Source organism: Paracoccus pantotrophus (genome assembly GCF_008824185.1).
Taxonomy (GTDB): Bacteria; Pseudomonadota; Alphaproteobacteria; order Rhodobacterales; family Rhodobacteraceae; genus Paracoccus; species Paracoccus pantotrophus.
Window position 1 is genome coordinate 1,920,630 of the sequence record NZ_CP044426.1, and the last position, 111,287, is coordinate 2,031,916.

A 111,287-nucleotide genomic window follows, 5' to 3' on the forward strand; every position below is an offset into this window, starting at 1 on the left:
CGAGGTGCCGCCCTCGCCGCCGCGATCCTCGTACATTCGCTCAGCCAGCATCTTGACGGCCACCGTGATCGCCTCGTCCGCGACGATCTGATAGCGATCATAGCCCGGCGCGCCCGGCGCCGGCAAATCGACCGCCGAGGCATAAATGGGCCGCCCGATCCAGTTCCGCACCTGAAGTTCGGCAGCCCGGCCGAACGCAGCGATGATCGAATCCTCCTCGGTATCCGCTGGATCGACCCGTAGGTGCAGCTTCAGATCGGGCAGAGCAACGATCATTTCGAGCCCTTGCCCTTCGGGGCGTCCTTGGCCTCGGTCGCCGCATCCTCGGCAGCAGCGGCGGAAGCCACCGTCGTCTGATCCAGATCGGCATTCGCCTTCTCCCGCGCATCGAGTTCGGCCTGACGCTGTTTCAAAGAGGCTTCCAGATCGTGCAGGCGCTTGGCATCCGCCTCGAGCTGCGTGGCACGTTCCTCGAGCAGCTTCTCCCGCGCATCGAGCTCGAGACCGGCCGTAGCGCTTTCGATTGGCTGGGGCGCCTCGGGCAAGGGCGCGAAACCCGGCGTGACGCCGACCGTCTCGACCTTCAGGTATTCCTCCTGCGCCTTGGTGGCGGCCGCAATATCCTCGGCGCGGGCCGGGACGAAACGCTTGGTGGCCAGCAGCTTTTTCGCCGCATCGTCGTCAACCTCGACGATGCCGCCGGCCTTGACCCGGCCATAGGCGCCGATCGAGCCGCGGAGCGCTTTCAACTTCGGCATGTCCGTATTCCTTTCGTGAAGGGAGTTGCGGCGGGCGCAGACGATGCCGCGCCCGCAACCATGATCAGCCGCCCGGGGCGGTGTAGTAGCAGAGCGCCAGCGGGCGCTTGACCACCACGACGCCGCGCTTCTCACCGCGCACGGTCAGCATGTTCTTGTCGAAGTTGTCGCGGTTCTCCGACGACAGCAGGATCTCGATGTCCTGGCGCTGGTAGTAGGTGGCGGCCAGCTTGAAGGCTCCGGTCAGGAAATCGCCTTCCGGCATGTCCTCGGTATCGACCACCCGACGACCCCAGAGGCGCGGCGTCGGCGTCTCCATGAAGGGGTTGCCGAAGATGTAGCGCCCGGTCGTGTCCTTCAGCATCTCGGCCGCGGCCCAGTCCCAGATATTCAGGACATGTGCATCGACGACATAGCCCGCCGCCGACACCTGCAGCATGGCAAGGCGCAACCGGTCGAGGATTGTCGCGCCAGAGGGCTCGCGGGCGGTCTGGCCATAGGCCGTGGCATTGGTGATCAGGCCCGAGAAGTTCTCTCCAGTGCCGTCGCCCGCCAGGATCTGCGCGTTCTCGACCTTGTTGACCTCATAGGTCAGCGTGGTGTCGATATCGGTCCGCAGCGCCGGGATGTCGTCCAGCATGTGCTTGTGGATTTCCATCCGGCCGGCGATGGTCTTCACCTCGGCCGATTCCGAGGTCCAGGTCTTGTCGATCAGCGGCTTCACCGTGGTGCCGTCATCCGGCACGATGCCGGCGGCGCCCGTGCGCGAGACCTCGCGGAAATACTTGATCAGCGGCTGGCCCGTCTCGCCCACCGTGATCAGGTCTTTCACCACCAGCTTCTTGTCGGGCTCGGCGATGATCTCGGGCTCGCGGCGTTCGGGCAGCAGCTCGCCGGCAGAGCCAGGCAGCGAGGTGATGGCGTTGAAGAAGCCCAACGACACGTCGCCGTTCACGCCGCCCTTGGCCGCGGCCTTGATCTTCTCCTCGGCCTCGGCCACCACCAACTGGCCCAGAGACTTGGCGCCGCCGGCACCGCTGCGGCGGCCGCTGGCGAAGCGCTGCGCGAGATCACGGGCGGAAGCCTCCATCTCGTCGATGCGCGCCTTCAGCTCGCCCTGCTCGGCAAGTGCCTTATCGACATTCGCCTTGGTCTCTTCGGTCAGGCCGCCGAGACGCTTGGCCTCGTCCAGCGCGGCCTGGGCGCTCTTGTTGATATTGCCGGTAACCTTGTCGAATTCGGCTTTGAACTCGCCGAACGCCTGTTCCATGTCAAAGGCCATGTCAGTTCTCCATCTTGGCCGTTAGGGATTTGGCCCACCCGGTCAGGCTGGCCATGGTCTCGACAGCGCGCGGCATGTCGTCGTCAGCAGCGCTCGGCTTGCTGGTAAGAGCCTTGATCGCGGCGCGGCGTTCAGACCGGGTCATCCCGTCCCGGGAGAGTGCCGCCTCGATGCGCGCGATGGTTTTGGTCTGCGGCGCCTGAGCCTTGGCCTTTTCGGAAACCTCGATGGCATCCGCGGCCAGAAGATCGTCGGCGAAACCCTGGTCTATGGCCGCGCGGCCGGAGATCCAGGTCTCGCGATCCATCATCTGACCGATCTGGCCGGCATCGATCTTGGTGCGCAGCGAATAGAGTTCGGCCATCACCTCGTCGAAGGCGCCGAGCTGGCCGGCAACCGTGGCGAGGTCGTGCCGGTCACCGATGGCATAGACCCAGGTGTTGTGGATCATCAGGAAGCCGGCCCGGGCGATTTCCACGCGGTCCCCGGCCATGGCGATCACCGAGGCGGCAGAGGCGGCAAGACCGACGATGCGCACCGTCACGTCCGCCTTGTGCCCGCGCAGCATGTTGTAGATCGCCAGCCCCTCGAACACGTCGCCGCCCGGGCTGTTGATGTTGACCACCACCTCGCGCTCGCCGGCAGCGCGCAGCAGCGCCCCCACCTTGCGCCCGGTCACGCCGTAGCCGTCCCAGGTGTCGCCGATCACATCCATCACGTCGATGGCGAAGGGGCCGCTATCATCGCCCACCGCCTCGGCGCGGGCGCGCAGTTCGGGCTGCCACTTCTCGAAAGCCTTGGGCGGGGCGCATTCGGCGCGCACGTCGTCGGGCCGCACACCGAAATGCGCGACCGGCATGTGGTTCTTGGCCATCGTCACTTCCCCTTGAGAATCATGTCCATGGGCTTCATGGCGCCCTGCATCCACAGCAGATCGGCAGCGCCGCCCTCGCGCTCGATATTGAGCTTGTCGCGCGCCTCGTCCGGCTTCATGACGCCCATCGTCACCATCGCGCGGATGAATTCCGCCTTCGCCTTGCTGTCCATCTGGAGCATGGCCTCGCGGTTGAACTCGGCGTAGGTGTCGCGCTGCTCGCGCAGCGGGATCAGCTGCTTGCGAATCCGCTGTTCGACCTTCTTCAGCACCGGGTTGATGCCGAGCTGCATCCAGGACAGGAAGATCTGCTCGACCCCGGTCCCCCACATGGTCTGCCCCGCGGCCGAATGACCGATGACGATGGGGGGAACCCCGAACCAGCGGCAAACCTCCTCGATCGAGAAGCGCCGCGTCTCCAGCATTTGGGCATCGTCCGGGTTCAGCGTCAGCTGCTCGAACTCCATCCCCGCCTCGAGGATCATCAGCTTGCCGGCCTTCGTCGAGCCGGCGTATTCGCTCATCATCGCCTGCAACTGCGGGCGCTGTTCGGGCGAGATGCGCTGGTTGGTCTTCAGCACGCCCGAGGCCTGCATGCCCGAGCCGAACATCTTGGCCGATGCCTCGTCGGCCGCCATGGCAGCGCCAAGCGATTGCGTGCCCCAGCGGATCGGCGACATGCCCTCATCTCCGCCGAAGCCCCAGCCCCGCAGATGGAACATGTCTTCGCGGCCGATGACGCGCGGGCGCGACGTGCCGGGCTCGCGCACCTCGTAGAACAACTCGCCGCTCACCTTGTTGCGGAACGGCCGGACATGGGTGGCGGGCAGCGGCATCAGCGAGGATGGCCGGCCGTTGACCCGGTCGATCTCGGCATAGGCGTTGCCGGTGGCCAGCATCCAGGAGAACATGCCCTCCCAGAACTCGACCGGCGTCTGGTCGGCATTCGGCGACAGGCTGATCAGGTCGGCCAGCGCCCCGTCCTGCCGCTGCCGGCCGCCAGCGGTCTTGCGATAAAGGTCCAGCGGCAGCGAGGCCATCGCCTGGGCGCTGCGAACGATGCAGGCCCAAACCGCCGAGATGGTCAGCGCTGCCGACAGCGTCACCACCTTGCCCGAGGCATTGCTGGCGACGTAATAGCCGAGGTCGCCGCCTTGCAGGGTGAGGCGCTGTTCCTTGGTCAGATCGGACAGCGCCGCCATCGGCCTGCCGAAGCGATCGACGATGCCCCGCGGCAGGTCCATCTCAGATCACCATGATCGGGTTGGCCAGGAAGTCGCCGATCGGCGGTGCGGCCTGCGGGTTGTTGAACATCAGCATCGCCGCATCGAACGCCGCCATCAGGGGATCGATCTTGGCAGCGCCGGAAGCTTGCTTCGTCACCATGTAGTTGCTCCCCTTGAGTTCCTGTTTGGCGTTGCCGACCGCCCAGTTCATGATCGGCTGGTCGGCGTGCAGCATGCGCCGCGACTCCAGCTTCAGCGGCACCGTCGAAATCGCGGTCTGGAGCTTCCAGCCCTGCTGCACCGCCTGCACCAGGGGCGAGACCATGCCCATCTCCTCCAGCGCATCGAGCAGAAGCGCGATCCCTGCCGCGTCGAGGCCTATGCCGCCGGCCTCGGGCAGCCGCCCGGCCAACCGCACCCGGTCGCAGATCTCGGCAGCCTCGGCGGCCTGCAGCTCGGGCGAGGACACGACGCGCAGGTCGCCGTCTTCCTCAAACCCGCGCAACGCGTCGGCGATCTGCGGCCTGGACTTGAACACCGTCTCGCGTGCCCAGGCGCGAACCCAGAGCAGCCAGACCTTGTCTCGCGCCCGCCGGCCCAGCACCGCGAGCGCCGCGAGGTCGTCGGCTCCACCCCAGTCCACGCCGATGGTGCAGACCTCGCTTTCGCCCAGCAGCCGGTCGAGGGTGATCCAACCTGCTGCGGCCGGTTCCCAATGCACCGCGCCAGACCAGGCATCGCCGCCGAGACCGACCCCGATCTCGATGTTGAGATGCTGGCTGGCCCAGATCTGCTCGGCCTCCTTCGAGACCTTGCCGTTGTTCTCGTAATCGTCCTCGAGCGCCTGTTCGTCGATCGACAGGCCGAGATTCGGCAGGACCAGATGCCAGTTGTCCCGGTCGCGCCAGTATTTCTCGTTGCGCTGGAATTCCTCGGGGAACTCGTAAAGCACCGGCAGCATGATCGGCGCCGGTCCGGCCTTGCCGTCGCGGATGGCCCGTGCCTTCTTCAGTTCCGACTTCCAGATCCCCGTCGGCATCTCGTCCGACTGGGTGGTGATCATCAAGACCTTGCCGCGCACCTTGGTGATGCCGCCGCCGCGGATCTGCTGCATCACCTTCGCCGCCTTCGCCTTCTTGCCCAGCTCGTGCAGCTCGTCGATGATGGTGAGCACCGGGATTTCCCCAGTGACGATGGAGGTGTCGAAGGTCTTCACCTCCAGCTTCGAGCCGGTCTTGCGCCGGGTCACCGTCTTCAGGTGCTCCTGGACCTTGAAGATCAGCTTCAGCTTGTCGTCCAGGTTGATCATCCCCTGCGCCTGGTCGAAGCAACGCTCTGAGATGTTCTGGCTCGGCCCCACCAGCAGCATCTGCCGGTTCGGCGCCTCCTCCATGTAGAGCGCCGTCAGGCCGAGCGCCGCCACATAGGTGGATTTCGAGTTCTTCTTCGGAACCATGCAGAGCAGTTCCCAGACCAACTCGCGATGGGTCTCCGGATCCTCGCTGGCGAAGAACACCACCAGGATGGTCTTGAACCAGTCGCCGCAGGCCTCCGACATCGGCGGATTGCCTGGCACGTCCGGCAGTCGCAACCGGTTGAAGAACGCCAGCACCCGTGCCGCCTTCGCTTCGTTGACCGGCACATCGGCGATCGGCACCTCGCCGGCCTGAAGCTTTTCCCACCAATCCGGGCAAGCGAAGCGCGGCAGAGCCTCAATGGCGGACATTGCCCCCGCCGCCCTTGGTCTCCAGGTCCAGCTCTTTCATCAGCGCGGCGTCGGCATCGAGCGCCAGCACCTCGTCGAGCACCTTCTTGCCCAGCTTTTCCTTGGGCTCGGGCTGATCCTTAGGCCGCGACGCATAGGCGCGTTCCGCCTCCATCTGGTCGAACCGATCCAGCAGCCGATCCACCTGGCGCATCGCGCCGACATTGCCGGACTGGGCGGCGGCAAGCGCCAGCTCCAGCCGGCGCGCGTCGAGCATGTCGCGCGCCACCGGGCGAATCTTCAGCTCCTGAAAAAAATTCCGCCGAAAAGTCGGCAGCGACATGCGCAGCACGGCCGCGATCCGTTCATTGGACCAGCCGACCGCAAGCAACATCTTGACTTTATTGCGATCTTCCGGCGTCGCCACCTTGCGGGGACGGCCGGGCTTGCCGGACCCCGCTTCAACGGGGTTTCCGAACAGGTCGAAAACCTCTTCCATCAGAAAAAAATCTCCAGATGAGGGGGGCGCGGGTCCGGGCCGGATTGGCCCCCTGACTTTCGACCCACCCCCTCCTTTGGGGGTCCGAGGGGTCGATCTGCCCGATTTCGAGGCATTTTCGACCGGATCGGGCTGATTTCGAGGTCGGCGCGGTGATCCGCGCGGTCACGCAGCGGTCGGGCCTCCGCATCCTTGGCACCTCGGCCCCGTCACCGCCGATCCGCACCACGGGCATGGCTTCGACGGTGCCTGCCCGTTGGCCGGCTGCCTAACCCCGACCGACATCGCCGTTGGTGGCGCTATGATTGGCGGCACCTGCGCGCTCCTCTGCCTGCTTGTCCCGATTGTGGCAGGTCGCGCAAAGGCATTGCAGATTGCCCGGATCGAAGAACAGATCACGGTCGCCGCGATGCGGACGGATATGGTCGGCCACCAGTTCGCGGCTTTGACCAATGACGCCACAGCGGGCACAGGTGAACAGCGCAGACGCAAGGCAATCCCAACGGAGCCGCTGCCACTCTGCCGTCTTATACCACTTGCGCCATGGCACTATCTGGTCCCGGCGCTTGAGCCGATCCGGCCCGGCACCGATGGACGTTACGCGCGCCGACAACGAGCCAACGCGCGGTGCGAGTTGCTTGAGCCTGCCCATCGATACCCCGGAAATGACAACGCCCGCTCGGGACATGATCCCTGCGGGCGCAATTCGTGATACTATGCAATTCTGTCTCACAGACGGACTTAAGCCGTCAAGAAGTTTTTTTGCCCCGATACCCGATCATGCGGTCCAGCGCGGCGCACAGAGCCTCTGTGATGGCTTTCCTGTGCGCCCCTTTGACCGCCCACCCATGGCTCACCAGCACATCGTCCAGCGTGCAGCCCTTGATGCAGACCATGTCCACCAGCACCCGATCCATAATCGGGCCGCGCTGCGTCGCGCCCCGATTGGACGGCCGGATGCGGCGCATGGTCATTGATGCGCTGCAGCCGATCCGGTTGCGCAGGATCGTCAGCTCCTGGGCGATATCGAGATGCCGGTCCATCCAGCCCATGCTGTCGCCACCGCCACGCGACGCATCGAGCCGCGAGACCTTGGTGCCATCGGCCGCTGCCAGTTCGACCAGCGCCGCATAGCGGCGGCCCATCGCGATCTGGCCCGGCGTCAGGGGGCACGGCTTCTTGCGGCGCCGGGCCGAGGCGATCATCCGGTCGAACACGTCGGCGGCGCGGACACTGGCGCGATGCCCGTATCCTGTCGGCGCCGCCGCCCATTTCTCCAGGCCGCGATCATCGACGCCGTTCGGCACCATGGTCAGCTGACGTTCAACGACGAACGGGCCGCGCGCCGGGGCGGCAATCGTATCCGGGCCGCATTGGTCGGGGATCGCGCTGGCGTCCCGGATGGCGGCGAGCCGGGCGGCTTCCTCGGCTTTCCGGGCATCCCGAGCCTCCCTTGCGGCCATGATCAGCGACTTCCCGGCTTCGGCCTTCTGCGCCGCTCTCAACATATTGTGGTCCCTCTTGCTCATCATACTGCCTATTGTTTCGGTCGCTGTTTCTTCAGGGAGGATAGGGAGGATCGGATTATCTTGAGGGATGATTGAGGGAGGTAATTTGGAGACGATTATCTTTAGATTACAAGCAGTTGATGCCGTCAGGGAGGATAGGGAGGCAAAACCGGGTCCACGCATATGGGGCCTTCATCACCCCATACCCCTTCCCTTCTCGCGCATACGCGTATGCGGGAATTTGCCTCCCTATCCTCCCTGACGCCCCGAACCCCTTGTAATGTCGCCAGAAAACCCGGGGAGGCAGACCCTCCCTTTCCTCCCTGTAGGGAGGCAAATTCCTCCCTCCTGCCTTCATCGACAGGGGTGCGGGGATCACAGGTTGCCATCTTGGCCTCCGCTGCGACCAGCGATGGGGCGGCCGTTCGCGTCGCGCGGCGCGGTCCTGAAGCGGTGCCCGAACTCCATCGAGAACCGGATGCCGTCATATCGCATGATGCCGTTGGACTTGCGCTCGGAGAACTTCTTGCCGGTGCTGGGACTGACCCAGCGGCGCATCTTGTCCTTGATCTGGCGCTGGATCGTGCCCTGCTGCCAGACGTTACCACCTTGCTCGTCCTGCCAAAGCTGGAACGCCAGCGCGAGGTCCTTCGCCGTCTCACTGTCCTCGGGCTGCCCCGAGACAACGCAACAGGTCTCAAGGAAGAAGCCGAGCGGGTCGCTCTCCTCGCGATACTCGTTGGTGGCGCTTAGAACGGCCGGCGGCTCCTGCAGCCCGCCCTCGAGGTAGTCTATCAGGCCCTCGATCAGCCAGTTGAGGATGCCGGATCGCTCTTCCCAGAGCTTGGCACCCAGGTCCGGGTCCCGCTCCTTCGGCGGAATGGTCACGTCGAACGGCACGATCAGCAGCCTGCGCCAGATCCCGTCATCGCGGCCGCGCACCTCGGGGCGATAGTTGCCCTGGATGGTGATCTTGAATTTGGGCGTGACCTCGATCTGCTCGCCGAAGTTCGGCCGCACATTGATCGGCTCGCCGCCGGTCAGCTGCTTGATCAGGCCCTCGCGCAGCTTCTCGCCCTCTTCGGGCTCGGACGTGCGCACCATGCGGGCGAGCATGAGCGGCACGAGGTCCGGGGTCGCCGCCGAGCCGTCCTTCTTGGTCGAACCGGTCAGGGTCTCGATCCGCGCCGTTGCGGCATAGTCGCCGAACATGCGGGCGATCAGGTCCACCAGCACGGACTTGCCGTTGGCGCCGAGCCCGTAGAAGAAGACCAGCTTCTGCTCGCCGGTCAGCGCCGTCGTATTCAGGGCGAACCAGCGCTGCACGAAGCGCCTGACCTCTGGATCGGGCAGGATGCGGGTGATGAACCTGTCGAAGATCGGCCGCTTTGCGTCCGGGTCGTATCGCACCGGCATCATCTTGGTGATCAGCTGATCCCGGGCATGCGGCACAAACTGCATGTCGGCCATGGGGCTCATTCCACTTTCCGGATCGCCCGGAATGACCGAGAATCGCATGACCCCATTCTCGCAACAGACATCGAGCGGGGCGGCGTTCAGCCGCTCGAACGACACGGCCAGGCCGACACCGGCCTCCTTGATCGAAGCGTCGATCCGGGTCGTATTGCCCGAGGTCTTCGCCCAGCCGTGATGATCCTTGCGGACCGAAAGCAGCACCTTCTCGACACCCGAGAGACGGGCAAGCTTGGGCGCCATGCTATCCAGCTCCTGCTGGGCGGCCTCCGCCTCCTCGCCTCCGGCGCTTACGATGCGTCCGAGTTCACGCTCGCGTCGCCGCAACTGCACGCCGTCCTCGAGGATCTGCATCTGCCAGTCCTCGAGCCGAAGATGCGGGATTTCCCGCGAAATCAACTCGCCAAGCATCTGGGCACGGCGGCGAACCTCGATGCCGTCCTCGTCTTTCTGCCATCGCTGGCCGGTCCAGACGTGCCAGCCATAGCGGGGCACATAGATCAGTTCGTCCCGGTAATGGCGGGCATAGCGCTGACCGTTGCCATGGTCGTTGAGCGGAAACTGCGCGCAGTCCGAAAACGGATCGTCGGCCTGGCCCTCGGAAGGGGTTCCAGGGGATTGGCTATCGCCGTCACCGGCAGAGGCCTCCGGCTCCATCCCCTCGGGCAGATCGACCTCCTCGGCATTGCTCATCACGGCCCGGACCTGCCCGAGCGCGTCGTCATCGCTCCTATCGGTCATTGCAACCTCTCCGGATCGATCCGGGCGTCACCCACCGCACGCAACTGCGCGATCTTCGAGCGGATCAGGTCGAGGAACGGGTCGGTCTCATCGCTGTAGCTGACGACGATTTGCGCAACGATGTCCGAAAGCGCGATGAACAGGCCGCGCGCCTCGGAAATCGACAGACCTTCAAGGCGCGCGATCCCCCGAAACATCACCTCGAACCTGTTCGCGGCTTCAACAATCTCCTGCTCGTCAAGCATCTCTCTGTCCCATCAGAATGTCGTTGAGATCGCGGCCGTCGCCCGCATGGACGATGTAGCCGCGCAGGCCCGGCCGCTTGATCTTGGCGCGCCGCAGACCTGCTAGGAGCTTGGCGCGCGTCAGTTTCGGATCGCTGTCCCCGTCCTGGACGAAGATCAGCGTCTTGACCCAGGCCGGCGGCAGCCAGGCCTCGGAATCGTCCATGTCGGGCAGGCCGGCATATTTCAGGCCTGGGCCGCGCCGCATGCGCCCGGTCATGTTGCCCAGGTCAACGCCACACCAATAGGCGCAGCGCCGGGGCATAGCCTCCGCGATCAGGGCGGTCAGCGTCGTCTCGATCCCCTCGGCCACGACCATGGTGTCGCTGCCCTGCGGGGTCAGGAACCGGATCGCGCCGCCCTTCTTCGAGCCCAGCACCTTCTTGGCCGGCAGCGTCTGGCCCGGCTTGCGCGGATCGGGCAGCACGAGCTTGCCCTTGGGATGCGACAGGTCGAGCCAGGTGCGGTGCACCGCGGTCAGCCAACCCTGGGCATCCAGGACACCAGCGACCATGGCCGGGCCGACATGCAGGGTCTGCCATTCATTGGCCTTGCCCTCGACAGGAACAGTGTAACGAGCTTCGGGCTCAAAGCGCAGGGCGTCGGGCATGTCTCGAAAAAGGACGGGATCAATGCCGCGCAGCGCCAGGTAATCCCGCACCAAGGTGCCCTCGGCCGGGCGGGCACTGGCCCAGATCTGGTGCGCGGCCCGGATCGATTTCTCGCGCGCACGGCGGGCAATATCGTCCTGCTTGCGCCGATTCGCTTCGGCCTTGCGCCGCCGCTCGGCGCGCTCGGCATCGGAAAGGCCATGCGCCGGGCCGCACAGCCATTCCAGCGCGGCCCGGAAATCCATGCCGAGCGTATGCTGGACCAGCGCGATCTGATCGCCCTTGGCATGCGGCCCGCAATCCTTGCGGCACTGGAACAGTCCGGTCTGCAGGTTGACGCCGAAGCGATCCCGGCCGCCACATTGCGGACACGGCCCGACCAGCTCGCCGCCGGTGCGGACCAGGCCGGATAGCTCCAGCCGCGCAACGACATCAGCGATGGGCATGGCCTTGGCTTCATCGAGGCGGTGATCGTCGCGCGTCATGGCTTGGCGGCCTCGCGCTTGCGGACGATCTTCCGAAACTCCTCCTCGGCCTTGGTGACACGCGCGACGCGCTGAAGGTCATCATGCGCGGCCGCCGGGGTTATGGCCATCAATCGCTCGATGACGCGCTCGATCCCGCGATGTGCTCCAGCACAATAGGCATTGTGGTGACGCTGGCGGTGCGTTCTCATTTCGCGCCCCGCGCGCGGTCCCAGGCATCGGCCAGCCGGCGGCGATCCCATTCGTTCATGACCTTGCGCGCCCGATCATGCAGGCCGCCATAGCAGCCCGGCACCGAGACGCGGCAGGAAAGAAACTGATCGGCCGTCTGGATCAGGCCCATCAGCTGCGGGTTTTCGCGGGTTACGCCCGGCATCAGGTCGCGCAGGATGCCGACGACCAGATCGAGATCGCTGCGATCCGTGATCGGCGGCCGCGACAGCACGCCCAGGGCGTGGATCATCGCATGATCGGCGAGCGAGAGGCGCAACTGGTCAGCCATGGATATCCGCCCTCCCATCGGCATCGGGCCAGGTGGTGCGCTCGACCGCCCGGATCAGCCGATCGCCAGCCTCGGCCAGATCGGGCACATGGCGGCGCAACTCGGGCAGGCGCGCGACGAAGCCCAGCATCTCCTGCGCCAGGTCGTGATCCCGGCCGAATACCGAGGTGATCCGGTCCACGGCCGAGTGGACATCATGCATGTTCACCGCGCCGAGCCGGGCCGAATAGGCCACCGACAGCATCGACATCCTGGCTCGGATCGCCGCAATCGACATGATCCGCGCCGTGGTATTGCTTTTCAGATCCGGGGGGCTAACGCGCATGGTCAAATCCTCTTGGCGCGATGATCGGCGGGGCGGCCAGAGGAGGATGCCGCCCCGCCCGACACGCCGGGACCCGCGCCAGATATCCCGGAGTGTATTTTCGCCCCGCCGCCACAAGACGGCTCTCGGCCGGGCCAGCCGCAGGTTCCACGATCCCGGTCTAGTCCCGCCCGAGGCGGCCGGAATCGTGACGGGTGGACCAGGTGCTGCGCCCCGGCTGTCTCCCCCGCCCCGGGCAACCTGAAAGCCCGATCTCCATCACTGCCCCCACATGATTTCGGCGTAGCGGGGCAGCGTCTGCATGGCGAAATCCACCGCATCGCCGCAGGGTCGATGCGTGCCCTCGCGCCAGTTGCAGCCGGTCTGCTTGGTCACGCCGAAATGCTGGCCGCAGGCCTCGGCGGTGGCGAAGCTGACGATCATCAGCATCGACCAGCGCCGCAGGAAATCGTCGGTATCGCGCTGCGCGTGGACATGCGCACGGCGCCGGGCAGCCGCCGAGCGGCCGCGCCCGCCGACAGGAGCCGTGAAGGACATTTGCCGCGCGGGCAGGTCAGATCGTTTCCGATCCGGAACTTTGCAGATCAGGGACATGAGGATGCTCTTGGGGTTGTGCCGCCGTGGCGGCGGGTTGGGAGTTCACGGAGCCATCATGACCAGAGCGATCTGGTGCGTGATGAAGCATCGCGATGGCGCTCGCCGTCACCGGAAGAAGTCGCCACGAAGCAGCATTTACGATTGCTTGGTGGTATCTTGCCGCAATCGAACCCTGCTGCGCCCACTTGTGGACGCGGTCCAGGGTCATGACGAACCCTTGCCGCTCAAGATCCTCCATAAGATCCTTGCGAGACGGCCAGAGCGCGATCAGTTCGCGGACGGTGTTTGGCGAGTTGCTCATGCTGTAAGTTGGTAATGGAGATTATCTCCATTCGTCAACATGGAAATTTCTTCTATGGCGAAAATCTCCACAGGCACCATTGTGCACCAATGACCAACAAACTCCTAAACGCACTGATCAGTCGTGAAAGCACCCCCGCCAAGGTCGGGCCAAGGATCGAAGCGGTCCGAGAGGCGCTGGGGATGACCAAAGCGGACTTCGCAGACTCGCTGGAGTATGACCGCAGTTCCCTCACCAAAGTCGAAAAGGGAACCATGGGCTTGGATATCGCGGTAGGCGAACGAATCTCTGCGATCTATGGTGTTGGTCTGGATTTCATCTATCGCGGCGACCTGTCAGACCTGCCGTCTGACCTGCGCCCCAACGTAGTCCAGGAACTCGCAAGGCTCCGGAAGACACTGTAACAACGCGCAACTTTCCAACCAGTCAGCCTAGCCAAGATCAGCACAGCTAGAGTGCGCGCGTTGTAACTCATTCCAACCTCCCATCGCTTCAGCACCTAGGTTATGTTCTCCGTCTGTTCTGTAAATGGATTTTTTCTCCATTTTTATGTTGACAGTGGAACTTTAATCCATAGCTTTAGCCCCATCCACAACCCTTGGATGGAGCGCCTGATGCAACTCCCCTCCCTCACGTTGACCCCCTGCGCGGTCTCTGCGGCGCGCGCCATCATCTCCAATGCCGATCTGGCAGCCGACGCGCCCGAGAGCCTGCGGCGCCTCGCCTACATGGTCGCCGCCAGCGCGCATGGCGTGATGCAGCGGCAGCGCCATCGGCCGGCGAACACGCGGAAGGATGCGTGATGGCTGCCATCGCCAACATCGACTTCCAGCTCCGGGACTTCGCCCGCCGGGTGCCCGCCGAGCGAGACCGGCGCACCTGCGCCGCCTGCTGGTTCGTCCGCAGCCTGTTCATCGCCGGCATCGTCTTCTGGCTCATCCTTGCAGGCTTCGTGCTGTGGTCGTCTCTGCCCGATGTGGGCGCGATCCTGGACTTCCTGTCGCCGACGGCCGCGCAATCGCTGGACGCGGGCTGGGTGGCGCTGTCCGAGGGATCGGGGGACCGGCCGTGACGATCCTCGACCCGGAATTGATGGCCGCCCGTGCGCCGGCATTGATCGAAGAGAACCTGCGCCTGCGCGACCTGGTGCGGCGCATGGCCGACCAGCTGAGCCATCTTGGCAACACCGAACTGCTGGTCGAGGCCCGCAAGATTTTAGCCTCGGCCTGACCTGACGCCTTCACCTTCCCGAGTTCCTGCCCGCGCGACGCGCCTGTCCCGCCGGCATCACTGGCCCCCGGCTTCTGCTCGGGCCGGGGGCTTTTTTCTGCAATCCGGCCGGTTCGGCCAAAGTTTTTGAGGCCACCATGACCCTGATGGAGCCCATCAAGCCCGCCACCAGTGCCGGGATCACCTGCACCGTCGCGGATCTGCGCCGCGCGGTGATCGCCGCCGCCTCGATTGTCCAGCGGCGCAACACCATCCCGGTCCTCAGCTGCCTGCGGATCACCCCGCGCGACGGCCTGCTGGAGATCGAGGCCACCGACCTCGACAGTTGGCTGACGGTCGACTGCGATGCCACCTGCGCGGCGGCCGATCCGTTCCTGCTGGACGCTTTCGTGCTGCGCGCCCTGCTGGTCGGCGCCGAGACGAGTGACAGCATCAGCATCGACCGGGCCGCCGATATCGTGACCATGCGGATCGGCCCGACCACGATCCGGCTGCGGCTGCTGATCGATGCGGCCGACTGGCCGGCCGAGCCCGGCACCGACGGCATGATCTGGTCCGACGTGCCCGAAACCGCGCTGGCCAAGATGATCGACAGCGTCCGCTGGGCGATTTCGACCGAAGAGACGCGCTATTACCTGAACGGCATCTACATGCACGGCCGCGACAGGCGGTTGGCGGGGGCCGCGACGGATGGCCATCGGCTGGCCCTGTATCAGACCGATGCCGACTGGCCTCTGCCCGATCTGATCTTCCCGCGCCACTCGGTCGCGGCACTGCGCAGCCTTCTGACCGCCGGCGGCAACCGGCACATTCGCGTCGGCGGATCGACCAAGCCGGCCATGCGGCTTGTCGGCAGCGGCTGGACGCTGTTCGCCAAATGCATCGACGGCACCTATCCCGATTACACGCGGGTGATCCCGGTTCGCAGCGCAATGCGCGGGCATGCCGTCATCAACCGCGCGCTGCTGCGGCGCTTTCCGAACCCCAACGTGTTCCGCCACGTCCGCGATGGCATCAAGTTTGACCTGGAGAATCGCATAGCCAGCCTGTCGTCCGTCTCCTTCGGACCGGAAGTCGAGGCCAGGATTGAGGCCGACGGCGATTTCAGCATCGGCTTCAACCAGAGCTATGTTCGCGAGGCGGTGCAGAACTTTGGCACCGTGCGCATCGAAGCCAGCACCTCGCGCGACGCCGCCCTTCTTCTGACCGAGGATCCCGACCTGACCGTCGTCCTCATGCCGTTGAGGATGTGAGGCGATGAGACAGCAGCCCTCCTATGACGAGTTTCTGCGCGCCAAGGCCGCCATCGCGCCACGTTTTGGCGGCATGCAGGTGGATGAGGCGACGCTGAACCCGGCGCTGAAACCCCATACCCGCCGCATGGTGAGCTGGGGCCTGCAGGGTGGCCGTCGCGCCTGGTTCGCCAACTTCGGCCTGCACAAGACCGCGACGCAGCTGGAGGCGATGCGCGTTCTGACCGAGACGACGGGCCAGCCGACGCTGATCACCGCCCCGCTCGGGGTCCGCCGCGAGTTCATGCGCGAGGCGCAGGAGCGGTTCCGTGGCAGCTATGCCGTGGACCTGAAATTCATCCGCGACACCGACAAGGTGGACGGCCCGGGCATCTACCTGACCAATTACGAATCGGTGCGCGAGGGCAAGGTCGCCCCCGATCCGTTCATCGGCGTCAGCCTCGACGAGGCGGCGATCCTGCGCGGGTTCGGCGGCACCAAGACCTTCCGCGAGTTCATGGCGCTCTTTGCCGGCGACGACCGGCGCGACCAGTCGAACAGGGTCAAGACCGCCGGCGTGCCGTATCGCTTCGTTGCCACCGCCACGCCCAGCCCGAACGATTATATCGAGTTGCTGTCCTATGCCGGCTTCCTCGACGTGATGGATATCGGCCAGGCCAAGACCCGGTTCTTCAAACGCAACTCGGAAAAGGCCGACCAGCTGACCCTGATGCAGCACAAGGAACGCGAGTTCTGGCTGTGGGTCGCATCCTGGGCGCTGTTCGTCACCAAGCCCAGCGATCTGGACCCGTCGTTTTCGGACGAGGGCTATGACCTGCCGCCGCTCGACGTGCGCTGGCACGAGCTGCCGGTCGATCACCTGGCCGGCTCCGCCATCGAGAAGAGCGGCCAGAAGCGCATGTTCAAGGACGCGACGGCGGACCTCTCGGCCGCGGCGCGCGAAAAGCGCGAGAGCCTGCCGGCGCGGGTCGAGAAGATGATGGAGATCCGGGCCGAGGACCCGGCCGCGCACCGGATCATCTGGCACGACCTCGAGGCCGAGCGCGCGGCGCTGGAGAAGGCGATCCCGACCATCGCCACCGTGTATGGTTCGCAAGACCTCGATCAGCGCGAGGAGCTGATCGGCGATTTCGCCGACGGCCGGGTGCGGGAACTGGGCGCCAAGCCGGTGATGCTCGGCTCGGGCACCAACCTGCAGCGGCACTGCGCCTGGTCGGTGTTTCTCGGGATCGGGTTCAAGTTCAACGACTTCATCCAGGCGGTCCATCGCCTGCGGCGCTTCGGCCAGACCGCCGACAGCGTGCGGCTCGACCTGATCTACACCGAGGCTGAACGCGAAATCCGCCGCTCGCTGGAGCGGAAGTGGCGTCAGCACAACGAGATGGTTCAGAAAATGATCGACATCATCAAGGAATTCGGCCTGTCCGAGGTCGCGATGCAGCAGGCGCTGGTGCGCGCCCTGGGCGTCGAGCGGGTCGAGGCCTCGGGCCCCGATTACCGCTGCGTGCACAACGATTGCGTGGCCGAGACCCGCAGCATGCCCGATGCCTCGGTGCAGCTGATCGTCACGTCGATCCCGTTCAGCACCCAGTATGAGTATTCCCCGAACTATGCGGATTTCGGCCATACCGACGACGATCCGCATTTCTGGCAGCAGATGGGGTTCCTGATCCCCGAGCTTCTGCGGGTGCTGGAGCCGGGCCGGATCTGCGCGATCCACGTCAAGGACCGGATCATCCCCGGGGGCATCAACGGCTTCGGTTTCCAGACCCTCTCGACCCAGCACATGGATTGCGTGCGCGAATTCCAGCGCCATGGCTTCGCCTATCTCGGCATGAAAACCATCACGACGGACGTGGTGCGCGAGAACAACCAGACCTATCGCCTGGGCTGGTCGGAACAGTGCAAGGACGGCTCGCGCATGGGCTGCGGCGTGCCGGAATACCTGCTGATCTTCCGTCGGCCGCCCAGCGACACCAGCAACGGCTACGCCGACCGGCCGGTGAAGAAGGCCAAGAAGGAATGGGACCCCGAGGCCAAGAACTGGAAGCACGAGCTGGGCTATAGCCGGGCCCGCTGGCAGATCGATGCGCATGGCTACATGCGGTCGAATGGCGACCGGACCCTGCTGCCCGAAGAGCTGGAGGGGCTGGACGCCGATCAAGTCTACAAGGTCTGGAAGGCCTACAACCTTCAGCAGGTCTACGATTTCGAGCACCACGTCCAGATCGGCGAGGCGCTCGAGGTGAAGGGCCGGCTGCCGCCGACCTTCATGCTGCTGCCCCCCCACAGCGCGCATCCCGACGTCTGGACCGATGTCGCGCGCATGATGACCATCAACGCCGAGCAGGCGCGCAAGGGCAACGAGATGCACCTGTGCCCGCTGCAATACGACATCGTGGACCGGGCCATCGCCCAATACACAGAGCCGGGCGAATGGGTCTACGACCCGTTCGGCGGGCTCATGACCGTGCCCTTCCGCGCCGTGAAGCTCGGCCGCAAGGGCATCGGGGTCGAGCTGAATAAGGGCTACTGGCTCGACGGCTGCAAATACGTCGAAGCCGCCTCGCGCGAGGCCGGCATGCCCAGTCTTTTTGACCTGCTCGACGCCGATCAACCCGAAAACCAGAAACTGCGGAGGACCGCGTGATGAAGAAACTGTTTCTTATCCCCGCCCTGTGCCTGCCCTTGATGGCGGGGCAGTGCGAAGACGATGCGACAATTGCCGCGCGGAACGTCTCCAAGGCCGCCGACAATTTCGAGATCAGCCGCCGCGTCGTGTTCTACAACGGCGTCACCGACAGCTACATCCTGACGGTCGAAGGCCGCTGCTCGATGGACCTGAACAGAGCCGGCACCGCGTTCAACGTCATCTGCAAGACCGGGCCGAGCGATTACAAGCGCCACACCCTGGTGCTGTCGGACAACACCAGCGCCTTCGTGGAGCAGCTGGAGCCGGCCACGGTCAGCGCCTACCACTACCGCGTCACCTTCAAGCCGCAGTCGATCATCCCTGACGTGGATTTCCGCGGCGATGCGGGCGAACTGGTCACCAATTCCAGCGAGGCCATGCAATGAGCACCGATTCCTATGACTGCACCTCGGCCGATGTGCCGTGGGAATGGTGGGCCGGCAAGGACGAGGAATATTTCACAATCGGCCCCCGCGCGACGCGAGAACAGGCGATCCAGGAGGCTATCGATGACGGCATTTGCGAGTGGCCTGTCGACGGGAGCGATCCAGAGGAATGGGAACACCGCATCTGCCTGATCGAAGCCCAGCAGGCGCCGCTGCGCCTGGCGGACTGGATCGACGCCGACACGGTGCTTGAGCGTGCCGACGAATCTGTTTCCGACAGCAACCGCGCCACGGAATACGACGAAGGTCCTTGGTTCGAAGCCACGCCAGAGCAAGAGGCCGACCTGGTCGCCAGACTGCGGCGCGCCTGCGACGAATGGCAGGCCGCGCACAAGTTGACCTTCAACGCACAGTCGTTCAGCGCCGTGCGCACCCGTGATTTTGTCGTTGTCCCGGCCGGGCGTGGCGAGATGCCCGAGGAAGGCGGTGCAGCATGACCGGCCCCATCGTTTCCGTCGAGATCGGCCGCAGCACCTGGCAGGGCTTCGCCGAGGATGCGCCGCTGCGGGCGGCGCCCATCACTATGACGTATCGCAACTATCGAGGGGAGGTGGACAATCGCACGGTGCTGCCGATCCGGGTCTGGTTTGGGAGCACCGATTGGCATCCCGAACCGGGTTGGCTCTTGTCGGCCTATGACCTGGCCAAGGATGCGCACCGGGATTTCGCGCTGGCCGATTGCCAGTTCGCCGACCTCTGCGCCTCGGGGCAGGTGCGGGCGCTGTGGCCGCGATGGCGTGAAATGCTGCTCGATGAAAGCCCAATTCCCGGAGCCGCGATCCAGGAGATGGACGAGGTATTCGCAGCCCTGACGCCAGACCCGCAGCCCGAGGGGCAGGACGCGCTCAAGATCAGCCCGGAATATCAAGCCTTGTTTGACGAGGTGAAGCAGCGCGCGCAGCCCGAGGAGGATTTCCCGCAACCGAGCCGAAAGGATGGCAGAGAACCCTGCGGAGAATGCCGCCTGCCTGCTGGCGAGACCTGCGACATTTGCGGCGCGATCTCTCGAGTGCCCGCGCCCTCTGCCGGAACCCCGACCGCGCAAGAGGCGGTGCCGGTGGGGTGGATTACGGACAAGACGCTGCACACGCTTCTATCCGAAACCTCCGGCATTTTCAGGATCAACCACGGCAAACGCCGTGGCACCGAATGTCCTGTCCCGATCTATATCCACCCGCCCCAGCCCAGCGAGACGGTCGCGGAGGCGGCAACCCATGCGCTCGATGCATGCCGCATCATCGACGCGGCAGTTTTGGAAGGGCACGACAACGTCAGCGACCTGATCTGTCATCTGCTTGAGGCCGTCGAACCGGCCCGCGCCGCCCTGCGCGCCCTGAAAGGAGGCGCCCATGGCTGACCAGATCCTCCCCATCATCCACCGTGGCATCGCGATCCGTCAGGCCGAGGTGCCGGGTGCGCCCTTCGAATGGACGCACGAGGAGACCGATGCGCACGGCATGGCCCCGACGCTCGACGAGGCCAAGCGGCAGATCAATACCCACCTGGGCGGGCCTGATCCGGACTGCCGGCCGGAGGAGGGAGAATGACCTTCCACCCGCACCTCCCCCTGATCATTGACAGCTTAGCCGGCGGCGGGGCTTCGGAGGGCTTGGCATGACGACTCCCCTCCGTGTCGGCGTCCTGTGCGAGACCTCGGGCGCCATGCGCCGCGCCTTCGCCGCCCTCGGGCATGATGCCACATCCGTTGATCGTCTGCCGGCCGAGGACGGCAGCAACCATCACATCATCGGCGACGTGCGGGACTACCTCGACTATGGCTGGGACCTGCTGATCGTCTGCCACCCGCCCTGCACGCGCCTGTGCAACAGCGGCGTGCGCTGGCTGTCGGACCCGCCGAAGAACCCGCCCGACGATGCGACCCCGGCCGAGAAGGTGGCATGGCCGATCCTGCCGCGCGAAGCGCGGCTGGCCATCATGTGGCGGCTGCTGGACGAAGGCGCCGAACTGTTCGCTGCCTGCTGGCAGGCCCCGGTCGCGCGCGTGGCGGTCGAAAACCCGGTCATGCACAAGCACGGCCGCGCCCGGATGCCGGCGGATTTGCCCAAGCCCCAGATCGTCCAGCCCTGGTGGTTTGGCGAGCCGGCCTTCAAGGCGACCGGTTTCTACCTGCGCGGGCTGCCGCCGCTGACCGCGACGAAGCGGCTGATCCCGCCCAAGGCCTCGACCGAGCCGGAGCGGCACAAAGCATGGTCGGCAATCCACCGGGCCAGCCCGGGCCCCGACCGATGGAAAATCCGTAGCAGGACGTTCGAAGGCATCGCCCGTGCCTGCGCAGAGCAATGGGGCGGATACGCCCTCGATCAGATCAGGAGGATGGCGTGATGGGCCATCAGCCGATGAACAGAACTGACACAAGAGGTTGAAAATGAAGAACTCCGAAGGACGCCTGGGGGAATTTGAGCGGCATCTAACCGGCGGATTTGAGCACGGGAAGCTGATGTTCCTGGAGAACAGCGACCCGAGCATAGGCACCGAGTTGGTCTTGTTTTTCATGGACGTCGAATATGATCCGGTTCGGGTCACGTTCGACTGGGAAGGCATGGCGAGTATCCATGCCGATGGTCACGAATGGCACATGCTTTCAGCCGAACAGCTCATGATGCTTTCCGACATGTGCAAGGAGGCGGTGAGAATGTGGGGGGAGTGGAATGAAGAGCACCAGGACGATGGATGATCCCGCCGTTGCCGAAGATCTCCTCACGACAGACGAGGCGCTGGATTTCCTGCGGCGCAGGAAGATATTCACCAGCCGCAGCGGCCTTGACAGGGCCTATCATGAGGGCAGGCTGGCGCGGGTGGCCGCGCACGGCCGCGTCCGAATCCTCTACCGGCCCAGAGACCTTCTGGACGCCTTCCTGATCGGTGAACAGAAATGCCTCTCAAGCTCATCAAGCGTGGTGAAATCTGGTATATCCGCGGCACCGTCGCTGGACAGCGCGTTTACGAGAGCACTCGAATTGGCGACAAGCGCCAGGCGGAAATCCTCCGCGCGCGGCGCGAAGCCGAGATCATCGAACGTCGTGCATATGGCAAGGCCGTAACCTATACCTTCGCCGAGGCCGCGCTGGCCTATATGGAATCGGGCGGCGAGGGGAAGTATCTGGCGCGGATCATCAAGCACTTCGGCCCGCGCTGGCGCCTGGTCGATACCGACAACGATGCCGTCAGCCGCGCGGCGGCCGCGCTCTACCCGGATGCGGGCCCGGCGACGATCAATCGCCAGCTCATCACACCGATCAGCGCCGTCTACCGGCTGGCAGCCGAGGACGGCAAGGTTCCGGATCGCAGGTTCAGGCGCCGCAAGGAGCCCGGGACCCGGTTGCGCTGGTTGACGCCCGAGGAGGTCGAGGCCCTGCTGGCGGCCTGCGACAGGCGGCTCCTGCCCATCGTGGCGTTCCTGCTCGGGACGGGCTGCCGGACCGGCGAGGCATTGGGGCTGACCGTGCAGCACCTGCATCTCGACACCTGCGAGGCCTATGTCGGCGCGACCAAGAACGGCGACGGCAAGATGGTGCAATACCCCGGCAGGACGCGCCGCATCATGGTCGCCAGCGGACTACCCGAGGCCGGTGCTGTGTTTCGCACGCCGAAGGGCAAGCCCTATCGCCTCACCAATTCCAGCGGATCGCGCCTCGGCGGTCAGATCAAGGGCGCATTCGACAAGGCGCGGGATGCAGCCGGACTCGGGGAAGATGTGACCCCGCACACGCTGCGCCACACCTTTGCGACCTGGCACTATGCGGTGAACCGCGACCTGATCCTGCTGATGGAACGAGGCGGCTGGCGCAAACCGGATATGGCGATCGGCTACACCAAGCTTGCGCCGGCAGACCTGCCGCGTCGGCTGTTCGAGCACGGATGGGACTTCCGTGCAAATCCCGTGCAGGACGCTGCATTGCCCGATAATTTCGGAAAGAAAATCAAAATCATGCGGGAAGTGTAAGGAAACTTAGCAGGGGTGTGCCTTCGACCACTCGGCCACGTCTCCGCCGCCTCGTATATGGATCAGGAGCCGCGGAAACAAGGGGTATTTCGCAGCCGCGACAAGATGGCGGAACTGGGCAACTTCCCCTGGTTTTCACGGCATCTGCCGCCCGCGAAACCCTGCCGGCCCCGCAAGACCAGAAGGCCGGGAGGCCGGGAGGCCGGGAGGCCGGGAATCCTTCCGGTCAGGCGTTGAACAGGAAATGCAGCACGTCGCCGTCCTGCACCACGTAGGACTTGCCCTCGACGCGGAACTTGCCGGCCTCGCGCGCGCCGGCCTCGCCTTTGTACGCCACGTAATCGTCATAGGCGATGGTCTCGGCGCGGATGAAGCCGCGCTCGAAATCGCCATGGATCACGCCCGCCGCCGCCGGGGCCAGCGTGCCCTTGTGGATGGTCCAGGCGCGGGCCTCCTTGGGACCGACGGTGAAATAGGTCTCCAGGCCCAGAAGCTTGTAGCCCTCGCGGATCAGCCGGTCGAGGCCGGCCTCGTGCAGGCCCATCTCCTCGAGGAACATCGTCGCTTCCTCGGCGGGAAGCTGGCTGATCTCCTCCTCGATCCTGGCCGAGATCACCACATGGCCGGCACCCTGCTCGGCCGCCATCTGCGCCACGCGCTCGGACTGGCTGTTGCCGGTGGCGGCCTTGTCTTCCTCGACATTGCAGACGAACAGCACCGGCTTGGCGGTCAGCAGCTGCAGCATGTCCCAGGCCTTGCGGTCCTCGTCCGCGACTTCGACGGTGCGGGCGGGGCGGCCGGATTCCAGCGCGGCCTGCGCGGCCTTGAGCAGCTTTTCCTGCGCCACCGCCTCCTTGTCGCCGCCCTTCAGCTTGCGCTGGATATTGGCCAGCCGGCGCTCGATGGATTCCAGGTCGGCGATCATCAGCTCGGTCTCGATGGTCTCGGCATCGGCGATGGGATCGACGCGGCCCTCGACATGGGTGACATCGCCATCCTCGAAACAGCGCAGGACATGGGCGATGGCGTCCACTTCGCGGATATTGGCCAGGAACTGGTTGCCCAAGCCTTCGCCCTTGCTCGCGCCCTTCACCAGCCCGGCAATGTCGACGAAGGTGATGCGGGTCGGGATGATCTGCTTGCTGCCCGCGATCCCGGCCAGCTTGTCCAGCCGCGGATCGGGCACCGCGACCTCGCCCACATTCGGCTCGATGGTGCAGAAGGGAAAGTTCGCAGCCTGCGCGGCGGCGGTTTTCGTCAGCGCGTTGAACAGCGTCGATTTGCCCACGTTCGGCAGGCCGACGATCCCCATGCGAAAGCCCATGATGCACCCCTTTTCCCGGATTTCCGCGCTTATTATGGGGCGATGACGCGCAAGTCCAGTGGCGGGCCGTTGATCTTGCCCCTCAAGCCGGGCTAGGGCTGGGCGGACCATGAGGGAACGGGGCGCATGAGCAGAATCGACGACACTTTCGCGCGGCTGGCCAAGACGGACGGCAAGGCCTTCGTCGCCTATATGATGGGCTGCGACCCGGATTTCGACACCTCGCTGCAGATCATGCGCGGCCTGCCCGGCGCCGGCGTGGACATCATCGAGCTGGGCATGCCCTTCACCGACCCGATGGCCGACGGCGCCACGATCCAGGCGGCGGGCCAGCGCGCGCTGGCGGCCGGTGGCAGCGTGACCCGCGTGCTGGACATGGTGCGCGCCTTTCGCGCCGATGACGACGCCACGCCGATCGTGCTGATGGGCTATTACAACCCGATCTATGCCCGCGCGGGCGGTGTCGACCGCTTCCTGTCCGAGGCCGCCGCGGCCGGCGTGGACGGGCTGATCGTCGTGGACCTGCCGCCCGAGGAGGATGCCGAGCTGTGCCTGCCGGCGCGCGAGGCCGGCCTGAACTTCATCCGCCTGGCGACGCCGACCACCGATGACCGCCGCCTGCCCGCCGTGGTGCAGAACACCTCGGGCTTCGTCTATTACGTCAGCGTCACCGGCATCACCGGCGGTCCTGCGGCGAACGCGGCCGAGGTCGCGCCCGAGGTGGCCCGCATCCGCGCCAGCGCGAAACTGCCGGTCGTCGTCGGCTTCGGCATCTCGACCCCCGAGGCTGCGCAGGCGGTGGCGGGCGTGGCCGATGGCTGCGTCGTGGGTTCGGCCATCGTCAAGCTGATCGGCGAGGGCCGGCCGGTGCCTGAGATCCTGGCCTTCGTCGCCGACCTGGCGCGGGGCGCGCACAGCGCCTGAACCGATCCTCCGCCCGGCGCGTTCGATGATGCAGAACGCCGCGTTCCCGCCTTTGCCGGTGGGGGAAACGCGGCGCGGCGCTATCTTGGACGCATCGCAAGACGGAGGATTTCATGCCCACCCTGTTCTACCATGCCGGCGCCTGCTCGCTCGCGCCCCATATCGTGCTGGAATGGACCCGCGCGCCCTATCAGGCGGTGGCGGTCGAATTCGGCTCGGCCGAACTGCTGGCGGTGAACCCGGCCGGCGCCGTGCCGGTGCTGCGCGAGGATGACGGCTGGACCCTGACCCAGGCGGGCGCGATCCTGCACCACCTGGCGCGCAAGCATCCCGAGGCCGACCTGGCCGGCGGCGACGGCCTGCGGGCGCAGGCGGAACTCGACCGCTGGTCGAGCTTCTTCACCGGCGACCTGCATCCGGCCTTCTTCCCGCTGTTCACGCCGCAACGCTATACCACCCGCCGCGATGAGGCCGACCGCGAGGCGGTGCAGGAGGCCGCGCGCAAGCTGGTCCGCAAGCGGCTGGCGCTGCTGGACGCGCATCTGGATGGCCGCGACTGGATCCTGGGCCGCCGCTCGGTGATCGACGCCTATGCCTTTCCGATGCTGCGTTGGGCGGCGAAGCTGCTGCCCGAGGGAACCGATGGCTGGGCCAATGTGCAGGCCCTGCATGACCGCATCGCGGCCGATCCGGCCGTGCAGACCGTCCTTGCCCGCGAAGAGGGCGCATAAAGGGGAAAAAATCATGCCCACCGGCATCCATCACGTCACCGGCATTACCCGCCGGGTGCAGGCCAATGTCGATTTCTACGCCGGCTTCCTGGGCCTGCGCCTGGTCAAGCGCACCGGCGGCTTCGAGGATGCCGAGCAATTGCACCTGTTCTATGGCGACGCGCTCGGCTCGCCCGGCTCGCTCGTCACCTTCCTGGTCTGGGAGGACGGGGCGCCGGGCCGGGTCGGCCATGGCCAGGTGGCGGAAATCGCGCTGGCCGTGCCGCCCGCCAGCATCGGCGACTGGCTGACCCGCGCCATGACCGCGCGCGTGCCGGTCGAGGGGCCGCTGCGCGAGCGGGGCGAGACGGTGCTGCGGCTGAAGGATCCCGACGGCGTGATCGTCAAGCTGGTGGGGGCGGACCTGCCCGCCACGGCCCCCTTGCCCGATCCGATCGCGCCGACGCGGCTGCGCGGCGTCACCATCCTGACCGAACAGCCCGCAGCGACGCGGGATTTCCTGACCCGCTTCGGCTATCGCCCCGGCTCGACCGAGGGCGCGGCGCAGCGCATGGAATCGGACACGGATGTCGTCGACATCCGCGATGCGACCGGCTTCTTTCCGGGCATTCCCGGTACCGGCATCCTGGATCACGTCGCCTTCCGGGCGCCGGACGCCGATGCCGTGCGCCGGATGCGGCTGGCGCTGAAGGATACCGACGCGACCAGCGTGCATGACCGGAAATATTTCCTGTCGCTCTATGTGCGCGAGCCGGCGGGAACGCTGCTGGAATATGCCACCGACGCCCCCGGGTTCACCGTGGACGAGGCGGCCGAGCACCTGGGCGAGACGCTGTTCGTCCCGCCCCATGACGCGGCCCGCGCCGAGGACCTGCGCGTGATCCTGCCGCAATTCGCCCTGCCGGGCGAGGAAAGGAGCCCGATGCGCGAGTTGCATTTCATCCACCGCTTCCACCGGCCGGAAAACCCGGACGGCAGCACCATCGTCCTGCTGCACGGCACCGGCGGCAACGAATCCGACCTGATGCCGCTGGCGCATCGGATCGCGCCGAACGCCACGCTGCTGGGCGTCCGCGGCCGCTCGACCGAGGAAGGCATCAATCGCTGGTTCCGCCGCTATGACGCGGTGACCTATGACCAAGAGGACATCCGCGCCGAGGTCGAGGCCTTTGCCGGCTTCATCGCCGAGGCGGCGCGGGCCTACGGCCTGGACCCCGCGGCGCTGACCTATCTGGGCTATTCCAACGGCGCGAACCTGCTGGGCGCGGTCATGCAGCTGCATCCCGGCCTGATCGGCCGGGCGGTTCTGCTGCGCGCCGTGCAGGTGCTGGAGGAGCCGCCGGCGCTGGAGACGCAGGCCCTGGCCGGCAGCCGGGTGCTGATGCTGACCGGCGCCCGCGATCCCTTTGCCCGCATGGCCCCGGCGCTGGAGCGCGCCCTGCAGGACGGCGGCACGGCGCTGGAGGCGCGCACGCTCGATGCCGGGCACGAGCTTCGGCCCGAGGATGCGTCGCTGACCGCTGGGTGGCTGGGTCACGGCTGAGGGCCGGACCGGCAGCGCGGCGCCCCTCCGCGCTGCCGCATGGGTATTTGTAGAACAGAGAAGATGGACAGGCGGGTCGCGAGGCCCGCCTGTCCTTTCGTGATTCCGGGCGATGTGTTTCCGATTCCCGAACGCCGTTTCCGATTCCGGTTGGCTTGCCCGAAAGCCTGGCAAAGGCCAGTTTGAGGCCGACGCATTCAACCGGAAGGGCCGCGCCCGGCCCGCCAAATCATGACGAAGGATCAGATCATGACCCAGAAACCGCATATCGCCATCATCATCGGCGCGACCCGCGCCGCGCGCTTTGCCGACAAACCCGCAGCCTGGCTGCTGGAAAACGCGCAAAAGCGCGAGGACATGAGCTTCGAGCTGGTGGACCTGCGCGACTACGACCTGCCGCTGTTCGACGAGGTCGCCTCGAACCTCTGGGTGCCGTCGCAGGATCCGCGGGCGGTGAAATGGCAGCAGAAGCTGGCCGGGTTCGACGGATTTATCTTCCTGACCTCGGAATACAACCATTCGGTCAGCGGCGCGCTGAAGAACGCGCTGGACCAGGCCTACAAGGAATGGAACCACAAGCCGGCGGCGGCCATGGGCTATGGCGGCGTCGGCGCCGCCCGCGCCATCGAGCACCTGCGCGGCATCGCTGTCGAACTGCAGATGGTGCCGCTGCGCAATGCCGTGCATCTGGGCGGCGGCGATTTCTTCAAGGTCTCGCCGCTGGGCGCCAATGGCGAGATGGCCGAGGTCGAGGCGAACCTGCTGCCGGCGCTGAACGCCATGCTGGACGAATTGCTCTGGTGGGCCGAGGCGACCATGGCGCAGCGCGCCAGGACCGCCTGAAGCAATCAGCTCAGCCGGCAGGACGGGGCGGTCATTTCGACCGCCCCTTTTTCTTGCTGGCCGTGTTCAGCGCCACGGCGGCGCGGATCAGCGCCTTCAGCGCCCCGGCATCGATCCGCTCGCCCTCGCGCAGGTCGATGGCGCGGCGGGTATTGCCATCCAGGCTGGCGTTGAACAGGCCCGCGGGATCTTCCAGCGCCGCGCCCTTGGCGAAGGTCATCTTCACCACCTGCTTGTAGGTCTCGCCGGTGCAGATGATGCCGTCATGCGACCAGACCGGCACGCCGCGCCATTTCCATTCCTCGACCACCTCGGGATCGGCCTCGTGGATCAGGGCGCGCAGCCGCGCCAGGGTCTCGCCGCGCCAATCGCCCAGTTCCTTGATCCGCGCATCGATCAGCTGCGAGGCGGGCTGTTCCGTTGCCGGCTGGCTCATGCCGTGTCGCTCCCTTCCGTCCTGCCGCGGTCAGGAGCATGGGGCGAAATCGCCGATGCGGCAACAGGCCCGCCGGCTGCGGGCGGATTCCCGCGCGCATGAAAAAGGCCGCCGGATCGTTCCGGCGGCCTTTCCTTTCGGTTCGGCAGGGCTCAGTCCAGCGGCTTCAGCCGCGCCTCGATCTGCGCGCGCTGCCCTTCCAGGAAGGGCGGCAGCGACAGCGTCTCGCCTAGGCTCTCCAGCGGCTCGTCCACGGCGAAGCCGGGATCGTCGCTGGCGATCTCGAACAGGTTGCCGCCCGGCTCGCGGAAATAGAGCGAGCGGAAATAGTAGCGTTCGACCTCGCCCGAATTGGGCACCCGCATCCCGCTCAGCCGCCTGGCCCATTCGTGAATGGCCGGCTTGTCGGGCACGCGGAAGGCGACGTGATGCACCCCGCCCGCGCCCTGGCGCGCCGTGGGCAGGTCGGGCTGGACCGCGACATGCAGCTCGGCCGCGGGGCCGCCCTGGCCCATCTCGTAGACATGGACCGTGCCGTGCCCGTCGGGGCTGGCATAGTCGCGGACCTTGCGCAGGCCCATCACCTGGGTCAGCACCAACTCGGTCGGGGCCAGGTCCGGCACCGAGATGGTGATCGGCCCCAGCCCGTGGATCTGGTGCTGCACCGGCACCGGGCTTTTCGCCCAGGGCGCGGGCTCGGCATCGGGCGCGTCCGCGGTCAGGCGGAAACGCTGGCCCTCGGGATCCTCGAAATCGAGGCTGGCGCGGGTGTCGATCTCGGCGATCCGCCCCACGGTCAGGCCGCGGTCCCGAAGCCGCCCGGCCCAGTAGTCGAGGCTGTCGCCCGCGACCCGCAGCCCGGTGCGGCTGATCGAATGGGTGCCGCGCCGCTCGGGCGCCGCCGGCCAGTCGAAGAAGGTCAGGTCGGTCCCGGGCCGGGCCAGCCCGTCGGCATAGAACAGGTGATAGGCGCTGGTGTCGTCCTGGTTGACGGTCTTCTTGACCAGCCGCAGCCCCAACGTGTCGGTATAGAACCGCTTGTTGCCGGGCGCATCGGCGGTGATTGCCGTCAGGTGGTGAATTCCGGTCAGCTCCATGATGGGCCTCCTTTCTCTTGGCATCAATATCGGGCATCGCGGCCGTTTCCGCCACCGGAGCGGCCGCGAACCTTGCGTTCGCCGATTGCGAACGGCGCGGGACCGGGTAAGCTTGGGCCATGCGTTACGACCTGAACGATCTGGAAACCTTCCTGACGGTGATGGAGCTGGGCACCGTCACCGCCGCCGCCGCGCGGCTGAACCTGTCGAAATCCGTGGTCAGCAAGCGCATCACCGACCTGGAGGCGACGCTGGGCGCGGCGCTGTTTCGCCGCAATGCCGGCCGCATCACCCCCACCGAGGCGGCGCTGCGCCTGGCCGAGCGGCTGCGTCCCGCGCTGGCCGAACTGGTCGCGGCCGCCGAAAGCACCGCCTGGGACATGGACGGGCTGGCACCCCTGCGCGGCAGCCTGGCCATCGCCGCGCCGATGAGCTTTGGTGTGATGCATCTGGGGCCGATCATCGCCCGCTTCGCCGCCCAAAACCCCGAGCTGGAGATCCGCGTCGATTACGACGACCGCAGCCGCGACCTGGCGCGCGAGGGCTTCGACATCGGCATCCGCATCGGCAAGATGCGCGACAAGGCGCTGATGCAGCGCAAGCTGTGCGAGGATGCCAGCATCGCCTGCGCCAGCCCCGCCTATCTGGACCGCAGGGGCCGCCCGCAGACCCTGGCCGACCTGCGCGAGCATGAGGTGATCGGCTACAGCCACCTGCCGATGAGCCAGCTGTGGCAGTTCCAGGATCGCGACCGCTTCGTTTCGCCCTTCGTCCAGGGGCGGCTGTCGATGAACAACGGCGAGGCGATCCGCGACATGGCCATCGCGGGGCTGGGGCTGGCCATCCTGCCCGGATTCATCGTCGCGCCGGCGCTGGCCGAGGGGCGGCTGGAGCGGGTGCTGACCGGCTTCGGCACCAGGCCGCTGCCCATCGTCGCGGTCTGGCCGCCGGTCCTGCCCATGCCGGCCAAGCTGCGCCGCTTCATTGACCATCTGGCCGCGGAACTGCACAGCCCGGCATGGCAGGCAGGCTGGGCATCCGCCCGTCCCGACCCCATATCCCGGGAACCCGCAGCCCCAAAGGTCGCCCCGTGATGAGACATGGCGTGAAGAAGATCGGTTTTCTGTCCTTCGGCCATTGGTCGGACGAGCCCGCCTCGCAGGCCCGCAGCGCCCAGGACACGCTGCTGCAATCCATCGAGCTGGCCGTCGCGGCCGAGGAACTGGGCGCGGACGGCGCCTATTTCCGCGTCCATCACTATGCCCGCCAGCTGGCCTCGCCCTTCCCGCTGCTGGCGGCGGTGGGGGCGCGCACCAGCCGCATCGAGATCGGCACCGCCGTCATCGACATGCGCTATGAAAACCCGCTCTACATGGCCGAGGATGCCGGAGCGGCCGACCTGATCGCGCAGGGGCGGCTGCAGCTTGGCATCTCGCGCGGCTCGCCCGAGCAGGTGATCGAGGGCTGGCGCTATTTCGGCTATTCCCCGGCCGAGGGCGAAAGCGATGCCGACATGGCGCGGCGCCATGCCGAGGTGTTCCTGAACGTGATCGAGGGGCATGGCTTCGCCCGGCCGAACCCGCGGCCGATGTTCCCGAACCCGCCCGGCCTGCTGCGGATCGAGCCGCATTCGCCCGGCCTGCGCCAGCGGATCTGGTGGGGCGCGGCCTCGAACGACACCGCCCGCTGGGCGGCGCGGCTGGGCATGCATCTGCAAAGCTCGACGCTCAAGACGGACGAGAACGGCAAGCCCTTCCACGTCCAGCAGGCCGAGCAGATCCGCGCCTATCGCGGGGCATGGGCGGCGGCAGGGCATGGGCGCGAGCCGCGGGTTTCGGTCAGCCGCTCGATCTTTCCGCTGATGGATGACCGCGACCGGATGTATTTCGGTCATGGCGGCAAGGAGGCCGACCAGATCGGCTTCATCGAGAAGACCCGCTCGATCTTCGGCCGCGGCTATACCGCCGAGCCGGACCGGCTGGTCGAGGAACTGCGCGAGGACGAGGCCATCGCCGAGGCCGACACGCTGCTCTTGACCGTGCCGAACCAGCTGGGCGTCGATTACAACGCCCATGTGATCGAGGCGGTGCTGAAACACGTTGCCCCCGCGCTTGGCTGGCGCTGAGCGGGGGGCTTTGTGATCGCGGGGACGGGGTATAGGCTGGCCCCAAGGAAACCAGCGCGAACGGGGACCGGATGGCGACAGAGGTGACGGCCGCTGCCGGGGCGGCGGCACATGGCGGCGGGGTGCCGCTGCTCAGCGTGGTCGTGCTGCTGGCGGCCGCGGTTCTGGCGGTGCCGCTGTTTCGCCGGCTGGGGCTGGGCTCGGTGCTGGGCTATCTGGCCGCGGGACTGGCGATCGGACCCTTCGGGCTGGGCTTTTTCCACGACCCGCAGGCGATCATCCATGTGGCCGAGCTGGGCGTGGTGCTGTTCCTGTTCGTCATCGGGCTGGAAATGCAGCCCTCGCGGCTTTGGGCGATGCGGGGCGAGATCTTCGTGCTGGGCCTTGCCCAGGTGCTGCTGGCCATCGCGGCGCTGACCTGCGTCGGGCTGGCGCTTGGCTTTCCGGTCGCCGCCAGCTTCGTCTCGGGCACCGGATTCGTGCTGACCTCGACCGCCATCGTCATGCAGATGCTGGCCGAGCGGGGCGAGATGGCGCTCCCCAAGGGCCGCCGCATCATCGCCATCCTGCTGTTCGAGGACCTGGCCATCGTGCCGCTGCTGGCGCTGGTCGCCTTTCTCGCGCCGGGGGGAGAGGAGGTCACCCTGCCCGCCCGGCTGATCGGCATCGCCGTCGGGCTGGGCTGCATCGCCGCGCTGGTGGCGGCCGGGCGCTATCTGCTGAACCCGATGTTCGGCCTGCTTGCCCGGTTCGGCGGGCGCGAGGTGATGGCCGCCGCCGCGCTGCTGGTGGTACTGGGCGCGGCGCTGCTGATGCAATGGGGCGGGCTGTCCATGGCGATGGGCGCCTTCCTGGCCGGGGTGCTGCTGTCGGAATCCAGCTTCCGCCACCAGCTCGAGGCGGATGTCGAACCCTTTCGCGGCCTGCTGCTGGGCCTGTTCTTCCTGGGCGTCGGCATGGCGCTGGACCTGCGGATCATCGCCGCCAACTGGGCGCTGATCGCGATCTGCGTGCCGGCCTATATGCTGCTGAAAATGCTGGTGATCTATACCGTCGGCCGGGTGCTGCGCGCCAGCCGCGCCGAGGCGCTGGAGCGCGCGGTGCTGATGGCGCAGGGCGGCGAGTTCGCCTTTGTGCTGTATTCCAGCGCCATGCAGTTCGGCATCATCAGCGGCCAGGACAATGCCGTGCTGACCGCCATCGTCATCGTCTCGATGGTGCTGACGCCGCTGATGATCATCCTGCACGACCGGCTGGCGCCGAAACCCGCGCCCTCGCTCGACGGGGTCGAGGCGGCCGAGGGGCTGGAGGCGCGGGTGCTGATGATCGGCTTCGGCCGCATGGGCCAGATCGTCAGCCAGCCGCTGATCGCGCGCGGCCATTCCATCTCGATCATCGAAAGCGACCCGCAGACCATCCGCGATGCCGACGAGTTCGGCTTCAAGGTCTGGTATGGCGACGGCGCGCGGCTGGACATCCTGCACGCCGCCGGGGCCGGCAATGCCAGCCTGATCGTCGCCGTGCCCGGCGACCGGCAGGCCGTGACCCGCATCGTCGCACTGGCCAAGCACGAATTCCCGCTGGTCCCGGTCATTGCCCGCGCCTTCGACCGCGAACATGCGCGGGAACTGGTCGAGGCCGGCGCCGACTATCAGCTGCGCGAGACGCTGGAAAGCGCCTTCGCCATGGGCCGCGAGGCGCTGTTGCAGCTTGGCGACGACCCCGACGCGGTCGAGGCGGTCATGGCCGAGATCCGCGGCCGCGACATGGAACGGTTTCAGATGGAATGCGTCGGCGGCATCTTCGCCGGCCGCGACCTGCTGCTCGGCAATCGCCGGGACTAGGCGCGGGCGATCTCGATCAGCCAGACATCCGGGGCGGGACCGGCGGGCAGCGCGGCCTCCGGCCCCTCGCAAAGCAGCGCGTCAAGCTGGTCCAGCGCAACGGTGCCGCCTGCGAAATCCAGCACCACGGGCGCGGTGGCCAGCAGCAGCCGCCAATCGGGCGCCCCCTCGGCCGCCTGGGTCAGCCGCGACAGCCGGTGGGTGAAGGCGCCGCGCCGGGTCATCACGTTCAGGTCGGTGATCGGCCCCGCCAGCAGCCGCGCCGAGGTCGGCAGATCGGCCGGGAAGGCCAGCGGCGCGCTCTCCGGCGTCAGCCGCCGCATGGGCCGCCCCTGCACCTGAAGCGCGATCCCCGCGCCGGTCAGCACCGCCAGCGTGCGGTCGATCTGCGGAAAGATCGAGAAATCGCCGTCCTCGGTCACGCCCGCCATGCTGACGCGCCAGCCGAAATCGGCAAGGCCCGCGCCCGCGGGATGGACGGCAATCTCGACCGTCTCGCCGCGGCCGTTCTTCCACGGCATGCGGCGATGGTCGGCGGCTTTCAGGATGCGATGGCTCATGCAGCTCTCCTCTTGGTTCCCTCGCCTCAGCCGCCGCGCCGGCCCAGCACCTTGCCCACCACCGGCCCCAGCACGATCACGATGACCATGCGCAGCAGATGATGGCTGACGACATAGGCGATATCCGCCCCGGCGATCAGCGCGATCACCACCATCTCGGCCTGCCCGCCCGGCAGGAAGGCCAGGAAGGCGTCCAGTGCCGGCGCCAGCCCCAGATGCACGATCCCCTCGATGAAGACCAGGCTGACCGCCGCCAGCAGCAGCGCATAGACGATACCGGCCGTCACATGCAGGCGCAATTCGCGCAGGGTGATGCCGGCATATTTCACCCCGACGGCGATGCCGATGAAGAATTGCGCGGCCTGGATCATCTCGGCCGGCGGGCGCTGGGTGATCAGCCCCGACAGCGACAGCGCCGCGGTCAGCACCATCGGCCCCAGGATCGAGGCGCCGAAGACGCCCAACCGCTCGGCCCCCTTCCAGCCCAGCAGCCCGGCGGCGACCATCAGCGCGATCTCGGCCGCATCCGTGGCACGCATCGGCGTGCCGGGCGGCTGCGACAGGTCCACGCCCCACCAGGCGGTCATGATCAGCGGCGCAACGGTGACGATCACCAGAACCCGCGTCGCATGGATCAGCGACAGGGCACGGACATCGCCGCCCGCCTCCTCGCCAAAGACCAGCATGTCCTGCAAGCCGCCTGGCATGGCGCCATACCAGGCCGTCGCATGGTCGAAGCCGAAGGCGCGGCGAAACAGCGGATAGCCGACCAGCGCGATCACGCCGATGAAGCCGGGCACGAACAGCAGCGATGCCGCCACCTCGGGCAGTTCCGCCAGCACGCCGGGCGTGATCGAGGCGCCCACCGCCACCCCCAGGATGGTGCGCATGAAGATGCCGAACTGCCCGGCCCCGGCCAGCGGCGCGCCGGCCAGCGCCGCGACCAGGCAGGCCAGCATCGGTCCCAGCAGCATGGGCAGCGGCAGGTGCAGCAGCAGAAAGGCCGCGCCGCCCAGGGCGGCCAGCGCGAAGGTCAGGATGCGGCGGTTCAGCAGGTTCATCGTCATTCCCGGCGGGCGCCCGTCACCCGGGCGCCATGGGCCGAATTGGCACAGCCGGCCGGGAAATGTCAAAGCGACTCGGCCGATTCGCGCCAAGGCCGCGCCATGGCCCGGACCCGCCCTGCCGAAGGCCACCGCCGGCCGGCCCGAGAGCGTCCCAGCTCAACCCTTCCGGGGCCTTGCAACCTGCCCGCTCCTGCGACAATTAGGCGCATTGGAAGCCCGTTTTTCGGGCGGGCGCGAAAGGCAAGCTCAGATGACCAGACCCGCCGGGGCCGTGCTGCACCAGATCACGCAGGCGCTTGGCCCGGCGATCGCGCCCGGCTCGCCGCGCGAGGCGTTGCGGGCCGGCCTGGGGGCGCTGGTGGGGCTGGGCATCTCGGGGCTGTTCCTGCTGTCGCCCGCGACCGACCTGCGGCTGGGGCTGTCCATGATCGCGCCCTTCGGGGCGACCTCGGTGCTGGTTTTTGCGGTGCCCAACAGCCCGCTGGCCCAGCCCTGGTCGGCGGTGGTCGGCAATTCCGTCGCCGCCGCCATCGGCGTGCTGGCCTGCATGGCGACGCCGCATTCGGCGCTTTGCGTCGCGCTGGCAGTGGGCGTCACCATCGCCGCGATGATCCTCTTGCGCGCCGTGCATCCGCCGGCCGGCGCGGTCGCCATGACCGCCGCGCTGAACCCCGAGGCGATCGGCGCGCTTGGCTTTCACTTCGTGCTGACGCCGGTGCTGGTCGGCACGCTGGCGCTGGTGGGGCTGGGGATGATCTATGCCCGGCTGACCGGCCGGCGCTATCCGTTTCGCCAGTTCGAGGAACCGGGGCCGCATGGCACCGCCGACCACCCGGCGATGGAGCGGCTGGGCCTGTCCAAGGAAGAACTGACCGAAATCCTGCAACGCTATCGCCAGTCGCTGAACCTGGGGGTCGAAGACCTGGCGCGCCTGATCGGCGCCGCCGAATTGCAGGCCGCCGCCCATCGCACCGGACCGCTGACCGCGGCGGACGTGATGTCGCGCGACCTCGTCACCGTGGCCCCGCATACGCGGCTGGTGCGGGTCGCCGACATCTTCCGCAAGCACGGCTTCACCTCGCTGCCAGTGGTCGAGGCCGGCGACCAGTTCCGTGGCGTGATCTTCCAGCTGCACCTGATCCGCCGCGCCCGCGAGGACGCCTTTCGCCACAACCGCCGCTTCCTGGCCGCCCTGTCGGACCTGATGAACCCCAGGCGCGGCGCAGCCCCCCGCGCGCGCGAGATCATGCAGACCGACCCGCCGCATGTCGCGCCCGACGCGCCCATCGGGGCGCTGCTGCCGATGCTGGCCTCGGGCGAATGCGAGGCGGTGCCGGTGCTGGACGGGCCGCGCATCGTCGGCATCGTCACCCAGACCGACCTGATCTCGGCGCTGGCGCGACAAAGCCTGCGGCAGCCGCCGCCGAGGCCCTGAACATGCCGATAACGACAGGCCGCGCCGCATTGCCGAACGCGCCGCGGCGGGGATAGGCTGCCCCTGCCGGAACAAGCACGAGGGCAGACATGACCCGTCCCACGCTGGGCGCCGTGGCCATCGGCCGCAACGAGGGCGACAGGCTGAAGGCCTGCCTGCGCTCGCTGGTGCCGCTTTGCGCGCGGGTGGTCTATGTGGACAGCGGCTCGCGCGACGACAGCGTCGCCTTTGCCCGCAGCCTGGGCGTCGCCGTGGTCGAGCTGGACAGCTCGGTTCCCTTCACCGCCGCCCGCGCCCGCAATGCGGGATTCGAGGCACTGCAGGCGGAGGGCGCGCTGGATCTGGTGCAATTCGTCGATGGCGACTGCCGGGTCGAGCCGGGCTGGCTGGAGGCCGGCGCCGCCGCCATGCAGGCCGATCCCGGACTGGGCCTCGTCACCGGCTGGCGGTCCGAGATCCACCCCACGGCCACGGTCTATAACCAGATGTGCGAGGTGGACTGGCACCGCCCCGCCGGCCCCATCGTGGCCTGCGGCGGCGACATGATGGTGCGTACCGCGGCCTTTCGCCAGGTCGGCGGCTTCGACCCCGCGGTGATCGCGGCCGAGGATGACGAATTCTGCCTGCGCCTCGGCAAGGCCGGCTGGAGGCTGCAGCGCCTGCCGGTGCAGATGACCTGGCACGATGCCGCCATGACGCGATTCGGCCAATGGTGGCAGCGCACCATCCGCAACGGCCACGGCTTCGCGCAGGTGGGCCGCATGCACCCGCCGCATTTCCGGCGCGAGCAGATGCGGGTCTGGGTCTATGGGCTGGCGTTGCCGCTGCTTTTCCTGCTGGGGCTGGTCCTCAGCCCCTGGCTGTCTCTGGCGGCGCTGGGACTTTACGCGCTGTCTTTCTGGAAGACCCTCACGGGGCTGCGCGGCCAGCCGATGGCCGGCCGGCAGGCGGCGCTGCTGACTCTGGCCAAGATCCCCAACCTTTTCGGGATGCTGACATATTTCCGTCGCCGCCAGCGGGGCGACGCCATGCATATCATCGAATATAAATAGGAGCTTGCCATGACCTCGGACCTGCGCGTCGGTATCGTCGGGGCCGGCTACATCGCCTCGTGGCACGCCGATGCGATCAAGGCCGCGCCGGGCGCGCGGCTGGTCGCGATCTGCGACCCCGCCATCGATGCGGCAGAGGCGCTGGCCTCCGGCCATGGCGTCGCCGCCTTTGCCGACCTGGACCAGATGATCGCCGCCGGGGTCTGCGACGTGGTGCATATCCTGACGCCGCCGAACCTGCATCGCGACCTGGCGGTGAAATGCCTGGGCGCCGGCCTGCATGTGCTGGTCGAGAAGCCGGTGGCGCTGTCCGTCGCCGAGATCAACGAGATGGAGGCGGCCGCCACGGCCGCCGGCCGCCAGCTGGGCGCCTGCCACAACTTCCTGGGCCTGCCGGGTTACGAACGGCTGAAACGGGCGGTGCAGGCGGGCGACCTGGGGCTGGTCTCCAGCGCGCAGGTCAACTGGGCGCTGCCCTTGGTGCCGCTGCGCTCGGGGCCCTACGGGCTGTGGATGCTGCGCGAGACGCAGAACCTGCTCTTGGAGCTTGGCCCGCACCCCTTCTCCTTCGCGGTGGACCTGTTCGGCCCGCTGGAGGTCGAGCATGTCAGCCTGGGCCAATGGATCACCCTGCCCGGCGGCGAGCGGCGGCCGCAAAGCTGGCGCATCTTGGCCCGCGCCGGCAAGGTGGACCTGACCATCGCCCTGTCGCTGGTCGAGACCTTCGACGACCGTTCGGTCAGCTTGCGCGGCTCCTCCGGCATGGCGCGGCTGGATTATGCGGCGGATGCGCTGGTGGTCACGCGCGACAACACCGCCGATCTGGTGCTGAACCCGCTGATCAAAGAACTGTCCCGCGCCGGGGCGCATCTGCGCGAGGGGCTGCGCAACGCCTTCCGCCAGGCCGCCTCGCTGAACCAGAAAAGCCCCTATGGGCTGAGCTTCCGCGCCACCATCGCCGCCTTCTACGACGGCATCCGCGCCGGGCAGCCCGACCCGCGCTTTGCGCCCGCCTCGGCCCGCGCGGTGATGCAGGGGATCGAGGATGCGCTGGCCCGCCTGCCCGCCCTGCCCGCGGTTCCGGCCCGGCCCCACGGCACGCCGCGGCCGCGCGTCATGGTGATCGGCGGCACCGGCTTCATCGGCCGCAACCTGACCCGGCGGCTGGTCGAGCGCGGCCACGACGTGCGGGTGCTGTCGCGCGGACACAACGGTCCCTTTCCCGACATCGCCGACCATGTCGAAACGCTGGGCGTGTCGCTGCGCGACGAGGACAGGCTGGCGGCCGCGATGCAGGGCATGGATTGCGTCTTCAACCTGGCAAAATCCACCGACAAGAACTGGCAGGCGGCGCTGGAAAACGACGTGGCCACGACCGAGCGCATCGGCCGCGCCGCGATCCGCGCCGGCATCGGGCGGCTGGTCCATACCGGCACCATCGCCTCATACGACATGTCCGACCCGGCCCGCACCATCACCGAGGCCACCGATTTCGGCGAGATGGAAACCCGCAACATCTATGCGCGGTCCAAGGCCGAGGGCGAGCGGCGGCTGATCGCCATGCAGGCGCAGGGATTGCGGCTGGTGATCGCCCGGCCCGGCATCGTGCTGGGCGACGGCGGGCCCCTGCAGCATTGGGGCATCGGCCGCTGGCACGGCGCCGGGGCGGTGCGGCTGTGGGGCAATGGCCGCAACATCCTGCCCTTTGTGCTGGCCGACGACGTCTCGGACGGGCTGATCGCGATGATGGAACGCGACGAGGCCATCGGCGAAAGCTTCAACCTGATCGGCGAGCCGATGTTTTCCGGCCGCGACTATTTCGACGCCATCCATCGCCGCACCGGGGCGCGGCTGAAGGTCAGCGGCTCGAACCTGACCGCGCTCTGGGCGGTCGATGCGGTCAAGCAGGGGCTGAAGCGCCACGTGCTGCGCCGCAAGGGGGCGTCCCCGGCCTCGCTGGCCGACTGGAAGTCGCGCGGGCATCTGTCGCGTTTCGATAATGCAAAACCCAAGCGCCTGCTGGGCTGGGCGCCGGAATCAGACCGCGACGCCTTCTGGCGCCGCGCCATCGACGAGGCGCATCTGTTCTGGTGATCAGAGCAGCCCGTCCAGCAGCAGGAAGCCCGGCAGCCAGCCGGTGAAGATCCCGGCCAGCAGCGTGACCCAGGCGGTCTGCCGCTGGATCGGGCGGCCAAGCGCCAGCAGCAGGAAATACAGGAACCACAGCACGCCCCAGACGGCCCAGTTCGCCGCCAGCCAAAGCTCGGTCGCGGACCCCGCCGCCACCAGCGCGCGCAGGCAGACCGGCACGGTCGTCACCGCGACGAACAGGCTGAACCAGCCCAGGCCGCGCCCATCCGCCCCGCTGAGCCGGTTATAGGCGACCCACAGATAGGTGGTGCAGAACAACAGGCTCAGCGCGCCGTTGCGGATGCTGGCGGCGCTGGCCCCGGCGCCGAAAGCGTCGTGCAGCACCGCGGCGCCCGAAACCAGCGCGGCGACGATGTTGATGACGACGATCTCGCGATCGGCGATCCGGCCCATCAGCCAGAGCCCGTTCAGAAACAGCACGGCGCCGACATAGAACAGCACGAACCCGGTAAGCATCGGACCTCCTCAGCACGACCGACCGCGGATCGGGCAATTGCCCGGAATACGATCAGCCCATGCCTGCCAAGAAGGCAAATCCAGCGCCGGATCAATCGAAATATTTTCAACAATCCGTAAAAACAGCGTTCGGTTTTCCTGCGGTCACAGCCCGGTCAGCGGGTTGGTGCTGACCACCTCCCAGACCACCTCCTGCATGCGCCGCGCCAGTTCGGGCGAGGGCGCATCGGCGGGACTGCCATCGGCGCGCATCAGTTCATGCGGCAGGCCGACCGGGCTTTGGCCGTAAAGCACCGCGTAATGGGTCAGCGCCACCAGGTAGACGCCCAGGTCGTTCGGGTGGATGGGGTCCAGCGTGCCGTCCGGGCTACGGCCGAACAGATCCTCGCGCGATGCCAGCTCGGCGATGCCGCCCCTGGCCTCGGCCTCGGCCACCAGCCGGGCCATGACCTGCCCCACGGGGATCAGCCAGACCGGCTTGCCGGCGGCACGCGCGGCGGGCCAGAGCAGGCCGGGCTTCCACATCGTCTCCAGGTCGTCGGGCAGGCGCGACAGCCAGTCCGGCTGGTCATCCAGCGCGTGCCAGCTTTCGTAAAGAAAGACCTGCCCGGCCGGATTGCCCGCCGCCGCCTCGGCCGCCCATTTCCCGGCATAGAGGCGGCTTTCCTTGTATTGGATCGCATCCTGCAGCCGCACCATCTCGGTCATGACGAAGGCGTCGTATTCGCCGCTTTGCAGCGCCTGATGCGCGTCGCGATAGCGGGGGGTGGCGTTTTCCTGGTCGAAGCCGGCGATTGCCTCGCGGCCCTGGTGATGCTCGCGCAACGCGGTGCCCCAGCCCAGTTGCAGCGCATAATCGTGCCCCTGCCCGGCCAGCTGCGCCAGCATCGCCGGCATGTCGCGGCCGACCAGGCTGTGACCCAGGTGATAGACCCGCAGCGGCCCCTGCGGCAGCGCCCGGCCGGCCTGGTAAAGCGCCTGCACGTCGGCGCCGTCATCCTGCGCGGCCCCGGCCCTTTGCGCATGGCGCCAATAGAACAGCGCCGCCACGGCGGCGACGACCAGCAGGGCAAGCAGGTAACGCATGACTGTCCTCGTTCCGAACCACGGGATCAGGGATAGCAAAAAGGCCGCCGCCCCGAAAGGCGGCGGCCGTTCCTGTCGCTTCGGAGGGCTTACGCCTCGACCGCGTGGTTCTTGCGGTTCCAGCGGATCGAGGACCAGAACGAGATACCGATCAGCGTCGCGCCGCCCAGGCCGGTGATGACCTCGGGGATATGCACCAAGGGCTGCACGAACATGATCACCGACAGCGCGATGATGGCATAGAAGGCGCCATGTTCGAGGAAGCGGTATTCGGCCAGCGTGCCGCGCTCGACCAGCATGATGGTCATCGAGCGCACATACATGGCGCCGATACCCAGGCCGATGGCGATGACGAACAGGTTATGGGTCAGCGCAAAGGCACCGATCACGCCGTCGAAGCTGAAGGACGCGTCCAGCACTTCCAGGTAAAGGAAGGCGCCGATGCCGCCCTTGGCGCCGGCCTGCATCGCCTCTTGCGAGCTGTCCAGCAGGCCGCCCAGCACCTCGACCAGCAGGAAGGTCAGAAGGCCCCAGATCGCGGAATGGAAGAACACCTGCGAATCGGCCCCTTCCAGGAAGCGCGAGAAGATCAGCACCGTGACCAGCACCACCGCGACCTCGATGCCGCGGACGGTGGCGTAACGCTGCATGCGATGTTCCAGCCAGCGCACCCAATGCACGTCCTTTTCATGGTCGAAGAAGAAGCTCAGGCCGACCATCATCAGGAAGGTGCCGCCGAAGGCCGCGATGGGCAGATGCGCCTCGTGCATGATGCGCGAATATTCGTCGGGCTGGCTTGCGGCCAGGACCATGGCCTGCCAGGGACCGATATTGGCGGCGATGACCACGATCAGTAGCGGAAAGACGATCCGCATGCCGAAGACGGCGATCAGGATGCCCCAGGTCAGGAAGCGGCGCTGCCACTTCGGGGTCATCTCTTTCAGCTTGTTGGCGTTGACGATGGCGTTGTCGAAGGAAAGCGAGATTTCCAGCACCGCCAGCACGGCGCAGATGAAAAAGATCGTCAGCGTGCCGCCGACGGTTCCGGTCGTCTGCCATCCCAGCACCGCGCCCAGGGCGAGGCCGAGCACGGTGACGATGAAGGACCATTTGAAATAGTGCAGGGTGGGACGATGGGTTCCATTCGTCGAGCCCCCCAAGGGCGGGTTGTTTCCTTGCTGCATGTTAAGAACAAGTCCAGGCGGCTGGTCAAAGATGGATGCCGACATCACGAACGTGCCGCCACGTCCGCCAGAGGGGCCCGGCCATCAAACTGCGTTCACGAAGGCGCGAACGCGCAAAAGATGGCGAATCCGGGTCACGATTGCAAGGGTTCCGTGCCAAGCCCGGCATTTTCTTGCACGGACCGGGCCGGGGCCGCCGCCGGCAGGGTGATGCGCGCCAGAAGCCCGCGCCCGCCGGCCCCCGCGTCCAGCACCAGCCGGCCGCCGAACAGGCCGGCGATCTCCAGCGCCACCGGCAGGCCCAGGCCCATGCCGGGCCCCGCGGTCTCGCCCCGCGCGAATCGGCTGACGGCGGCGGCGCGCGCCTCGGCCGGGATGCCGGGGCCGCTGTCCTCTACCTCCAGCACCGCCTCGCCGCCCGCGCGCCAGACGCGCACCGTCACCACCGCCGCACGGCCGGCATGCAAAAGCGCGTTCGAGATCAGGTTGCTCAGCGCCTCGCCCAGCAGCAAGGGCTCGGCGCGGACCGTCACCGGCCCCTCGCCCTCGAAGCCCAGGTCGATGCCGGCCTCGGCGGCGGCGGGGATATGCTCGGCGGTCAGGTCGCGGGCCAGCGCCGCCAGGTCCAGCGGCGCGGCCAGCGCGGCGCCCTCGGCGGTATCGACCCGCGCCAGCAGCAGCAGTTGCGCCAGGATGCGCTCGGCATGGGCCACGGCGGCATCGCCCTTGGCCGCGGCGGCCTGCGCCTCGGGCAGCGTTGCCGCCCGCGCCGCCAGCGCCAGCTGGGTGCGCACCACGGTCAGCGGCGTGCGCAGCTGGTGCCCGGCATTGCCGGTAAAGTTGCGCATCCCGTCCAGCGCCGCACCCAGCCGCCGCATGAAGCCGTTCACAGTGCCGACCAGCCCGCGCACCTCGGAGGGCACCGGCGTCCCGATCGGGCTCAGGTCGTCGGGGCTGCGCGCGGCGATCTCCTCGCCCAGCCGGTAAAGCGGGCGCAAGGACAGCGTCACCGCGACCCAGACGATCAGCGCCGCGCCCGCGATCATCAGCGCCAGCCGCAGGGCCGAGCGCATCAGGATCGCCCGCGTCAGCTCGCGCCGGGCATTGGTGGTCTCGGCCACGGTGACGACGAAGGGCACCTCGTCGATGCCGGTCGAGGCGGCGCGGGCCAGGCTCGCCACCCGCACCGGCTCGCCCCGGAACACGCCGTCGGCATAGGCCGGCCCGCCCCCCGGCCGCGCCGGCGCCATCGGCAGGTCGCCATAGCCGGTGACGATATGGCCGGGCGGGCCGTCCACGCGATAGAAGACCCGGTCCTGCGCGGCGGAGCTCAGCATCTCCAGCGCGCCATAGGGGATCTCGATGGCGATGCGCCCGTCCTCGTCCAGCGAGGCGCGCTCGGCTATCACCAGCGCCGAGCCGGCCAGCACCCGGTCGGCCAGCGCATTGGCCATGCGCACCGCCTCGCGCCAGGTGTCGATCAGCGCGGCGGTGCCCAGCGCCAGAGTTCCCATGAGCAGCCAGCCCAGCAGCCGGCGGCGCAGGGAAAACGGCCGCCGGATCACGGCACCGCCCGGTCGAGAAAATAGCCGATCCCCCGCGCCGTCCTGACCGTCAGCCCGGCCGGCGCCAGCCGCTTGCGCAGCCGGCTGACATATTGCTCGATCGCGTTGGCGGACAGGTCGTCCTCCAGCGAGGTCAGCGACTGCACGATCGATTCGCGCGCCACCACCTTGCCGGCGCGCATGATCAGCAGCTCCAGCAACCCGCGTTCGCGCGCCGGCAGGTCCAGCGGCTGCCCCGCCAGCAGGAAGCTGCGCGCGGTCTGGTCCAGCACCAGATCGCCGAAGCTGACGGTGGAGTTGCGCAGCCCCGCCTGCCGGCGCAGAAGCGAGCGGATGCGCGCCTCGAACTCGCCGATGTCGAAGGGCTTCACCATGTAGTCGTCGGCACCCAGGTCCAGGCCGCGCACCCGTTCCTCGGGGGCGCCGCGCGCGGTCAGGATCATCACCGCCGCCGGATTGCGCCGCGCCCGCATCGCCCGCAGCACCTCCAGCCCGTCCATCTGCGGCAGGTTCAGGTCGAGGATCACCAGGTCGAAGCTTTCCGCCGCCGCCAGCGCCTCGGCCGAGGCGCCGTCATGGACCACGTCCACCGCATAGCCCGACTGCCGCAGCAATGCGGTCAGCCCCTCGGCCAGAGACAGGTTGTCCTCGACAAGCAGGATGCGCATGTTTCCCCCTTCCGCCCGCAGCCTAGCGGGGCGGCGCGGGCTTGTGAACGGGCTGCCGCTTTGGCAAAGTCGCCGATCATGCGCCCGCTTGCCCGCCTTTTGCCAGCCATCGCCGCCGCAGTCGCGCTGTGGCCCGGCGCGGCATCGGCGCAGCTGACGCTGTTTCCCGCCCCGCAGGGCGACGGGCGCGAGCTGTCGGTCTATTCCTCGCTCGACGACGATCTGGCCGCGCCGCTGGTCGCCGCCTTCCAGCGCATCCATCCCGGCGTCGCCGTGCGTTACGAGAACCTGCTGACGACCGAGCTGCACGACCGCATCGTCGCCGAGACGCAGGCGGGCGGCGCCACGGCGGATTTCGCCTTTTCCTCGGCCATGGACCTGCAGGTCAAGCTGGCCAATGACGGCTTCGCCCGGCCGGTCCAGACGCCGCACACGCCCGGCTGGCCGGACTGGGCGAACTGGCGCGATACCGCCTATGCGCTGACCTTCGAGCCCGCAGTCTTTGCCTATCACAAGCCCAGCTTCGCCGATCACCCGCCGCCCGCCACCCGCGCCGACCTGATGCAGTGGATGGCCGAGCACCCGGACGAGGCGCAGGGCCGGATCGGCACCTATGATGTGGCACGCTCGGGCGTGGGCTACCTGTTCCTGGCCCGCGACCAGGAGCTTTATCCGGGCATCTGGTCGGTGGTGCAGGCCATGGGCCGGGCGGGCGTGCGGCAATTCCCGACCTCGGCCGAATTGCTGGAACAGATCGCCGACGGGCGGCTGGCGGTCGGCTACAACCTGCTCGGCTCCTATGCCTCGGACTGGGCGCGCCGGCATCCCGACCTGGGGGTGATCCTGCCGCGCGACTTCACCGTGGTCGTCTCGCGCGTGGCGCTGGTGCCGGCGGCAGCGCGCCAGCCGGGGCTGGGGGCGGATTTCCTGGCCTTCCTGATGTCGCCCGAGGGGCAGGGCCTGCTGTCGCGCACCCTGCGGCTGTCGGCCGTCAGCCTGGAGGTGGCGGGCCAGCCCGGCCCGGCGGGCGGCATGCAGGATCTGGCCGGGCTGCGGCTGAAGCCGGTGCCGGTCAGCCCCGGCCTTCTGGCCTATCTGGACCAGGCGACGCGGGCCAGGCTGCTGGCGCGCTGGAACAAGGCGCTGGCCGGGGAATAATTTTCACCGCGATGTCAGGTCCATGACAGCTTTCTGTGCTGGAAAGGCACAGGGCCCGCCTGCGCGCGGGCCTGCGGAGGACGTCCGCATTCCGGGAGAGATGCGGGCCAGAGCCAGAAAAACGGATAACGGGACCGGCGCAGATGCGCCCGGTTCGATGCGGAGGAAGACCATGAAGCAATTCGTTCTCGCCAGCCTGTTCGCGGCGGCCACGGCCCTGCCGGCCATGGCCGATTACACCATCATCGCCCCGGCCAACCCCGGCGGCGGCTGGGACCAGACCGCCCGCACCATGCAGACCGTGCTGCAAGAGGAAGGCATCTCGAAATCGGTGCAGGTGCAGAACGTGCCCGGCGCCGGCGGCACCATCGGCCTGGCGCAATTCGCCAGCCAGAACAAGGGCAACCCGGACGCGCTGATCGTCGGCGGCTATGTCATGGTCGGCGCCATCCTGACCAACAATTCGCCCGTCTCGCTCAAGGACGTGACCCCCATCGCGCGGCTGACCGGCGAATACGAGGCGATCGTGGTTCCCGCCGCATCGCCCATCCAGGACATCAACGGGCTGATCGAGGCGCTGAAGGCCGATCCCGGCGCGGTCAGCTGGGCCGGCGGCTCGGCCGGCGGCACCGACCATATCGCCGTGGGCCTCATCGCCAAGGCGGCGGGCGTCGATCCGACCAGGATCAACTACATCGCCTATTCCGGCGGCGGCGAGGCGCTGGCGGCGATCCTGGGCAACCAGGTGACGGCCGGCATCTCCTCGCTGGGCGAGTTCGAGGCCCAGATCCAGGCCGGCACGCTGCGGCTGCTGGCCGTCACCTCGCCCGAGCGGCTGGAGGGCGTCGATGCGCCCACCCTGCAAGAGGCCGGGCTGGACGTGACGCTGGAAAACTGGCGCATGGTCGCCGCCGCGCCGGGCCTGTCGGACGAGCAGAAGGCCAAGGTCACCGCCGATATCGAGAAGATGGCCAAGTCGGAAAACTGGCAAAAGCAGCTTTCCGACAAGGGCTGGATGGATACCTATCTGGCCGGTCCCGAATTCGAGGCCCAGCTTGAACAGGATGTCGCCGCGACCGAGGCGATCCTCAAGGACATCGGTCTGGTGAAATGAGCGGCAATCGCCATGAACCGCCGCGCCGCCGGGATACGGCGGCGCTGGTCATCGCCGCCGGGCTGGTGGTGGTTGGGGCCGTGATGCTGTGGGACAGCGCGCGGCTGGCCGATCTGGGCGGCTATTCCGGCATCGGCCCGGCCAGTGTTCCGCGCGTCGTGGGCTTCGCACTGATCGGCCTGGCCGCCTGGACCGCCATCGAGGCCCTGCGCGGCGATTTCCCGCAGCGCCCGCCCCAGAATGCCCTGCCGATCCTGTGGATCATCGCGGGCCTGGCTTTGCAGCTGATGCTGCTGCATGCGGCGGGCTTTTCCATCGCCACGGGCATTCTCTTCGCCTTTACCGCGCGGGCCTTCGGCAAGCGCAACCTGGCGATGACCATTCCCATCGGCATCGTCTTCGCCTTCGTGGTCTGGGCGATCTTCTCGCAACTTCTGATGCTGCATTTGCCCGCCGGGCCGCTTGAGCATCTGGTCTTTCCGCGGGGCTGAGCCATGAGCGCATTCGAATTCCTGATGCAGGGGCTCGGCACCGCCGCCGACCCGATGATGCTGCTTTACGCGCTGATCGGCGTGACGCTGGGCACCGCCGTCGGCGTGCTGCCCGGCATCGGCCCGGCGCTGACCGTGGCGCTGCTGCTGCCTGTCACCTACCGGCTGGACCCGGCCGGCTCGCTCATCATGTTCGCCGGCATCTATTACGGTGGCATGTATGGCGGCTCGACCACCTCGATCCTGCTGAACACGCCGGGCGAAAGCGCCTCGATCATCACCGCGCTGGAAGGCAACAAGATGGCCCGCAAGGGCCGCGGCGGACCGGCGCTGGCCACCGCCGCCATCGGATCCTTCATCGCCGGGCTGATCGCGACGCTGCTGCTGGCCTTCCTGGCGCCCAGCATCGTCAAGCTGGCGCTGGTCTTCGGTCCGCGCGAATATTTCGCGCTGATGGTGCTGGCCTTCGTCACCGTCTCGGCCGCCTTCGGCGATTCGGCCTTGCGCGGGCTGACCTCGCTGTTCCTGGGTCTGGCGCTGGCCTGCGTCGGTATCGACCAGCTGACCGGCCAGGCGCGGCTGTCCTTCGGCATGCCCGAACTGCTGGACGGGATCGAGGTGACGACCATGGCCGTCGCCATGTTCGCCCTGGGCGAGGCGCTGTATATCGCCGGCCAGCGCGTGCAGGTCGATGACGAGGTGACGGCCGTCAAGGGCTCGGTCTGGATGAGCCGCCGCGACTGGGCGCGCTCGTGGAAGCCCTGGCTGCGCGGCACCGCCATCGGCTTTCCCATCGGCGCCATGCCGGCGGGCGGGGCCGAGATCGGCACCTTCCTGTCCTATGCCACCGAAAAGAAGCTGACCAAGCATCCCGAGGAATTCGGCAATGGCGCCATCGAGGGCGTCGCCGGCCCCGAGGCCGCGAACAACGCCAGCGCGGCCGGCACGCTGGTGCCGCTGCTGACGCTGGGCCTGCCCACCTCGGCCACGGCGGCGATCATGCTGGCGGGCTTCCAGCAGTTCGGGCTGCAGCCCGGCCCGCTGCTGTTTGCCACCAACCCGACGCTGGTCTGGGGGCTGATCGCCAGCCTGCTGATCGCGAACGCGATGCTGCTGGTGTTGAACCTGCCGCTGATCGGGCTGTGGGTGAAGCTGCTGACGGTGCCGAAGCCCTGGCTTTACGCCGGCATCCTGCTGTTCGCGACGCTGGGCACCATCGGCGCCAACCCCTCGGCCTTCGAGCTGGGGATGCTCTTGGCCTTCGGCGTGCTGGGTTATGTGATGCGGCTGTTCGGCTATCCGATCGCGCCCATCGTCGTCGGCCTGATCCTGGGCCCGATGGCCGAGCAGCAGCTGCGCCGGGCGCTGTCGATCAGCCAGGGCGACTGGACGACGCTGGTGCAATCGCCCATCGCCGCGGTGCTGCTGGGCATCGCAGCCCTGGCGCTGATCGTGCCGCTGATCCTGCGCGCCCGCGGCAAGGGCGAAATGCTGAGCCAGTTGGCCGGCGAAGAGGACTGACCCCCGCCCGGCCCGACAAGGGCCGGGCCCGCCATGTGCTGGCGTCATGGCCGCCTTGCCGTTTTGCCGCGTTGCAGAAAGGCCGGGCGAGGCCCATCTGTCTGTCATCGAAATATTCGATGAAACCTAGAAGACAGGCAGAAAAATGCACCGCGCTTATCATTCGCTCACCTCGGCCCTTTCGACCCTGCGGGCCGCCATCGCCGTCGCCTCGGCGGCCGAAGCGCATCGCCGCCCCGCCGCAGCCGACCTGCGCCGCCTGGGCATCGACGAAAAGAAATTCGCCGCGATCCATCTTTGATCCGGGCTTGGCAGGCCGCGCCTGCCCCTGCGTCGAAGCGCCCCGATGCGTTTCGGCGCTTTTGTCGGGATCCCGCCAGGCTTTTGTCTATATGGTCTGCTTCGTAGATGCGCGAATCAGTGCGCACAGGCATGCAAAGCAATGACAGGCGGCGACCGGCCCAAAGAATTCCCGCATATTCGACGGACCTGCGCGACAGCGACGGCCGCAGTATGGGTGTCCTGATCGTCTCGGTGATGGTGGCGACGCTTTCCGTCCTGGCGGGATGCCTGTTCGGAATTTGCGGCCTGGTCAGCAGCCCGGCGCTCTATGCCGGATCGGGCGTGGCGGCGGTCTTCGTCCTGGCCCTGCTGCGCTGCAAATCCGATGCGGGCTGAGCGCCGGCCCGGACATCCGGCTGCCCCGCGCGCCAAGCTTTCAAGGGCGCGCGTGGCAGGCCGGTTCTACCACAGATGACGGCGCAACGCCTCGCCGTCCTGCGAGGGGGTGGCCGCGTCGCTGCGGGTATCCGTCACGCCGATGTCGCGCAGCAGATGCTCGGGCAGATCGGCCAGCGCCCGGCGCGTCGCCGGATGGTCCAGCGCCGCCATCCGGTCCAGGCAAGGCGATAGGCTGGGCTTATCGCGCCGCAGCAGGGCGAACAGCCGCGGCAGGACCGGCAGGAAAGGGCGTTCACGGTCGCATGCAGGATGGTCGGACATTTTCAGCCCTCCTTTCGGTGTCATGGTTGATCCATGACGCGATCATGCTAGTCTGGCGCCGGTTTGACCAACAAAGCCTCGGCAAGCACCCATAAGGCAGCCTTATGTCCATCCCGCCCCTCGCCGCGCTGCGCGCCTTCGAGGCGGTGGCGCGGCACCTGAGCTTCACCCGCGCCGCCGAGGAACTGGGCATGACCCAGGCCGCCGTCAGCTACCAGATCCGCCTGCTCGAAGAACGGCTGGCGACGCCGCTGTTCCTGCGCAAGCCGCGCGGCATCGTGCTGACCGAGACCGGGGCGCTGTTCGCCCGCCCCACCATCGACGCCTTTGACATGCTGCGCGAGGCCTATGCCGACCCTTCGGCGGATTCGGTCTCGACCCTGTCGATCTCGACCGTGCCGACCTTTGCCGGGGCCTGGCTGTCGCCGCGGCTGGGCAAGTTCCAGATGAACAACCCGAACCTGGCCGTGCGGCTGGAGACTGCCGACAACCTGGTCGATTTCGGGCGCGAGGACATCACCGTGGCGATCCGCGCCGGCGACGGCAACTGGCCGGGGCTCGAGACGCATTTCCTGATGCCCATCGAATACACGCCCATGCTGTCGCCCGAACTGGCGAAAAGGCACGATCTGCACGAGCCGACCGACCTGCTGAAACTGCCGCTGCTGGACCGGGTGGACCCGAACTGGGCGGTCTGGATGCGCGAAGCGGGGGTGGATTTCTGGGAAACCCCGCCCCAGCCGGGCCTGACGCTTTCGACCGACCTGCACGAGGCGCGGGCGGCGCTGGAGGGTTACGGGGTCGCGCTGCTGACGCCGCGCTTCTTCCGTTTCGAACTGGCGACCGGAGGGCTGATCCAGCCTTTCCCGCTGGTGGCGCAGAACGGCCGCAGCTATTGGCTGGTCTATCCCAAGGGCCGCCGCAACCGGCCCAGCATCCGCAGGTTCCGCGCCTTCCTGCTGGACGAGATCGCCCGCGATCCCGGCTAGGCCGGCTGCCCGCGCGGCATGTCGGGCAGCGGAAAGATCCGGTCATAGGCGATGTTGAAGACGAAGTTGTAGACCAGATAGAAGGCCACGATGAACAGGTCCAAAAGCAGCGTCTGCCACAGCGTCATGCCCAGATACCAGGCCATCGGCGGCAACAGCATGACCAGCAGCCCGCCCTCGAACAGCACCGTATGCAGCAGCCGGTGATGCAGCGCCTTGCGGGTATGGCCATGAAGCCGCCGCATCGCATGGTCGAAGCCCAGGTTGAAGACAAAGGTCCAGACCGTCGCCAGCGTCGCCGCCCCCACCCCCACCACACCCATGTCCAGCATCGGCTTGTCGTAAAGCCAGGCCGTCGCCGGGGTGATGATCGCCAGGCCGATGGTCTCGAACATCAGCGCATGCCGCACCCGGTCGGGGAAACTGCGCATCGTCATGATCCGATTCTTTCCGTTGTTGCGTGTTGCGCCGTTTCTATCTTGATTCTCCGCAGAGCCAAGTTAGCTTCCATCTGAAAACGAGATGGATCGATGACCGTATCGCTGGACCAGCTGGAAGCCTTTGTCGCCGCCGCGCAGCACGGCTCGTTCTCGGCGGCCGGGCGGGCGCTGCGCAAGGCGCAGTCGGCGATCAGCACCCAGGTCTCGAACCTGGAGGACGACCTGGGCGTCGCGCTGTTCAGCCGCGAGGGGCGCAACCCGGTGCTGACCCCGGCGGGCGAGCGGCTGCTGGCCGAGGCCCGGGTAGTGCTGGACCGCCGCGAGCACCTGATCGGCGTCGCCGCCAGCCTGACCGCGCATGTCGAGCACCGGCTGGTCGTCGCCATCGACGAGCTTTACCCCGAACAGCCCCTGGGCACGCTTTTCGCCGATTTCGCCGCGCATTTCCCGCATGTCGAGCTGGAACTGCTGTTCCCGATGATGGAGGATGTCAGCCGGCTGGTGCTGGACGGCAAGGCCGATATCGGTGTGATGTGGCGCCAGGAAATCCTGCCGACCGAGATTGCCTTTCACACCTTGGGCTGGGTGCCCCTGAAGCTCGTTTGCGGCAAGGATCATCCGCTGGCGCATACGCTCGTCGATTGGGAAGAACTCAAGCGCCACCGCCAGTTGATGGTGGCGGTGCGCAGCGAGGGGCCGGAAAAGCAGCGCCTGCGCACGGCGGCCGAGGTCTGGTGGGTCGAAAGCCACTGGGTCATCCTGCAAATGGTCCGGCAGGGCATCGGCTGGGCGCTGGTCCCGGACCATATCATCGAGAGTTCTCCGGTCCGCGACGACCTGGTGACGCCGCCGCTGCAATTCGACGGCGCCGACTGGCCGGTGGCGCTGGAACTGGTCTGGCACAAGCAGCGCCCCAGCGGCCCAGCCGCGCGCTGGCTGCGCGCGCGCTTTGCCGCCATGCGGATCAACGGCCTGCCGGGCCCGGCCCCGTCTAGAGCAAATTTGACGAACACCGGGTCGCTTTGAGGATTCACGCGATGAACAATGTCTGATTCACTGCTCCTGTGATTTGCCAGGAGGAGATGATGACGAGGAGCCTGAGACGAGGAGCCTGAGCGGAGACCTTCGCGGTCGGGTAATTGCCGCGATCGAAGATGGGGTTTCGACGCGGGAGGCGGCACGACGCTTCCGCATCGGCATCTCGACGGCCGGGGCCTGGTATCGCCGCTATCGCGAGACCGGCGAGATGGAAGCGCGCAAGCAGGGACAGCCGTCGCGCTCGAAGCTTGATACGCACGCGGCCTTCATTCCGGGCCTCATCGAGAAGACACCGGACATCACTCTTGCTGAGATCGGCGAGCGCCTTGCTGGCGAGCGCGGCGTGCGGGTGGCGCCCTCGACGGTCTGGCTGTTTCTTGACCGGCGCGGCATCACATTCAAAAAAAGACGGCCAAAAAAAGACGGCGCATGCCTCAGAGCAGCAGCGTCCCGATGTCTTGCGCCGCCGCATAGCCTGGTTCGACGGCCAGCTCGATCTCGATCCCGAGAGGCTCATCTTCATCGATGAGACCGCGGCATCCACGAAGATGGCGCGGCTGCGAGGACGAGCGCCATGTGGCGAGCGATGCCGGGCGCCCATTCCACACGGACATTGGAAGACCACCACCTTTACCGCAGGCCTGCGGCTATCTGGCATGGCGGCACCGATGCTGCTCGATGGGCCAATGAACGGACCAGCCTTCCTCGCCTATGCCGAGCAGGTGCTCGCACCAGAGCTGCGCCCCGGTGACGTCGTGGTCATGGATGTCGTGGTCATGGATAATCTGCCCGCCCACAAGATCAGCGGCGTGCGCGACGCCATCGAAAAAGTTGGAGCACGGCTCCTGTTCCGCCCGCCATACTCGCCGGACTTTAACCCCATCGAGATGGCTTTCTCCAAGCTCAAGGCACTGCTCAGAAAGGTCGCTGCCAGAACCGTTGACGATCTCTGGTCAGCCGTCGCCGACTGTCTATCCGCCTTCACCCCCGAGGAATGCCGGAACTACTTCGAGCCCGCCGGATATGACCCGGACTAAGTCGAATCCGCTCTAGCCGGGCAAGACGGTGATGGTGCTGCTGCATGACATCGCCTTCACCTCCTGCCGGTCCGACCGCATCGTCGCGATGCGGCAGGGCCGCAGCTTCGCCGCCGAAGCCCCGACCCGGATCCTCGCCTCCGAACTGCTGGGAGAGCTTTACGAGACGCGGATCGCCATGCGCGAGATCGACGGCCTGCGGATCGCGCTTCTCTACGGCAGATCTCAAACATGCCACCGCATGTTCAGGCCGGAGCCGATGGCCGGCGATGGAAAGCCGGGGTCGCAAACCTCGGCCAGCCTTTCCCGGAACAGAGCTGGCCGATGGCCGGACCTTTTTCCCGCCCGATCATCGCCCCCACCCGGGAGACCGCGGAAACCATGGTGCTGCTGGACCCGATCACCCTGCGGGCACTCGCCGCCGACCGCAACGCCGGCCGATATGTCGCCGCGGCCGAGCTCGAGCGGGTAACGGGCGGCGGGCAAGGCAGGTGGTGTCCCCGCCAGGCCCGCGCGGGGGCGGGTCGCGCCGATCGCCTCAATCCCGGCCTCCCGCATGCAGCCCGGCCGCAAAGGCCGCCTCCAGCCGCTTGCGATGGGCCCGCGGCACGGTGACGGTGGACCCGTTCCAAAGCGTCAGCAGCAGCCTGCTGTCGGGCAGAGGCGCATGGTCGACGATGGCGTCGTAGCTGAGCCAATAGGACCGATGCACCCGCATCCCCGCATCCTCGGGCAGTTGCGAGACCGCGTCCGACAGGCGATAGCGCACCAGCACCTCCTGCTCCTTGGTAATGATACGGATGTAATGCTCCTCGGCCCGGATCAGCCGCAAGGCGGATACCGGCCAGCTGTAGCTGCCGAACCGCACCGTGCGCGGCGGGGGCGGCACCGGCGGCGGGGGTGGCTGCCGCAGCATGGGCACCGGCAGTTGATGCGCCGCGGGCCCCTGCTGCGATGTGGATGGCATCGGGGCCGGCAGTTGCGGCGCTGCCTGGAGCGCCGCTTGGGGCGCCGCCTGCGGCGGGGGCAACCACGGCCGCGCCTCGGCCGGATTGGGCGCGGCCGGTTCGGCAGGCGCTTCCGAACGGATTCGGTCCCAATGGGTCCAGCCGCTCTGGGCGAAGGCCCTGGTGCGGGGCAGCACGAAGATCGAGAACAGGATTTCCAGGTTCAGGATCACGAAGTAGATCAGGACGAATTCTTCCGTAAGCGGCTTGAAATTGGACCAGGCCGGCCCGACCATGACCAGATTGTAGACCCGCGAAAAGCCCAGCGTGGCCAGCAACGCGATCAACGTGATCAGCGGCACCGGAACGACCAGCCGCGGCCAGCGACGACAGGCCTTTTCCATCAGCAGCAGCACCGCGACCAAGACCACGTAAAAGAACAATACCATGGCCCCGAATACGATCACGAATTCCCACCACGGCGGCTGCGGTTCGATGGGAACCGGGTAAAGATAGGGATCGTCTGAACTACCGCTTCGGCTTCGCGGATTTTCGGGCAGAGGCGGTCTGACGAGGGCACGTCGACCGGGTATGCCGACGATTTCCGGGTATCGGCCCGTTCGAAGGGCCGGGATCGGCACCTGTGGGCAGACTCCACCTCATGCCAGCAGCCTTCGTCGGACGAGGAACAGGTTGCCGAGGGCGAACAGGGTGAAGAGCTGAGCACGGTTCTTTGCAAGCCCGCGGTAGCGGGTCTTGAGATACCCGAACTGCTGCTTGATTACCCGGAAGGGATGCTCGACCCGAGCGCGCACCCTGGCGATGACCCGGTTGATGTCCGCGTCGACGGGATGCAGCGCACCGCCCCTTGGCGCCTTGCGCATGACGCCCCAGAACTTGCCCGGCCCGGAGAACGCGGCCTCCCGCGCCGCGCTGACATAGCCCCTGTCCGCCCAGACTGATGTCTCCCCGCCGTGCAGGAGCGCGTCCCAGACCTGGCTGTCATGGACCTTCGCCGTCGTCGTCTCGAGGCTGTGCACGATGCCGCTGTCAGCATCGACGCCCACATGCGCCTTCATGCCGAAGTACCAGGTATTGCCCTTCTTCGTGGATGACATCTCGGGGTCGCGGGCCTTTGCCTCGTTCTTGGTCGACGAGGGCGCGTCGATGATGGTTGCGTCCACCAGTGTCCCGGAGCGCAGCGTGATCCCCTGATCGGCCAAATGGCTGTTCACCTCGGCGAACAGCTGCTCGGTCAGTCGGTGCTTCTCCAGCAGGTGGCGGAAGTTCAGGATCGTGGTCTCGTCGGGGATCCGATCGTCGCCAAGCTCGATGCCCGCGAACTGCCGCATGGCGTCGCTGTCATACAGTATCTCCTCGGCCAGCGGATCGCTCAGGGCGTACCACTGCTGCAGGAAGTAGACCCGCAGCATCGTCTCCAGCGGCATCGGGGGTCGCCCGCCCTTCGGCCCAGCCTTGGGGTAGTGCGGCTCGATCAGTGAAAGGAGGCGGCTCCACGGCACCACAGCCTCCATCTCGGCGAGGAACTTCTCCCGCCGCGTCTGCTTCTTCTTCATCGATTGGCGGAGGCCGGGAAAGGCAGGCTGCTTGGGCATCGGGGCGCATCCTCTGATGTCCCGCCCAGTCTACCTCAAGGCGCGCGAGGCGCGAGGTTTTTCAGACCTTCCATAGGTAACCAAGACGCCGGAAATCGCATAAAAAATCAGGAAATGACGGTCCGTCACTACACTCCAGCTCTGTGCCGATGTCACCGAAAGCCTACGTCCCGTCAACAGGACGACATTGATTCGAGAATCGGCCAGGCGGCTGCTTCGCATGTCCCGCGCCGATGGAGCCGAATTCGACATGTCCGTCTTTACCCGATCCGTCTTTTCGTTGATCATGGACGGGCTATTTAACCACTTTACGCCAGCACTCAACCCAGGGGCAGGGTCGGCCGGGGCCTGGAGCTGGTTTTTTGGCAGCCCTGCCAAGGGATTCGCCCCGGAACCACTGTCGGAAACCTCGTCTGATGGTAGGGAATGGGGCATCTTTCACCACCATATGCTATTTCACGCTACGCCAGCTGTATCAGGGAAGTGTTAATTTCCCGTTAATGTCATTCCATGACAATCGAGCTGCAATCGACGACATTTTATTCATTTGTCATGTCGCTCCACGGCATCGCGCTGGGAAGCGCGCCCCCCCTCGGTTAGCAAGCTTCTACCCTAGGCTGGACGCAATCCGAATGCGGCCAGCCTTCAGTGTGCAAAATGGTTGGAGCCCGCCGTGTCGGAAGTTGGTGTGTTTTTTAAAGTTTACGGGCAGCCCGCCCTCGTTTTCCCCGGTGTTCGCATCGTGAAGGCCCGGATCCATAGCGGAGATAAGAAATGACGAATCGGATCAACAACGTCTTCTATATCGGAAACCGGCCCATCCTGGACACGGTGCAGGGCAACGGCATCATGGAAGGCGCCGCCGAATTGCTTGGCCGCTATGATCATGGCACTGGCTTTCAATACTACAATCTTCAGACCCAGCACGATCCATTGAACGTAGATGCGGTGCTGTGGACCAATGACTATCTCGCCGGCATATATCCTGGTGGACTCTATAACGAAGGTTTCGCGAATACGCCCAGCGGTGGTTTCAGCGAGCTGGATTCGCAGCAGCTTTTCTGGGCCGATGTCACCTATGTCGATATCGACGGGTTGACCAAGACCATGACCAACGTCGCCATGAACGTCTATCAGACCGAGAATGGCGACACCTTCATGGTGCCCACCGCCGAGATCGTCGGCGGACCGGATCGGGCGGTGGTGGGCGACCCCGGCGAGACCATCCCCAGCATCCTGAGCGGCAAGAACATCCTTTCGGTCGAACTGACCTCGATGCGCAACGACCTGATTGGCCAGGACAACGCGATCTACGACTGGGAATCCGTCCATGACACGGTGAAGGTGTTCTACCTTGGCAACAAGGACATCCTGGATACCATCCAAGGCAATGGCACGTTGGAGGGCGCCGCATCCTTGCTGGGCGGCTACAAGGCCGTCAACGGTGTGCCGGGCAACGGGCAGTTCACGTTCCACGAATTGTGGGTGGCACAAGACCCGCTCGCGCTGGACGATCTGATGGCGACCAACGATTACGGCGCAAGCGCCCTGGTCCCGGACGGCACCTATGACGACGGTTTTGGCAATGCGCCCTCCGGCGGGCAGGGTGCCAGCAATTTCAGCGAAATCGACGGCCAGCAGCTTTTCTGGGGCAACGTCTATTATATCGACGGCGCCGGAAACGAGCAGGTTCTGACAAACATCGCGCTCAGCGTCTATCAGCTGGAAAATGGCGACGTGTTTGCCGCACCCTCCGGCGACATCGTTGGCGGGGACGGCACGTTCGGCGATCCGGGAGAGCTGCTGCCCAGCAAGCTGGCCGGGCTCAAGATCTCGCGCATCGAACTGACGTCGCTGCGCAACGACGCGATCGGCAAGGACAGCCTGCTTTTAGACTGGGAATCGCTGGACAGCACCACCACCCTGCATCCGGTCGAGGCAGCCACCGGCGATCCGCTCCGCAACACCAGCGACCAGAACGACCAGATCACCGGCCAGGTCGGCAGCACCGCCGTGACCGGCGGCCACGGGCTGGCGTTCTACATCGGCAACCGGCCCATCCTGGACACGGTCCAGGGCAACGGCGTGATGGAAGGGTCGTCGGCTCTGCTCGGCTATTATGGCCATGGGACCGGTTTCACCTATCAAGGTGTCCAACCCGTCCATCAGGTCATCGACCACCTGGTCGCGTCGAACGACTGGGGCGCCAGCGCCTCCGCGCCCGATGGAGCGCTGGACGAAGGTTTCCTTGGCGCCGACGGCACCTTCAGCGAACTCGACTCGCAGCAGTTGTTCTTTGGCAATGTCTATTACCGCGACATCGACGGAATCGAGAAGGTTCTGCAGAATGTCGCCTTCAACGCCTACCAACTTGAAAACGGCGACACCTACGTCGCGCCGACCGCCGAAATCGTGGGCGGCGAGGGCAATCTGGTCGCCGGCGACGGCGGCATCATCCTGGCCAGCATCCTGAGCGGCAAGGACATTCTGGGTTTCGAACTGACCTCGGTCCGCCCCGACGCCATTGGCCAGGACAACCTCGTTTACGACTGGGAGGCGACCCATGATGTCGTGAATACCTTCTACCTTGGCAACAAGGAAATCCTCGACACCCATCAGGGCGACGGGACGATGGAAGAGGCAGCCCGGTTGCTGGGAAGCTATACCGGCACGGCGGGGATGCCGGGCGACAACCAGTTCACGATCCATCAGCTCTGGGTCCGCCACGATCCTCTGGCGAATGACGGGCTTTTGGCTACGAACGACTACGGCGCCACCGCGACCAACCCCGACGGACTCTATGACGAGGGCTTCGCCAATACCCCCTCTGGCGGCCAGAACGGATCGAGCTTCAGCGAACTCGACTCGCAGCAGCTGTTCTGGGGCAACGTCTATTACATCGACGGCAATGGCCAGGAAAAGGTTCTGAACGATATCGCGCTGAACGTGTATCAGCTTGAAAACGGTGATGTCTTCGCGGTCCCGACCCACGAAATCGTTGGCGGAGACGGCACGTTCGGCGATCCGGGAGAGCTGCTGCCCAGCAAGCTGGCCGGGCTCAAGATCTCGCGCATCGAACTGACGTCGATGCGCAATGACGCGATCGGCAAGGACAGCCTGCTTTACGACTGGGAATCGCTGGATGCCGGCACCACGCTTCAGGAAGGGCGCGACGGCATCGTGGATGGCACCCCAGGCGACGACAACATGGGGCCCGGCTATACCGACCACCAGGGCGATCAGATCGACGGCACCGACGGGCTGGACGACATCATCAAGGCGGGTGCGGGCAACGATACCGTCAACGGCGGCCTGGGCAACGACCACATCGAAGGCGGCGAGGGCAACGACAGCCTGGACGGCAGAGATGGCAACGACTCGCTCTATGGCGGCGCCGGCAATGACTCGCTCTATGGCGGCAGCGGCGACGACTTGCTCGATGGCGGCGATGGCGACGACTACCTGACCGGCGCCACTGGCAACGACACGCTGATCGGCGGTGCGGGCGACGACACGCTGGAGGGCGGTACGGGCGACGATTCTCTGGACGGTGGCCTGGGCAACGACACCTTGCGGGGCTCCGACGGCAACGACACGCTGATCGGCGGCGATGGCAACGACAGCCTGCACGGCGGGGCCGACAACGATATCCTGGACGGCGGTGCGGGCGACGACACGCTGACTGGTGGCACGGGCTCGGATACGCTGACCGGCGGCGCGGGCGCCGACCGCTTCGTGGTCGACGCCGACGGCGACGTGATCACCGATTTCGACGCCGTGACCGGCGTCGGCGACGGGTTGGAGGACAACAACGACTTCGTCAACCTCAGCCCCTGGTACAATCCCGACACGCTGAAAGCCTGGAACACCGCCAACCCGGGACAGACCTATGCCACACCGCTGCAATGGCTGCGGGCTGACCAGAGCGACGGCAGCCTTGCGGCGGTGGGCGGACTGCGCATCATGAACGGCGGCAACCCGGTCCCCGCCAGCCTGCTGACGACCGAGAATACCGGCGTCGTGGACACCGATGGCATCGTGGATGGCACCCCAGGCGACGACAACATGGGGCCCGGCTATACCGACCACCAGGGCGATCAGATCGACGGCACCGACGGGCTGGACGACATCATCAAGGCGGGAGAGGGCAACGATACCGTCAACGGCGGGGCCGGCAACGACCGCATCGAAGGCGGCGAGGGCAACGACAGCCTGGACGGCGGCGAAGGCAACGACACGCTCGATGGCGGGGCCGGCAATGACACCCTGATCGGGGGCGAAGGCAACGACTCTCTCGATGGTGGCGACGGCGACGACCTGCTCGATGGCGGGCACGGCAACGACTCGCTGGAGGGTGGCGAAGGCGACGACGTCCTGCTGGGCAACGACGGCAACGACACCTTGATCGGCGCTGGCGGCAACGACACGCTCAATGGCGGCAACGGCCATGACTCGCTGGAGGGTGGCGAAGGAAACGACCTGCTGGACGGCGGCGACGGCAACGACACCCTGCTGGGCGGTGACGGCAACGACACGCTGATCGGTGGCGACGGCGACGACTCGCTCGATGGTGGAGCTGGCGACGATTCGCTCGGTGGCGGCGCGGGCCATGACACCCTGCTGGGCGGCGACGGCAACGACACGCTGCACGGCGGCGACGGCAACGACCTGCTCGAAGGCGGCACTGGCGATGACTCGCTCGACGGCGGTGTCGGCAACGACACGCTGATCGGCGGCGACGGCAACGACACGCTGGTCGGCGGCGAGAGCGAAGACTCGCTGGTCGGCGGCGAAGGTAACGATATTCTCGTGGGCGATTCCGGTCATGACACCTTGCTCGGCGGCGCCGGCAAGGACTCGCTCTATGGCGGCACCGGCAACGACTTGCTCGATGGTGGCGATGACGACGACTACCTGTTCGGCAGCAATGGCAACGACACCCTGATCGGCGGTGCAGGCAATGACCTGCTGAACGGCGGTGCGGGCGACGACTCGCTGGACGGCGGCCTGGGCAACGACACCTTGCTGGGCGGCGACCACAATGACACGCTGCGCGGCGGCGAGGGAGACGACTCGCTCGATGGTGGCACTGGCGACGACCTGCTGGAGGGCGGTGCCGGCAACGACACCCTGCTGGGCAACGATGGCAAGGATACGTTGCTGGGTGGCAACGGCCACGACCTGCTGGATGGCGGTCTGGACGATGACTCTCTGGACGGCGGTGACGGCAATGACACGCTGATCGGAGGGGCCGGCAATGACACGCTGATCGGTGGCAATGGCGACGATTCGCTCGACGGTGGTGAAGGCAACGACCAGCTTTTCGCTGGCGAGGGCAACAACACCCTGACGGGCGGCGCCGGCAACGACACGCTGATCAGCGGCAACGGCAACGACACGCTTTACGGCGGCGAGGGCGACGATTACCTTGATGCCGGCCATGGCAACAACCTCATCGATGGCGGGGACGGCGACGACTACCTGATCGGCCGCTCGGAAAACGACACGCTTTACGGCGGCGCCGGCAACGATACGCTGTTCGCGGGCACCGGCGACGACTTCCTTGACGGCGGCGAAGGCGACGATGTCCTGGATGCCAGTGGCGGCAACGACACGCTGATCGGCGGCGATGGCAACGACAGGCTGCACGGCGGGGCCGACAACGATATCCTGGACGGCGGCACCGGCAACGACACGCTGATCGGCGGCAAGGGCTCGGATACGCTGACCGGTGGTGCGGGCGCCGACCGCTTCGTCGTCGATGACGGCGGCGACCTGATCACCGATTTCGACGCCGTTACCGGCATCGGGGACGGTCAGGCCGACAACAACGACTTCGTCGACCTTGCCGCCTTCTACAACGATACCACGCTGGCAGCCTGGAATGCCGCCAATCCGGGGCAGACCTACAAGAACGCCCTGCACTGGCTGCGCGCGGATCAGGACGACGGCGTGCTGGATGCGGTCGGCGGGCTGCGCATCCTGGACGGTGCCGGCAATCCCGTCCAGGCCAGCCAGCTGACCACGGAAAACACCGGCGTCGTCTGCTTCCTGCGCGGCACCCTGATCAAGACCGAGGATGGCGAGATTCCCGTCGAGAAGCTGGAACCCGGCATGAAAGTCATGACGCTGGACCACGGCTACAAGGAGCTTTCCTGGATCGGCAAACGCGTGCTTTCGGCCGAGGAACTGGCCGAACAGCCCAAGCTGCGCCCGATCCGCATCCGCGCCGAGGCCCTGGGCGAGAACCTGCCCGAGCGCGACCTGATCGTCTCGCCCCAGCACCGGGTGCTGCTGCGCTCGGTCGTGGCGCGGCGGATGGTCGGCGAGGCCGAGGTCCTACTGGCCGCGCGGCACCTGCTGGGTCTGGACGGCGTCGAGGTGGTCGAGGACATGCAGGAAGTGGAATACTGGCACTTCATGTTCGACCGGCACGAGGTGGTCTTCTCGAACGGTGCGCCCACGGAAAGCCTGTTCACCGGCCCCGAGGCGATGAAGGCGCTGGGGCCGGAGGCGCGGGAAGAGATCTTCACGCTCTTCCCGGAACTGGCCCGGCCCGAACGCGAGGCGCCGATCGCGGCCCGGCTGCTGCTGCGCGGCCGGCAGGGGCGGCACCTGGTGCAACGCTTGGTCACCAATGGCAAGCAACCGTTCACTTGGGGCAAGGTGGGCTGATGCTGACCGGGGCGGGCCTGCGGCCATGCCCCGGACCATGGCGACCAGGCGGTCGGAGGGGACGGAAACAGCCGTCGCGCCGACCGCAAGGCCCTGGCGGTGGCCGAGCAGCGCCGACAGGGCCCCAATCCCCGCAGCGGCAGGACCATCTTGCCGTTTGGCGCAAGAACAAGAAGGCCGGCAGCCCCGCCCCGCGCGGGGCGGTGCTGGATCGGATGCTTTGACACGTCACGGTGCGAACCGGTTGCGGCGCCTCGCTCGCATCGCCTCGGGGCGGCGAGCGACGCGGCGTGGCGGACCGCGGCCGGAAGGGAACAGATCCGCAAAGGCGATACGGAACCGGAGGCAACCATGCTTGCAGAACACATCCCCGTTCAGGTCCGCCGCAGCGGGACCATGGTGCCCGTGCAATCCCTGCGCGTCGGAGATATGCTTTTCGATCCGCTTTCCGGCGATCATGTCGAGATCCTTGACATTTTCTGCAACTGCTCGCCGGACATGCCGGGCCTGCTGTTCGGCATCGCGCAGGGTCGCCTGGGGTCGGGCCGCTCCTCGCACGGGGTTGCGGTCTCGCTGCACTGGCAGGTTCCGGTTCCGGGAATGCCGGACGGGGACGAGAACCCGGCCTGCCTCGACAGGCCGACCGCCGAGCGGCTTGACATCCGGCTGCCAGAGGATGCCACGCTGTTCGCCATCTTTCCCGAACGCGACTGCTTCATGATGTCCTGCGGTTTCTGTTTGCGCGTGTTGGCGCCCTATCCATCCCCTTTGCACTGAAGGAACCGCGCCATGGAAAAGTGCTTGCAGGATCCTCTCTGCCGATACGAAATCATTCACGAGGGCGGCTTTCCGACCGGGATCGTCATCCTTGCGATTCTGACGGCCCTGGCGGCCGCAGGGCTGGTCTGGCTGGTGGGCGGGGGGCTGCTGTGGATCATCGCCACCTATTGCCTGACCGGATCGGTGGCGCTGCTGGCGCTGGCCTGGTATCACGCCAGCCATTCCCCCGGCGATCACGCCTGCCCATGCGGCAGCCTTGAGGCCGAAGGCCCGCCCTGCCGCACCCTCGCCAGGGGTCGATCCCGCTAACGCACCGCCAAGCAGGGTCAATGCCCGGCGCTGCGCACGGCTTCGGGTGCATCGGCCCGTGACCCGGCACCGGGCGCAGAGCCTTGCCCCCGCCCTGTCTTCCCCCTGCCCCATCACGGGATGCGCGATCCTCGCAGGGCCCCGGCCCGGTCAGCCCTTGTCCCCGGCCGCTGCACGCAGCTTCGGCCCCCGGAAAGCCGCAGGGCCGAGCCGAGACCCGGCCCGAAGGTCGCGCCGATATCCCGCACCAGCTTTTCCCGAGCGGCCAGGGCCGTATTGATGCTGCTGGCGCCCCTGCCCGTCGCGGCGGCGGCGGACAAGGCATTTCGCGCCGCCTTTCACCCAAACGGGTGAAGACAGGCCCCGTGCCCGGCCCTGTAATCGGCACTGGGCCTTGCGCCCGTAGTTCCAGATTTTCATGGAGGGTTTCATGCAGATGGCCAAAATCTTCAGCGGCGTCCTGGTCACGTCAATCACCCTTGCGCTGGCGGGCTGCGGCGGCGGCAGCGGGTCCGGAAGCGCCGGCGCACCCGGCGGGGGCAGCGGCGGCGGCGGCGGCGGTGGGGGTGGTGGCGGCACAGCCGACGGCCAGACCTTCCTTGACCATGACGGGCCGATGATGGAGATGGTGGAACGCACCGAAAGCCTTGCACAGACGGGCACCGGCGCCATGCCGACGACCGGCAGCGCGACCTATGACGGCTATGCCTTCGTGGAAATGAACATGACCGGCGGCTCGGTCGATGTCGGCGATCCCGGATACGAGGCCGCGATCGGCAAGATCGCCCTCAATGCGAATTTCGCCAACAGCAGCGTTTCCGGGCAAATCCACGAGGTCGGCGTCGAGGACGGGCCCACCCTGACCGGTAGCCTGCCGATCACCGGCGGCAGCATCAGCGGCAGCGGCATGTCGGGCCGGGCGGCGGGCACCCTTGGCGGTGGCGACCGAGGCGACATCGGCCTTGACCTTGTCCTGGATGGGACGTTCCGGGGCAGCAATGCCGAGGTCGTCCGGGGAAACATCACCGGCACGGTCGAATATGACGGCGCCACCGGCACGGTCTTTGGCGACAGCGGCTTCGTCGCTGAACGCTGACCCGCCGAATGCCGCGCGCATCGCGAAAGGCTGGCTGGCGAACCTGGGCCTTGGCAGCCTGCCTGTTGCCCTGCCTGGCGTTGCCGGCCTGGGCGCAGCAGCCCGACCGGACCGAGGCAGCCCTGCTGTCCGGTTCCCCCCGGCTGGCGGCCTTTGCGCTGATGCGCGACCGTCCCGCCGGGCAGGCGCCGCTGCTGGCACGGTTGCTGCACCAGGAAGGGATGCTGCGCGACGGGCGCCCGGCACCGGCCCTGCTGTCGCGACATCTCACGGCCCGGCCGTTGCTGCGATGGGATGACAATATCAACGGCGGCATTCCCGGCGAAACCCTGACCGTCGGCGGGATCGACCTGACGGTCAGCCCGGAAAGCCGCGCCCGCGGCGGACTGGTCCTGGGCCTTGCCGCCTCTGGCAACGCCCGGTACCGGCTGGCTCCGGGCCGCGTGCTGCGGCTGGCCGGTCAGGCGACGGCGGTCTATTCGCCGCGGCATGACCTTTCGCGCCAGGATCTGGGGCTGGGGGCCTGCGTGGCGCAGCACCTGGGCGAATGGCGCTTTGTCGATCTGTGCGGCGGCTACGCCTTTGGCCGGACGGATCTGTCCAACAGCCACCTGGCCTGGACCGGCCTGCGCGGCAGCGGGCTTTTCGAGATGGCGGGCGGTCTGCACGAGCTGTCCCTGGGCCTGCGGCAGACCTGGCGCAAGGATTATCGCCAGGCCTTTGCGGATCTGTCGCTCGATAGCGCCCTTTCCGGGATCGGCGCGGTCGGGCTTCGGCTTTCCGCCGGCGAAAGGGTCGACGGCCATAACGCCATCCGCTACCGGGCGGGGCTGTCGCTGACCCGCCCGATCAGGAAGCGGCCCGTGACCTTCGGCATCGGCTGGCAGCGGGAAGAGGGCTCCACCCTTTTCGGAACGCCGCGGCGGGACGATATTCGCACGCTGGGCATCGAGTTCGGGCTGACGCCGAAACTCACCCTGCTGCTTGCGGGCCAGCATCGAAGCTCAACGGTTCCGATGTATGACGAAAACCGGATCATGCTGGATATGCGCTGGCGCTGATCGGCCGCCAAAGCACCACGGCCCAGCGCCTCACGAACCGCTGAAAAGCCTTCGGCGCCAATAGCCCAGGAAAATGCGGGCCCGTCGTAGCGCCGATTCCCGGCGCTGCATGTAATATCGTGCATTTTCGTAAAGGTAATCGTCCTGGTATCCCTTCAGGAACGAAGAAATCCCATGTCCTTTCCGAAAGGAATCGCGGACGCGCAGCAATCGCAACCCCCATTCCTGACAATGAAAGACACGAATGTCGTCACGATTGACAAGGCGCAATCCCCATAGATCGTTTTCCGCCACATAATCCTCGGCAGCGCCTTCGACCAGGAACCTTCCGTATTTAGATTCGGACTCCTTGGTTCCGGCCTGAAGCATCTTCCATATTTCAGGCCGGATGATCAGAAAACAGTTGCTGATGCTTTGCGTCAACATGAACCCCGGCCTGGTCGTGGGCCGGTCTGCGCGATAAGGTAATGTGCTGCCGGTGATGAAGCAGGCCCCCGTCTCTTTCATCAAGCCAAGGGCGGCATCCTGCCAGGCCTTCTGCCCGGCGCGATATGGGATGGTATCCAGGCGCACCACGCATCCAAGATCGGCCGTGACCGCATCGAACTGCTCTGCCAGAAGCTGCTGTTCCGCCTCGGTGGTTTCTTGTGGCGTCGTCATGCCCATGTCATGCAGGCGAATGCCATGCGCCTCGCATAACTGCCGAACGCGGGCCGCAATGCCGGGATCCCCACCAAAATGCACAACCAGCTCGGCGATCGGATGGTCAAAAAAGGCGATCCAATCCTCGAGAATCACGCAATGATGCTCTTCAAGGACAAAGGTCAACAGCGCGATTGACGGGATATACGGCGCCTTGTCGGACATCAGCATGCAGCATTTCCAGTTTGCGAAAGCAAATTACGCTTGCCAATCCCAAAGATACCGACACGGCATGCGGGTGAAAAGGGGGTGATGACAATCCGCGCCGGCCGCCTGTCCGATGACCATGCATTCCAGCGCCAGGGTGCGGTTCGCCAGCGCGCAAGCGGGTCTGCGATCCCTGTCGGCGGTATCACTGTACCAAGCCGGGCCGGGAAAACCGGCCGCCCTCACCGGTGCTCCATTGACTCGCGTTGCTTTCTTCAACATGTTTTCTGGAAATCAGCTTCCCGGGTGCCATGGTACGTCGCTATCTCTTCCTTTGTCCCGACACCCAAACGGCATCGGGGGGGATCGCCGTCATCTATGATACAGTGGCTGCGCTGTGCCGGGCGGGCTATGACGCCGCCATTCTGCACAACAGCCCGGCCGCCGGCTATCTTGATCATCCGGACAAGCCGCCGCGCTATTATACCTACGACTATTATATCGCCCGGCAAAGACTGGGGCTCGACGGAAAACGGGCCCGGCTCATGTCGCCGTTCATGCTTCTGGGCCAAAGGTTTCGCGGCGGGCCTCTGGAGCCATTGCGGCCCGGCGCAGACGATATTCTGGTCATACCGGAATTCATGATCACGGCCGCGATGACGGCTTTCCCAGGTTCCCGTCTGGGCGTATTCGTACAAAACCCCTTCGCCTTCCAGGAGGCCCATGCAGAAGCCATGGAGAAAGGGCTCGACATCCGCGAGCGCGCGGAGTGGTTCCTGGGCGTGTCGAAAATCTGCCTTGATCAGTTCGACCTTCTGAATATCGAAACCGGCTATCATCTTCCGGTCTCCATGAAGCCCGAGGATTTCCCCTTTCGCGAGAAAAAAGAGCGGTTGATCACCTATATGCCGCGCAAACGGTCGGCAGAGGCACGGCAGATCGTTGACGTGCTGGAGCGTCGAGGTCGATTAAAGGGATACCGGATCGAAGAAATCGACAACATGCCGCGCCTGGACGTGTCGGATTACTTGCAACGCAGCCAGTTTTTCATCTCGCTGCTGCGCATGGAATCAATCGGCTTTCCTGCCGCCGAGGCAATGGCGGCGGGCTGCATCGTCGTGGGCTACACGGGGCTTGGCGGGCGGGAATATTTTACCCCCGAAACCGGCATTCCCGTGACCGAGGATGATACCCTGGGTCTGGTGCATGCTCTGGAAGCCACGGTGGCTGAATATGCCACTGCGCCGGCACGCCTTGATGCCATTCGCCGCCATGCAAGCGAGGTGGTCAATGCCAGTTACAACAGCGCCACCTTCGAAGCGGCGCTGCTGAGGATTTGGCGCGACCTTGATGCGCGTTGAGGAACATGCCTTGCGGGGAAGACGTTATCCGGAGCAAGGCCAGGCGGGGATTCCCCGGTGCCGCGGTGTTCTTGCGTCGGCGTTTTCCTGCGGCATGCCTGCCGCAATCACCGCACCGATGGTCCTGACGCAGAGGACATGAGGCTTCGCCACCGCAGCCGGCCTCTGGACGAAAGGGCGAAGGCGTGTTCCATCTGGGCTTCGAGATGCTCGCCACCTTGGCCGGGAACGACGGGTTGCGCCGCTGGCGCGCCCGGTCGACAGGCCGGGCGGCCGCATGCGGGAGGACGGAATGAAGATTGACCTGAACTCTGACCTTGGCGAAGGCTTCGGGCCCTGGACGATGGGGGACGATGCCGCGATGCTCGATGTCGTCACCTCGGCCAATATCGCCTGCGGCGGCCATGCCGGCGACCCCGAAACGATGTTCGCCACCCTGCGGCAGGCGGCGGAACGCGGCGTCGTCATCGGCGCGCATCCGGGCTATGCCGACCGCGAGGAGTTCGGGCGCCGGGTGATCCCCATGCCGCCCGCCCGGATCGGGCGGATGGTCGCGGCGCAGGTCGGCGCCTTGCAGGGCATCGCCGCGCTGGCGGGGGCGCGGGTGCGCTATGTCAAGCCGCATGGGGCGCTTGGCAATCTTGCCGCGGATGATCGCACCGTCGCGGATGCCATCGTCGCCGCGGTATCGGCCTTGCCGGGAAATCTGGCGGTGCTGGCGATCTCGGGGACCGATCTGGAGCTGGCGGCGCGCGCGGCAGGAGCCGAGGTATTCTCCGAGATCTTTGCCGACCGCGCCTATCTGCCCAACGGCAGGCTGGTTCCCCGGTCACAGCCCGGCGCGGTGCTGCATGATGTCGAAGAGGTCGCGGACCGCCTGATCCGCTTTCTGGAGACCGGGCTGATGCCGGCGATCCAAGGCGCGCCGATCCCGCTGGCCGCGCAATCGGTCTGCGTTCACGGCGATACCGCGGGCGCGGTTTCCATGGCGCAAGCCATCCGGGCGCGGCTGGGCGCGGCGGGAATCGCCGTCGCACCCTTCCTGCAGGTCGAAGGCCGGGCGTGACATGGGCGCTGCCGCCAGCCCTGGCCGCTGCTTTCCGGTTTTCAGCCCCGTGGCCGAGCATGGCATCCTGGTGGAGTTCGGCGACAGGATCGACCCTGGCATCCACGCCCGGGTGCTTCAACTGGACCGGGCCCTAGCTGCGGCGCCCTTTGACGGTTTTCTCGAGGCGGTTCCGGCCTATGCCGGGATTCTGATCCGGTTCGACCCCCTGGTCTGCGATCACGCCATGGCCGAAAGCAAGGCCCGGCAATTATGCCAGCAGGCCGCGCCGGCCGGGGAAAGGCCAGGCTTGCGCGAGGTTCTGGTCTGCTATGACGACGGTCTTTCTCCCGATCTCGCGGCGGTGGCCCAGGCCGCCGGCCTGTCGCAAGAGGCCGTGATCGCCGCACATCTGGCCGGGCAATACGAGGTCTTCATGTACGGCTTTGCGCCGGGATATGCTTATCTCGCCGGCGTGCCGGAGGCGATCCGCATGCCCCGCAAGCCCACCGCGCTGCGGGGCGTCGCGGCGGGCAGCGTCCTGATCGCGGGCCCGCAATGCCTCGTTTCGACCATCACCATGCCGACCGGCTGGTGGAATATCGGCCGATCCCCCACCCGCATCCTGACCGACGACCCCGAGCGGCCGTTCCTGTTCGACATCGGCGACCGGGTGCGGTTTCGCCGGATCGGCCGTGCCGAATACGATGCAGAGGTCGGGAAATGAGCGGGACGGTTCTTTCGGTCGGTTTCGCCGGGCCGCATGTGTCGGTGCAGGACGGCGGACGGCCGGGGCTGATGCGCTATGGCGTGCCGGGCTCGGGCGCGATGGATCGCCGCTCGTTCGCCGCGGCGAATATCGCGCTTGGCAACCCGGCCGGCGCCCCCGGCATCGAGATCTCGCTGGGCGGGCTGGCGCTGGAATGCCTTTCGGGCACGGTCAGCTTCGCGGTCGCGGGCGGTGGTTTCATCGTCGAGCATGCCGGCACCAGGCGCAGCTCATGGACCGTCGCGACCTTGCGGGCCGGGGAAAGGCTGACCGTTCGTCCGGGGCCATGGGGAAGCTGGTGCTATCTGGCCTTTGCCGGGCTGCTCCGATCGCCGCGCTGGCTCGGCAGCGCGTCCACCCATGCGATTTCGGGCTTCGGCGGCGGTCGCCTGGCGACCGGCGCGCGCCTGGTGATCGCCGATGCCGCGCGGCGGGAAGAGCGCGAGGGCAGCATCCCATGCCCGGTCGCCGCCCGGCCCCGCAGAGAGCTGCGCGTCACCATGGGGCCGCAGCAGCGTTTCTTCAGTGCAGAAGCGATCTCGGCCTTCCTTTCCGGCACCTGGCGCATGACCGATGCATGGGACCGCATGGGGGTCCGGCTGGCGGGGCCTTCCATTGCCCCCCATGCCGCCTTGGACATGCCATCCGAACCCATCGTCAGGGGATCGGTCCAGATTGCGGGCGACGGCGTGGCCACGGTTCTGCTGGCCGATCACCAGACCACGGGCGGCTATCCAAAGATCGCGACAGTGCTGGATTGCGACCTCGATTCCTTTGTCCAGCTGCGGCCGCGGGATGCGGTGGCATTCCGCCCCGTCAGCCCCGAGCAGGCGATCAGCCTGTCGCGCACGGCGGCAATAGGCGCAGCCACCTATTTCCGCGCCCTCTCGAACACCAGGCAGAAGCCTCGCGCAGCGGCCCGAGGCGGATAACCCGGATCCGCGCGCCATCCCAAGCCGCCCGCCGGACGGCACGAGGCGCCTGCCGGCCGTCATGCTGCGGCGCAGAATGCATGGCTGCTTTGCCGGGATCGCGACTACTGCCCGCGCTGTGCCCGGACTATATCCGCCTTGTCCGAAACATGCCCGCTGGATGGGCAAGATGAAAAAGGTGCCAAGATGTCCGCTGTCGAACTGAGCCATAACCATGCCGCCGGTAGCCTGGGTCAAGTCTTTGCACGCCTGACCGCACGGATCGCCGCCTGGAACGATGCCCGCATCACCCGCCGCGAGTTGAGCCGGCTGACGGATCGCGAACTGACCGATATCGGCCTGACCCGCGGCGATATCGAGCATGTCGCCCGCGGCCTCTGAGACTCCCCATCGATGAACGGACCCCGCGGCGATGCCTCGGGGTTTTTTCATGCGCGAGGCCGAAATCCGGGGCGCGGGCGCCATGTCCGCGACGGGCGAACAGCAGCGGCCCAAGATGTCGCCCAGCCGGCCCCGGCTGGCCCGGATTCGCACCGCGGCCCGCACCGTTCCGGGCCAATTCCCGATAGGGGGAACGGTTCAATGCGGCCTCATTCGGCGGTCCAGCCTCCGTCCAGCATCATCGCGCTGCCGGTCATCAGGGCAGAGGCGTCGGACGCCAGATAGAGCGCGGCACCCGTGATGTCGCCCACCTGACCCAGGCGGCCCAGCTTGATCATGCGCAGGCAATGGTCGCGAAAGGCCGGGTTTTCGAAATAGGGTCGCGTCAGCGGCGTTTCGATGAAGGTCGGGCAGATCGTGTTCACGCGGATGCCGAAGGGCGCAAGCTCGATGGCGCTGGCCTTTGTCAGCCCCTCGATTCCCCATTTCGTCGCGCAATAGACGGAACGGTCCGCCGCGCCGATATGCCCCATCTGCGACGACATGTTGATGATCGACCCGCCCCGCCCCAGATCGCGCATCCGCCGCGCCACGCTTTGCAGCGCAAAGAAGGCCGCGCGCAGGTTGAGGCCCGCGATGGCATCGAAATCCTCTTCCGTGACCTCGACCAGCGGGCGCGGGCGGTTGGTGCCCGCGTTGTTGACAAAGATGTCCAGCCGCCCCAGCCCCTCGGCCAAGGCACGGAAAGCGCCCACGTCGGTCACGTCGCAGGGGATGGCGCGGGCCTTGAGGCCCTGCGCCACCAGCGCCTCGGCCGCATCGGAAATCTCGGCCGCGCTGCGGGCGCAGAGGATGACCTCGGCGCCGGCCTGCGCATAGACCTCGGCGATGGCGCGGCCGATGCCTCGGCCCGCGCCCGTGACCAGCGCGACACGGCCGTTCAGCGAGAAATCGGGCATCGGGTTCATCGGGCAGCCTTTCCGTAGCGGATGGCGTCGCCGGCATGGCGGCGGACGCGGATTTGGGCCTGTTCGGCATGACCGGCAAGGCCCTCGATCATGCGCCGGCGCAAGCAAGGGCGCGCTGGCGTCGACAGGGCGTGATCGGTCCCGATGGCCCTGTCGCCGCCTGCGACATGGGAGTGCGGGCCAAGGAACGGCGCGCCGTAAGTGAGCCCGTGCGCCGGATACAGGCCGTCGCGGTCGGTCATCCGCACATGCCGGTTGGCGATGTCTTTGGCGGCCCGCAACATCCCGTCACGGATTGCCCTGCCATGGTCCCGCCACCAGGCGGTCGCCTCGACCCTGTCGCGGAGGCGGCAGGTGTCCCCAGTGCGGGCGGCGGCGGCGCGACCGGGTTCCAGATCGGTGATTGCCATGATTTCCCCTAGAAATTGACCTGATCGCCGCCCTTCAGCGCCAGAAATTCGCGCGCTTCGGCGGGCGTTGCGACCTCAAGGCCCAGCCCCTCGACGATCTGCCGCGCGGCGCGGACCTGCTGGGCATTGGTTTCCGCAAGGCGGCCCTTGCCCGCCCAGAGATTGTCCTCCAACCCGACGCGGATATGCCCGCCCATCGAGGCCGACATGGCGGCGATGTTGAGCTGGTTGCGCCCGGCGCCGAGCACCGACCAGCGGTAATCCTCGCCAAACAGCCGGTCGGCGGTGCGCTTCATGTGCAGCACGTCGTCGGGATGCGCGCCGATGCCGCCCATCAGCCCGAACACGGTCTGGATGAACAGCGGCCCGCTGACCAGCCCGCGATCGTGGAAATGCTTGAGGTTGTAGAGATGCGAGGTGTCGTAGCACTCGAACTCGAAGCGGGTGCCGTTCGCGCCAAGCGTGGTCATCACATGTTCCACATCACCGAAGGTGTTGCGGAAAATGATGTCCTTGTTGCCCAGGTAATCCCGCTCCCACTGGTGCTTCAGCTGGGATTGATAGCGGCCGAGCATGGGAAACAGGCCGAAATTCATCGTACCCATGTTCAGCGAGGCGAGTTCGGGGCGATAATGCTGCGCGGGCTGGATACGCTCGGCGATGCTCATGGTCGGCGCACCGCCGGTGGTGATGTTCAGCACGGCATCGGTTGCCTGCCTGATGACGCCAAGAATGGGGTTGAAGGCCTCGACGCTCTGGTCGGGGCGGCCGTCGCCCTCGGCTCGGGCGTGCAGATGGACGACCGCCGCGCCCGCCTCGGCCGCGCCGATGGCCGCCTCCGCGATCTCGGAGGCCGAGACCGGCAGATAGGGCGACATGGACGGGGTGTGGATTGCCCCGGTCACGGCGCAGGTGATGATGACTTTGCCTTGAAGGCTCATGGCTTGCTCCTGAGGGTCTTATCGTTGGGACTGGTCGGCCAGATGGCGGGCCAGGGCGGCTAGGCGGCCGTCGCGCCAGTCCTGGCGGGCGCGGATGGCCTGCGGGGTCGCGGCGTCCGGGAAGGCCGCGCCAAGGATTGCGGCGGCCTCGGGCGTGAAGGCCTCGGCGCGGGCGGCGGTTTTCGCCAGGTCGGCCATCATCTGCCCGTAGCGGCTCAGATAGTCCCCCGCTCCGCCGGGCGCGTTGAGATTGATCGTCTCCATCGGGCCCATGAAGGCCCAGCGGCGACCAAGCCCGTGGCGGATCGTGTCGTCCAGGCCCTGCGCATCGACATAGCCCTGTTCGATCAGGCGCAGGCTTTCGGCCAGCACCACCGCTTGCAGGCGGTTCAGGATGAAGCCGTCGATCTCGCGCTTCAGCACCACGGGCACCTGGCCGGCACGGGCATAGATGGCGCGGGCGCGGGCGGTGACAGCCGGGTCGGTGAAGGGGGCGGGGGCGATCTCGACCACCGGGACCAGATGCGGCGGGTTGACCGGATGGCCGACGAGGCAGCGCGACGCCCCCGGCAGGCCCTCGGCGAAGGCCGAGGCCATGAGGGCCGAGGAACTGGAGGCGAGGATCACCTCGGGGGCCGCCAGCCCGTCCAGCCGTGCGAAAAGCTCGCGCTTGACGGCCAGAACCTCGGGGCCGCTTTCCTGTACCAGTTCGGCCCCCTCCAGCGCCTCGGCCAGGTCCGGCACGGCGCGGATGCGCGCGGCGGTGGCAGCGGGATCCGCGCCCGCCTGCCCGAAGGGCGCGGTCTGCGCGATCATGGCGGCGATATCGCCGTCCAGCCGCGCCAGCACCTGCGGGTCGTGGTCCCAGACCCGGACCTCGAACCCGGCGCGGGCAAAGACGAAAGCCCAGGCGCGGCCGATCAGGCCCGCGCCGACGATGGCGATATGAGACATGCGCCCCCCCTACATCCACAGCATTTCGCGCCGCAGCTCGATATCCTCGGCGATGCGGCGGGATTCGATTTCATGCAGCACGCGACCGCGCTCCAGCACGATGGTGCGGTCCGACAGCGCCAGCGCCAGGTCGAGGTTATGGTCCACGATCACGATCGACAGCCGGTCGCGCAGCTTGTCGAAGGTACGGAACAGCTGCTCGACCACCGCCGGGGCCAACCCCTCGAAGGGCTCGTCCAGCAGCAGGACGCGGATGTCGCCCGACAGCGCGCGGGCCACCGCGGCCATCTGCTGCTCGCCGCCCGACATGCTGTCGGCGGGCGTATCCAGGCGCTCGCGCAGGCGCGGGAAATATTCCAGGATTTCCTCCAGCGACCAATGCGTGCCCTCGCCCGTCTGGCGGCGGATGCGGCCCAGTTCCAGGTTCTCGCGCACGGTCATTCCGGCGAAAAGCCCCCGGCCCTGCGGCACATAGCCGATGCCGAGCCGCGCGATCCGGGCGCTGGACAGGCCCGCAAGCTCGTGCTCCATCAGCCCCACCGAGCCCGAGGACGGCGCCACGATCCCCGTAACCGCCTTCAGCACCGAGGATTTCCCCGCGCCGTTGCGGCCCAGCAGCGCCAGGATCTCGCCCTTGTGCAGATCGAAGCTGACATCCTGCAGGATATGGCTCTTGCCGTAATGCAGGTTCACCTTGTCGAGCCTGAGGATCCGTTCCGCCGAGAATTGCCCCTGCCGCGCCGAGGCGGCGACCGCGCTGGTGCCCGAGCCGATATAGATGTCGCGCACCTCGCGCGAGTTGCGGGCATCGTCCACCGTGCCATCGACCAGCACCTTGCCGTCGGCCATGACGGTGACGTGGTCGGCAAGCTCGAACACGCGGTCGATGTCATGCTCGACCAGCAGCACCGGCAAGCTTTTCGAGACGTCCTTGATCAGCAGGCCCACCCGCTCGCGCTCGGCCACCGAAAGACCGGCAAGGGGTTCGTCCGCCAGCAGGATGCGCGGCTCGGTCGCCAGCGCCAGGCCCAGGTCCAGCAGCCGCTGCCCGCCATAGGACAGCGAACCGGCGCGGGCATTCTCCATTCCGGCCAGACCGACCCAGTTGATCATCTCCTCGACCTTTTCATGGACCTGCGCAACGCTGGCGGTCGAGCGCAGCATGGAGTTGCGGCTGGGATCTCGGGCCTGAACGGCCAGGCGGATATTCTCGCGCACGGTCAGCTCGGGGAAGAGGTTGGTGATCTGGAAGGATCGTCCCAGCCCGAGGTTCGATATGCGGTCCGCCGACTGTCCCGAAATGTCCTGCCCCAGCAACGAGACCCGGCCCGCACTGGTCGGAACGATCCCCGACATCAGGTTGAACGCCGTGGTCTTGCCGGCACCGTTGGGACCAAGCAGGGCGTGAAGCGTGCGGTCCCTGACCCGCAGCGAGACATCGTCGACCGCCTTGATCGCGCGAAAATTCTTGGAGATTCCTTCCGCCACCAGCACGTCGCCGCCGCCGCCATCGCGCCCGGCGATGGCACGGGGCAAGGGATAGTCGCCGGTCCTTCGGTCGGCCATGGCCGCCCCGATCTCGGGCTCGGGAAAGAAGCGGCGGCGGAACTGCGCGCCGATGCCGATCATGCCCTGCCGCGCGAAGATCACGAAGCCCAGGAAGATCAGGCCGAACCAGAGCAGCCAGTTCTCGGTATACATCGACAGGTATTCGCGGAAGAGGATATAGAACAGCGCGCCGAGCGCCGGCCCCAGATAGCCGCGCATTCCGCCGATCACGACCATGGCCAGCAGCTCGCCCGAGAAGATGATCGACATCGGCTCGGCCGAGGTCATGCGGTTCTTGTAAAGCAGAAGCGCCCCGGCCAACCCGGTGATCACGGCCGAGAGGACGAAGGCTTTCAGCTTGTAGCGGCGCACATCGTAGCCAAGCGCCTGCGCGCGGCCATCGTTTTCGCGGATCGCCTCCAGGACCGAGCCGAAGGGCGATTGCAGCACCCGCTGAAGCAGCACGATCACCGCAAAACCCAGCAGGGCCACGAAGACGTAGAAATTGAGGTTGTTGTCCAGCAGCGCCGGGCGCTCGATCCCGCCGAGGCCGTTCTCGCCCCCGGTCACGTCGGTCCAGCGAAAGGCCAGTTGAAAGCCCATCGCCGAAAGCGCCAGCGTCATCAGCGAGAAATAGACCCCGCGCCGCCGCAGCACCAGAAAGCCGACAAGCGCCGCGACCAGCGCCGTCGCGGCCACCGCGACGATCAGCGCAACCGCCATGCTGGCATTGCCCAGCGACCGCGCGGTCAGACCCGCGACATAGGCCGCCGTCCCGAACCAGATGCCATGTCCGAAGGACACCAGGCCGGTATAGCCCACCAGCACGTTGAGCCCCATTGCGGCCAGCGCGAAGATCACCACCTCGACCGCGGAATTGGCACCCAGCCCGATCCGGCTCAGCAGGACCGGCAGCACCACCAGCGCCAGCGCCACGATCAGCAGGTTCTTCACCGCCAGGAATTTTTGGGAAGTCATCTGAAACCTATTCAAAGCGGGTGATGCGTTCGCCCAGCAGCCCGCGCGGCCGCAGGAACAGCACGACGAACATCAGCAGGTAGATGGCCAGCATCGAATATTGCGTATAGCCGATGCCGATCATCAGCCCCTTGACCAGCCCGACCAGCAGCGCGGCCACGACCACGCCCCAGAACGAGCCCAGCCCCCCGATCACCACGACGACGAAGGCGGCCGTCCCGACCTCGACCCCCATCATCGGGTGGACGGGCTGCAGGGGCGCCATCAGCACGCCCGCGAGCGCCGCGATGGCAATGGCGATGGCCACCACCGCCGACAGATAGGGCCGCAGCGAAATCCCCAGCGTGCCGAGGATGTCGGGGTTCTGGATGCCCGCCCGCACGATGCGCCCGAAGGCGGTCCTGTTCAGCAGCACCCAGACCGCCGCCACCGTCGCGATGGCGATGCCGATCAGGAAGAAGCGATAGCGCGAATAGACGAAATCGCCCATGAAGACCTGCCCGCGCAGTTCATTGGGCATGGAATAGGCGCGTGGCGAGGCGCCGAAATACCAGCGCAGGCTCTGTTCGATGATCATCGAAAGCGCAAAGGTCAGCAGCAGCGAATAAAGCGGATCCTCGCGGTAGAAACGGGCGAACAGCGTGCGCTCGACCACCATCGCGACGCCCGCCGCGATCAGCGGGCCGACGATCAGCGCGCCGAAGAAACCGATATGCGGCGTCAGCACCAGCGCCAGATAGGCGCCAAGCGTGAAGAACGCTCCATGCGCAAGGTTGACGATCCCCCCAAGCGAAAAGATCAGCGACAGCCCCAGCGCGATCAGCATGTAATAGAAGCCGTCAAGCAACCCGTTCAGAAGCTGCGAAAGAAAGACCAATGTCATGAAGCATCCCCGTTATCATGCGAGATGATCGGGCGCGTCGCCCGGACGCGCCCTGCCCTTGCGGGTTTTTCCGGGATCAGAAGGTGCAGTCGCCGCCGACCGCGCCCTTGATCAGCTCATCCAGCGGCACCTCCGCGCCGGGCAGCGCGCCCGAGGTGGTGAAGATGTCCCATTCGTTCTGCGCCTCGGACGGATCGAGGGCGGTGACGGCATAGACCTCTTGCAAAAGCTGGTGCGTCGCGGTGTCGAAGCGGCCCTTGCGATCCTTGAGGATGTCGAACTCGGTCGCCGGGTCTTCCAGAAACTCGATCAGCGCCGCAGTGTCGGTGCCGCCGGTCTTCGCGATCGCCTCGGCAGCGATGCGCACGGCGATATAGTCGGAATAGGCCTGGTTTTCCGCGGGCTTGCCATATTTCGCCTGGAAGGCCTGCGCAAAGGCCTGCGAGGCATCGGTCTGCACCTGGTGGGTCCAGATGCAGGGCCAAGTGCCCTTGAAATCCTGCGGCCCGGTCGCCCATGCGATGCTGCTGTTATAGTCGAAGCCGCCCAGCGGGATGTCCAGGCCGAACTCGCCATATTGTTTCATGAAGCTGGCCCCCGAAGTGCCGGCCAGGTTCACGACGATCAGGTCGGGCTGGACATTGCGGATGTTCAGCAGATGCGACGAGAAATCGGTCGCATCGGTCGGGATCAGCTCGTCGCCGACCGCCTGCCCGCCGTTCCGTTCAAGAAAGCCAAGCGCACCGTGGCGCAGGTCGTGCCCGAAAGCGTAGTCGGAGCTGAGGATGAACCATTTCTTGTCCTTCACCATGTCGTTCTGAAGGAAATACTGGCCCTCGGCGTTCACATACATGACGTTCTGCGCCTCGGTATGGAACATGGTGCGCTTGCAGTCGCTGCCGCGCAGCGTGTCCGAATTGGCGCCGGTGTTGATGAACAGCTTGTTCGCCCGCGCCGTCACCTGCGCGATGGACAGCGCCGAGGCCGAAGAGATCTCGCCGATGATCATCGCCAGATCGCCGCGCTCGACCATGCGCTCGGCCTTGGTGGTGGCGGTCTGGGGGTTGACGGAATCCTCCTTCACCACGGTCAGCGGACGGCCGTTGATGCCGCCCTTGGCGTTGATCTCCTCGACCGCAAGATCCACGGCCATCACCGCATATTCGCCCATCGGGCCCAGGAAACCCGTGCGCGGGGTCAGATGGCCCAGGACCACCGGGTCGCTTTGCGCGCGCAAAAGCCCCGGCGCGGCCAGCGTCACAAGCCCCGCCGCCGTTCCGGTCTTGAGCAGCTGTCGCCGGCCAATCGTTCTGATCATGTCTTCTCCTCCCATGAAACCGCGGGGTGATTGCCTGCACAGGCTTGACTTTTCGCCCCATCAGTGTGATCACAGATCATACTGGAATCGAAAGCGGCCCTTTGTCAATGACCGAACTAAGCAGCCCGCCCCGCCCATTGAAAACCGTGTCCCTGACCGGGCAAGTCTATGATGCCATTGCGGAAATGCTGCTGGACGGCACGCTGAAGCCCAGCAGCCGCACCTCGATCCGCGAATTGGGCGAACATCTGGGCGTTTCGACCATGCCGGTTCGCGAGGCGATCGGACGGCTGATCGCACAGGGCGCGCTGGCGATTCAGCGCAACAAGGCAGTGATCGTGCCGGCCATGGCGCCCGAGGATCTGCGCGACCTGGTCCGCACGCGCGTGCTGCTGGAATGCGAGGCCGCGCGGCTGGCAACCGACCGCATCCCCGAATCCGCCATTCACCGCATCCGCGAATTGCACGAACAGTTCAGCCGTGAACTCAGCGCCAACAACCGGGCCGAGGCGCTGACCCTGAACCGCCGCCTGCATTTCACGCTTTATGACGAGGCGCGCTCGCCCAGCCTGCGGCAGTTGATTGCGATCTCATGGCTGCGGGCCGGGCCGATGATCTCGCTGGATCTGGGGCCACATAACGCGATCGAACGCGCCAGCCATTCCGTCGATGCCCACGGCCAGCTGGTCGAGGCGCTGCAAGCGCGCGACCGCGAGGCGGCGGCGGCGGCGATCCGCCTAGACATCACCACGGCGGCCGAGATCATCCTGGAACATCTGGCACATGCGGGGGAAAGCCAACCATGACGCATCAACTCGAAGGCCAGCGCGCCATCGTCACCGCCGGGGCATCCGGCATCGGGCGCGCCATCGTCGATGCGATGACCGAGGCCGGCATGACGGTGGCGACCTGCGACATCGACGCGGCGGCGCTGGCATCGCTGCCCGCAGGGGTTTTCGCCCGGCAGATCGATGTCGCCGACGAAGCGGCGCTCACGGGATTTGTCCGCGATGCCATCGCCCATCTGGGCGGGCTGGACTGCCTGGTCAACAATGCCGGGATCGCCGGGCCGACCGCCCGGATCGAAGACATCGACCCTGCCGATTGGCGGCGGACGCTGGACATCGTGCTGACCAGCCAGTTCCTGAGCGCCGCCGCCGCGGTGGGCGCGCTTCGGGTAAGCGGAAATCCCTCGATCATCAACCTGTCCTCGGTCGCGGGCCGCGTCGGATTCGCGCTGCGCACCCCTTATGCCGCCGCGAAATGGGGCGTCATCGGACTGACGAAATCGCTGGCCATCGAACTGGGCGAGAGCGGCATCCGGGTCAACGCCATTCTGCCCGGGCTCGTCGCCGGCGACCGGCAGCGCCGGGTGCTGGAAGCCAAGGCACAGCAGCGCAATATCAGCTTTGCCGAGGTCGAGGCGGAAGCCTTCCGCTATACCTCGATCAAGGAATACGTGCCCGCCGAGGCCATCGCCGCGCAGGCAATCTATCTTGCCTCGCCGCTCGGACGCCATATTTCGGGACAGGCGATCTCGATCTGCGGCGATACGCGGATGCTGGCCTGAAAAAGCCCGGCCGGCGCCCGCTGCCCCAGACGCTGCATGACAAGGGGCCGGAGCCGGAAACAGCCGCCAGACGTGACGGGTTCTAGGACCGGCCGGGGGATCGCAAGATGTCCAGCCATCCCAGCGTGGCCTCGGTCGGTCCGCCGGGACGGTATTCGGCGCCGACCGGCCGCGTCCAGCCCAGCTCGTCCAGAACCGCGCAAATGTGGCGATGGTCCAGCTCGCCCGAGTCGGGCGGACCGCGATCCGGGACCGAGGCGATCTGCACATGGCCCAGGATGTCGCGATGCGCCCGCAGCCGGCGCGTGATGTCGCCCTCCATGATCTGCAGGTGATAGCAGTCGAACATCAGCCGCAGGTTGTCATGCCCGGCCGCCTCGATGATCCGTGCCGCCTGGTCCGAGCCGGTCAGGAAGTAGCCCGGCGCATCGTAGCGGTTCAGCGGCTCGATCAGGATAGTGATGCCAAGCGGCCGCGCCAGCCGGCAGGCATGATCCAGGTTGGCGCGAAAGACGCGCTCGGCGGCCGGCCCCTCGGCCTGGCCCGCCATGACATGCACCGCACCGCAACCGATGGCAGCGGCATAGTCGACGCTGCGCCCGATCTCGGCCCGCGCCTCGGCCTCGCGCCCCGGCAGCGCGGCAAGCCCGTTTTCGCCCGGCCGGCCGCGCCGGGTATTCAGGCCCAGCATCGGCAACCCGGTCTCGGCCAGCGCAGCAGCCAGATCGGCGGCAGGCAGGTCATGGGGCCAATGGCATTCGACCGCATCGAAACCGGCACGATGGGCGGCGCGGATCGCCTGCGGCAGCGGCAGATCGGTCCAGAGAAAGCCCAGATTGGCAGAAAACCGCGTCATGCATCCCCCCAGGCGATATGGTGCGGCTGCAGCAATCCATCGACCCGGGCCGGTGTCAACAGCCTGGGCATGGCGGCATGGTCCCACGCGGCAGCCGCGCCGTCACCTCGAGGATCGCGCCGGGCGAAAGGCCGGCACGGCTTCCTCGGGACCGGATGGCGACCGCACGACCCGCGGCGCGCATCAACCCTGCGGCCGATCGTTCATGCGCGAATCGGCGGCATCCGACGCGGAGCGCAAGCTGCCCGCCGGCCTGAAGTCAGCGGCCAAGGGCATAGAATTCGTCGTTGGGACGCATGCTTGTCACATTGGCCAAACGGTTGGACATGCCGAAAAAGGCTGAAATGGCCGCGATGTCCCAGGCATCCTCCTCGGTGAAACCATGTGCCTTCAAGGCCTGCAGATCGCTTTCCCCCACATCATGGGCCTGTTGCGACACCCTGACCGCAAAGTCGAGCATCGCCTTCTGGCGCGGGGTGATATCGGCCTTGCGATAGTTGACGGCGACCTGATCGGCGATCAGCGCGTTCTTGGCGCGGATGCGCAGGATGGCCCCGTGAGCGACGACGCAATACTGGCATTGGTTGAGACTGCTGGTCGCCACGACGATCATCTCGCGCTCGGCCTTGCTGAGATTGCCGGGCTTGTCCATCAGCGCGTCATGATAGGCGAAGAAGGCCCGGAATTCGTCGGGACGATGTGCCAGTGCCAAGAAGACGTTCGGAATGAAGCCGGACTTTTCCTGCACCGCCAGAATGCGATCGCGGATATCCTCGGGCATTTCCTCGATTGTCGGGACCGGAAACCGGCTGATGGCGGGTTGACCGTTGCTCATGTGCTTTCCTTTCTTGGAATGTCAGGGATTGGCGATCGGCACGACGACGCGGCCGCGCATGGCACCGGCGATCAGCTGTTCGGAAACCCCGATCACCTCCTCGATTGCGACATGCTGCGTCATGCCATCCAGAAGCGCCGGATCGAGATCCTCAGCCAGCCGCCGCCAGGCCTCGCGCCGCTCGTCCAGGGGGCACATGACGCTGTCGATCCCCGCAAGGGTGACACCGCGCAGAATGAAGGGGGCGACCGTGGCCGGGAACGCCATGCCCCCGGCAAGGCCGCAGGCCGCGACAACGCCCCGGTATTTCATGGAGGCGCAGACATTGGCCAGCACATGCCCGCCCACCACGTCGATCGCACCCGCCCATTGCTCACTGGCAAGCGGCTTGCCCTGCTGGTTGAAATCGGACCGGGGCAGGATGCGCTTGGCGCCCAGCCTGGCCAGATACTCGCTCTCCTCGACGCGCCCGGTCACGGCGGCCACCTCGTAGCCCAGCTTGGCCAGCACCGCGACCGCCACGCTGCCCACGCCCCCCACGGCGCCGGTCACCAGCACTTCGCCGCTTTCGGGCCTGACGCCATGGCGCTCCAGCGCCATCACGCATAGCATCGCGGTATATCCCGCGGTGCCGATGCTCATTGCCCGGGAAAAGCTGAACGCGGGCTCCAGGGGGATCAGCCAATCGCCCTTCACACGGGCAAGCTCGGACAACCCGCCCCAATGCACCTCGCCCAGGCCCCAGCCATTCAAGACCACCTTGTCTCCGGGCCGGAAAAAGGGGTCGGTCGATTGTTCGACGACACCGGCGAAATCGATCCCTGGCACCATGGGAAACCTTCTGACCACCGGCCCCTTGCCGGTAATCGCCAGCGCATCCTTGTAGTTCAGGGTCGAGCAGGCGATGCGAACCGTGACGTCGCCCTCGGGCAACCGGCTTTCGTCCAGTTCGGACAGCGAGACCCGCTGCCCGTTCTCATCCTTCTCGATCAGTATCGCTTTGAACATGTCGGCTGTCCCTTGGAGGTTTCGGATCCGGACCGCAGCATGGCCAGAAAGCCCTCTGCGAAATCGTCAAGCGGGGCCGGGCTTCGCTCAAGCTTCGCCCGCAGGACCGCGCCTTCCCAGCCGATCCAGAAGAACCTGGCAAGCCGGTCGCAATCCGCATCCCTTGCGATCTGGCCTGCCGCCTGCGCCGCCCGAAGACAGGTCGCGGTCCGTCCTTCCCAATCCCGGAACACCGCGGCCAGGCGCTCGCGGAAGGCGGCCGGCAGCACGCCCATTTCCTGCCCGAGATTGCCGATCAGGCAGCCCCGCCGGTAATCGAAACGCGCCATCCCCGCCTTTGCATCCGCAAAGAAGTCGCGCAACCGTTCCAGCGGCGGGCGATTTTCTGCGCCCAGCCAATGATCGAGCTTGCGGGCGAAAAAATCCGCATAGGCATCGACCAGCGCCAGGCCGAAGGCATCCTTGCTGTCGAAGTAATGGTAGAATGATCCCTTGGGCACCCCGGCCGAGGAAAGGATCTCATCGATGCTGACGGTGCTGAACCCCTTTTCCGTCAGGACCGCCAGGCCGGCCCGCACAAGCAGCATGCGCGGTGCATCCGGCCGGCTCTGGTCTTTTCGGGGACGGCCTCGCCTGCGCGGCAGACCTGCGTTCCTTGTTTCTTCCATATGCTTTTTTAGACCGGAGTCCTCCTCAAATCCAAAATAATTAGACCAGTCGTCTTGAAAAATTCCCGGCAGGACCGCGCCCTTCTGGTCATGCTTGCGGGGCATGGAATGAAATCGTTTATATTCCGATCCTTGCGTATTACCCTGCCCCGGGAATGCCCACGGCCGCGCGGCTTTCCCCGTCATGCTCGCCCAGATGCGGCGGCGACAGCCGATAGCTGACGGCGGTGCGCGGGAGCTTCAGGGGCTTGCCGATCATCGGCACCCGGACCCCTTCCGGCCCGGTCATCTCGATGCGCATCTCGCGGGTTGCGCCAGGATCACATGGCCATCCGCGACCGCATAGACCTGGCTGGCGCGATGTTCGGATGCGCATTGCCGCATCTTGGCGGCATCCTGCCCGAAATCAGGCCGTTCATGCCCGCGTTGCTCCGCCAGGCGACCCGGCTGTCCACCAGGGCCAGTTCGACATGCTGTCCCTCGCCGCTCCGGGCGCGATGGCGCGGCGCCGACAGGATGCCCACAGCCGCATGTGTCGGTGATTTCGCGCCCGACCATCGTCTGGACGATCTGGTCGCGCGTCACGTCCCGCGCCGGCGATGCCAGGACGGACCTCATCGGGGCCACGTGATCCGCGGCGGCATTTCCGGCGTGCTGCGCGCGATCCGTGAAAGTTCGGCCGAACGGCGAAAGGAAGATCCGCATCGTCTGCCGCGATGTCGGCTCCGAGGCGCGCAAGGGCCTGAACGCAGGCCCGATCGCCGCGGTCCCGTATCATCCGCGCGGGCAGATCTCGCAGGAGCAGATCAGCACCATGCTCGAGGCGCTGGGGCAGAAACGTCGATCCCCGATGATCCTGCGCATCGTGCCGTTCCAGATCATCACCCCCGAAAACATCTGGCCCGAAAACATCTGGGGCCAGGGCTTCGGCGGCGGGGCTGTCCCGGTCAGGCGGCTTTGCCCATGCCGGATTGGCCGCCTGCGGCCAAGACCGCCCTGGCCGCCCGGTTCACGCCTTTCCGCCCCATGGCCCGTGATGGCTGTCCTGGCCGTCCAGACGGTCGAAGCCATGCGCGCCGAAGAAGTCGCGCTGCGCCTGGATCATGTTCGCGGTGCCGCGGCCGGTGCGCATCATGTCGAACCAGCCCAGCCCCGAGGCCAGCGCCGGCAGCGCGTGGCCGGCCATGATCCCCTGCGCCACCACCTGCCGCAGCGCCGGCATCGCGGTCTCGAGCTTCTCGGCGAAGAAGGGCGCCAGCGCCAGGTTGCGCGACGGATCCTCGGCCAGCGCCGTGGCCATGTCGTTCAGCATGGCCGAGCGGATGATGCAGCCCGCCCGCCAGACCCGCGCGATCCCCGGCAGGTCAAGCTGCCAGCCGAAGGCGCGGCCGGCGGCCTCGATCATCGCGAAACCCTGCGCATAGCACAGGATCTTGCCGGCGATCAGCGCCGCCTCCAGCTCGGGCAGCGCCAGGTCCAGCGCCTGCGGGGCGGCGCCGAAGCGCGCCTCGCCCGCCTTGCGCTCGCCGAGGCGGGCCGAGACGTTGCGCGCCATCACCGCCGCCTCGATCACCGGGATCGGCGCGGCGAGGTGCTGCGCCTCGATCGCGGTCCAGCGCCCGGTGCCCTTCTGCCCGGCGGCGTCCAGGATCACGTCCAGCATCGGCGCGCCGGTCAGCGGATCGGCGGCCCCGGCGACGGCGGCAGAGATCTCGACCAGGTAGGATTTCAGCGCCCCCCCGTTCCAGCCGGCGAAGGTCTCGCCGATGGCGGCGGCCGGCAGGCCCAGCCCGTCGCGCATCAGCCCGTAGACCTCGGCGATCATCTGCATGTCGGCATATTCGATGCCGTTGTGGACGGTCTTGACGAAATGGCCGGCGCCGGCCTCGCCCATCCAGGTGGCGCAGGGGGTGCCGTCCTCGGCCCGGGCGGCGATGGCCTGCATGACCGGGGCGACGCGGTCCCAGTCGGCGCGGGCACCGCCGCCCATGATGGCGGGGCCGTGGCGCGCGCCCTCTTCGCCGCCCGAGACGCCCATGCCCAGGAAGCGCATCGGCAGACCGGCGGCGGCGCGGCGGTTGGTGTCGTGGAAATTGGCGTTGCCGGCGTCGATCACCAGATCCTCGGGGCCGAGCAGCGGCGCCAGCGCCGCGATCTGGTCGTCGACGGCCTGACCGGCGGGGACCATCAGGATGATGGCGCGAGGAGGCGCGATGGCGGCGACCAGATCGGCCAGGCTTTCGGTCGGGACCACGCGCTCCGCCAGCGCCCCGGCCTCGGCATGGAAGCGGCGGGTCACTTCGGCGGTGCGGTTCCAGACCGCGATGGGAAAGCCCTTCTCGGCGATGTTCAGCGCCAGCGCCGCACCCATCGTCCCCAGGCCGATCAGGCCGATCCTAGTGTCAGTGTTCATTATTCTTCTTTGCTCTGGACAGCGCATCCCCGAGGGACGCCGATTGATGATCGAAATGCAGCTGCGCGTTAGGCCGTGGCATGGCGCCTCTGATAGCGCCAACGGAACGGGCAGTCAAAGCTGACCTGCATGGCGCCCCGACAAGAAGGCCAGGGCGCCACGCCCAAACGGGATCAGCCCAGCAGCAGGTCGGGCAGGAAGGTGACGATCCCCGGAAACAGCGCCAGCATGATCGCAAAGCCGATCATGATCAACAGGAAGGGGAAGGTGACCCTTGCGATATAGGCCGTGCTTCGGGCGGTGATGTTCTGGATGACGGCGAAGTTGAAGGCTACCGGCGGCGTGATCTGCGCCATCTCGACCACCAGCACCATGAAGATGCCGAACCAGATCTTGTCGAAGCCCGCGGCCTCGACCAGCGGCAGCACCACCGGCAGGGTGGTCGCGATCATCGAAAAGCCTTCAAGCGCGGTCCCCAGCACCAGATACAGCACGATCAGCGCCACGATCAGCAACATCGGCGACAGGTTCCAGTCGGTCACGACATTTGCAACCGCGGCAGGAATGCCAAGGGTCGAGGTGATATTGCCCAGCACCGATGCGCCAAGGATGATGATGCCCATGACCGAGCAGGTCTGCACCGTCCCCAGGATGATGTCGCGCAGCACCCGCAGGTTCAGCGCGCCCTGCGACAGCGACACGAGGAACGCCCCGACCACGCCCAGCGCCGCGGCCTCGGAAGGGGTCGCCAGCCCGCCATACATCGAGCCCAGCACGCAGAGGATCAGGAACATGACCGGGCCGAGATCCCGCAGGGCGGCAAGACGCTGGCGGAAGGGCATGTGGCGCAAGGCGCGTTCGTTCTCGGGCACCAGGTCGGGCTTGGCGCTGGCGCGGATCATGATGTAGGCGGCAAAGACCAGGGCAAGCAGGACGCCCGGAATGAAGCCGGCGGTGAAAAGCCGCAGGATCGATTCATTGGCCAGCACGCCATACATGATCATCACCGTCGAGGGCGGGATCAGGAATCCCAGCGTGCCGGCACCTGCAAGGCTGCCGATGGCCAGGTCGGGCGAATAGCCCCGCGCCAGCAGTTCCTTCAGGGTCATGCGGCCGACGACCTGCGTCGTCGCGGCCGAGGAGCCCGAGATCGCCGCAAAGATCGAGCAGCCGACGACATTGACATGCAGCAGCCGGCCCGGAAGCAGGCCCGCCCAGGGCGCCAGGCCGCTGAACAGGGTCTCCGACAGGCGCGTGCGAAACAGGAACTCGCCCATCAGGATGAAAAGCGGCAACGCGACCAGGTCGGGCGTGGTCAGGATGTTGAACAGGTATTGCGGAAACAGCCTGTCGACGGGCAGGCCGGTGAACATCATTGCCAGGCCGATGGCCGTGGCCAGCAAGGCGATTCCGATCCAGGCCCCGATGGCCAATGTGCCGAAAAGAAGCCCGAACAGGCTTGCGACGATAGCGCCCATGTTTCTCCCCGATATTCCTGGTTTCGCGCGCAGGGGCGCGGTGGCTTACTCGATGGCGCTCGCGGCACCGAGGCTGGGTTTGTCGACAGTGTTGCCGCTGATGGCGGTGACGAGTCGGGCAACCATCTGCAAGGCCAGCACGGCCGCGCCGATGGTCAGCACCAGCTGCGGGATCCACAGCGGCGTGAAACTGTCCTGGGAAACCTCGCCATAGCTCCAGGTGCGATGCGTGAACTGCGCAAGCCAGACCGCCAGGGGAAGCGTGACAACAGAGCCGAGGATGGCAGCGAATATCTCGAACATCCGGGCGTAGCGGCCCTTGCCCATCGACAGCAGCAGCTCTACCCGCAGTTGCAGGCCCGCGCGCAGCGTCATGCCCGAGCCGAGCAGGAAGGCCGCGCCCATCAGATAGGCGCTGTATTCCCAGCCGATCCCGGTGCCCGTGGGAAAGGACGGGACATAACGGCTGATCAACGCCATCGCGGTGTCGATCAGCACGAGCAGGGTCAGGCCCAGGACACAGAGACCGGCAAGCCAGGCCGCGACCAGCGAGGCAAAGTCCGCCGCCCTTTGCAGGGCAGCGACAGCACCGCGTTCAGCGACGGCCTCGGAGGCGACATGCTGCTCTCCGGCCATCTCAGTTGCCGCCTTTCGACGCGAGATAGGCATCGGCGATCGGCTTGGCGGCGGGAACGCGGCTGAAGAACTCTGCCTGAACCTGCTTGGCTTTCTCGGCGATCTGGGCCTTCAGCTCGTCCGAAAGCTCGACCAGCCGCATGCCGTGGCCGGTCATGATCTCGATGCTGTTCTTGTCGCTCTCAAGCGAGCTTTCCCAGAATTGCGGCTCAAGCTCGGCCGCGACCTTCTCGATGGCGGCCTGCTGTTCCGGCGTGAGCCTGCTCCAGGACTCGAGATTGATCGTCACCGCGTTCGACCCCCAGGTATGGTTGGTCGGATAGATATGGCTGAGAAATTCCCAGAACTTGCCGTCCACGCCCGAGCTGGCCGAGGTCGCAACGCCGCTGACCCGGCCCGAGGCCAGCGCCGGCAAGAGTTCGCCCCAGGGCATGGCGATGCCGTCCATGCCAAGGCTGCTGACGATATCGACGGTGTTCTTGTCGGCGCCGCGCACCGTGATGCCGCGGAAGTCGCCGATATCGTCGATCTGGGTCTTCAGATAGACATACTGGGCCGGCGACGGCACCATATAGAGGATCTTCTGGTTGTATTGCTCGGCCAGCTTCTCGAACTCGGGACGCAGGAAGGCGTGGTATTCCTTCAGTTCCTCCATCGACTCGACAAGGAAGGGCACGCCCTCGGCGCCGAACAGCGGGTTCATCCCGACCTGCTGGCTGATGTTGATATCGGCCATGTCGGCAAGCCCGTCGCGAACCGCACCCAGCTGGTCGGGCCCCTTGAAGCCCAGCGACCCCGAGGAGGCGACATTGATGACGACCTCGCCATCGGTGGCCTCCTTGACGGCCTCCGCGAATCTCTTGGCGTTTTCCGTCATGAAATTGCCGTCCGGCAGCACTTCGGACAAGCTGAGCCGGGTTTGCGCCACAGCGGCGCTTGCAAGGGCAAGCGCAGCCGCAGCCCCCAACGCGATCGGCTTGAGGAACATCAATCTCTCCCTATCCTGGCGCTTACCGCAAGCGAGCCGGACCAACGGCATATCGCTGCGGAGCGACCGTTTTGCAGTTTTGTGACCGTTGCACCTGCCACCCTAGCGACCGGGCCGTCGCCGCGAAAAGAACAGTTCGGTCTGACATGATCGCGAATGCTTATACATCGGTGCGCAGCAGGCGCCGACCCAATAGAATGGCCGCCGCGGCCGGAAGAATCGCGCCTCAGGGAAATGTTATCATGGACATACGCAGGCTTTACGCCTTCATGAAGATCGTGGACATCGGCAGCATCACCCGCGCCTCGGCGATCCTGCACATCGCCCAGCCGGCACTGAGCCAGCAGATCGCCGCGCTGGAAACCCATTTCGGCAAGCCGCTTCTGCTGCGCTCGAAGCGCGGCGTCATCCCGACCGAGGCGGGCAAGGTTCTGTATCGCCATTGCCAGATGATCATCCGGCAGATGAACCAGGCCGAGCAGGACATCGCCACCTCCTCCGAGGAGATTACCGGCGCGGTCAGCGTCGTGTTCGCGCCGCTGGGCCTGGGTTCGCTGGTGGCGACGCAGCTGATGCGGACCATCCGCGAAAAGCACCCGGGCATCCTGCTTTATGCCAATGAGGCAGTCGGCGGCGGCGTGATCAGCGAACAGATCATGACCGGCAAGACGGACATCGCGCTGATCTTCGATCCCGGCAAGATCCCCAGCCTCAGCTTCGAGCCGATCTCGACGGAAGAACTGCATTTCATCGGAACGCAGATCGCCGAACCGGAGGATGGCGAGATCTCGTTCGCCGAGGCCGTGTCCCAGCCGCTGATCCTGCCAAGCCCGATCCACACCGTCCGCCAGGTGATCGAGACCACCCTGTCGCGCGTCGGGACCAGCGCCCAGGTCGTCGCCGAGACCGAGTCGATTTCCTACCTGTCGAACGCGCTGGCCGAGGGGCTGGGCTGCACCATCCTGCCCGCATCGGCGGCGCAGGCCGTGCAGCGCCGCGTCGCGGGTGCCCGAAGCTACCGCATCCGCCGCCCCAACATGAAGGTCGCGATGGCGATCTGCGTCTCGGCTCAGCTGCCGCTTTCGGAAGCAGCCGCCGTGGTGCGCGATCATCTGGTGCGGCTGGCGACCGAGGCGGCGCGGTCCCCGGCGGCCTCCGGTTCAGGCCAAGGCTGAGGCCTCGGCTCAGGCGAAGAGGATCTGCGCCTTGATCGCCGCCGAACGGTCCGAGGCCAGCCGGAACGCCGTTTCGGCCTCGTCCAGGGCGATCTCGTGGGTAATCAGCGGCTTGACGTCGATCCGACCCGCCAGCATGGCCTGGACGCCGGTCGCGAATTCCGGGTGGAAGCGGAAGGAGCCGCGCAGGTCCAGCTCCTTGGCGGTGATCGCCGTCATCGGCAGCGGCATGTCGCCGCCCAGCCCAAGCTGGACGACCACGCCGCGCGGCCGCATGGCCGCGATGGCCGGCGCGATGGCCGCGGCAACACCCGTGCATTCGAACAGCACGTCGAACCCGCCCTTGCCGGCGGCAAAGGGCGACAGGCCGTCGGGCGCCGTGCCCATGTTGACGACCGCGTCCGCACCGCATTTCCGCGCCATCGCCAGCGTGAAATCCGACAGGTCCGTGGCGACGATCTCGCCCGCGCCCGCCAGCCGCGCCGACAGGATCGACAACAGGCCGATGGGCCCGCAGCCGGTGACCAGCACGCGCTTGCCCAGCAGCTCGCCGGCCCGGCGCGCGGCGTGCAGCGTGACCGCCAGCGGTTCGGCCATCGCCGCCTCGCCCGGCGTCAGGCCGTTGGCCAGCACGCATTGCGCGGCATCCGCCACCAGTTCCTGCCGGAACGCGCCCTGGATATGCGGGAACGGCATGGCCGAGCCGTAGAAGCGCATGTTCTCGCAATGGTTGGGCAGCCCCTCGCGGCAATAGCCGCAGCCCCCGCAAGGGCGCGAGGGCGAGACGGCGACCAGATCGCCGGGAACGAGCCCCGCCACGTCCGGCGCGCATTCGACCACATGGCCGGAGACCTCATGGCCCAGGATCATCGGCTCGCGCAGCCGCACCGCCCCGAAGCCGCCATGGTTGTAGTAATGCAGGTCCGATCCGCAGACCCCGCCGGCCGCAAGGCGGATGCGCACCTGTCCCGGGCCAAGCGCCTCGGGCTCGCGTTCCTCGATGCGCAGATCCTTGGCGGCGTGGATGACAATCGCTTTCATGACGGCCTCAGACAACCGGGGTAAGCAGGGGCTGGCCGGCGAAATGCGCCGCCAGGTTGTTGCGGACCAGTTCGCCCATCGCCTTGCGGGTCTCGACGGTGCCCGAGGCCTGATGCGGCTGCAAGAGCACGTTCGGCAGCTCCAGGAAGCGCGGGTCGATCTGGGGTTCGTTATCGAAAACATCCAGCGCCGCCGCGCCCAGCCGGCCGTCCTGCAACGCGGCGATCAGCGCCGCCTCGTCGATGTTGGAGGCACGCGAGACATTGACCAGCACGCCCTCGGGGCCAAGCGCCTCGATCACCTCGCGATTGACGATGTGCCGGGTCTGGCCCGAGGCCGCCAGGGCGACGAACAGGAACTCCGAATGCCGCGCCAGCGCGACCGGATCGGCGATGAAGGTCAGATCGGCGGCATAGTCCTTGGCCGCGACGTCGGAATAGGCGATATCCATGCCAAAGCCGCGCAAACGCTGCGCGATCTCGAAGCCGATCCGGCCCAGCCCCAGGATACCGGCCTTCTTGCCCCAGATGCGGCGCTGCAGCGGATAATTGCCCTTGGCCGCCCACTGGCCGCCCCGCACCCAGGCTTCAGCGCCGACGATGCCGCGCGCGACGGCCAGCATCATCGCGACACCCAGATCGGCCACGTCCCCGGTCAGCACGTCGGGCGTGTTCGTCACCTGAATCCCCCGCTCGCGGCAGGCTTCCAGATCGACCGCGTCGAAGCCCACGCCATAGATCGAGATCAGTTCGAGATTCGGGCAGGCCTCGATGATCTTGCGACTGGCCCCCAGCTCGCCGCGGGTGGCGATGGCCCGCACCTCGGCGCCGCATTCGGCCAGGAAGGCCTCCTTGTCCGCGGCCTCGAAATAACGGCGCAGATCGTATTGCGCGCTCAGCGGGACTTCGTTCCATTCGGGATAGGCCCCCATCTGCAGGACCACCGGCTTGCTCATCGTGTTCTCCATTATGGTGCGGGATTTTCCGGTCGCCCTTTCAGCGGGCCCTTGACTCGGATAGTTATCGATAACAAAACACGAGTCGAACGGATTTGTCGAGACCCAAACGGAGGAACGGGATGGCCGGGACGAATGGATTTGTTGAAAGCCTGTTCGGGCTGGCGGGCCGCCGCGCGCTGGTCACGGGGTCGTCGCAGGGCATCGGCCATGCGCTGGCACGGGGGCTGGCGAAAAGCGGTGCCGCAGTGGTGCTGAACGGTCGGGATCCGAAACGGCTGGAGGAGGCGCGCGCCGCCTTGCAGGCGGAACTGCCCGAGGCCGAGATCCGGGCCCTGCCCTTCGACGTGACCCGCCATGACGAGGTCCGCGCCGCCATCGACGATTTCGAAGCCTCGGTCGGCCCCATCGACATCCTGGTCAACAATGCCGGCATGCAGCATCGCACGGCGCTGGAAGATTTCCCGGCCGACCGGTTCGAGGCCCTGCTGCAGACCAATATCGCCTCGGTCTTCCATGTCGGGCAGGCGGTGGCGCGGCACATGATCCGGCGCGGCCGCGGCAAGATCGTCAACATCTGCTCGGTCCAGACCGCATTGGCGCGGCCGGGCATCGCCCCCTATACCGCCACCAAGGGCGCCGTCGGCAACCTGACCAAGGGCATGGCCACGGACTGGGCCCGCCACGGGCTGCAATGCAACGCCATCGCGCCGGGATATTTCGACACGCCGCTGAACGCCGCGCTGGTCGCGGACCCCGATTTCTCGGCCTGGCTGGAAAAGCGCACCCCTGCCGGGCGCTGGGGCCTGGTCGAGGAACTGGTGGGGGCCTGCGTCTTCCTGTCCTCGGACGCATCGAGCTTCGTGAACGGGCACACGCTCTATGTGGACGGGGCGATCAGTGTCTCGCTCTAGGCTTGCGTCATCCCGTCATGCCGGGCGGGCGGCGGACGGCCTGCCGCGGCCTCCTGTCCCATGCCGCCGGGGTGTTGTGGCCGCATCCCGCAGCGTCTAGCCTGCCCTTTCGGCAGGGGCATGTGGCGGCATGAGCAGGGACGGATTTCACAGCGGAACCGTGAAGATGGCGGATATCGCCAAGGCGGTCGGCGTTTCCGCGATGACCGTCTCGCGGGCGTTTCGCGGCGACGAGGGCGTCAACCCGCAGACACGCGCCCGGATTCTGGCCAAGGCCGAGGAACTGGGCTATGTCTTCGACGCGACCGCCGCCAGCCTCCGGCAGAACCGCTCCGGCTTCGTGGCGGTCACCGTCCCCTCGATCAATAACGCGAATTTCGCGGAAACCGTGCGGCAGCTCTCACGCGGGCTGTCGCGGAACGGCTTGCAGATCCTGCTGGCCAATACCGAATACGACCCCGAGGAAGAGGAAAGGCTGATCGGCCAGCTGCTGCGCCGCAAGCCCGAGGCGCTCGTCCTGACGGTGGGCGACTACACGCGCAGGACGCGGCAGATGCTGCGCGCGACACGGATCCCGGTGATCGAAATCTGGGACCTGCCCGCTCAGCCGATCCGGCATGTCGTGGGCTTTTCCAACACCGCCTGCATCGGCAGGCTGGTGGATCACCTGGTCGCCTCGGGCTATCGCGACATCGCCTTCATCGGTGGTGAATCGCCGCGCGATCCGCGCGGCGGCCAGCGCCGCCGCGGCTTTGTCGAGGCGATGCGCCGCCACGGGCTGGACGACACGCGGCTGGTTCCCGCCGGCACCGCCCCGGTCGGCATGGCCGAAGGGGCGCAGGCGCTCGGGGCCTTGCTGGACAGCCAGCCGGAGACCCGGGCAGTGGTCTGCGTCTCGGATCTGGTGGCTTTCGGGGTGATCTCGGAATGCCAGAGGCGGGGCATCGGCATCCCTGGCGACCTGGCGGTGGCCGGCTTCGGCAATTACGAGATCGGCAGGATCAGCGTACCCCGCCTGACCACGATCGATGTCCATGCCGGCAGCATCGGCAGCAAGGCCGCGGATCTGATCGTCGCCCTGCTGCGGCAGGATTCCGACGCGGCGCCGGCCCGGATCGAAATCCAGACCGACCTGATCGTACGGGAATCATCGGCCTGATCCCGCACCGCGGCAGGGCGCGGGGCGCATCCTCAGCAAGATCTCGTCAAAGATCGGTGGTCAGGCCCTTGGCCTTCAGCACCGCCTCAAGATTGCAGACATCGATCACCGTCCGGCCCGATTTGTAGGCCTCGATATAGCCGGCCTCGTCCGCTTCGCGGGCAGCGGATTTGCGCGCCACCTCGGCGGCATCCTCGCGGCGCACCACCACCAGGCCGTCGGCATCGCCGCGGATCACGTCGCCCGGCCGCACCACCTGCCCGCCGATGACGATGTCGCCGTTGATCTGGCCCAGGGTTTCCTTGACCGTGCCCTTGATGCAGACGCTCAGCGAGAACACCGGCAGGCCCAGCCGGATCAGTTCCTGCGTGTCGCGCACCCCGGTATCGGTGACCACGCCGGCGATGCCCTTGGCCAGGCAGGCATTGGCCAGCACGTCGCCGAAGCACCCCGCCTCCTCGTATTCCCCGGCCGAGACGATGACGACATCGCCGGGCTGGGCGTAATGGATCGCCAGTTGCAGCATGATGTTGTCGCGCGGCGCGCTTTGCACGGTGAAGGCGGGGCCGCAGACCGACATGGCGCGGTCGACGGGCTTCAGGCGCGCGCTCAGCGCGCCCAGCCGGCCCTGCGCCTCGTGAATCGTGGCGCTGCCGAATTTCGACAGGGCGGCCACATCCGCCGGCGCGGCACGTTCGATCCTGGTGATGATATGGGGCACGTCGTGCTCCTCCTTGCTGGAATGCCGCGGCCGGGGCCGGCGGTGATCGGCCGGAAGCATAGGAAGAACGCGGGGCGCAGGCATAAGAGCGTCTGCATCTGATGTGATCGGGTTTCGCGATGCCCCCGGACGGGTCATGCGAAACCGCTCTGACATCATTGCGAAGCGGCGGTGCTACCAATCGCAAGAGAACGCAACTTCGCACAGGGACAACGCCCTTCGCATGCCGATCACCATCGACTCCATCATCTCGGGGATGGAATGGGCCGCCGAAAACCATCTGGCCGAGTTCGCCTTTTCGGCCGAGGGGCACCGGATCACCATCCGCCGCGGCGCGGGCGACGCCCCCCTGCCCGCGCAACCCGCCATCGAGGCGGCGCAGGCCGCCCCAGCGGCGCCCGAGGCAGATGCCGTCACCGCCCCGCTGGCGGGCCTGTGCCACCTGCGCCCCGAATCCGGCGGGACGGCCTTTGTCGAGGTCGGCGCCCGCGTCGAGGCCGGCCAGACGATCTGCGTCATCGAGGCGATGAAGATGATGACCGCCATCCCCGCGCCCCAAGCAGGCACCGTCGAGGCCATCATGGTCGGAGACGGCGCGACGGTCGAGGCGGGCGCGCCGCTGATGAGGATCCGCTGATGGCCGCGATCGACATGGACTGCCTGCTGGTCGCCAACCGGGGCGAGATCGCCCTGCGCATCATCCGCGCCTGCCGCCGGCTTGGCCTGCGCGTCGTCTGCGCGCATTCCGAGGCGGATCGCGACGCCGCCTGGCTGCACCTGGCCGATCAGGCGATCTGCATCGGGCCCGCACCCGCCGCCAAGAGCTATCTGAACATCCCCGCGCTTCTGGCCGCGGCCGAGGCCAGCGGCGCGGGCCTGATCCATCCCGGCTATGGTTTCCTCTCCGAACGCCCGGAATTCGCCGAGGCCGTCGAGACCGCGGGCCGGCGGCTGGTCGGACCCAGCGCCTCGGTCATGCGGATGATGGGCGACAAGGTCGAGGCCAAGCGCGCCATGATCGCCGCCGGCGTGCCCTGCGTGCCCGGCCCGGACAGCGTGCTGCCGGACGATCCCGACGAGATCGGCCGGATCGCCGCCGGGATCGGCTATCCCGTCATCCTGAAGGCGGCCGGCGGCGGCGGCGGGCGCGGCATGCGCGTCGTGCGGACCGAATCCGAGCTGGCCGATGCCTTCATGGTCACCCGGCAAGAGGCCGGCCGCTTCTTCGGCAATGCCGACATCTATATCGAGAAATTCCTCGAAAGGCCGCGCCATGTGGAGATCCAGGTTCTTGCCGATGCACATGGACATGCGCTGTGGCTGGGCGACCGCGACTGCTCGATGCAGCGCCGCCACCAGAAGCTGATCGAAGAGGCGCCGGCGCCGGGCATCGACCGGGCGCTGATCGCGGAAATCGGCGAACGCTGCGCCGCCTCCTGCCGCCGGATCGGCTATGTCGGCGCCGGCACCTTCGAATTCCTCTACGAGGACGGGCGGTTCTATTTCATCGAGATGAACACCCGCATCCAGGTCGAGCACCCGGTGACGGAAATGGTCACCGGGCTGGACATCCTGGCCATGCAGATCGACGTGGCGCGCGGCAAGCCGCTGCCGATCACCCAGGACCAGGTGCGCAGCCTGGGCCATGCCATCGAATGCCGGATCAATGCCGAGGATCCGCAGAGCTTCGCCCCCAGCCCCGGCCGGATCACGGCGATGCACGTGCCGGGCGGGCCGGGCATCCGCATGGATACCCATGTCGGCGCCGGTTCGGAGATCCCGGCGAGCTACGATTCGATGATCGGCAAGATCATCGCCCATGGCGCCGACCGCGACGAGGCGCTGGCCCGCGCCCGCACCGCGCTGGCCGAGGCGCGGGTGGAAGGCGTCTCGACCAATATCCCCCTGCACCGGCAGATGCTGGCAGAGCCCGGCTTCTCGGCCGGGGGGGTCAGCATCCACCATCTCGAACACTGGCTCGAAACCCGGAAATCCCGCCATGCCTGACGCGAAGCTTTCCATGATCGGCAGCCGGGCGGTGCTGTTCCAGCCCTCCTGCCCCTTCGACCTCGCCAACCAGCAGCGTATCTGGGCCGTCGCCGACGAGGCCGCCACCTGGAAGGGCGTGCGCGAAGCCGTGCCCGGCATGACCAATGTCACCCTGCTTCTGGACCATGTCCCGATCGAACTCGACCGGATCGAGAAGGACCTGACCGCGCTGTGGGAAAGCGGCATCCGCAAGCAGGTCGAGGGCCGGCTTCTGGCCATCGACATGGCCTATGACGGCCCGCATCTGGCCGAGGTCGCCGAGATGACCGGCCTGCCGGTGGACAAGGTGGTGCGCCTGCATGCCGCGCCGGAATACACGGTCTATGCGGTCGGCAGCCATGCCGGCTATTGCTATCTGGGCGGCCTGGATCCCCGGCTGGAAACACCGCGCCGCAAGGTGCCGCTGCCCCGGCTGCCGGGCGGGTCGCTGTCGCTGGCGGGGCTGCAGACCGGGGTCTCGGCCTCGGCCGGCCCCAGCGGCTGGAACACCATCGGCAGCACCGGCCTGTCCTTCTTCGACCCCGAATGCAGCCCCGCCGCGCTGCTGCGGCCCGGCGACCGGATCCGCTTCAACCCCGTCGAGGTCAAGGCATGATCGAGGCTCTTTTCATTCCGCCGGGCGCGACGGTGCAGGATCTGGGACGCGACGGCTACTGGTCGCAAGGGCTTGGTCGCGCCGGGGTCATGGACGCCCTGTCGCATGGCATCGCCAACATGATGCTGGGCAATGACGAGGATGCCGCGACGCTGGAAATCCCGCTGACCCCGGCACGGTTCCGGTTCCGGCAGGCCGGCGCATTCGCGCTGGCGGGCGCGGCCTGCGGCGCGACGCTGGCCGGCCGGCCGCTGCCGCGGGTCTGGGCGGGCATGGCGGACGAGGGCGAGGTGCTGGAGCTTGGCCCGATGGCCTCGGGCGCCCGCACCTATCTGGCCCTGCCCGGCGGGATCGACGTGCCGGCGGTGCTGGGCTCGCGCAGCACGCAGCTGCGCGAGGGTTTCGGCGGGCTGGAAGGCCGCGTCCTTGCCGCCGGCGACCTGCTGCACGCCGCGGCGGATACCGCGCCGCTGCCGCTTGCGGGGTTCAGCCTGACCATGCCCGCGCTGCGTGCCCCCGGGGTCGCAGAGATCGAATTGCGCGCCCTGCCCTCGGCCGAGCACGGGAGTTTCGCCCCGGCCTCGCGCGAAGCGTTCTGGACCACGCCCTATGCGGTCAGCCAGCAAAGCAACCGCCAGGGCTATCGGCTGGAGGGCGAGCCGCTGGCCTATGCCGCGTCGGGCGAATTGCGCTCGCACGGGATCGCGCCGGGGATCGTGCAGGTGCCGGGTGGCGGGCAGCCGATCATCCAGCTGGCCGATTCCGCGACCATGGGCGGCTATCCCAAGATCGCGGCGGTCATCGAACCCGACCTGTGGCGCATCGCGCAGGCGCGGCCCGGCGACCGCCTGCGTTTTCGCCGGGTGACGCCGGCCGAGGCGGCCGAGGCCGCAAGGGTGCAGCAGCAAAGCCTGGCCGGAATCCGCGCCGAGCTGGAAGCATTCCGCGTCCGGCAGGGGGGATGGCAGTGATGTTCGACAAGCAAGACCTTACCCGGCTTCTGGACGCGATGCGCGCGCATGGCGTCGGCGCGCTGGAGATCGAGGGCGGGGACATGTTCCTGCGCCTGGTCCTGCCGGCCGGACCCGCACCGTCCGCCATAACCCCGGCGCAGCCCGCGACGGCGACCGCAGCCGCGCGCAGCCCCGATATCGGCCGCTTCCTGCCGCGCGGCAGCGACGACGGCCTGCCCGCCCTTGCGCCCGGCCACGCCGTCCGCACCGGCGAGCTTCTGGGCTATGTCGCGCAAGGCGCCGTCCGCGCCCCCGTCATCGCCCCGGCGGATGGCACCATCGCGTCGCAGATCCCGGAACCCGGCACCCTGTTCGGCCACGGTGACACCGTCCTGACATTGGAGACCAAGCCATGATCATCGACATCAACTCGGACATGGGAGAGGGCTTCGGCCCCTATCGCATCGCCGATGACGAGGCGCTGATGGCGCAGATCAGCTCGGCCAACGTGGCCTGCGGCTACCATGCCGGCGATCCGGTCATCATGGACCGCACGATCCGGCTGGCCAGGGAGCATGGCGTCGATCTGGGCGCGCATGTCAGCTTTCCCGACCGCATGGGCTTCGGGCGGCGGCGGATGGACATGGACCTGCCGGAACTGGAATGCCATGTGCTTTACCAGCTGGGCGCGCTGGCCGGGCTGGCGGGCCGCGCCGGGCATCGCATCACCCACATGAATCCGCATGGCGCGCTTGGCAATCTCGCCAGCTCCGATCCCGCCATCGCGGCGGCAGTGGCGCGCGCGGCCATGGCCTTCGACCCCGAGATCGCCTTCCTGGTCCTGCCGGGCAGCGCCCTGGAAAAGGCCGCGCTGGAGATGGGCGGCAACGTGGTCCGCCTGTTCCTGGCCGACCGCGGCTATCTGGCCAGCGGCCAGCTTGCCCCCCGCAGCCAGCCGGGGGCGGTCATCCATGATGCCGAGCTGGTCGTGGCCCGCGTCATGCGGGTCATCCGCGACCGGCAGGTCGACACGGTGGAGGGCCAGGTCATCCCGATGCCGGTGCAGTCCGTCCTGGTCCATTCCGACACGGCGGGCGCGGTCGAACTGACGCGGCGGCTGCGCGAAGGCATCACGGCGGGCGGCGCGACCATCGCGCCGCTGACCCGCCACATCTGACCCCCCGGCCCATTCACGAGAAGAAAGACAGAACCATGGCATTTTCGGATTACAAGACGGCATTGGTGACGGGCGCCTCGGGCGGAATGGGCTGGGCCATCGCCGAGCGGCTGCGCGCCAAGGGGCTGACCGTCCACGCCCTGGCCCGCAACGCCGACAAGCTGCAGGAACTGGCGGACCGATGCGGCGTCATCCCGCATGCGGTGGACGTTTCCGACACCGAGGCCGTGACCGCGCTGGTGAAGGATCTGGAAATCGACGTGCTGGTGAACAATGCCGGCGTGTCGCGGCCCGGCAGCATCCTTACCTCCAGCGCCTTCGACATCGACGAGCAGATCGACGTCAACCTGCGCGCCGCCCTGCACCTGGCCCGGTTGCTGCTGCCGGGCATGATGGCGCGCGACCGCGGCCATATCGTCAACATCACCTCGATGGCCGGGCATTACGAGTTCGGCGGCCATATCGCCTATCACGCCACCAAGGCGGCGATGCATACCGTCTCGCGCCAGTTGCGGGTCGATGCCTTCGGCCGCCGCGTCCGGGTGACCGAGATCAGCCCCGGCCGGGTCGAGACCGACATCTTCGCCAAGGTCGAGAAGATCGACCCCGCCGAGGCGAAACGCAAATATTACGAAGGCTTCGAGATGCCGCAGGTCTCGGACATCGCCGATGCCGTGGAATATGCGGTCGGGACGCCGCAATATGTCAACATCAACCTGATCGAGCTGCTGCCGACGCTGCAGGTCCCCGGCGGCCTGCGCACCGCAAAGCGCGTGGGCGACGACGTGATCCTGACCGGCAACAAGTAACGCGCCGCCCCGCCGGCATCCGAACAATCCGCACCGATGGAGATTGCCTTGAGCAACATCAAACTGGCCTCGCGCGTCACCAGCATCCGCGTCTCGCCCAGCACCGCCGCCGCGCAGAAGGTCCGCGACCTGCAGGCCGAGGGACGCAGGATCCTCAACCTCACCGTGGGCGAGCCCGATTTCGACACGCCCGACCACATCAAGGCCGCCGCCATCCGGGCGATGGAAGGGGGCGAGACGAAATACACCCCGGTCAACGGCACGGTCGCGCTGCGCAAGGCCATCCAGCGCGACTTCGCGACGCGGCTGGGCATCGACTGCGAATTGAACGAGATCTGCGTCGGCGGCGGCGCCAAGCAGGTGCTGTTCGTGGCGCTGATGGCCACCGTCGAGCCCGGGGACGAGGTCATCGTCCCGGCGCCCTATTGGGTGTCCTATCCCGACATGGTCATCGCCAATGGCGGCACCCCGGTCGTCGTTCCCTGCGGCGAGGAGGTCGGCTTCAAGCTGACCCCCGAGGTGCTGGAGGCCGCGATCACCGCCAACACCCGCTGGGTGATCCTGAACTCGCCCTCGAACCCCACCGGCGCCGCCTATGGCGCCGACGAGCTGCGGGCGCTGGGACAGGTGCTGCTGCGCCATCCGCATGTGATGGTGCTTTGCGACGAGATCTACGACCGAATCTGGTTCGCCGATTTCGAGCCCTGCAGCATCCTGACCGTCCTGCCCGAGCTGAAGCCGCAGGCCCTGGTCGTCAACGGCGTCTCCAAGTCCTACGCGATGACCGGCTGGCGGATCGGCTATGGCGTCGGGCCGCTGGCGCTGATCGATGCGATCAACAAGCTGCAATCGCAGATGTCGTCCTGCCCCTCCTCGATCAGCCAGGCAGCCGCCGCTGCGGCCCTGACCTCGGACCAGCATTCGGTCGACGAGGCCGTGGCGGTCTATCGCCAGCGGCGCGACCGCGCCCATGCGCTGATCAATGCCATCCCCGGCCTTGCCTGCCGCCTGCCGGACGGCGCCTTCTACCTCTATCCCAGCTGCGCCGGCCTGATCGGCAAGAAGACGCCGGACGGCAGGACGATCAGGAACGACCTGGACTTCAGCCTGTATCTTCTGGAGGCGGCAGGCGTCGCCTCGGTCCATGGCGGGGCATACGGGCTCGAACCCTATTTCCGCATCTCGACCGCGACCTCGATGGAGGTCATCGAACAGGCCTGCGCCGCCATCGCCCAGGCCTGCGCGGCCTTGGACTGAGGACAGGGATCACCGGCCGGCATTCCGGCGGCGATTGCTCGCTGAAGCGGTCGAGGAACGCGTCCCCGGCCCGCGCGATTGCACGGGCCGATCCGACCACCTTCCCCGGTGCTTGGGGCGATTGCCGCATCGCCGATACGGCTGCGCGGCTTGCCGGCAGCGGCATTCCGGATGGCGATGCCGCGGCTTCGGCTTGAAGGGATCACAGTTGCGGCATGGTTTCGAGCCCCGGGCGAGCAGCAGGCGCAGCCGCCCACCCGCTTGCGGCCTGCAGATCGATACCGCTTGTGCAGCCCGCGATTCTTGCGGGCTGCGCGGCGTCGTGATGTCTTGGGCTTTTTCCGATCAGCCGGGCGCGTAGCCGAAACTCGCCGGCGGTTCGGCCGCGGTCTCGACCCAGACGCTTTTCGTCTGGGTATAGGCCAGCAGCGCCTCCTGCCCCGAAGAGCGGCCGTAACCCGAGCGGCCGAAGCCGCCGAAGGGCGAGCAGACATTGATCGTCTTGTAGCCGTTCACCCAGAAGGTGCCGGCGCGGACCGCCGCCGCCATGCGATGCGCCCGGCCGACATCGGCGGTCCAGACCGCCCCGGCAAGGCCATAGGGATTGTCATTGGCCAGCGCGACGGCCTCCTCTTCGCTGTCGAAGGTCAGGACCGATACGACGGGGCCGAAGATTTCCTCGCGTGCGACGCTCATCTGCGGGGTTACGTCATCCAGGATCGTCGGCGCGAAGTAGAAACCGCCGGTCGCCTCGAACGACGCCGGCCGTCCGCCGCCGGCAGCAATGCGCGCCCCCTCGGTCACGCCGGCGCCGACCATCTCGGAGATCTTTTGCCACTGCCGCCGGTTGTTGATCGGGCCGACATGGGTCGCCTCGTCGAAGGGATGGCCCAGCGCGATGCGCCCGGCCGCCTCGGCATAGGCGGCGACGAAACGCTCCTTGATGCTGCGATGCACCAGCAGGCGCGAGCCGGCAACGCAGCTCTGCCCCGCCCCGGCAAAGATCGCCGCCTGCGCGCCGATGATCGCGCGCGGCAGGTCGGCGTCGGGAAAGACGATATTGGCCGACTTGCCGCCAAGCTCCAGCACGCAGGGCACGGTGTTCCTTGCCGCCGCCGCGGCGATGGCCGCGCCCGCCTGCGCCGAGCCGACAAAGACCACCAGCCCCGTCCGGGGATGGGTGACGCCGGCCTGCCCGGCCGTCGGCCCGGCCCCGGCGATGACATTGACCAGCCCGCGCGGCGCGCCGCCCAACTCGCACATCCGGCCCAGGATCAGCGTGGACAGCGGCGTCAGTTCCGAGGGCTTGATCACCACGCCGTTGCCGGCGCAGATGGCGGGCGCGATCTGCCAGCCGCCGGTGAACAGCGGCGCGTTCCAGGGGGTGATCTGCATGACCACGCCGATCGGCTCGTGGCGGGTATAGTTCAGATGGCTCGACGGCACCGGGATCACGTCGCCGTAAAGCTTGTCGCACCAGCCGGCGTAATATTCGAACATCTCGGCCACGCGCAGCGCCTCGCCGCGGATGTCGCGGATCGGGCGTCCGGCCGAACGGCTTTCGATCTCGGCGATCAGGGGGGCATGGGCGCGGATCTGGCCGGCGATGGCCCACATGATCCGGCCACGCGCGGCGGCGGGCATCGCCATCCATTCGCGCTGCGCGCGCGCCGCTGCGTCCATGGCGGCGTCGATCTCGGCCGCGCCGGCATCGGCATAGCGGGCGAAGACCTGGCCCGAGGCCGGGTCGGTCAGCTCCAACTGCGCCCCCGAGCCGGGCAGGATCTCGCCGCCGATCAGGCTGCCGATGTCGGCGCCCGGAAAGATCTCGCGATAGAGCGTCAGGATCCGGTCGGCCTGTTCGGCGGCGTCGATTGTCGTCACGTTCATGTCGTTACCTCATTTCGCCCGGAAATCGCCCATGCGGGTAAAGTCGTCGTCGCCGGCATAGGGCGCATCGGCCCAAAGCTGCGCGGCCTTCTCGGTCAGCGGCAGCCGGGCGCCGCATTCCTCGGCCAGCTGCCGCGCCAGCCGCACGTCCTTTTGCATCAGCGCCATGGTAAAGCCGCTGTTGAAGGCGCCGTTCATCACCCAGGCCGGGAAATGCACCTCGCTGAGCATGGTCCGCCCGGAAGCGGCGTTCAGCACCTCCAGCACCGATTGCGCGGGAATGCCCGCCGCCTCGGCCAGGCGCAGCCCCTCGGCCGTGGTCAGCATATGGGCGGCGCAAAGCAGGTTGTTGACCAGCTTGGCCACATTGCCCGCACCGCTGTCGCCGACATGGATCGCCCTGGCCGACAGCGCCTCGATGACGGGCCGGGCATCGGCCAGGTCTGCGGCGGAACCGCCGATCATCATGGTCAGCGCGCCCTTGGCCGCGCCGGCCGGCCCGCCCGAGACGGGCGCGTCCAGGAAACCGTGCCCCATCGCCGCCAGCCGGGCCGCCAGCGCCCGCGTCACCGCGGGTTCCGAGGTCGAGGTGTCGATGACGACGACCCGAGAACGTCCCTCGAGAACCCCCGAGACCTGGTCGATGACGCCCGCGACATCGCGCGCCGTCGGCAGCGAGAAGACCACGCGATCGGCGGCAAAGACCTGGGCCAGATCGCCCGCCGGCTCGACGCCTTCGGCGCGCGCCTGCGCCAGCCGTTCAGGTGACAGGTCGAATCCCAGGGTGCGGAAGCCGGCCCTGACAGCAGAGGCTGCCATGCCAAGGCCCATCGCGCCCAGGCCCACGATGCCGACGGTGGATGTTTCTGTCATGTGATCCTCTTCTGTTGATGCATGACAGTTTCCGCAACCGGGGCATCGGCGCTAGCGGTCGGATCACGAACGAGGTGTTGCCCCCAGCGGAACATCGGCAAAGCTGGCCATGCTGCGTTCCAGATGTCCGGCCAGTTGCGCCACGGATGCGGGCAGCCGCCGCCGCGCCCGCACCATCAGATGCGCCGTCGCCCCCAGAAGCGCCAGGTCGGCCAGTTCGCGCACCACCGCCGCGCCCTCGGCCAGGTCCATGGCGACCGAGGCCCGGGGCAGGAAGGCCAGCCCCAGCCCTGTGGTCACGAAGCGGCGCAGCGCGTCGATCGAGGTGGTCATCAGCTGCGGCGCCAGCGCCAGCCCGCTGTCCGAGGCGACCCGTGCCAGCAGGTCGGTGGTGCCATGCCCCCTGGGCAGCAGCGCCAGGGGATAGTCCAGGCAATCGGCCAGCCGGACCTGCGGCAGGCCGGCCAGGGCATGGCCGGGCGGCATCACCACGCAAAGCGGATGGCCGGCCGAAACGATGCTGCGCACCGATCCCGTCACCGGCGGGTTGTAGGCGATGCCGATGTCGCTTTCGCCATTGGCCAGCGCCGCGACGACCGCATCCGTCGAGCCGATCAGCAATTCGTAGCGCACATGCGGGCTGTGCGACATGAATCCGGCCAGGCCATTCCGGATGAAATCCGCCAGGAACCCCTCGCCGCAATGGATGCGGATGTTGCGCTGCTGGATGCCGCGCAGATCGGCAAGCTGTTCCTGAAGGAAGCCCGCCTCCTCGACGACGTGGCGGGCATGTTCCAGCACCAGGTTGCCGGCATCGGTCAGGCGCACGCCTTTCGAGCTGCGCTCGAACAGGGTCACGCCCAGCTGCGCCTCGATATCGGCGATCTGGCGCGACACCACCGAGGGCGCCAGCCCAAGCTGGTCGCTGGCGGCGCGGATCGAGCCATGGCGATGCACGGCCAGATAGATGCGGATGTCGCGGCGGTCGAGGGTCATCATCGCCTCACGATGAGGACCGTCCGCCTCGCGAGTCAAGGCGCGCGAAGCTCGGCCGCCGCCAGGTCCAGCCAGAAGCCGACGGCCAGCGGGATCAGCGCATCGTTGAAATCGAAGCGCGGCGAATGCAGGCCGGGATTGTCGCCGGCCTCGCGGCCCGCGCCCATCCAGAAATAGCAGCCGGGCAGCTCGTTCAGCATGAAGGCGAAATCCTCGGCCGCCATGCTGGGCGGGGCGTCGACGACCGAAAGCCCGCCCGCCGCCGCGACCTTGCGCACCAGGGCAGCGTTTTCCGGGGTATTCAGGGTCGAGGGATAGCGCCGTTCATAGACGATCTCGGCCGTGCAGCCGAACCCTTCGGCGACCGATGCGGCCAGCTTGCGCAGCCGCGCCTCGATCAGGTCGCCGACCGCCGGATCGAACCAGCGGGTCGTGCCGCGGATGACGGCGGTTTCCGGCAGGACGTTCCAGGCATCGCCGCCATGGATCTGCGTCACCGACACGACCGCGCTGTCCAGCGGGCTGACATTGCGCGCCGCGATGGATTGCAGCGCCGACACCAGCTGCGAGGCGGCGAGCAGCGTATCCGCCCCCTCGTGCGGCATGGCGCCATGCGCCCCCTTGCCGGCAAGCCGGATCTCGAAGGTGCCGAAGGCCACCATCATCTCGCGGTCGCGCGCAACCAGCGTGCCGAGCGGCAGGCCGGGCCAGTTGTGCAGCGCATAGACAGCATCGACCGGGCAGTCGCGAAACAGCCCGTCCTCGACCATGGCCCGCCCGCCGCCCTCGTTCTCCTCGGCGGGCTGGAAGATGAAGCGGAGCGTGCCTTCGAAGGGCATATCGGCCAGCAGGCGGGCGGCGGCCAGCGCCACCGCCGTATGGCCGTCATGGCCGCAGGCATGCGCCCGGCCGGGATTGCCCGAGGCCCATTCGGCGCCGCTGGTCTCGGTGATCGGCAGGGCGTCGATATCGGCGCGAATGCCGATGGCGCGGTTGCCATTGCCTTTGGTCAGGCTGCCGACCACCCCGGTCCGGCCGATGCCGCGCCGGACCTCATAGCCGAAACCGGCAAGCTGCCCGGCGATGAAGCCGGCGGTCTCGTGTTCCTGGAACCCCAGTTCGGGATTGCGGTGCAACCGCCTGCGCCAATCGATCGCATCGGCCACCACCTGTGCCGGCAGGTCGCGCATCAGAAGAACCTCAGCGCCAGGTCGGCGATCACCACCGAGCCCAGATAGGTGCCCAGCATGACGCAGATGGCGACGATGACGATCTTCCAGCCCGAGCGCCTGGCGATGTCGAACTCCTTGGCCGACAGCGCAAGACCGCCATAGGCCAGGGCCGGCGTGGCCAGCGACAGGAAGTTGATCTTGTCGGCCTGTTGCACCACCCAGCCCGAACCGGGAACGCCGGGGATCGTGGCGACGATGGCGATCAGCGACACCCAGGCGACGGCCGGCAGGTAAAACGGCACGAACCGGGCCAGCATCAGCCCGACGACCGAGCAGAGATACAGGAAGCCCATCCCCGGCAGGGCTTCGAGCGCGCCGATGCCGGTCGAGACATAGTTCGAGATCGTGCCGATGACGCAGGCGATCAGCAGCAGGATCGCGGTTTCGCCGATGCGAATCCGGCGCTCGTCCAGTTCCTCATTGCCCAGGGGCAGGTTGTCAGCGGTCTTGCTCATGATCTCATCCCTGGTTGTAAAGCTCGGGCCGGGCCTTGCGGAACAGCCATTCGGTCAGCGGCAGGGCGACGAACATGCCGACATAAAGCCCGGTGGCATAGGTCAGCACGTTCGAGGCACCCGCCAGGCCAAGGATCAGATCCTTCTGCTCGGGAACGACATTGACGAGGGCGCCCGTGCAGGCCGCCAGCATGGATCCCGACCCGACGCCGCAGGACATGGCCAGGGCGCGGACGTCGAAAAGGCCAAGCGCATGGATCAAGGGCGGCATGATGGCGAAGACGAAGGTGCCGATGAGCGTGCCGGTGGCATAGACGCCCATGACGCCCGCGCCTTCGGGACTGTCGAGGCCGTATTTCTCGGCGATCAGGGCCAGGTTCGGCTCTCGGTCGATGGAATAGACCGCGCCAATGGTCTCGCGTCCCATCCGCAGCAGGAAGACGGCGACGGGAAAGGCGATGGCGATGGTGCCGAGGTTGCCGATCTCTTGCAGGATCAGGGCGGGGCCGGCGTCGATGATGGCCTGGATCTGGGGGCCGACCGTCGTGCCGAACTTGGCGACGAAGGGGGTGATCGCGATGGTGATCATGCCGCCGGCGAATTTCTGCACGCCGGGCGTCAGCAACCGCCTCGTCGCGCGGGTGATGTTCGGATTCAGCACGATGCCCATGGCAAAGGCATAAAGCATCGGCAGCAGGATGATGGCAGCGATGCCGATGGGCAGCCTCAGGACGCCGATCGCCTCGGCGATGCAGACGATGATAAGCACCAGGCCGTGCAACGCCCAGGTTCCAGGGCTGAAGGCAGGGGTTTCCCGCATGGGATTTCCTCTCTGTTGTGGCGGTTTTTGTCGGACTATGAAATCTTCGTGAAGGATCGACCAGCCCGCGAACTGGAACATCGCGTTGCCCGGACAGCAACGACATGCAGCGGGCCGCGGCGTTCCGAGCAGATCGAGCGGTCGGAAGCGCCGCCCGTTTCAGCACGCCCCCGCAGGGCGAATGCCGCGGCTGCGACGGCCTTCAACCGGTGCGCCCGGTCGCCGGGAGCGTGGCGAGGCGCCGGCTTCCCGGACCCTGCCGCCTGGCCCGCCCTGGCCCGCTGCCCCAAAGGCATCAGGCCGTGATCGCCGGCGAAATTCGCCGCCGGGACCGGCGGGGCGAGGCCGTTGCCGGCGCGGCCCGCCCGCGGGCGCGGCGGCGCGTAAAGGAAACGCCCGCTCTGGTTATTGACATCCCCGGCCCCGCTTCGCATGCTGCGCATCTCACCAGGGGTGTCCCGACAAGGGGCTGAGATACTGCTGGGCCGCGAGGCAGCGCAGGGACCCTATGAACCTGATCCAGTTCATGCTGGCGTAGGGACGGTGCGGATGCCTTGCCGGTCGCTGCGACCAATGGGGCATCCTTTTCCTTCCCGTCAGTGCTGGGTCTCCAATGCTGCGACGCGAGGAGCCTCGACATGACATCCAAAGAAACCCTGACGGTCACGACCGGACCGCTGCCCGCCTCGACCAAGGTGTTCAAGCCCGGCGTGCTTCATCCCGACATTCGCGTGCCCATGCGCGAGATAGCCTTGCATCCAAGTGCCGCGGAACCGCCGGTGACGGTCTATGATTCCTCGGGGCCCTATACCGATCCCGCCGCCGAGATCGCCATCGAACGCGGCCTGCCGCGCCTGCGGGACGGTTGGATCGCGGCGCGTGGCGATGTCGAGGCCTATCAGGGCCGGCATGTGAAGCCCGAGGATAACGGCTTCGTCGCCGGCGACCGGCTGACGCCGGAATTTCCCGTCCGGCACCGGCCCTTGCGGGCGCGGGACGGGAGCGCCGTCACCCAGCTGGCCTATGCCCGCGCGGGCATCGTCACGCCGGAAATGGAATTCGTCGCCATCCGCGAAAACCTGGGCCGCAAGGCCGCGAAAGAGGCGCTGGCCCGCGACGGGCAGGATTTCGGCGCCGCGATCCCCGATTTCGTCACGCCCGAGTTCGTGCGCGACGAGGTGGCGCGCGGGCGGGCGGTCATCCCGGCCAATATCAACCACCCCGAGGCCGAGCCGATGATCATCGGCCGCAATTTCCTGGTCAAGATCAACGCCAATATCGGCAATTCCGCCGTCACCTCGTCCATGGCCGAAGAGGTGGACAAGATGGTCTGGGCGACGCGCTGGGGCGCGGACACGGTGATGGACCTGTCCACGGGCCGCAACATCCACAACATCCGCGAATGGATCATCCGCAATTCGCCCGTGCCCATCGGCACCGTGCCGATCTATCAGGCGCTGGAAAAGGTCGGCGGCGTGGCCGAAGACCTGACATGGGAAGTCTTTCGCGACACGCTGATCGAGCAGGCCGAACAGGGCGTCGATTATTTCACCATCCATGCCGGGGTGCGGCTGCGCCACATCCCGCTGACGGTGGACCGCGTCACCGGGATCGTGTCGCGCGGCGGCTCGATCATGGCGAAATGGTGCCTGCATCATCACCGCGAAAGCTTCCTCTACGAGCATTTCGAGGAGATCTGCGACATCATGCGCGCCTATGACGTCAGCTTCAGCCTTGGCGACGGGCTGCGGCCCGGCTCCATCGCCGATGCCAACGATGCGGCGCAATTCGCCGAACTGGAAACCCTGGGCGAGCTGACGAAGATCGCCTGGGCCAGAGATTGCCAGGTGATCATCGAGGGCCCAGGCCATGTGCCCATGCACAAGATCAAGGAGAACATGGACAAGCAGCTGGAGATCTGCGGCGAGGCGCCGTTCTACACCCTCGGGCCGCTGACCACCGACATCGCGCCGGGTTACGACCACATCACCAGCGGCATCGGCGCGGCGATGATCGGCTGGTTCGGCACGGCGATGCTGTGCTATGTCACGCCCAAGGAACATCTGGGCCTGCCCGACCGCGATGACGTGAAGACCGGCGTCATCACCTACAAGATCGCCGCCCATGCCGCCGACCTGGCCAAGGGCCATCCGGCGGCGAAGATCCGCGACGACGCCCTGTCGCGCGCCCGGTTCGAGTTCCGGTGGGAGGATCAGTTCCACCTCTCGCTCGACCCCGAGACGGCGCGGGCCTTCCACGACGAGACCATGCCGAAGGAGGCGCATAAGCTCGCGCATTTCTGCTCG

The 111,287-nt window shown here is 67.0% G+C and carries 114 protein-coding genes and 1 riboswitch (2 of these 115 cut by a window edge); of the genes, 56 read left to right on the forward strand and 58 right to left on the reverse strand.

Annotated elements, in window-relative coordinates; genetic code table 11:
* The 17 genes from ESD82_RS19980 to ESD82_RS20060 all read right to left on the reverse strand — a co-directional run.
* A protein-coding gene (locus ESD82_RS19980; RefSeq protein WP_028710580.1) for a head-tail connector protein crosses the window boundary here: on the reverse strand, positions 1-276 show its 5' portion. The gene continues 93 nt to the left of window position 1, outside the view; the window shows 276 of its 369 coding nt (coding positions 1-276); the start codon lies at positions 274-276; its stop codon lies off the left edge, out of view.
* The gene (locus ESD82_RS19985; RefSeq protein ID WP_028710579.1) at positions 273-758 is read right to left on the reverse strand and encodes a hypothetical protein; all 486 of its coding nucleotides are present in this window, start codon (positions 756-758) and stop codon (positions 273-275) included. Before ESD82_RS19985 ends, ESD82_RS19980 begins: the two co-directional genes overlap by 4 nt.
* Before the next feature lie 64 nt (positions 759-822).
* Positions 823-2,040 carry a phage major capsid protein gene (locus tag ESD82_RS19990; RefSeq protein WP_051419735.1) on the reverse strand — a complete coding sequence of 406 codons (1,218 nt, stop codon included), beginning with the start codon at positions 2,038-2,040 and terminating at the stop codon, positions 823-825.
* A 1-nt stretch (position 2,041) separates the two neighbouring features.
* Positions 2,042-2,914 (reverse strand): head maturation protease, ClpP-related, encoded by an 873-nt coding sequence (locus ESD82_RS19995; protein ID WP_028710578.1) that lies wholly within the window; start codon positions 2,912-2,914, stop codon positions 2,042-2,044.
* A gap of 2 nt (positions 2,915-2,916) precedes the next feature.
* Positions 2,917-4,158, reverse strand: coding sequence for a phage portal protein (locus tag ESD82_RS20000; protein WP_147427524.1), 1,242 nt, complete (start codon positions 4,156-4,158; stop codon positions 2,917-2,919).
* 1 nt (position 4,159) lies between these two features.
* Positions 4,160-5,866 (reverse strand): terminase large subunit domain-containing protein, encoded by a 1,707-nt coding sequence (locus tag ESD82_RS20005; protein WP_147427523.1) that lies wholly within the window; start codon positions 5,864-5,866, stop codon positions 4,160-4,162.
* Positions 5,853-6,344, reverse strand: a complete 492-nt coding sequence (locus tag ESD82_RS20010; protein WP_036765397.1) for a hypothetical protein — start codon at positions 6,342-6,344, stop codon at positions 5,853-5,855. Before ESD82_RS20010 ends, ESD82_RS20005 begins: the two co-directional genes overlap by 14 nt.
* 268 nt (positions 6,345-6,612) lie before the next feature.
* A complete protein-coding gene (locus tag ESD82_RS20015) occupies positions 6,613-6,996 on the reverse strand; it encodes an HNH endonuclease (protein ID WP_051419740.1) in 384 nt (127 codons plus the stop codon).
* Between the two features lie 97 nt (positions 6,997-7,093).
* Entirely contained in the window at positions 7,094-7,852 is a 759-nt protein-coding gene (locus tag ESD82_RS20020; RefSeq protein ID WP_147427522.1) for a hypothetical protein, read from the reverse strand.
* A gap of 375 nt (positions 7,853-8,227) precedes the next feature.
* Positions 8,228-10,066, reverse strand: coding sequence for a DNA primase family protein (locus tag ESD82_RS20025; RefSeq protein ID WP_147427521.1), 1,839 nt, complete (start codon positions 10,064-10,066; stop codon positions 8,228-8,230).
* A complete protein-coding gene (locus ESD82_RS20030; RefSeq protein WP_147427520.1) occupies positions 10,063-10,311 on the reverse strand; it encodes a hypothetical protein in 249 nt (82 codons plus the stop codon). The genes ESD82_RS20025 and ESD82_RS20030 overlap by 4 nt, the downstream gene beginning before the upstream one ends.
* Positions 10,304-11,446: a DUF7146 domain-containing protein gene (locus tag ESD82_RS20035; protein WP_147427519.1), complete on the reverse strand. Its 1,143-nt coding sequence runs from the start codon at positions 11,444-11,446 to the stop codon at positions 10,304-10,306. Before ESD82_RS20035 ends, ESD82_RS20030 begins: the two co-directional genes overlap by 8 nt.
* On the reverse strand, positions 11,443-11,637 hold the full coding sequence (locus tag ESD82_RS20040; protein ID WP_011747319.1) for a hypothetical protein: 195 nt from the start codon (positions 11,635-11,637) through the stop codon (positions 11,443-11,445). The genes ESD82_RS20035 and ESD82_RS20040 overlap by 4 nt, the downstream gene beginning before the upstream one ends.
* The gene (locus ESD82_RS20045) at positions 11,634-11,948 is read right to left on the reverse strand and encodes a hypothetical protein (protein ID WP_244314559.1); all 315 of its coding nucleotides are present in this window, start codon (positions 11,946-11,948) and stop codon (positions 11,634-11,636) included. The genes ESD82_RS20040 and ESD82_RS20045 overlap by 4 nt, the downstream gene beginning before the upstream one ends.
* Positions 11,941-12,273, reverse strand: coding sequence for a hypothetical protein (locus ESD82_RS20050; RefSeq protein WP_147427518.1), 333 nt, complete (start codon positions 12,271-12,273; stop codon positions 11,941-11,943). The genes ESD82_RS20045 and ESD82_RS20050 overlap by 8 nt, the downstream gene beginning before the upstream one ends.
* A gap of 258 nt (positions 12,274-12,531) precedes the next feature.
* Positions 12,532-12,810: a hypothetical protein gene (locus ESD82_RS20055; RefSeq protein WP_147427517.1), complete on the reverse strand. Its 279-nt coding sequence runs from the start codon at positions 12,808-12,810 to the stop codon at positions 12,532-12,534.
* Between the two features lie 16 nt (positions 12,811-12,826).
* Positions 12,827-13,108 carry a hypothetical protein gene (locus ESD82_RS20060; protein WP_147427516.1) on the reverse strand — a complete coding sequence of 94 codons (282 nt, stop codon included), beginning with the start codon at positions 13,106-13,108 and terminating at the stop codon, positions 12,827-12,829.
* 152 nt (positions 13,109-13,260) lie between these two features.
* On the opposite strand from ESD82_RS20060, the gene ESD82_RS20065 reads away from it, so the two are divergent.
* The 13 genes from ESD82_RS20065 to ESD82_RS20120 all read left to right on the forward strand — a co-directional run bounded on the left by ESD82_RS20065 (position 13,261) and on the right by ESD82_RS20120 (position 22,756).
* Positions 13,261-13,575, forward strand: a complete 315-nt coding sequence (locus tag ESD82_RS20065) for a helix-turn-helix domain-containing protein (protein WP_167521797.1) — start codon at positions 13,261-13,263, stop codon at positions 13,573-13,575.
* Positions 13,576-13,785: 210 nt separating this feature from the next.
* The gene (locus tag ESD82_RS20070) at positions 13,786-13,974 is read left to right on the forward strand and encodes a hypothetical protein (protein WP_147427514.1); all 189 of its coding nucleotides are present in this window, start codon (positions 13,786-13,788) and stop codon (positions 13,972-13,974) included.
* Positions 13,974-14,243, forward strand: a complete 270-nt coding sequence (locus ESD82_RS20075) for a hypothetical protein (protein WP_147427513.1) — start codon at positions 13,974-13,976, stop codon at positions 14,241-14,243. The genes ESD82_RS20070 and ESD82_RS20075 overlap by 1 nt, the downstream gene beginning before the upstream one ends.
* Positions 14,240-14,401, forward strand: a complete 162-nt coding sequence (locus ESD82_RS21915) for a hypothetical protein (protein ID WP_155987255.1) — start codon at positions 14,240-14,242, stop codon at positions 14,399-14,401. The genes ESD82_RS20075 and ESD82_RS21915 overlap by 4 nt, the downstream gene beginning before the upstream one ends.
* Positions 14,402-14,538: 137 nt before the next feature.
* Positions 14,539-15,654: a DNA polymerase III subunit beta gene (locus ESD82_RS20080; protein ID WP_147427512.1), complete on the forward strand. Its 1,116-nt coding sequence runs from the start codon at positions 14,539-14,541 to the stop codon at positions 15,652-15,654.
* 4 nt (positions 15,655-15,658) lie between these two features.
* Positions 15,659-18,304 (forward strand): DNA methyltransferase, encoded by a 2,646-nt coding sequence (locus tag ESD82_RS20085; RefSeq protein ID WP_147427511.1) that lies wholly within the window; start codon positions 15,659-15,661, stop codon positions 18,302-18,304.
* Entirely contained in the window at positions 18,304-18,732 is a 429-nt protein-coding gene (locus ESD82_RS20090; RefSeq protein WP_147427510.1) for a beta-sandwich lipoprotein, read from the forward strand. The genes ESD82_RS20085 and ESD82_RS20090 overlap by 1 nt, the downstream gene beginning before the upstream one ends.
* Positions 18,729-19,229 (forward strand): hypothetical protein, encoded by a 501-nt coding sequence (locus ESD82_RS20095; protein ID WP_147427509.1) that lies wholly within the window; start codon positions 18,729-18,731, stop codon positions 19,227-19,229. Before ESD82_RS20090 ends, ESD82_RS20095 begins: the two co-directional genes overlap by 4 nt.
* On the forward strand, positions 19,226-20,149 hold the full coding sequence (locus ESD82_RS20100; RefSeq protein WP_147427508.1) for a hypothetical protein: 924 nt from the start codon (positions 19,226-19,228) through the stop codon (positions 20,147-20,149). Before ESD82_RS20095 ends, ESD82_RS20100 begins: the two co-directional genes overlap by 4 nt.
* The gene (locus tag ESD82_RS20105; RefSeq protein ID WP_147427507.1) at positions 20,142-20,339 is read left to right on the forward strand and encodes a hypothetical protein; all 198 of its coding nucleotides are present in this window, start codon (positions 20,142-20,144) and stop codon (positions 20,337-20,339) included. Before ESD82_RS20100 ends, ESD82_RS20105 begins: the two co-directional genes overlap by 8 nt.
* 67 nt (positions 20,340-20,406) lie before the next feature.
* Positions 20,407-21,135 carry a hypothetical protein gene (locus ESD82_RS20110; RefSeq protein ID WP_028710560.1) on the forward strand — a complete coding sequence of 243 codons (729 nt, stop codon included), beginning with the start codon at positions 20,407-20,409 and terminating at the stop codon, positions 21,133-21,135.
* A gap of 43 nt (positions 21,136-21,178) precedes the next feature.
* The gene (locus ESD82_RS20115) at positions 21,179-21,487 is read left to right on the forward strand and encodes a hypothetical protein (protein ID WP_028710559.1); all 309 of its coding nucleotides are present in this window, start codon (positions 21,179-21,181) and stop codon (positions 21,485-21,487) included.
* A gap of 198 nt (positions 21,488-21,685) precedes the next feature.
* Positions 21,686-22,756, forward strand: coding sequence for a tyrosine-type recombinase/integrase (locus ESD82_RS20120; protein WP_147427506.1), 1,071 nt, complete (start codon positions 21,686-21,688; stop codon positions 22,754-22,756).
* Between the two features lie 226 nt (positions 22,757-22,982).
* Here the strand turns inward: ESD82_RS20120 and ychF are convergent, their stop codons facing one another.
* Positions 22,983-24,080, reverse strand: coding sequence for a redox-regulated ATPase YchF (ychF, locus tag ESD82_RS20125; protein ID WP_024845429.1), 1,098 nt, complete (start codon positions 24,078-24,080; stop codon positions 22,983-22,985).
* Positions 24,081-24,206: 126 nt separating this feature from the next.
* Here ychF and trpA point away from each other — a divergent pair, with 126 nt between their 5' ends.
* The 4 genes from trpA to ESD82_RS20145 all read left to right on the forward strand — a co-directional run bounded on the left by trpA (position 24,207) and on the right by ESD82_RS20145 (position 28,121).
* Positions 24,207-25,004, forward strand: coding sequence for a tryptophan synthase subunit alpha (gene trpA, locus ESD82_RS20130; RefSeq protein ID WP_147427505.1), 798 nt, complete (start codon positions 24,207-24,209; stop codon positions 25,002-25,004).
* A 113-nt stretch (positions 25,005-25,117) separates the two neighbouring features.
* Positions 25,118-25,735, forward strand: coding sequence for a glutathione S-transferase family protein (locus tag ESD82_RS20135; RefSeq protein ID WP_024845431.1), 618 nt, complete (start codon positions 25,118-25,120; stop codon positions 25,733-25,735).
* Between the two features lie 13 nt (positions 25,736-25,748).
* Positions 25,749-27,278 (forward strand): VOC family protein, encoded by a 1,530-nt coding sequence (locus ESD82_RS20140; protein WP_147427504.1) that lies wholly within the window; start codon positions 25,749-25,751, stop codon positions 27,276-27,278.
* A 249-nt stretch (positions 27,279-27,527) separates the two neighbouring features.
* Positions 27,528-28,121: an NADPH-dependent FMN reductase gene (locus ESD82_RS20145; RefSeq protein ID WP_024845433.1), complete on the forward strand. Its 594-nt coding sequence runs from the start codon at positions 27,528-27,530 to the stop codon at positions 28,119-28,121.
* Positions 28,122-28,152: 31 nt separating this feature from the next.
* On the opposite strand, the gene ESD82_RS20150 is transcribed toward ESD82_RS20145, so the two are convergent.
* Both ESD82_RS20150 and ESD82_RS20155 read right to left on the reverse strand, forming a co-directional pair.
* Positions 28,153-28,557, reverse strand: a complete 405-nt coding sequence (locus tag ESD82_RS20150) for a DUF1801 domain-containing protein (RefSeq protein ID WP_024845434.1) — start codon at positions 28,555-28,557, stop codon at positions 28,153-28,155.
* Positions 28,558-28,709: 152 nt separating this feature from the next.
* Positions 28,710-29,654 carry a ring-cleaving dioxygenase gene (locus ESD82_RS20155; RefSeq protein ID WP_024845435.1) on the reverse strand — a complete coding sequence of 315 codons (945 nt, stop codon included), beginning with the start codon at positions 29,652-29,654 and terminating at the stop codon, positions 28,710-28,712.
* Positions 29,655-29,773: 119 nt separating this feature from the next.
* Here ESD82_RS20155 and ESD82_RS20160 point away from each other — a divergent pair, with 119 nt between their 5' ends.
* The 3 genes from ESD82_RS20160 to ESD82_RS20170 all read left to right on the forward strand — a co-directional run bounded on the left by ESD82_RS20160 (position 29,774) and on the right by ESD82_RS20170 (position 33,623).
* Positions 29,774-30,748, forward strand: a complete 975-nt coding sequence (locus ESD82_RS20160; protein ID WP_024845436.1) for a LysR family transcriptional regulator — start codon at positions 29,774-29,776, stop codon at positions 30,746-30,748.
* A gap of 11 nt (positions 30,749-30,759) precedes the next feature.
* The gene (locus ESD82_RS20165) at positions 30,760-31,779 is read left to right on the forward strand and encodes an LLM class flavin-dependent oxidoreductase (protein WP_167521798.1); all 1,020 of its coding nucleotides are present in this window, start codon (positions 30,760-30,762) and stop codon (positions 31,777-31,779) included.
* A 71-nt stretch (positions 31,780-31,850) separates the two neighbouring features.
* On the forward strand, positions 31,851-33,623 hold the full coding sequence (locus tag ESD82_RS20170; RefSeq protein ID WP_024845438.1) for a monovalent cation:proton antiporter-2 (CPA2) family protein: 1,773 nt from the start codon (positions 31,851-31,853) through the stop codon (positions 33,621-33,623).
* On the opposite strand, the gene ESD82_RS20175 is transcribed toward ESD82_RS20170, so the two are convergent.
* Both ESD82_RS20175 and ESD82_RS20180 read right to left on the reverse strand, forming a co-directional pair.
* Positions 33,620-34,183 (reverse strand): HutD/Ves family protein, encoded by a 564-nt coding sequence (locus tag ESD82_RS20175; RefSeq protein ID WP_024845439.1) that lies wholly within the window; start codon positions 34,181-34,183, stop codon positions 33,620-33,622. The genes ESD82_RS20170 and ESD82_RS20175 overlap by 4 nt on opposite strands.
* A 26-nt stretch (positions 34,184-34,209) precedes the next feature.
* Positions 34,210-35,244: an AbrB family transcriptional regulator gene (locus tag ESD82_RS20180; RefSeq protein WP_081750568.1), complete on the reverse strand. Its 1,035-nt coding sequence runs from the start codon at positions 35,242-35,244 to the stop codon at positions 34,210-34,212.
* Between the two features lie 256 nt (positions 35,245-35,500).
* Between ESD82_RS20180 and ESD82_RS20185 the strand changes: the two genes are divergently transcribed.
* The 3 genes from ESD82_RS20185 (at position 35,501) to ESD82_RS20195 (ending at position 39,831) form a co-directional block, all read left to right on the forward strand.
* Complete coding sequence (locus ESD82_RS20185) at positions 35,501-36,685, forward strand: HPP family protein (RefSeq protein ID WP_024845441.1); 1,185 nt, start codon at positions 35,501-35,503, stop codon at positions 36,683-36,685.
* Between the two features lie 89 nt (positions 36,686-36,774).
* A complete protein-coding gene (locus ESD82_RS20190) occupies positions 36,775-37,737 on the forward strand; it encodes a glycosyltransferase (RefSeq protein WP_024845442.1) in 963 nt (320 codons plus the stop codon).
* A 9-nt stretch (positions 37,738-37,746) separates the two neighbouring features.
* Positions 37,747-39,831 (forward strand): NAD-dependent epimerase/dehydratase family protein, encoded by a 2,085-nt coding sequence (locus ESD82_RS20195; protein ID WP_024845443.1) that lies wholly within the window; start codon positions 37,747-37,749, stop codon positions 39,829-39,831.
* Here ESD82_RS20195 and ESD82_RS20200 read toward each other — a convergent pair whose 3' ends face one another.
* The 5 genes from ESD82_RS20200 to ESD82_RS20220 all read right to left on the reverse strand — a co-directional run bounded on the left by ESD82_RS20200 (position 39,832) and on the right by ESD82_RS20220 (position 44,847).
* Complete coding sequence (locus ESD82_RS20200) at positions 39,832-40,344, reverse strand: AmiS/UreI family transporter (RefSeq protein ID WP_024845444.1); 513 nt, start codon at positions 40,342-40,344, stop codon at positions 39,832-39,834.
* A 144-nt stretch (positions 40,345-40,488) separates the two neighbouring features.
* The gene (locus tag ESD82_RS20205) at positions 40,489-41,430 is read right to left on the reverse strand and encodes a hypothetical protein (RefSeq protein ID WP_024845445.1); all 942 of its coding nucleotides are present in this window, start codon (positions 41,428-41,430) and stop codon (positions 40,489-40,491) included.
* 89 nt (positions 41,431-41,519) lie between these two features.
* Complete coding sequence (locus tag ESD82_RS20210; RefSeq protein ID WP_051419759.1) at positions 41,520-42,614, reverse strand: DUF475 domain-containing protein; 1,095 nt, start codon at positions 42,612-42,614, stop codon at positions 41,520-41,522.
* Positions 42,615-42,748: 134 nt separating this feature from the next.
* Positions 42,749-44,179 carry a sensor histidine kinase gene (locus ESD82_RS20215; RefSeq protein ID WP_028710672.1) on the reverse strand — a complete coding sequence of 477 codons (1,431 nt, stop codon included), beginning with the start codon at positions 44,177-44,179 and terminating at the stop codon, positions 42,749-42,751.
* Positions 44,176-44,847: a response regulator gene (locus tag ESD82_RS20220; protein ID WP_024845448.1), complete on the reverse strand. Its 672-nt coding sequence runs from the start codon at positions 44,845-44,847 to the stop codon at positions 44,176-44,178. The genes ESD82_RS20215 and ESD82_RS20220 overlap by 4 nt, the downstream gene beginning before the upstream one ends.
* Before the next feature lie 78 nt (positions 44,848-44,925).
* Between ESD82_RS20220 and ESD82_RS20225 the strand changes: the two genes are divergently transcribed.
* The 6 genes from ESD82_RS20225 to ESD82_RS21925 all read left to right on the forward strand — a co-directional run bounded on the left by ESD82_RS20225 (position 44,926) and on the right by ESD82_RS21925 (position 49,809).
* The gene (locus tag ESD82_RS20225; protein ID WP_051481135.1) at positions 44,926-46,005 is read left to right on the forward strand and encodes an ABC transporter substrate-binding protein; all 1,080 of its coding nucleotides are present in this window, start codon (positions 44,926-44,928) and stop codon (positions 46,003-46,005) included.
* 172 nt (positions 46,006-46,177) lie between these two features.
* Complete coding sequence (locus tag ESD82_RS20230) at positions 46,178-47,119, forward strand: Bug family tripartite tricarboxylate transporter substrate binding protein (RefSeq protein WP_024845450.1); 942 nt, start codon at positions 46,178-46,180, stop codon at positions 47,117-47,119.
* Complete coding sequence (locus ESD82_RS20235; RefSeq protein WP_024845451.1) at positions 47,116-47,610, forward strand: tripartite tricarboxylate transporter TctB family protein; 495 nt, start codon at positions 47,116-47,118, stop codon at positions 47,608-47,610. The genes ESD82_RS20230 and ESD82_RS20235 overlap by 4 nt, the downstream gene beginning before the upstream one ends.
* Positions 47,611-47,613: 3 nt before the next feature.
* A complete protein-coding gene (locus tag ESD82_RS20240) occupies positions 47,614-49,131 on the forward strand; it encodes a tripartite tricarboxylate transporter permease (RefSeq protein WP_024845452.1) in 1,518 nt (505 codons plus the stop codon).
* 145 nt (positions 49,132-49,276) lie between these two features.
* Positions 49,277-49,432: a hypothetical protein gene (locus ESD82_RS21920; RefSeq protein WP_167521799.1), complete on the forward strand. Its 156-nt coding sequence runs from the start codon at positions 49,277-49,279 to the stop codon at positions 49,430-49,432.
* Positions 49,433-49,644: 212 nt separating this feature from the next.
* The gene (locus tag ESD82_RS21925; RefSeq protein WP_155984378.1) at positions 49,645-49,809 is read left to right on the forward strand and encodes a hypothetical protein; all 165 of its coding nucleotides are present in this window, start codon (positions 49,645-49,647) and stop codon (positions 49,807-49,809) included.
* 66 nt (positions 49,810-49,875) lie between these two features.
* On the opposite strand, the gene ESD82_RS20245 is transcribed toward ESD82_RS21925, so the two are convergent.
* Entirely contained in the window at positions 49,876-50,133 is a 258-nt protein-coding gene (locus ESD82_RS20245) for a DUF1127 domain-containing protein (RefSeq protein ID WP_024845453.1), read from the reverse strand.
* A gap of 104 nt (positions 50,134-50,237) precedes the next feature.
* Here ESD82_RS20245 and ESD82_RS20250 point away from each other — a divergent pair, with 104 nt between their 5' ends.
* Positions 50,238-51,122, forward strand: coding sequence for a LysR substrate-binding domain-containing protein (locus ESD82_RS20250; RefSeq protein WP_147427502.1), 885 nt, complete (start codon positions 50,238-50,240; stop codon positions 51,120-51,122).
* On the opposite strand, the gene ESD82_RS20255 is transcribed toward ESD82_RS20250, so the two are convergent.
* Positions 51,119-51,559, reverse strand: coding sequence for a PACE efflux transporter (locus tag ESD82_RS20255; protein WP_024845455.1), 441 nt, complete (start codon positions 51,557-51,559; stop codon positions 51,119-51,121). The two genes, ESD82_RS20250 and ESD82_RS20255, sit on opposite strands and share 4 nt — an antisense overlap.
* Before the next feature lie 93 nt (positions 51,560-51,652).
* Between ESD82_RS20255 and ESD82_RS20260 the strand changes: the two genes are divergently transcribed.
* Both ESD82_RS20260 and ESD82_RS20265 read left to right on the forward strand, forming a co-directional pair.
* The gene (locus ESD82_RS20260; RefSeq protein WP_024845456.1) at positions 51,653-52,588 is read left to right on the forward strand and encodes a LysR family transcriptional regulator; all 936 of its coding nucleotides are present in this window, start codon (positions 51,653-51,655) and stop codon (positions 52,586-52,588) included.
* A gap of 43 nt (positions 52,589-52,631) precedes the next feature.
* A protein-coding gene (locus tag ESD82_RS20265) for an IS630 family transposase (protein WP_407672819.1) occupies positions 52,632-53,637 on the forward strand; the annotation gives its coding sequence in 2 pieces (ribosomal slippage) (positions 52,632-52,997 and positions 52,999-53,637; 1,005 coding nt in all).
* Positions 53,638-54,175: 538 nt separating this feature from the next.
* Here ESD82_RS20265 and ESD82_RS20280 read toward each other — a convergent pair.
* Positions 54,176-55,051 (reverse strand): LytTR family DNA-binding domain-containing protein, encoded by an 876-nt coding sequence (locus ESD82_RS20280; protein WP_147427501.1) that lies wholly within the window; start codon positions 55,049-55,051, stop codon positions 54,176-54,178.
* Positions 55,052-55,243: 192 nt separating this feature from the next.
* The gene (locus tag ESD82_RS20285; RefSeq protein WP_147427392.1) at positions 55,244-56,200 is read right to left on the reverse strand and encodes an IS5 family transposase; all 957 of its coding nucleotides are present in this window, start codon (positions 56,198-56,200) and stop codon (positions 55,244-55,246) included.
* A 774-nt stretch (positions 56,201-56,974) separates the two neighbouring features.
* On the opposite strand from ESD82_RS20285, the gene ESD82_RS20290 reads away from it, so the two are divergent.
* The 5 genes from ESD82_RS20290 (at position 56,975) to ESD82_RS20315 (ending at position 66,121) form a co-directional block, all read left to right on the forward strand.
* Positions 56,975-62,875: a Hint domain-containing protein gene (locus tag ESD82_RS20290; protein ID WP_123130176.1), complete on the forward strand. Its 5,901-nt coding sequence runs from the start codon at positions 56,975-56,977 to the stop codon at positions 62,873-62,875.
* Between the two features lie 396 nt (positions 62,876-63,271).
* Positions 63,272-63,652 (forward strand): hypothetical protein, encoded by a 381-nt coding sequence (locus ESD82_RS20295; protein ID WP_024844140.1) that lies wholly within the window; start codon positions 63,272-63,274, stop codon positions 63,650-63,652.
* A gap of 12 nt (positions 63,653-63,664) precedes the next feature.
* Positions 63,665-63,964: a hypothetical protein gene (locus tag ESD82_RS20300; RefSeq protein WP_024844141.1), complete on the forward strand. Its 300-nt coding sequence runs from the start codon at positions 63,665-63,667 to the stop codon at positions 63,962-63,964.
* A gap of 430 nt (positions 63,965-64,394) precedes the next feature.
* A complete protein-coding gene (locus ESD82_RS20310) occupies positions 64,395-65,060 on the forward strand; it encodes a transferrin-binding protein-like solute binding protein (RefSeq protein WP_177209324.1) in 666 nt (221 codons plus the stop codon).
* A gap of 50 nt (positions 65,061-65,110) precedes the next feature.
* Complete coding sequence (locus ESD82_RS20315; protein WP_143091246.1) at positions 65,111-66,121, forward strand: hypothetical protein; 1,011 nt, start codon at positions 65,111-65,113, stop codon at positions 66,119-66,121.
* Between the two features lie 30 nt (positions 66,122-66,151).
* Here ESD82_RS20315 and ESD82_RS20320 read toward each other — a convergent pair whose 3' ends face one another.
* Entirely contained in the window at positions 66,152-66,994 is an 843-nt protein-coding gene (locus ESD82_RS20320) for a hypothetical protein (protein WP_024844144.1), read from the reverse strand.
* Positions 66,995-67,281: 287 nt separating this feature from the next.
* On the opposite strand from ESD82_RS20320, the gene ESD82_RS20325 reads away from it, so the two are divergent.
* From ESD82_RS20325 to ESD82_RS20345, 5 genes are all read left to right on the forward strand, one after another.
* Positions 67,282-68,331 carry a glycosyltransferase gene (locus ESD82_RS20325; protein WP_024844145.1) on the forward strand — a complete coding sequence of 350 codons (1,050 nt, stop codon included), beginning with the start codon at positions 67,282-67,284 and terminating at the stop codon, positions 68,329-68,331.
* Positions 68,332-68,623: 292 nt separating this feature from the next.
* Positions 68,624-69,397 carry a LamB/YcsF family protein gene (locus ESD82_RS20330; protein ID WP_024844146.1) on the forward strand — a complete coding sequence of 258 codons (774 nt, stop codon included), beginning with the start codon at positions 68,624-68,626 and terminating at the stop codon, positions 69,395-69,397.
* A gap of 1 nt (position 69,398) precedes the next feature.
* A complete protein-coding gene (locus ESD82_RS20335) occupies positions 69,399-70,103 on the forward strand; it encodes a 5-oxoprolinase subunit B family protein (RefSeq protein ID WP_051419559.1) in 705 nt (234 codons plus the stop codon).
* Positions 70,100-71,077: a 5-oxoprolinase subunit C family protein gene (locus ESD82_RS20340; protein ID WP_024844148.1), complete on the forward strand. Its 978-nt coding sequence runs from the start codon at positions 70,100-70,102 to the stop codon at positions 71,075-71,077. The genes ESD82_RS20335 and ESD82_RS20340 overlap by 4 nt, the downstream gene beginning before the upstream one ends.
* Before the next feature lie 186 nt (positions 71,078-71,263).
* Positions 71,264-71,458 carry a DUF1127 domain-containing protein gene (locus ESD82_RS20345; RefSeq protein WP_024844149.1) on the forward strand — a complete coding sequence of 65 codons (195 nt, stop codon included), beginning with the start codon at positions 71,264-71,266 and terminating at the stop codon, positions 71,456-71,458.
* Between the two features lie 209 nt (positions 71,459-71,667).
* Here the strand turns inward: ESD82_RS20345 and ESD82_RS20350 are convergent, their stop codons facing one another.
* From ESD82_RS20350 to ESD82_RS20380, 7 genes are all read right to left on the reverse strand, one after another.
* On the reverse strand, positions 71,668-72,426 hold the full coding sequence (locus ESD82_RS20350; protein WP_024844150.1) for an SDR family NAD(P)-dependent oxidoreductase: 759 nt from the start codon (positions 72,424-72,426) through the stop codon (positions 71,668-71,670).
* Positions 72,423-72,836 carry a hypothetical protein gene (locus ESD82_RS20355; protein WP_147427500.1) on the reverse strand — a complete coding sequence of 138 codons (414 nt, stop codon included), beginning with the start codon at positions 72,834-72,836 and terminating at the stop codon, positions 72,423-72,425. Before ESD82_RS20355 ends, ESD82_RS20350 begins: the two co-directional genes overlap by 4 nt.
* An 8-nt stretch (positions 72,837-72,844) precedes the next feature.
* Entirely contained in the window at positions 72,845-73,777 is a 933-nt protein-coding gene (locus ESD82_RS20360; protein ID WP_024844152.1) for a BKACE family enzyme, read from the reverse strand.
* An 18-nt stretch (positions 73,778-73,795) separates the two neighbouring features.
* Positions 73,796-74,731 (reverse strand): 3-hydroxyacyl-CoA dehydrogenase, encoded by a 936-nt coding sequence (locus ESD82_RS20365; protein ID WP_147427499.1) that lies wholly within the window; start codon positions 74,729-74,731, stop codon positions 73,796-73,798.
* A gap of 9 nt (positions 74,732-74,740) precedes the next feature.
* Positions 74,741-77,257, reverse strand: a complete 2,517-nt coding sequence (locus ESD82_RS20370) for a branched-chain amino acid ABC transporter ATP-binding protein/permease (protein ID WP_024844154.1) — start codon at positions 77,255-77,257, stop codon at positions 74,741-74,743.
* Between the two features lie 7 nt (positions 77,258-77,264).
* Positions 77,265-78,140, reverse strand: a complete 876-nt coding sequence (locus tag ESD82_RS20375; protein WP_024844155.1) for a branched-chain amino acid ABC transporter permease — start codon at positions 78,138-78,140, stop codon at positions 77,265-77,267.
* 76 nt (positions 78,141-78,216) lie between these two features.
* Entirely contained in the window at positions 78,217-79,458 is a 1,242-nt protein-coding gene (locus ESD82_RS20380) for an ABC transporter substrate-binding protein (protein ID WP_024844156.1), read from the reverse strand.
* Positions 79,459-79,604: 146 nt separating this feature from the next.
* On the opposite strand from ESD82_RS20380, the gene ESD82_RS20385 reads away from it, so the two are divergent.
* Complete coding sequence (locus tag ESD82_RS20385; RefSeq protein ID WP_231486682.1) at positions 79,605-80,264, forward strand: GntR family transcriptional regulator; 660 nt, start codon at positions 79,605-79,607, stop codon at positions 80,262-80,264.
* Positions 80,261-81,028 carry an SDR family oxidoreductase gene (locus tag ESD82_RS20390; protein ID WP_024844158.1) on the forward strand — a complete coding sequence of 256 codons (768 nt, stop codon included), beginning with the start codon at positions 80,261-80,263 and terminating at the stop codon, positions 81,026-81,028. Before ESD82_RS20385 ends, ESD82_RS20390 begins: the two co-directional genes overlap by 4 nt.
* An 82-nt stretch (positions 81,029-81,110) precedes the next feature.
* Here ESD82_RS20390 and ESD82_RS20395 read toward each other — a convergent pair whose 3' ends face one another.
* From ESD82_RS20395 to ESD82_RS20435, 10 genes are all read right to left on the reverse strand, one after another.
* Positions 81,111-81,884 carry a hydroxypyruvate isomerase family protein gene (locus ESD82_RS20395; RefSeq protein ID WP_024844159.1) on the reverse strand — a complete coding sequence of 258 codons (774 nt, stop codon included), beginning with the start codon at positions 81,882-81,884 and terminating at the stop codon, positions 81,111-81,113.
* Between the two features lie 259 nt (positions 81,885-82,143).
* Positions 82,144-82,719: a peroxidase-related enzyme gene (locus ESD82_RS20400; protein ID WP_024844160.1), complete on the reverse strand. Its 576-nt coding sequence runs from the start codon at positions 82,717-82,719 to the stop codon at positions 82,144-82,146.
* Positions 82,720-82,740: 21 nt separating this feature from the next.
* Positions 82,741-83,727 (reverse strand): acrylyl-CoA reductase (NADPH), encoded by a 987-nt coding sequence (gene acuI / locus ESD82_RS20405; RefSeq protein WP_074990559.1) that lies wholly within the window; start codon positions 83,725-83,727, stop codon positions 82,741-82,743.
* Positions 83,709-84,500: an acrylate utilization transcriptional regulator AcuR gene (gene acuR / locus ESD82_RS20410; protein ID WP_231486684.1), complete on the reverse strand. Its 792-nt coding sequence runs from the start codon at positions 84,498-84,500 to the stop codon at positions 83,709-83,711. The genes acuI and acuR overlap by 19 nt, the downstream gene beginning before the upstream one ends.
* A 34-nt stretch (positions 84,501-84,534) precedes the next feature.
* A complete protein-coding gene (locus ESD82_RS21930) occupies positions 84,535-84,684 on the reverse strand; it encodes a hypothetical protein (RefSeq protein ID WP_155984345.1) in 150 nt (49 codons plus the stop codon).
* Between the two features lie 31 nt (positions 84,685-84,715).
* On the reverse strand, positions 84,716-84,919 hold the full coding sequence (locus tag ESD82_RS20415) for a CoA transferase (RefSeq protein ID WP_024844163.1): 204 nt from the start codon (positions 84,917-84,919) through the stop codon (positions 84,716-84,718).
* A 485-nt stretch (positions 84,920-85,404) separates the two neighbouring features.
* A complete protein-coding gene (gene gndA / locus ESD82_RS20420) occupies positions 85,405-86,808 on the reverse strand; it encodes an NADP-dependent phosphogluconate dehydrogenase (protein WP_024844164.1) in 1,404 nt (467 codons plus the stop codon).
* A 173-nt stretch (positions 86,809-86,981) separates the two neighbouring features.
* A complete protein-coding gene (locus tag ESD82_RS20425; RefSeq protein WP_123130179.1) occupies positions 86,982-88,286 on the reverse strand; it encodes a TRAP transporter large permease in 1,305 nt (434 codons plus the stop codon).
* 45 nt (positions 88,287-88,331) lie between these two features.
* Entirely contained in the window at positions 88,332-88,922 is a 591-nt protein-coding gene (locus ESD82_RS20430; RefSeq protein ID WP_024844166.1) for a TRAP transporter small permease subunit, read from the reverse strand.
* 1 nt (position 88,923) lies between these two features.
* Positions 88,924-89,910: a TRAP transporter substrate-binding protein gene (locus ESD82_RS20435; protein WP_036747373.1), complete on the reverse strand. Its 987-nt coding sequence runs from the start codon at positions 89,908-89,910 to the stop codon at positions 88,924-88,926.
* A 242-nt stretch (positions 89,911-90,152) separates the two neighbouring features.
* Between ESD82_RS20435 and ESD82_RS20440 the strand changes: the two genes are divergently transcribed.
* A complete protein-coding gene (locus tag ESD82_RS20440) occupies positions 90,153-91,085 on the forward strand; it encodes a LysR substrate-binding domain-containing protein (RefSeq protein WP_024844168.1) in 933 nt (310 codons plus the stop codon).
* 9 nt (positions 91,086-91,094) lie between these two features.
* On the opposite strand, the gene ESD82_RS20445 is transcribed toward ESD82_RS20440, so the two are convergent.
* Together ESD82_RS20445 and ESD82_RS20450 are read right to left on the reverse strand one after the other, a co-directional pair.
* Positions 91,095-92,126: an L-idonate 5-dehydrogenase gene (locus ESD82_RS20445; RefSeq protein WP_024844169.1), complete on the reverse strand. Its 1,032-nt coding sequence runs from the start codon at positions 92,124-92,126 to the stop codon at positions 91,095-91,097.
* A gap of 7 nt (positions 92,127-92,133) precedes the next feature.
* Positions 92,134-93,081, reverse strand: a complete 948-nt coding sequence (locus tag ESD82_RS20450; RefSeq protein WP_147427498.1) for a 2-hydroxyacid dehydrogenase — start codon at positions 93,079-93,081, stop codon at positions 92,134-92,136.
* A gap of 122 nt (positions 93,082-93,203) precedes the next feature.
* Here ESD82_RS20450 and ESD82_RS20455 point away from each other — a divergent pair, with 122 nt between their 5' ends.
* Together ESD82_RS20455 and ESD82_RS20460 are read left to right on the forward strand one after the other, a co-directional pair.
* Complete coding sequence (locus ESD82_RS20455) at positions 93,204-93,995, forward strand: SDR family oxidoreductase (protein ID WP_024844171.1); 792 nt, start codon at positions 93,204-93,206, stop codon at positions 93,993-93,995.
* Between the two features lie 130 nt (positions 93,996-94,125).
* Positions 94,126-95,154 carry a LacI family DNA-binding transcriptional regulator gene (locus tag ESD82_RS20460; RefSeq protein ID WP_231486687.1) on the forward strand — a complete coding sequence of 343 codons (1,029 nt, stop codon included), beginning with the start codon at positions 94,126-94,128 and terminating at the stop codon, positions 95,152-95,154.
* Positions 95,155-95,200: 46 nt separating this feature from the next.
* On the opposite strand, the gene ESD82_RS20465 is transcribed toward ESD82_RS20460, so the two are convergent.
* Positions 95,201-95,875 carry a 4-carboxy-4-hydroxy-2-oxoadipate aldolase/oxaloacetate decarboxylase gene (locus ESD82_RS20465; RefSeq protein WP_024844173.1) on the reverse strand — a complete coding sequence of 225 codons (675 nt, stop codon included), beginning with the start codon at positions 95,873-95,875 and terminating at the stop codon, positions 95,201-95,203.
* A 223-nt stretch (positions 95,876-96,098) separates the two neighbouring features.
* On the opposite strand from ESD82_RS20465, the gene ESD82_RS20470 reads away from it, so the two are divergent.
* Genes ESD82_RS20470 through ESD82_RS20505 form a run of 8 tightly spaced genes read left to right on the forward strand, consistent with a single transcriptional unit; the run spans position 96,099 to position 102,715 of the window.
* Entirely contained in the window at positions 96,099-96,512 is a 414-nt protein-coding gene (locus ESD82_RS20470) for an acetyl-CoA carboxylase biotin carboxyl carrier protein (RefSeq protein ID WP_024844174.1), read from the forward strand.
* Positions 96,512-97,882 carry an acetyl-CoA carboxylase biotin carboxylase subunit gene (gene accC, locus ESD82_RS20475; RefSeq protein ID WP_028710151.1) on the forward strand — a complete coding sequence of 457 codons (1,371 nt, stop codon included), beginning with the start codon at positions 96,512-96,514 and terminating at the stop codon, positions 97,880-97,882. Before ESD82_RS20470 ends, accC begins: the two co-directional genes overlap by 1 nt.
* Positions 97,875-98,519, forward strand: a complete 645-nt coding sequence (gene pxpB, locus ESD82_RS20480; RefSeq protein ID WP_024844176.1) for a 5-oxoprolinase subunit PxpB — start codon at positions 97,875-97,877, stop codon at positions 98,517-98,519. Before accC ends, pxpB begins: the two co-directional genes overlap by 8 nt.
* Positions 98,516-99,490, forward strand: a complete 975-nt coding sequence (locus tag ESD82_RS20485; protein WP_024844177.1) for a 5-oxoprolinase subunit C family protein — start codon at positions 98,516-98,518, stop codon at positions 99,488-99,490. Before pxpB ends, ESD82_RS20485 begins: the two co-directional genes overlap by 4 nt.
* Complete coding sequence (locus tag ESD82_RS20490) at positions 99,490-99,888, forward strand: HlyD family secretion protein (RefSeq protein WP_024844178.1); 399 nt, start codon at positions 99,490-99,492, stop codon at positions 99,886-99,888. Before ESD82_RS20485 ends, ESD82_RS20490 begins: the two co-directional genes overlap by 1 nt.
* Positions 99,885-100,649: a LamB/YcsF family protein gene (locus ESD82_RS20495; protein ID WP_024844179.1), complete on the forward strand. Its 765-nt coding sequence runs from the start codon at positions 99,885-99,887 to the stop codon at positions 100,647-100,649. Before ESD82_RS20490 ends, ESD82_RS20495 begins: the two co-directional genes overlap by 4 nt.
* A 35-nt stretch (positions 100,650-100,684) precedes the next feature.
* The gene (locus ESD82_RS20500; RefSeq protein ID WP_024844180.1) at positions 100,685-101,458 is read left to right on the forward strand and encodes an SDR family oxidoreductase; all 774 of its coding nucleotides are present in this window, start codon (positions 100,685-100,687) and stop codon (positions 101,456-101,458) included.
* A gap of 48 nt (positions 101,459-101,506) precedes the next feature.
* Complete coding sequence (locus ESD82_RS20505) at positions 101,507-102,715, forward strand: aspartate transaminase (protein WP_024844181.1); 1,209 nt, start codon at positions 101,507-101,509, stop codon at positions 102,713-102,715.
* Between the two features lie 345 nt (positions 102,716-103,060).
* Here the strand turns inward: ESD82_RS20505 and ESD82_RS20510 are convergent, their stop codons facing one another.
* The 6 genes from ESD82_RS20510 to ESD82_RS20535 form a co-directional block, all read right to left on the reverse strand.
* Positions 103,061-104,605, reverse strand: coding sequence for an aldehyde dehydrogenase family protein (locus ESD82_RS20510; RefSeq protein ID WP_036747381.1), 1,545 nt, complete (start codon positions 104,603-104,605; stop codon positions 103,061-103,063).
* A gap of 9 nt (positions 104,606-104,614) precedes the next feature.
* Positions 104,615-105,478, reverse strand: coding sequence for an NAD(P)-dependent oxidoreductase (locus ESD82_RS20515; RefSeq protein ID WP_024844183.1), 864 nt, complete (start codon positions 105,476-105,478; stop codon positions 104,615-104,617).
* 63 nt (positions 105,479-105,541) lie between these two features.
* On the reverse strand, positions 105,542-106,477 hold the full coding sequence (locus ESD82_RS20520; protein ID WP_024844184.1) for a LysR family transcriptional regulator: 936 nt from the start codon (positions 106,475-106,477) through the stop codon (positions 105,542-105,544).
* A gap of 32 nt (positions 106,478-106,509) precedes the next feature.
* Entirely contained in the window at positions 106,510-107,664 is a 1,155-nt protein-coding gene (locus tag ESD82_RS20525; protein WP_147427497.1) for a M20 aminoacylase family protein, read from the reverse strand.
* On the reverse strand, positions 107,664-108,161 hold the full coding sequence (locus tag ESD82_RS20530; protein ID WP_024844186.1) for a hypothetical protein: 498 nt from the start codon (positions 108,159-108,161) through the stop codon (positions 107,664-107,666). Before ESD82_RS20530 ends, ESD82_RS20525 begins: the two co-directional genes overlap by 1 nt.
* 4 nt (positions 108,162-108,165) lie before the next feature.
* Entirely contained in the window at positions 108,166-108,981 is an 816-nt protein-coding gene (locus ESD82_RS20535; RefSeq protein ID WP_024844187.1) for a DUF3100 domain-containing protein, read from the reverse strand.
* A gap of 439 nt (positions 108,982-109,420) precedes the next feature.
* Positions 109,421-109,540, forward strand: a riboswitch (TPP riboswitch).
* A 79-nt stretch (positions 109,541-109,619) separates the two neighbouring features.
* On the opposite strand from ESD82_RS20535, the gene thiC reads away from it, so the two are divergent.
* Positions 109,620-111,287: the 5' portion of a phosphomethylpyrimidine synthase ThiC gene (gene thiC, locus ESD82_RS20540; protein WP_024844188.1), read on the forward strand. Its footprint extends 138 nt past the window's final position; 1,668 of the gene's 1,806 nt are visible here — the first part of the coding sequence; the start codon lies at positions 109,620-109,622; its stop codon lies beyond the right edge, outside the window.

Coding starts and splice junctions, on each gene's coding strand:
- ESD82_RS19985 (WP_028710579.1), bottom strand. CDS start 758: ATGCCGAAGTTGAAAGCGCTCCGCGGCTCGATCGGCGCCTATGGCCGG.
- ESD82_RS19990 (WP_051419735.1), bottom strand. CDS start 2,040: ATGGCCTTTGACATGGAACAGGCGTTCGGCGAGTTCAAAGCCGAATTC.
- ESD82_RS19995 (WP_028710578.1), bottom strand. CDS start 2,914: ATGGCCAAGAACCACATGCCGGTCGCGCATTTCGGTGTGCGGCCCGAC.
- ESD82_RS20000 (WP_147427524.1), bottom strand. CDS start 4,158: ATGGACCTGCCGCGGGGCATCGTCGATCGCTTCGGCAGGCCGATGGCG.
- ESD82_RS20005 (WP_147427523.1), bottom strand. CDS start 5,866: ATGTCCGCCATTGAGGCTCTGCCGCGCTTCGCTTGCCCGGATTGGTGG.
- ESD82_RS20010 (WP_036765397.1), bottom strand. CDS start 6,344: ATGGAAGAGGTTTTCGACCTGTTCGGAAACCCCGTTGAAGCGGGGTCC.
- ESD82_RS20015 (WP_051419740.1), bottom strand. CDS start 6,996: ATGGGCAGGCTCAAGCAACTCGCACCGCGCGTTGGCTCGTTGTCGGCG.
- ESD82_RS20020 (WP_147427522.1), bottom strand. CDS start 7,852: ATGTTGAGAGCGGCGCAGAAGGCCGAAGCCGGGAAGTCGCTGATCATG.
- ESD82_RS20025 (WP_147427521.1), bottom strand. CDS start 10,066: ATGACCGATAGGAGCGATGACGACGCGCTCGGGCAGGTCCGGGCCGTG.
- ESD82_RS20030 (WP_147427520.1), bottom strand. CDS start 10,311: ATGCTTGACGAGCAGGAGATTGTTGAAGCCGCGAACAGGTTCGAGGTG.
- ESD82_RS20035 (WP_147427519.1), bottom strand. CDS start 11,446: ATGACGCGCGACGATCACCGCCTCGATGAAGCCAAGGCCATGCCCATC.
- ESD82_RS20040 (WP_011747319.1), bottom strand. CDS start 11,637: ATGAGAACGCACCGCCAGCGTCACCACAATGCCTATTGTGCTGGAGCA.
- ESD82_RS20045 (WP_244314559.1), bottom strand. CDS start 11,948: ATGGCTGACCAGTTGCGCCTCTCGCTCGCCGATCATGCGATGATCCAC.
- ESD82_RS20050 (WP_147427518.1), bottom strand. CDS start 12,273: ATGCGCGTTAGCCCCCCGGATCTGAAAAGCAATACCACGGCGCGGATC.
- ESD82_RS20055 (WP_147427517.1), bottom strand. CDS start 12,810: ATGTCCTTCACGGCTCCTGTCGGCGGGCGCGGCCGCTCGGCGGCTGCC.
- ESD82_RS20060 (WP_147427516.1), bottom strand. CDS start 13,108: ATGGAGGATCTTGAGCGGCAAGGGTTCGTCATGACCCTGGACCGCGTC.
- ESD82_RS20065 (WP_167521797.1), top strand. CDS start 13,261: ATGACCAACAAACTCCTAAACGCACTGATCAGTCGTGAAAGCACCCCC.
- ESD82_RS20070 (WP_147427514.1), top strand. CDS start 13,786: ATGCAACTCCCCTCCCTCACGTTGACCCCCTGCGCGGTCTCTGCGGCG.
- ESD82_RS20075 (WP_147427513.1), top strand. CDS start 13,974: ATGGCTGCCATCGCCAACATCGACTTCCAGCTCCGGGACTTCGCCCGC.
- ESD82_RS20080 (WP_147427512.1), top strand. CDS start 14,539: ATGACCCTGATGGAGCCCATCAAGCCCGCCACCAGTGCCGGGATCACC.
- ESD82_RS20085 (WP_147427511.1), top strand. CDS start 15,659: ATGAGACAGCAGCCCTCCTATGACGAGTTTCTGCGCGCCAAGGCCGCC.
- ESD82_RS20090 (WP_147427510.1), top strand. CDS start 18,304: ATGAAGAAACTGTTTCTTATCCCCGCCCTGTGCCTGCCCTTGATGGCG.
- ESD82_RS20095 (WP_147427509.1), top strand. CDS start 18,729: ATGAGCACCGATTCCTATGACTGCACCTCGGCCGATGTGCCGTGGGAA.
- ESD82_RS20100 (WP_147427508.1), top strand. CDS start 19,226: ATGACCGGCCCCATCGTTTCCGTCGAGATCGGCCGCAGCACCTGGCAG.
- ESD82_RS20105 (WP_147427507.1), top strand. CDS start 20,142: ATGGCTGACCAGATCCTCCCCATCATCCACCGTGGCATCGCGATCCGT.
- ESD82_RS20110 (WP_028710560.1), top strand. CDS start 20,407: ATGACGACTCCCCTCCGTGTCGGCGTCCTGTGCGAGACCTCGGGCGCC.
- ESD82_RS20115 (WP_028710559.1), top strand. CDS start 21,179: ATGAAGAACTCCGAAGGACGCCTGGGGGAATTTGAGCGGCATCTAACC.
- ESD82_RS20120 (WP_147427506.1), top strand. CDS start 21,686: ATGCCTCTCAAGCTCATCAAGCGTGGTGAAATCTGGTATATCCGCGGC.
- ychF (WP_024845429.1), bottom strand. CDS start 24,080: ATGGGCTTTCGCATGGGGATCGTCGGCCTGCCGAACGTGGGCAAATCG.
- trpA (WP_147427505.1), top strand. CDS start 24,207: ATGAGCAGAATCGACGACACTTTCGCGCGGCTGGCCAAGACGGACGGC.
- ESD82_RS20135 (WP_024845431.1), top strand. CDS start 25,118: ATGCCCACCCTGTTCTACCATGCCGGCGCCTGCTCGCTCGCGCCCCAT.
- ESD82_RS20140 (WP_147427504.1), top strand. CDS start 25,749: ATGCCCACCGGCATCCATCACGTCACCGGCATTACCCGCCGGGTGCAG.
- ESD82_RS20145 (WP_024845433.1), top strand. CDS start 27,528: ATGACCCAGAAACCGCATATCGCCATCATCATCGGCGCGACCCGCGCC.
- ESD82_RS20150 (WP_024845434.1), bottom strand. CDS start 28,557: ATGAGCCAGCCGGCAACGGAACAGCCCGCCTCGCAGCTGATCGATGCG.
- ESD82_RS20155 (WP_024845435.1), bottom strand. CDS start 29,654: ATGGAGCTGACCGGAATTCACCACCTGACGGCAATCACCGCCGATGCG.
- ESD82_RS20160 (WP_024845436.1), top strand. CDS start 29,774: ATGCGTTACGACCTGAACGATCTGGAAACCTTCCTGACGGTGATGGAG.
- ESD82_RS20170 (WP_024845438.1), top strand. CDS start 31,851: ATGGCGACAGAGGTGACGGCCGCTGCCGGGGCGGCGGCACATGGCGGC.
- ESD82_RS20175 (WP_024845439.1), bottom strand. CDS start 34,183: ATGAGCCATCGCATCCTGAAAGCCGCCGACCATCGCCGCATGCCGTGG.
- ESD82_RS20180 (WP_081750568.1), bottom strand. CDS start 35,244: ATGAACCTGCTGAACCGCCGCATCCTGACCTTCGCGCTGGCCGCCCTG.
- ESD82_RS20185 (WP_024845441.1), top strand. CDS start 35,501: ATGACCAGACCCGCCGGGGCCGTGCTGCACCAGATCACGCAGGCGCTT.
- ESD82_RS20190 (WP_024845442.1), top strand. CDS start 36,775: ATGACCCGTCCCACGCTGGGCGCCGTGGCCATCGGCCGCAACGAGGGC.
- ESD82_RS20195 (WP_024845443.1), top strand. CDS start 37,747: ATGACCTCGGACCTGCGCGTCGGTATCGTCGGGGCCGGCTACATCGCC.
- ESD82_RS20200 (WP_024845444.1), bottom strand. CDS start 40,344: ATGCTTACCGGGTTCGTGCTGTTCTATGTCGGCGCCGTGCTGTTTCTG.
- ESD82_RS20205 (WP_024845445.1), bottom strand. CDS start 41,430: ATGCGTTACCTGCTTGCCCTGCTGGTCGTCGCCGCCGTGGCGGCGCTG.
- ESD82_RS20210 (WP_051419759.1), bottom strand. CDS start 42,614: ATGCAGCAAGGAAACAACCCGCCCTTGGGGGGCTCGACGAATGGAACC.
- ESD82_RS20220 (WP_024845448.1), bottom strand. CDS start 44,847: ATGCGCATCCTGCTTGTCGAGGACAACCTGTCTCTGGCCGAGGGGCTG.
- ESD82_RS20225 (WP_051481135.1), top strand. CDS start 44,926: ATGCGCCCGCTTGCCCGCCTTTTGCCAGCCATCGCCGCCGCAGTCGCG.
- ESD82_RS20230 (WP_024845450.1), top strand. CDS start 46,178: ATGAAGCAATTCGTTCTCGCCAGCCTGTTCGCGGCGGCCACGGCCCTG.
- ESD82_RS20235 (WP_024845451.1), top strand. CDS start 47,116: ATGAGCGGCAATCGCCATGAACCGCCGCGCCGCCGGGATACGGCGGCG.
- ESD82_RS20240 (WP_024845452.1), top strand. CDS start 47,614: ATGAGCGCATTCGAATTCCTGATGCAGGGGCTCGGCACCGCCGCCGAC.
- ESD82_RS21920 (WP_167521799.1), top strand. CDS start 49,277: ATGCACCGCGCTTATCATTCGCTCACCTCGGCCCTTTCGACCCTGCGG.
- ESD82_RS21925 (WP_155984378.1), top strand. CDS start 49,645: ATGGGTGTCCTGATCGTCTCGGTGATGGTGGCGACGCTTTCCGTCCTG.
- ESD82_RS20245 (WP_024845453.1), bottom strand. CDS start 50,133: ATGTCCGACCATCCTGCATGCGACCGTGAACGCCCTTTCCTGCCGGTC.
- ESD82_RS20250 (WP_147427502.1), top strand. CDS start 50,238: ATGTCCATCCCGCCCCTCGCCGCGCTGCGCGCCTTCGAGGCGGTGGCG.
- ESD82_RS20255 (WP_024845455.1), bottom strand. CDS start 51,559: ATGACGATGCGCAGTTTCCCCGACCGGGTGCGGCATGCGCTGATGTTC.
- ESD82_RS20260 (WP_024845456.1), top strand. CDS start 51,653: ATGACCGTATCGCTGGACCAGCTGGAAGCCTTTGTCGCCGCCGCGCAG.
- ESD82_RS20285 (WP_147427392.1), bottom strand. CDS start 56,200: ATGCCCAAGCAGCCTGCCTTTCCCGGCCTCCGCCAATCGATGAAGAAG.
- ESD82_RS20290 (WP_123130176.1), top strand. CDS start 56,975: ATGACGAATCGGATCAACAACGTCTTCTATATCGGAAACCGGCCCATC.
- ESD82_RS20295 (WP_024844140.1), top strand. CDS start 63,272: ATGGTGCCCGTGCAATCCCTGCGCGTCGGAGATATGCTTTTCGATCCG.
- ESD82_RS20300 (WP_024844141.1), top strand. CDS start 63,665: ATGGAAAAGTGCTTGCAGGATCCTCTCTGCCGATACGAAATCATTCAC.
- ESD82_RS20310 (WP_177209324.1), top strand. CDS start 64,395: ATGCAGATGGCCAAAATCTTCAGCGGCGTCCTGGTCACGTCAATCACC.
- ESD82_RS20320 (WP_024844144.1), bottom strand. CDS start 66,994: ATGCTGATGTCCGACAAGGCGCCGTATATCCCGTCAATCGCGCTGTTG.
- ESD82_RS20325 (WP_024844145.1), top strand. CDS start 67,282: ATGGTACGTCGCTATCTCTTCCTTTGTCCCGACACCCAAACGGCATCG.
- ESD82_RS20330 (WP_024844146.1), top strand. CDS start 68,624: ATGAAGATTGACCTGAACTCTGACCTTGGCGAAGGCTTCGGGCCCTGG.
- ESD82_RS20335 (WP_051419559.1), top strand. CDS start 69,399: ATGGGCGCTGCCGCCAGCCCTGGCCGCTGCTTTCCGGTTTTCAGCCCC.
- ESD82_RS20340 (WP_024844148.1), top strand. CDS start 70,100: ATGAGCGGGACGGTTCTTTCGGTCGGTTTCGCCGGGCCGCATGTGTCG.
- ESD82_RS20345 (WP_024844149.1), top strand. CDS start 71,264: ATGTCCGCTGTCGAACTGAGCCATAACCATGCCGCCGGTAGCCTGGGT.
- ESD82_RS20350 (WP_024844150.1), bottom strand. CDS start 72,426: ATGAACCCGATGCCCGATTTCTCGCTGAACGGCCGTGTCGCGCTGGTC.
- ESD82_RS20355 (WP_147427500.1), bottom strand. CDS start 72,836: ATGGCAATCACCGATCTGGAACCCGGTCGCGCCGCCGCCGCCCGCACT.
- ESD82_RS20360 (WP_024844152.1), bottom strand. CDS start 73,777: ATGAGCCTTCAAGGCAAAGTCATCATCACCTGCGCCGTGACCGGGGCA.
- ESD82_RS20365 (WP_147427499.1), bottom strand. CDS start 74,731: ATGTCTCATATCGCCATCGTCGGCGCGGGCCTGATCGGCCGCGCCTGG.
- ESD82_RS20370 (WP_024844154.1), bottom strand. CDS start 77,257: ATGACTTCCCAAAAATTCCTGGCGGTGAAGAACCTGCTGATCGTGGCG.
- ESD82_RS20375 (WP_024844155.1), bottom strand. CDS start 78,140: ATGACATTGGTCTTTCTTTCGCAGCTTCTGAACGGGTTGCTTGACGGC.
- ESD82_RS20380 (WP_024844156.1), bottom strand. CDS start 79,458: ATGATCAGAACGATTGGCCGGCGACAGCTGCTCAAGACCGGAACGGCG.
- ESD82_RS20390 (WP_024844158.1), top strand. CDS start 80,261: ATGACGCATCAACTCGAAGGCCAGCGCGCCATCGTCACCGCCGGGGCA.
- ESD82_RS20395 (WP_024844159.1), bottom strand. CDS start 81,884: ATGACGCGGTTTTCTGCCAATCTGGGCTTTCTCTGGACCGATCTGCCG.
- ESD82_RS20400 (WP_024844160.1), bottom strand. CDS start 82,719: ATGAGCAACGGTCAACCCGCCATCAGCCGGTTTCCGGTCCCGACAATC.
- acuI (WP_074990559.1), bottom strand. CDS start 83,727: ATGTTCAAAGCGATACTGATCGAGAAGGATGAGAACGGGCAGCGGGTC.
- acuR (WP_231486684.1), bottom strand. CDS start 84,500: ATGCCCCGCAAGCATGACCAGAAGGGCGCGGTCCTGCCGGGAATTTTT.
- ESD82_RS21930 (WP_155984345.1), bottom strand. CDS start 84,684: ATGACCGGGCCGGAAGGGGTCCGGGTGCCGATGATCGGCAAGCCCCTG.
- gndA (WP_024844164.1), bottom strand. CDS start 86,808: ATGAACACTGACACTAGGATCGGCCTGATCGGCCTGGGGACGATGGGT.
- ESD82_RS20425 (WP_123130179.1), bottom strand. CDS start 88,286: ATGGGCGCTATCGTCGCAAGCCTGTTCGGGCTTCTTTTCGGCACATTG.
- ESD82_RS20430 (WP_024844166.1), bottom strand. CDS start 88,922: ATGGCCGGAGAGCAGCATGTCGCCTCCGAGGCCGTCGCTGAACGCGGT.
- ESD82_RS20435 (WP_036747373.1), bottom strand. CDS start 89,910: ATGTTCCTCAAGCCGATCGCGTTGGGGGCTGCGGCTGCGCTTGCCCTT.
- ESD82_RS20440 (WP_024844168.1), top strand. CDS start 90,153: ATGGACATACGCAGGCTTTACGCCTTCATGAAGATCGTGGACATCGGC.
- ESD82_RS20445 (WP_024844169.1), bottom strand. CDS start 92,126: ATGAAAGCGATTGTCATCCACGCCGCCAAGGATCTGCGCATCGAGGAA.
- ESD82_RS20450 (WP_147427498.1), bottom strand. CDS start 93,081: ATGAGCAAGCCGGTGGTCCTGCAGATGGGGGCCTATCCCGAATGGAAC.
- ESD82_RS20455 (WP_024844171.1), top strand. CDS start 93,204: ATGGCCGGGACGAATGGATTTGTTGAAAGCCTGTTCGGGCTGGCGGGC.
- ESD82_RS20460 (WP_231486687.1), top strand. CDS start 94,126: ATGAGCAGGGACGGATTTCACAGCGGAACCGTGAAGATGGCGGATATC.
- ESD82_RS20470 (WP_024844174.1), top strand. CDS start 96,099: ATGCCGATCACCATCGACTCCATCATCTCGGGGATGGAATGGGCCGCC.
- accC (WP_028710151.1), top strand. CDS start 96,512: ATGGCCGCGATCGACATGGACTGCCTGCTGGTCGCCAACCGGGGCGAG.
- pxpB (WP_024844176.1), top strand. CDS start 97,875: ATGCCTGACGCGAAGCTTTCCATGATCGGCAGCCGGGCGGTGCTGTTC.
- ESD82_RS20485 (WP_024844177.1), top strand. CDS start 98,516: ATGATCGAGGCTCTTTTCATTCCGCCGGGCGCGACGGTGCAGGATCTG.
- ESD82_RS20490 (WP_024844178.1), top strand. CDS start 99,490: ATGTTCGACAAGCAAGACCTTACCCGGCTTCTGGACGCGATGCGCGCG.
- ESD82_RS20495 (WP_024844179.1), top strand. CDS start 99,885: ATGATCATCGACATCAACTCGGACATGGGAGAGGGCTTCGGCCCCTAT.
- ESD82_RS20500 (WP_024844180.1), top strand. CDS start 100,685: ATGGCATTTTCGGATTACAAGACGGCATTGGTGACGGGCGCCTCGGGC.
- ESD82_RS20510 (WP_036747381.1), bottom strand. CDS start 104,605: ATGAACGTGACGACAATCGACGCCGCCGAACAGGCCGACCGGATCCTG.
- ESD82_RS20515 (WP_024844183.1), bottom strand. CDS start 105,478: ATGACAGAAACATCCACCGTCGGCATCGTGGGCCTGGGCGCGATGGGC.
- ESD82_RS20520 (WP_024844184.1), bottom strand. CDS start 106,477: ATGATGACCCTCGACCGCCGCGACATCCGCATCTATCTGGCCGTGCAT.
- ESD82_RS20525 (WP_147427497.1), bottom strand. CDS start 107,664: ATGCGCGACCTGCCGGCACAGGTGGTGGCCGATGCGATCGATTGGCGC.
- ESD82_RS20530 (WP_024844186.1), bottom strand. CDS start 108,161: ATGAGCAAGACCGCTGACAACCTGCCCCTGGGCAATGAGGAACTGGAC.
- ESD82_RS20535 (WP_024844187.1), bottom strand. CDS start 108,981: ATGCGGGAAACCCCTGCCTTCAGCCCTGGAACCTGGGCGTTGCACGGC.